Below are 113735 nucleotides of genomic sequence, written 5' to 3'. Positions count from 1 at the left end.
GTCTACCACCGCTTCTTCCCTGGCCACGCCGTCCGTGGCCAGCCAGGCCAGCCCGCTGGTCATGCGCGTGATCGGCGCGTGCGCCCTCGCCCACCTGACCAACGACCTGATCCAGGCCGTGCTGCCGTCTATCTACCCGGTACTCAAGGCCAACTACGGCCTGAGCTTCACCCAGGTAGGCCTGATTACCCTGACCTTCCAGCTCACCGCCTCGCTGCTGCAGCCCTGGGTCGGCTACCACACCGACCGCCATCCCAAACCCTGGCTGGCGCCGCTGGGCAGCGTCTGCACGCTGATCGGCATCCTCATGCTGGCCTTCGTCGGCAGCTTCCACGCCATCCTGCTGGCCTCGGCGCTGGTGGGCATCGGCTCCTCGACCTTCCACCCGGAAACCTCGCGCATCGCGCGGCTGGCCTCCGGCGGGCGCTACGGCCTCGCGCAGTCCACCTTCCAGGTCGGCGGCAATGCCGGCAGCGCCTTCGGCCCGCTACTGGCGGCGGCCATCATCATTCCGTACGGCCAGGGCAACGTGGCCTACTTCGGCCTGTTCGCGGTGTTCCTCGTCGGCGTGCTCTGGGGCCTGAGCCGCTGGTACAGCCACCACCTCAACCTGTTCAAGCTCAAGGCCGGCGGCGTGGCCACCCACGGGCTGTCCAAGGGCCGGGTGACCGCGTCCCTGGTGGTGCTGGCGCTGCTGGTGTTCTCCAAGTACTTCTACATGGCGAGCTTCACCAGCTACTACACCTTCTACCTGATCGAGAAGTTCGATCTCTCGGTGGCCAGTTCGCAGCTGTACCTGTTCGGCTTCCTCGGCGCGGTGGCGGCCGGCACCTTCTTCGGCGGCCCGGTGGGCGACCGCATCGGCCGCAAGGCGGTGATCTGGTTCTCCATCCTCGGCGTCACGCCCTTCACCCTGGCGCTGCCCTACGTCGACCTGTTCTGGACCAGCATCCTCAGCCTGGTGATCGGCTTCATCCTCGCTTCGGCGTTCTCGGCCATCGTGGTCTACGCCCAGGAACTGGTGCCGGGTAACGTCGGCATGATCGCCGGGGTGTTCTTCGGCCTGATGTTCGGCTTCGGCGGCATCGGCGCGGCCTTCCTCGGCCACCTGGCCGACATCCACGGCATCGAGTACGTCTACAAGCTGTGCTCCTACCTGCCGCTGCTGGGCTGCCTGACCATCCTGCTGCCGTCCACGAAGAAGAAAGCGTAAGCCTTCTGCCGCCGGCCCCGAGCCGGCGGCAGACCCTTCGCCCGGCCGTTCGTGCGCGGGCAAATGTAATGGATTGTTGTAAAGCGCCCCGAGCCTCGCCGGCGATACATTTGCGCCGCCTGGGCCACGGGCCATCACTGTTAGCCTTCCCGCAATGCAAATAACTCGCATTTGCCGGAGAGCTTTCCGTCCATGTCGTCCCGCCTGAACCTCACTCCTGTTACCCGTTCCGAAGCACCTCTCACCCTCGCCCCCGTCGTCGGCCTCGCCACCTTCATGGCGATCCCACTGAGTGCCTGGGCAGATCAGCCGCCAACTGCCGATGACCAGGACGCCCTGGCCCTGCCCGACAGCACCGTGCAGGCCACCCGGGAGTCGCCCTACAAGGTCGACCGCGCCAGCTCGGCGAAGTACAGCGAGCCGCTGCGCGACACCCCGCAGAGCGTCACCGTGCTCTCCGAGACGCTGCTCAAGGAGCAGAACGCCCAGAGCCTGAAGGACGCCCTGCGCAACGTGCCGGGCATCACCTTCAACTCCGGCGAGGGCGGTGGTGGCGTCGGCGACAGCCTGACCATCCGCGGCTTCAACGCCGACGGCAACATCTACCGCGACGGCGTGCGCGACCCGGCCAAGTACTCGCGCGATGACTTCTTCAACACCGAAGGCGTGGAGGTCTTCAAGGGCTCCAGCACCGCCGCCTGGGGCGTCGGCGCCGTCGGGGGCGCGGTCAACCTGGTGACCAAGACCCCGCAGCTGGACGACTTCAACCTGCTCAGCGGCGGCGTCGGCACCGCCAACTTCAAGCGCGGCACGCTGGACGTGAACCACCGCATCGACGGCCTCGGCGAAGGTGCGGCCTTCCGCGTCAACGTGATGGGCGCCAACACCGGCACCGACGGCCGCGACTGGGTCGGCGACGAGCGCTACGGCTTCGCCCCATCCCTGGCGCTGGGCCTGGGCACCGACACCCGCGTCACCCTGGCCTATGAGTACCTGCACGACAACGCCACGCCCGACTACGGCATCCCCACCGTCAACGGCAGCAACGGCGGCTCGCCGCACCGTGCCGGCGGCGCCAGCTGGAGCAGCTACTGGGGCTGGCGCAACCTCGACTACGAGAACAACGAATCGCACCGGGTGAACCTGAAGTTCGCCCACGACTTCAACGATTCGCTGAGCCTGGACAGTCGCTTCACCTGGTTCCACCTGGACCATGACTTCTTCGTCACCACCCCCGGCGGCGACCCGAACGCCGGTGCGCCCGGCATCCAGGCCGGCAAGGGCATCTACCGGCGCAACATCAACACGCCGCTGCGCGAGCAGACCAACGACACCTACAGCAACCAGACCAGCCTGACCTGGCGTGTCGACACCTTCGGCATCGGTCACACCCTGGTCGGTGGCTTCGACCTGAGCAAGCAGACGCTCGACTCGAAGACCGGTGCGCTGACCGCCGCCAGCCGCAGCGCCATGGGCAACCTGCCGGTGGCCAGCAACGACTGGTCGAAGTACCCCTACGCGCTGGACACCTACACCTCCGCCAAGCAGTCGGTGGAGCAGCTGGACAAGGCCTTCTACCTGCTCGACACGCTGAAATTCGACGAGCACTGGCAGCTGCACCTGGCTGCCCGCCAGGATCACTTCGACACCCGCGTGCTGGACAGCCAGACCCGCGCCAGCCAGAGCGCCGCCTGGGTCGACAAGGGCAGCTCCTCGCAGAACGAGAAGCTCACCAGCGTGCACACCGCGCTGACTTACAAGCCGGTGGAGAACGGCAGCCTCTACGTCAGCTACGCCAACGCCAAGCAGCCTTCCGGCGTGCTCGCCGTGGCGCAGACCGGCAGCATCGCTTCGACCAAGGGCGACCGTGGCAAGACCTACGAAGTGGGCAGCAAGTGGGAGTTCCTCGACGGCCAGCTGGCGCTCAACGGTGATGTGTTCGAGACCAAGCGCCAGTTGACCTACATCGATGACGAGGAGCTTTCCGCCTACACCGGCGGCGAGGAGCGGGTACGCGGCATCGAGCTGTCCGCCAGCGGCAACATCACCCGAAACTGGTCGTTGTACGCAGCCTACGTGCACCAGAACAGCAAGCTGGTGAAGCCCTACAACGGCTCGGACAAGGGCGTGCAACTGGCCAACACTCCGCAGAATGCCCTGAGCCTGTGGAGCACCTGGCAACTGCCGGAAGACTTTGCTCTGAGCTACGGCGTGCAGTACGTGGACGACGTGAAGATCTACCCCGGCCTGGGCTCGACCATGACCCGCGCCGGCCAGACCACCGTGCCCGGCTACGTGGTACACGACGCCATGCTCAGCTGGCAGGCGACCCAGGACGTGCAACTGCGCCTGAACGTCAACAACCTGTTCGACAAGCACTACTGGAGCCAGTACAACGGTCGCGGCTACGGCGTGCCGGGCGCGAGCCGCGGCGCGGTACTGAGTGCGGACTATTCGTTCTAGGCCGGACCGCCAGGGCTTGCGTAGGAGCGGACTTCGTCCGCGATGTTGTCCGGCGCGATGCGGACCTGTCGCGGACAGAGTCCGCTTCTACGGGGTATTTCTGCGCTCGGACCCCCCCTCACCCTAACCCTGGCTGCGCGCCCCGCTCAGAGGGAGAGGGAACCGTTCGGAGCAGGCTGAAACCATCGCATCAGCCAGCACAATCTGCCCCCTCTCCCTCGGGAGAGGGCTGGGGTGAGGGGCAAGCGTCGGCACAGATATCCCAGCAGCCAATAGTTGCTCTGCGAGAGCAGCACCTCTACCGCGAACCTGTCCACCATCAGGACTCCCTCCCCGGAAACCCGGCGGGCAGGTTCGCGACCCAATCGCCGCACCGATCTTCTTTTGTAGGAGCGGGCCACGCCCGCGACCACCGCGACAGCGGTGCCATCGAATGGCACCGGCCTGTCGGCCGGGTCGCGAGCATGGCTCGCTCCTACAGTGGAATCGAAACCCGTCGGTTATCTGCACGAGGGCCGACGGGCTCTTGTAGGAGCGGGCCACGCCCGCGATCATCGCGACAGCGGTTCCATCGAACGGCACCGGCCTGCCGGCCGGGTCGCGGGCATGGCCCGCTCCTACAGGGGGGGTCTACTTCAGGCGCCGCGGTCGAACAGCAGTGTCGCCGCCAATCCGCCGCCCTCGCGATTGCGCAGCTCCAACCGCCCGTGATGCGCGGCGGCAATGGTCTGGGCGATGCTCAGGCCCAATCCGTAGCCACCCGTGGCGCGATTGCGCGACGGCTCCAGCCGGTAGAAAGGCTCGGTCACTCGCTCCAGCTGCTCCGGCGCAATGCCCGGCCCGCGATCCAGCACGCGGATGCACAGCGCCTGCGCGCTGTCCTCGACTTCCACCTCGGCGCCACCGGCATAACGGATGGCGTTCTCCAGCAGATTGAGCAGCGCCCGCTGCAGGCTCAGCGGGTAACCGGCCAGCGGTTGCAGCGCGCGCCCGGACAGCGAAACCCGCTCGCCCTGCTCCTCGAAATCCGCCTGCAGGCTCTGCAGCAGCGCGTTCACATCGAGGTTCTGCCGTGCCTCGTCGAGGTCGCTGCCGCTGATGAAATCCAGGGTCGCGGTGACCATGCCTTCCATGTCGTCGAGGTCCTTGCGCATCTTCTGTCGCGCGGTCTCGTCGTCAAGCATCTCGGTGCGCAGGCGCAGGCGGGTGATGGGCGAGCGCAGATCGTGGGACACGGCCGCAAGAAAACGCATGCGCTCGCCAAGGTTGTGGATCAGCCGTTGCTGCATGGCGTTGAAGGCGCGGGCGGCGCGGCGCACTTCCAGCGGCCCTTCCTCGGCCAGCGGCGGCCGCTGGATGTCCTGGCCCAGGCCTTCGGCGGCGCGCGCCAGCTTGTCCAGCGGGCCGATGGCCAGGCGCACCGCCAGCAGGGCCAGCAGCACCACCACGAGGATGCGCAGCAGGTACAGGCGCAGCAGGTAATCCAGCGCCACGTCGAGGGTCGACTGGCTGCTCCAGCCCTGCCCTTCGATCATCGCGATGCGCAGCCAGCGGCCATCGTCCAGCGGCGCTTCCAGCAGCAGGTGCGCCTTGGCGCCATTGCCGGTGAAAAGCCCGGTCAGCCCGCTGCGCTCGCCAGCACCGTCATGCAGTTCCACGCGCAACAGGCGCAGCCCCTGTGAGTCGCCGCCCTGATCGTGAACCGCGCGACGAAGCAGGCGCTCGGCTGCCGGGTCGAAGGAGCCATCCGGCTCGTCCGCCGAATCCACCAGGCGCGCCTCGAACCCCGGCCGGTCGAGCGCGCTCAGCGCCTGTGTAAAGCTCTCCGGCTGACGCTGGTGCAGGTGCAGGTGCTGCAGATCAGTCAGCCGCGCGGCCGCCAGGCGCAGGGGAATCTCCAGCGCCTGGGTGTGGCGCACGTCGTACCAGATGCTGCCGGTGAGCACCTGGGCGGCGATCATCCCGCCCACCAGGATCACCACCAGCCGCCCGAACAGCGTGCGCGGCCACAGGCGCATCAGGCGCTGACCACGTCTTCGGCGGTGAGCATGTAGCCCTGGTTGCGCACGGTACGGATCAACTTCGGTGACTTCGGGTCGTCCTCCAGGTGCTGGCGCAGGCGGCTGACGCAGACATCGATGGCGCGATCGAACGGCAGGCGCTCCTTGTCGAACACCTGGCGCAACAGGAAGTCACGGCCCAGCGGGCGATTGGGATGCTGCAGCAGCAGGCGCAGCAGGCGGAAATCCGAGCCGGCCAGGGCGATGCTCAGGCCGACCGGCGAGCGCAGGTGGCGGGCACGGGTGTCCAGCTCCCAGCCGGCGAAGCGCAGCGTCGCCGCCTCGTCCACCTGGGCGCGCTGCGGGAAGCTCTGCACCCGGCGCAGCACCACCTTGATCCGCGCCAGCAGCTCGCGCGGGTCGAAGGGTTTGGGCAGGTAGTCATCGGCGCCCATCTCCAGGCCGATGATGCGGTCGATCAGCGTGCCGCGCGCGGTGAGCATGATCACCGGCACGTCGCTGCGCGCTCGCAGGTCGCGGCACAGGGTCAGGCCGTCCTCGCCGGGCAGCATCAGGTCGAGCACCACCAGGTCCACCGGCTGCACTTCCAGCTGGCGCTGCATCTCGCGGCCATCGGCGGCGGCGGACACCTGGTAGCCCATGCCCTTGAGGTAGTCGGCCAGCAGTTGGCGGATCTCGGGGTCGTCGTCGACGACGAGGATGTGGTCTGGCCTGGACATCGGGAAACTCGCGGCGGGTCGCTATCGTTCCGGCTGGCGGGGCGGGCTGCACGGCGCAAATGTAATGGAATGTTGTGGCGCGGGATTTCGCGCCCCTCCAATACAAAGCCGCCCGGCTCGCCCGCGACGGCAGCGGTAGAGTGGATTGCAAATGCGATTAATTCTACTTCATGCCCAGGTCGTTCCGCATGCCCTTCCTGTCGTCCCGCGCTTCCCGCTCCCGTCTGACTCACGCCTTCGCCACCCTCGTCCTGCTCTGCCTCGGCTGGTTCGGCCTCGCCCTGCCCGCCCAGGCGCTCACCGTCACCGACGTGCTCGGGCGGAAGGTCGAAGTGAACGGCAACGCCCAGCGCGTAGTGCTGGGTGAAGGTCGACTGTTCTTCGTCCTCGCCCTGCTCGACCGCGACAATCCCTTCCAGCGCGTGGTCGGCTGGCAGAACGACGTGCGCCTGCTCGACCCGCACACCTTCGACGTCTACGCCCAGCGCTTCCCCCAGGTGAAGCAGATTCCGCTGATTGGCCAGGCCTCGGAGCAGAGCGTCAGCGCCGAGCAGATTCTCGCGCTGAAGCCGGACCTCGCCGTGTTCAGCATCGCTGGCGAAGGCCCGACCCAGCACAGCCCGATTGCCGACATCCTCGCCGCCGCCGGCGTGCCGGTGGTGTTCGTCGACTTCCGCGTGCACCCCATCGAGGGCGTGCGCACCAGCCTCACCGCGCTGGGCGCAGCGCTCGGTCGCCAGGCCGAGGCGGACCAGTACCTGAAGTTCTACGACAGCCACCTGCAGCGCATCCGTGACGGCGTGGCCGAGCTGGATGATGCACACAAGCCGAGCGTGTTCCTCGAACTGCTGGCCGGCGTCTGGCAGGCGCCGGGCCACACCACCGGCAAGAGCGGCCTGGGCAGCGTGATCGACGCGGTGGGGGGGCGCAACATCGCCGCCGGCGTGGTACCCGGCGCGCTGGGCGACATCAGCGTGGAGTACGCCCTGTCGGCGAAACCGGATATCTACATCGCCACCGGCAACCGCAATCCGGGGCTGATCCTCGGCGCCGGCGTCAGCCAGCAGCAGGCCCGCGAGAGCCTGGGCAAAGTCCTGCAACGCCCCGAGTTCGCCACCCTCGGCGCGATTCGCACCGGCAACGCCCACGGCCTCTGGCACGACTTCTACAACTCGCCCTTCAACATCCTCGCCATCGAGGCCATGGCACGCTGGGTCCACCCGGAACGCTTCGCCGATCTCGACCCGGCAAAGACGCAGGCGCAGATCAACCAGGACTTCCTGCGCATCGGCCTGGACGGCACCTACTGGATCGACGCCGGCCAGTCTGAATGAACGCCGCCCTGGACAAGATCGACCTGCAGCAGGCACGCCACGAGCGCCGGCTGCAACTGCGTCGCCGTGGGGCGGTGCTGGTCGCGCTGCTCGTCTTGCTGCTGGGCTCAATGGCCTGGGACCTGCTCAGCGGGCCGTCCGGGCTGACGCCCGCCGCGCTGTTCCATGGCCTGCTGCATCCGGGCGAACTGGAGCCGAGCCAGCGGGTGATCATCTGGAACGTGCGCCTGCCCTACGCGGTGATGGCGCTGCTGGTAGGCGGCGCGCTGGCCCTGGCCGGCGCGGAAATGCAGACCATCCTCGACAACCCGCTGGCCAGCCCCTTCACCCTTGGCGTGTCCTCGTCCGCCGCGCTGGGCGCCTCGCTGGCGATCTTCTTCCATCTGGGCAACGCCTGGCTCTCGGCCAATGCTGCGGTGTCGCTGGCGGCCTTCGTCTTCGCCTGCCTGTCGCTGGTGCTGCTGCAACTGCTTTCGCGCCTGCGCGGGGGCGGAGTGGAAAGCCTGGTGCTGTTCGGCATCGCCCTGGTGTTCAGCTGCAATGCGGCGGTGGCGCTGCTGCAGATGATGGCCAGCGAGGACGTGCTGCAACAGCTGGTGTTCTGGACCCTCGGCAGCCTCGCCCGTGCCGACTGGCACAAGGCTGGCGCGCTGGCCCTGGTGCTCGCGCTCTGCCTGCCCTTCTCCCAGGCCGCCGCGTCGAAACTCACCGTGCTGCGCATGGGCGAAGACCGCGCCCGCAGCCTTGGCGTGGACGTGCGCCGCCTGCGCCGCTTCGCCCTGTTGCGTATCTGCCTGCTGTCGGCGTGCGCGGTGGCCTTCGTCGGCACCATCGGCTTCATCGGCCTGGTCGGCCCGCACATCGCGCGCATGCTGATCGGCGAGGACCAGCGCTTCTACCTGCCGGCCAGTGCGCTGGTCGGCGCGCTGCTGCTATCGCTGTCGTCGGTGGCCAGCAAGCTGCTGATGCCGGGGTTGATCGTGCCGGTGGGCATCGTCACCGCGCTGGTGGGTGTGCCGATTTTCATCACGCTGATCTGCCGGGGAGGACGCAGCGCATGAGCCTGCTCGCACAGAACCTGACGGTTGCCTACCGCCGTCACCCGGTGGTCCACGACGTGACGCTGCCGGAGCTCAGACGCGGCACCCTCACCGCCCTGATCGGCCCCAACGGCGCGGGCAAGTCCACCCTGCTGCGCGGCCTCGCGGGCCTTGAGCAGGTGCGCGGCGACCTGAGCCTGGACGGTCAGTCACTCGCCTCGCTGTCGGTTGGCGAACGCAGCCGGCGCATCGCCTACATGCCGCAGAACCTGCCCGGCGGCATCGCCCTGAGTGTGCTCGACGCGCTGCTCGCCAGCCTGCGGGTCAACCCATTCGACACCGAACTGCGTCGCGCCGACCCGCTGGCCGCCGCCCTCGAAGCGCTGCGTCGGGTCGGCATCCTGCACCTGCGCGACCAGCGCCTGGACCGCCTCTCCGGCGGCCAACGGCAGATGGTCAGCCTGGCCCAGTTGCTGGCGCAGCGTCCGCAGGTGTTGCTGCTGGACGAGCCCACCAGCGCGCTAGATCTGAACTACCAGCTACGGGTCATGCAGTGCGTGCAGGAGGAAGTGCGCCGCCACGGCCTGATCGCCATCGCCGTGCTCCACGACATCGGCCTCGCCGCGCGTTACGCCGATCAGCTGGCGGTGCTGCACCAGGGCCGGCTGGTTGCTGCCGGAGGCGCCGAATCCATCCTTACACCGCAACTGTTCGGCGAGGTGTACGGCGTGCAGGCGCGAGTGGAGCGCTGCTCCCGGCAGACGCTGCAGATCATCATCGACGAAGTGGCCTGCTGAGCGCTCAGCCTTCGCGGCGCTCGGGCTGGGTGGTGTGCACGAACACCGTGTAGGTGTCCGCCGGATGCGCCACGCCAGCCTGGTCCAGCGCGCGGGCGATGGAGCCGCGGTGGTAGGTGGCGTGGTTGAGGATGTGGAAGAACATCTCCTCGCGGGTCAGGCTGCCGCTGCGGCCATCGGTGAAGCGGAAGCGGATGACCTCCCGCGCACGCTCCGGGGTCAGGGCGGCGAGTTGCTCGACGTACCACTGGGCGGAAGTCAGCAGGCGCTCGCGCAGCTCGTCATAGCCGGGCACCGACTGGGTATTGGTGGCCGGGTGCGGGTCCGCTTCGCCCTGCAACCGCGCGCGGAACAAGTCCTCGACTATGGCCATGTGGTTGAGCTGCTGGAGCGCGAAGGCACGTTCCTCGGGAAAGCGCTCGGCATCGATCCGGGCGATGGCGTCCAGTGCCCGGCGGTCCGACCAGCATTTGTAGGCGAAGGCCTGGGTCAGCATCGCGATTCCTTGTCAGCGGCCAATGAAGAGGGAGGCGGCACTGTAGCGCATCCAGCGCTTGGGTTGTGCCGGCCCAGCTGCCAGACTGCAGCCAGCCCCAAGGACGATTCGCCGCCATGAAAACCCCTGATATAGAAGCCATCCGCGCCTTCCTGCTGGTCGCCGACCTGAAGAGTTTCACCCGCGCCGCCGAAGCCACCGGCGCCACCCAGGCGGCCATCAGCCTGAAGATCAAGCGCCTGGAGGAATCCCTCGGCCGCCCGCTGCTGGAGCGCACGCCGCGCCGCGTCACGCTGTCGGCCCACGGCTCGGTGTTCCTCGCCAGCGCCCGCCGCCTGCTGGCCAGCTACGACGAAACCCTGCGTTGCTTCGACACGCCGCGCCGTACCCTGCGCATCGGCGTCAGCCACCACATCCTCGGCGCCGACCTGAGCCATTGGCTCAAGCGTCTGGCACAGGCCGATCCGGAGGTGATAGTCGCCTTCAGCCTCGGCACCTCGCGGCAGATGCTGGAGAGCTACGAGGAAGGCGCGCTGGATATCGCGCTGATCCTGCGCCACGACAACCGCCGCCAGGATGGCAAGGTGATCGGCGCGGAGCGTTTCGCCTGGATGGCCGCCGAATCCTTCGAGCTGGCCGACGGCGCGCCGCTGCCACTGGCGATCCAGCCGGCGCCCTGCGGCATGCGCAGCATGGTAGAAAACGCGCTGCAGACACAGGGCCGCAGCTGGAGCGAGGCCTTCGTCGGCTCGGGGATTCTCGCCATCGGCGCGGCGGTGTCGGCCGGCATCGGGATTGGCGCCATGGTCGAACGCATGGCGCCAGCGGGCTGCATGGATGTGCGCGAACGCTTCGGCTTGCCGGAGCTACCGCCCCGCGACATGGTGCTCTACAGCGCCCATCGCGACGCCCAGACCCGCGCGCTGATCAGCACGCTGAGCCAGGCCATCGCCGCCTGATCCTCAGTGCAGCAATACACCCACACGCGCCAGGAATAACGCCAGCGCGAGGATCAGCGAGCCGCACAGGGCAACGGCGGCAAAGTGGGTGAAGGCGAAGTCGCGGGCATCAATCGGTTCGTGGTCCATGAACGGCACTTCCTGAACGGCGGTTGGGAGCCGCCAGTATCGAAAGTGCCGTGCGGGACAAACAGCGCGCGCCGGCTATTTCAGTGATAAGCGAAACGCGTCAGTAACCGGTCTGGCGATTCACCGTGTGCAGCAGCTCGGCGCCATCCAGGTCGCGCAGGATGTTCTTCGCCACCACCGCCGCGCCGCCTTCCACCTGCATGGTGCTGGCGATGTGCGGAGTGACCCAGGCTTGCGGGTGCGACCACAGCGGATGGTCTTGCGGCAACGGTTCCTCGCGGAATACATCGAGGATCGCCGCGCCGACCTGCCCCGCATCCAGCGCTGCGACCAGGTCGGCTTCCACCACGTGCTCGCCCCGGCCAACATTGATCAGCCCGGCACCCTTGGGCAGTTGCGCCAGCGTCTCGCGGTTGAGAATGCCGCGGGTGCTGTCGGTCAGCGGCAGCAGGTTGACCAGGATGTCGCACTGCGACAGGAAGCTCGCCAGTTCCTCGGGGCCGGTGTAGGTCTGCACCCCGTCGATCTGCCGCGCGGAGCGGTTCCAGCCCAGCAGCTGGAACTTCAGGTGGCGCAGTTGCGCGAGGCACGCCTGGCCAAGCTGGCCGAGGCCCATCACGCCGACGCGGCTGGTCGCCGCCGGCAGGATGCTCAGCGGCTCCCAGACCTGACTGGCCTGCTGCCAGCGGTAGGCCGGCATCTCGCGGTGCAGGGCAAGCGCCGACATCACCACGAACTCGGCCATGATGTCCGCCAGGGAGTCATCGACCATGCGCACCAGCGCCACCGACTCGGGGATCTTCGACAGGTCGAACTGGTCCACCCCGGCTCCCGCCGCGAACAGGACGCGCAGGCCGGTGTAGCGCTCGATGTCGGCGACCGCCTTCCAGGTCAGCAGGTAGGTGACACGCGCCGGATCGACCGCATCGAAGCCCTCGACGAATTCCAGGTCCGGCACCTGGGCGGCCAGCAGGGCCCGCCACTTCTCGGCGTGTTCGGGTTCGGCGTTGTAAAGAAAGATCACGTCCTGTTCCTCGCTCTTGTTGTTCGCACGTCCTGGCAGTTAACCAGCCGCCCCGCGCGAGGAACACCACTGGAGCAGTACTGCGGGCCCGCAGACCGGCCCGCCCTGCTCACTTGGCCGAGCGCACGCAGCCGAAGCGCACTTCCTTCGACGGCGAATGGCCGAAGAAGGACGTGTAGCACTTGCTGAAATGGCTGGGCGAAACGAAGCCGCAAGCCAGCGCCACTTCCACCAGCGACAGATCGGAATGCTGCAGCAGACGCCGGCTTTCGGTGATGCGCAGCTCCAGGTAATAGCGCACCGGCGAGGTCCCCAGCTGCTCCTGGAACAGCCGCTCCAGCTGGCGCTTGGAGCGGCCCACACACTCGGACAACTGGTCGGTGCTCAGCGGCTCCTCGATGTTCGCACTCATGAGGTTGAGCACGTCGCGCAGCGGCTGGGTCATCTTCTCGTGCAGTGCCGGGCGGGTGCGCCGGTAGCGCGATTCCTCGAAGGCGAGGATATCGACGATACCCTCCACCAGCTCGCGGCCGTGCAAGTTGTGAATCCACTCCAGCACCAGGTTGAAGGCGCCAGTGGGGCTACCGGCGGTGAGGCGGTTGCGGTCGAGGATGTAGCTCTCGGCGGTCACCACGCTGTTGCGCGCAACCTCCGCCAGCGAGGCGCGGTTCTCGGGGTGCACCGCGCACTTGTGGCCGTCCAGCAGGCCTGCCTTGCCGAGGAACCAGGCGCCGTTCCACAGGCCGGCCAGGACGATGCCGCGCTCGTCGGCAAGGTGCAGCAGGCGACTCAGGTTGGGCATGTCCTTGAGCGGTGTGCGCAGGCCACCACACACCACCAGCAGGTCCATGTCCAGGTACTTGCTTTCCAGCGCGGAGGCCGGGCAGATGACCAGGCCCAGGTCGCTGGTGACCGACTCGCCATCGAGGCTGTAGGTGCGCGTGGCGAAGGCGCCTTCACGGATCAGATTGGCAGTGACCAGGGTATCCAGCGCCTGGGTGAAGGCCGGGAGGGAGAAGTTCTCCAGCAGGACGAAACCGACCTTGCGCGGGCGCTGCGGCTCGGCGTTGCGATCGCCGACGAAGCGCAGGTTCTGCCCCTGCATGGACTCGCTGAACTGTCGTCTTTCCACCACTGCACACCATTGTGAATTCTTGTTGGCAGGTACTTCAGCTCAGGTGCTCACCTTGGCGCCCGCCCGGCACAAAGCCGGTTCTGCCGCTTGTGAAAAGGATTATACAAACGCCCCGCTCTGGGCCATAGCGCTGCGCGCGGAGGCCGGCACGCCGCCAGCTCGGCATGTCAAGTGGATGCCTGCACAGTCCGCCGATAGCCGAGCCAGACCATCAGCGCCGCCACTATCTGGCTGCCAGCAAAGAGCAGGAACACCGCCCCCGTGCTCCACTGCGCGACGAGCAGGCTCCCGGCGATGGCGGGTGAGATGATCGCCCCCAGCCGCCCGGTCGCCAGCACCAGCCCCACGCCACTGGCGCGAATCGCCGCCGGGAAGGACTGCGGCGCGAGGACGAACAGCGCCGCGACCGCGCCATTGAGCGCCATCCCCGCTAACACGCCAACGGCAACCGGCAGCGCCGATTCGGCGACCAGCGAGGCCATCAGCACCATCACCAGCGCGTTGAGCAGCAGCAGGCCGAGCAGTAGCGCCCGTCCCCCGCTACGGTTCGCCGAGAGTCCCACCAGCAGCGCGCCGAGCATGCCGCCGCAGGACAGCAGCAGCCCGTCGACGGCCCCCTGCTGCTCGCTGAATCCGTTGCGGACCATCAGTGTCGGCGTCCAGCTCATCACGAAGTAGAAGCCCGCCATCGCCAGGAACAGCGCAAGCGCCAGCGATGCGGTCAGTCGCCACTGCCGGGCAGCGAACAACTGCCCGTAGACCTCGCTGCGCGGCACTCGCGGCGTGGTGGCTGCGAGCCTGATGAACTGCGGCGACTCGCGCAGCCAGAATGCGCCCGCCACCGCGCCAGCCAGCGTGACTCCGCCACCGGCCAGGAACACGTAGCGCCAGCCGATCCATTCATTGAACTGGTGCGCCAGCAGCCCACCCAGACCCGCGCCCAGGGCAAAGGCGACCGATTGCAAGGCAATCGCCAGGTTCCTCCGGCGTCGGCTGGCGGACTCGTAGGCCAGCACATTGGCGCCCACCAGCACCGCGCCGATGCCCAGGCCGGTGAGTACCCGAAGAAGCAGCAGCTGGTAGTAGTCCTGGCTGCAGAACGACAGCAGCATGCTCAGGCCGCTCAACGACAGCGCCGCCAGCAGCAGTGGCCGGCGGCCGTGCAGGTCAGCTCGGGAGCCGAGCAGCGAACCGCCGGCCATGCCCAGCAGGCTGGCGCTGAGCAACACGCCAAGCTGGCCCGCGCCCAGCCCCCATTCCGCGGACACGCGGCTGCCGGTAAAGGCCATCGCCATGGCGTCCAGCCCGTCGATGACGTTGAAGAGCATGCACAGGACAACGACGCTCCACCGCGTGGGCACGTCTGCTTCGCTATGGGTCAGATCCTGGGGCACAGAGCGTTCCTGGTGCTTCGGGTATTACAGGGCATAGCCGCCATCCAGCGTCAGGCTCGAGCCGCTCATGTGGGCCGCAGCCGGGCTGGCGAGATACGAGACCAGGCCGGCAATCTCCGCAGGCTGGGCGACTCGTCCGAGCGGGACGAGTTCAGCCAGCGCTTCCAGATGCGCCTGCGTCATGTCCGTCGCGGTCGGGCCGGGCTGGATATTGTTGACGGTGATCCTGCGCGGCGCCAGGTCCAGTGCCAGTCCTTGTACCAGCCGCGCCACGGCGGCCTTGGTCATCGAGTACACTGCGCCCTCCACCGAAGTACGGCCGGATGCCGTGTTGCTGCCGATGGTGATCACCCGCCCACCGTCACGCATGCGGGCTACCACAGTCTGGACCGAGAGGATGACGCCGCGGATGTTCACGTCGAGCATCAGGTCGAGGTCCTCGACGCTGAGCGTGTCGATACGCGCCAGCCGGAGCACGCCGGCATTTACCACCGCCACATCGAGTTCGCCGAAGTGTTCGACCGCCGCCGACACCGCGTCGCGGATGGCGCCGGCGTCCGCGCTGTCAGCCTGGATGGCAATGGCCCGGCCGCCGCCGGATTCGATCTCGGCGACCAGCGCCTGGGCGCTGTCCGGCCGTGACACATAGGTCAGCGCCACGGCGAATCCGTCGGCTGCCAGTTGCCTTGCCGCTGCGGCACCGATACCTCGGGAACCGCCAAAAACCATGGCGACCTTGTTGCGCCCTGCTTCGTTGCTCTTCATCGCCTCACCTGTATTGACTCATCAGCGCAGCGCTTGCCGCCAGAAGGCCTGCAAATCCTAACAATCCTCGGGCGCCACAAGCGAGGCGCCCTCCGCAAACGGGCATCAGGCGATACCCGAATCCTGCGGGGAAGCCACGCGCTTGCCCAGCGGAGTCCTGCCGAAGCCATCGGCGGCAAGGGTCTGTTGCGCCGGCTCGTCGGAGTTCACGCGCATGCCCAGGGGAGTACGGCTGAAACCATCTTCGGCAATGGTCTGCTGTGCCGGTGCATCGGGGCTCACGCGCATTCCCAGCGGAGTTCTGCTGAAACCGTCGGAAGCGATGGTCTGCTCTGCCGGCGCTGCCGAGTTCACCCGCATGCCCAGGGGCGTCCGGCTGAAGCCCTCTTCAGCCAGTTGCGGCGCCGTGCCCTGTTTGGCCAGGGGTGTCAGTTGGAAGCACGCAGCGCCCTGGGAGCAGCTGGCTTCGGTAGCGGCATTCGCGTGCACTGCGACGCCAGCCAGCGAGAAGGCAATAGCGGTCATGAAGGTTTTCAGGTTTTTCATGGCATCGATCCTCAAGGGGTAAGGGGGACAGCTCAACGGAGCGGGACACCACGCACTGGAGTACCCTGGAGTGCTTGCCGTGCCGATGAGCTGTTGGTGTTGATTAAGAGCCCCTGGGGTATCTGCAGCGTGTCGAAAACAGCCGCCGCCATCTCCGCGAATGTCAGAGCGGTCGCCGGATACAGTGGGATACAAAATGGCTGCGAGGGAGCCCTCGAAGAGCGAGCGACGGGCGTGTAATCACTTTCCTACAAGTCGTGACTGGATTTCGCGCTGTCGCCCCACGCGCGCCGGCAAACAATAGCGCCAGTGGAAGTCACTTCCCTTCGAGCTTTCCTCCCCTCCCGTTGAACGACCCAAGAAGGATGTGCCATGCGCGCACTACTCGCAGTTACCGTTACCGTCCTCCTCCTGGCCGGCTGCTCAAGCCCGGCGCAGCGGATGTCCACCTGCCTGGCACAGGGAGTCAGCCGCGATGCCTGTTACATGGCGGAGCAGAATCGCCAGACCGCCATCACCGCCGCGGCAGAAAAACAGGCCCTGGAGAACGCCCGAAACCAGTAGAAATGACGTTCGCAACTGCCGTGAAGACGGTTGTTGTTGCGGTAGAAACCCATGCTTGAACGGAATCTGTCGACAGCGGCCGGTCGCGGACCGCATCGGACTCCCGGCATCCTTTTAAAATCTTCGCGTAGCGATTAGCCTCGCCCCGGTCCGGGCTGATCCGCCGTTGCCTATCAAGGAAATCTGATGCCGCTTTACCTGCAGTTCGAACAGGTCGATGTCTTTGCCGAACACCCCCACGAAGGTAACGCGCTGGCAGTGGTGGTGGATGCCGACGAGCTCACCACCGAACAGATGCAGGCGTTTGCACGGTGGACGCAACTCAGCGAGACCACCTTTCTGTTGCAGCCCCGAACGCCGGAAGCGCATTACCGCGTGCGCATCTTTACCCCGCTGCGCGAACTGCCCTTTGCCGGCCACCCGACGCTGGGCAGTTGCAAGGTATGGCTGCATCAGCAGGACAGTCTCGAGCTTGCCGAGGTTGTCCAGGAGTGCCCGGCGGGCCTGATCCGCATACGCAGGCAAGGTCGGCAACTGGCGTTCTCCGCTCCGCCGCTCAAGCGCAGCGGACCGCTGGATGCGGCGACGCTGAAACTGATTGAACAGGGGCTCGGCCTCGCCACCGGGCAGGTCCGCGCCAGCCAGTGGGTCGACAACGGCCCGGGCTGGGCCGGCGTGCTGCTGGCAAATCGAGCTGAAGTGCTGGCCATCAGGCCCGACTACGCCGCACTGCAAGGGCTGAATGTCGGCGTCATTGCTCCGTGGACGGGCCCGGACGCTGAAGCCGATGTGGAGGTCAGAGCTTTCATGGGCGAGGAATGCAACGAGGACCCCGTCACGGGCAGCCTGAATGCCGGCCTGGCTCAATGGCTGATCGGCTCGGGCACCCTGAGCGACCGCTACACGGCCAGCCAGGGTACGGTGATCGGGCGCCGCGGGCGAGTACAGATCGAAAGCATCGACGGGACAATCTGGGTAGGCGGAGACGTGCAGCACTGCGTTTCCGGCAGGGCCGTCTTCTGATGGACAATGAGCACCACTGACAGATCAATTCCCCGTCCACTGAATGGCCTTCCCAGGATCGAACCAGTGCGTTAGCGGGTAGCAATCCCTCGCGCAGTGATGGTAACGCAGGCGGCGAAAACAGCGGCTCGTGTGAGACTCGCAAAGCGGACTACGCTCCTCCAGTCGACCTCTGGAGAGCTCACCATGATCCGCTCCCTGCTGACCGCATCCCTGCTGGTGATCCTGAGCATTCCGGCACATGCCGGCGTCGTGGCTTTCCCCTCCTCCTTTCGTACCCAGGACATCGCCGTAGACGGCGCGACCATCCACGTCCGCGTCGGCGGCAAGGGTCCGGCTGTAGTGCTGCTGCACGGGTTCGGCGATACCGGCGACATGTGGGCGCCACTGGCCATGGACCTGGTCAAGGATCACACCGTGGTGGTGCCGGACCTGCGCGGCATGGGTCTGTCGTCCATCCCCGCCGACGGTTACGACAAGAAGACCCAGGCCGGCGACGTTCGCGCGGTGCTGGCGTCGCTGGGCATCGAGCACTCGGTGGTGGTCGGCCATGACATCGGCACCATGGTGGCCTACGCCTACGCCGCCCGATATCCGCAGCAGACTGAACGCCTGGTGGTGATGGACGCTCCCGTCCCCGGAATCGCGCCGTGGAACGACATCGTTCGCTCACCGATGCTCTGGCATTTCGACTTTGGCGGCGCGGACATGGAGCGCCTGGTGGCCGGGCGCGAGCGCATCTACCTGGACCGCTTCTGGAACGAATTCGCCGGAAACCCGCACAAGGTCGACGAAGCCACCCGGCAGCACTACGCCAAGCTCTATGCCCGCCCCGGTGCGATGCATGCGGCCTTCTCCCAGTTCCGCAGCATTCGCCAGGATGCAGTAGACAACGAGGCGTCGAACAAGACCAAGCTGACGATGCCGGTGCTGGCCGTCGGCGGTGAGAAATCCTTCGGCGCCAATGAAGCCATCGTCATGCGCAATGCCGCCGACAACGTCACCGAAGTGGTGGTGCCGGGCGCCGGGCACTGGCTGATGGAAGAGGCGCCGACCCAGACGATCCAGGCGGTTCGCCAGTTCATTTCGCCCTGACGGGCAGGACTCGCCTGTAGGAGCGAGCCATGCCCTCGAAGAGCGCCAACAGGTGCTCTTCCGTTCCCCATTGCCACAGCAACTTCACTGCCGCTTGTCACAAAAATCCTACAAGCAGGTTGACCATCAATACCTGCGCCTCTAGTTTCCTACCCTTCTTTCGCCGGGGTGCGCTGCGCTCGGGCGATCACAACGGCAAAGGAATGTCCGATATGTTCAAGCCCCTCAGGCCCTGGCTGCCTGCCATGCTGCTTTGCAGCCCGCTCGCCGCGCAAGCGGAAGGCCCCTCTGGCGATTTCTGGCTGATTCACCAGCAGGGCAGCCTCTACAAGAACGAAATCTTCGTCATCGATGGCGACCCCGCCAACATCTATGACCGCAAGAACGGCGTGCGCTCGCTGGGTGTCTACGAATTCTACGAGGAAGGCGCCAAGCCGACCTTTACCGCCTATGACGTCGAGGTCGACTGCGCGAAGAACCGCGTGCGCCTCAACGGCGCGCAGAACTACGACAAGTTCTACAACGACATCCGTCCGAAGAAGGTTTCCAAGGAATGGCAGAAGAAGCCTGAGGCGTGGATCGCCCAGAGCCGCGACTTCCTCTGCAAGCCGGACGCCCACGTCGAGCAGAAGATGTACCCGCTGGGCAAGATGCCCATGCTGCAACTGGTCTCCGCCGCTCCTGGCCTGTTCCAGCTGCGCAACCGCGAGCACGCCAAGAACCTGATTCTGGAAATGGTCGACAAGGGCTTCGAGCAGATGCCCGTGAAGAACGCACCGGCCAAGGAGGGCGTGCAATGAAAGGACTACTCGCACTGGGGATGATCGCCATCCTGCTCGGCGGCTGTTCCGCCATTCCCACCCTGCCCGAAGCGCAGGCCCGCAGCTACTGGAAGGGCCGCCCGGCCGGCGACGCCATCGACCACTTCGGCGCGCCCAGCGATATCGGCCTGGCGCCGGAGAACGACTGGGTCGTGCTGATCTATCGCCGCGACACCTCCTACGTCTCCCGAGAGGCGCTCGGCACCTACACCGGCCCGCAGAACGGCCAGCTGGTGCATACCGAGTACTGGGGCGACGTGGTCCATTCGGCCAGCTGCGAAATCCGCGTCGCCATCAACCGCGCCCGCCAGGTGGACTACCTGCTGACCCGCGGCAATTGCGGCGGCATCGCGCTGAAGCCGGAAGCCTGAGCCCAGGCCCCCTCAAGGAAGAGACACAACCATGGCTAACCTGAACTATCTGGCGAAAATCGTCTTTGCGCTGCTCGGCCTCCTGGCCATCGGCTCGCAGGCTTCTGCCGAAGAGGTCAAGGTGACGGAACTGCTGCGCAGCGGCTACGAAGTGAAGGCCGCCTACGTGGCGCCGGGTCGGGTCACCCAGATCCACTTCCTGATCCTGCAGAAGGGCACGTCGGTCTACCAGTGCGGCACCTACGAGGCCAGCTCCCTCGCCCAGCAGTTCTACGACTACTCCAACACCTACTCCTGCTCGGCGGTCGGTGACTGGGTGTCGAAGAACGCCATTCCCGGCCTCAAGCAGTAATCCGGCGAAGGCCGGTATCCAAGATGCCGGCCATGCCACCCCCTCCCCCCGACACGGATGTTCCCCCAATGAAGATTCGCCTGCTGCCCGCCAGCCTGCTGCTGGCCTGCACCCTTGCCCACGCCGCCGAGCAGCCGCCCGTGCCCAAGCCCCTGGAAGAACAGGTAAGCCGCCTGGTGGAGCTGTACAAGGACAGCTTCGCCACCGGCTACCCCGAAGCCACCCATGTGCAGCCCCTGAAGACCGGTCAGGACAGCGAGATCATCCTGGCGGTGTTCACCATCGAAGGCTTCGACATGGGCAACAACTACAGCCAGTACCTCGCCGTCTTTTCCTCCACGCCCAATGAAGAAGGCCAGGAGCACTACAGCCTGCTCGATGCCATGCAGATCGGCGGCGGTGGCTGGCGCTCGGTCGAGAAGCTGGACGCCCGGCTGGTTGTCGACCCGGCGGGCAAGCGTACCCTGATCGACATCCCGGTGATGGAGAACAGCGACGACGATGCGCCGAACTTCCCCAGCCGTGCCGGCGTGATCCATCTGGCCCTGGAAGGGTCGCAGACACCCCGGCTGGTGGAGCAGAAATGAGGGGGTGCGCCTGATGTACCAGGCCCGATACCAAGTCGATAACAAACCGCTCTAAATTTCTCTTCCTGGCGGCCGCCATTGCGGATACCCATCCTCAGCGGAAGCCCATCCATGACTACCATCAGCGCCGTCAGCGCCACCAACGTTCGCTACACCACCGCCTCGACTTCGGCCGCCTCGACCTCTGCCACGAGCAGCGAGGACAGCACCACCAGCGATGCCACCAGCACTTCCCAGACCACGGCCAGCTCTTCCACGCAGGCTGCTGGCGGAGCGGCTGGTGGCGCTGCCGGCGGAGCGAGCGGCAGCTCCGACAGCAGTTCCGACACCACCCTGGAGAAACTCAAGCAGGCCATGGAGCAGGCGCAGAAGGAGCTGGAAGAGGCCGAGCAGGAACTGGCCAAGGCCAGCCAGGGCGGTGGCCAGACCGAGGAAGAGAAGCAGGCCCAGCAGATCGCCGCGCAGGCTGCCCAGGCACGCGTCTCGTCCGCCTCGGCGGCGGTAGCGGCGGCCACCGCGGCCTACTCAGAAGCCCTGACCGAGTCCGGCAGCAGCACCAGCGGCACCTCGGTGAATACCACCGCGTGAAGTCGCGCGGCCAGCTTTCGACGCTGCCAGGGCTGGCCGCTGCTCACTCCCCCTCGCCACGTTTCAGCGAGCGGCGGCTCCTTCATTCATCAGGTAGGTCACCAACTGCCGCGCATGGGATGACAACGCATCCCAGTCAGCCACGCAGATGCGCAGTTCACGGGTGGCCCAGGCGTCGGCGAGCGGCACCACTACCGCCGGCAGCTCCTGAGCCATGCGTGTAGCAGCCGCCTCAGGGAGCATGGCCACGCCCACCCGCTGGGCGACCAACTGGGCAATGGCATCGAAGCTCGGCGCGCGCACGCGCACCTTGAGCGGCATTGCATTGCGTACTGCCATCGCCTCGACGAAACGCTGCATGGCGCGTTCGGCCGGCAGGCAGACGAAGGGGAAACTCAGTGCATCGCGCAGGCTCGGCAGGTGCTGTCTGGCCAGCGGATGATCCTGCGGCACCAGCAGCACCAGCTTGTCGTTGCGGAACGGCAGCGACAGCAGGCCGGCGGTGGGCAGGTTGCCGTCGTAGACACCAATGTCGATCTGCCCTTCCTGCACGGAGCGCAGCACGTCCTTGCTGTTCTGCTCGATCAGTTGCAGGTCCACTTCCGGGTAGTCCGCCAGGAATGGCCCCAGCGCGGTGGGCAGGAAGGTGCTGTTGGCCACCGTGGAAGCGGCCAGGCGCAAGGTGATGCGCCGCTCTCCGCTCAGCTCCTGCAGGGTGTCCCTGAGCTGCCGGGCTTCCTTCAGCACACGCTGGCCGGCCTCCAGCACCAGGCGGCCGGTTGGCGTGAGGGTCATGCCGTCGCTGTGCCGGGCGAACAGGGAGAGCCCGCAGCGCTCTTCGAACAGGCGCAGACGGTTGCTCGCCGCCGAGACCGCCACCGGCACCGAAGCCGCCGCCTTGCTCAGGCTGCCGGTGCTGGCGATAGCAGCGATCAGGCGCAGGTCGGCAAGATCGAAATGCATGGGGTATTCTCCAAAAACGAAAGCCACGTTCGCCAAGTTGCGATTCTAGTGGAATGGCCTTCTCTCTAGAATAAAGCCTTTCCCCTGCCTTGCATCCGTGCCGCCATGAATAGCCTGACCTCCCTCTACCAGCGCAGCCTGCGCAACGGTGTGTTCTTCGCCGTGCTGTCCGCCACCGGCTTCAGCCTCAAGGCGGTATTCGTGAAGCTCTCCTACGCCGCCGCGCCGGTGGATGCGGTAACGGTGCTGGCCATCCGAATGGGCCTGGCGCTGCCGCTGTTCCTCTGGCTGATCTGGCTGAGCCGCAGCCCGCAACAGCCCCGCCTGACGCTGGCCGACGGCCTGCGCATCCTGCTGCTCGGGTTGTTCGGCTATTACCTGTCCAGCCTGTTCGACTTCTACGGCCTGCAGTACATCAGCGCCGGGCTGGAACGGCTGATCCTGTTCACCTACCCGACCCTGGTGCTGCTCCTGCAGATGGCCGTCAACCGCGAACGCCCCGACTCCCGGACCCTGGTCGCCATGGGCTTGTGCTACCTGGGCCTGGGCATCGCGCTGGTGCATGACATCCGTGTGGAAGGCGGTGACGGACAGATACTGCTTGGCGCGCTCTGGGTGTTTGCCAGCGCCGTCACCTATGCCCTCTACTACATGGGCACGGCCGCCGTGGTGCGGCGTGTGGGCTCGATGCGCCTGGCCGGGCTGGCCGGCGGCGCCTCATCGGTGATGGTGCTGATCCACTACGCGGCGAGCGGCGACGTGCAGCAACTGGCGACCTTGCCCGGCGCAGTGTGGGTCCACGGTTCGCTGATGGCACTGATTTCCACCGTGCTGCCGATCTACTGGATGGCGCTGGCGATCCAGCGCATGGGCGCCACCCATGCGGCCGCGTTCGGCAACCTCGGCCCGGTGCTGACCGTATTTGCCTCCTGGGCGCTGCTCGGTGAGGCGATCACCGTCTACCAGATTGCCGGGCTGGCACTGGTGTTGTTCGGCGTGTCGCGGTTGTCCGGGGCCAAGGCAGCTCCTCAGCCTGCGCCAAAGCAGCAGGCCGAGGATTGCAAGGCAACAGGTTGAGCGCGTCCGCTCGGATGACCCGCAAGCTCGCAGCAGGCGCATAGCCCTCGGCGTACCAGTAGCGCGGCGGCACTGGCACGCCTGGGGCGATTACTGCACGTTGCCGCTGTCGAGCTGGCGCTCTTTCTCGGCCAGGCCATTGGCCAGGGTGGTCAGCTTGGTATCGGGGGCGTTGCTGGGCAGCGGATCGACGCCGGCCGAGGCGAATACCTGGCCATAGCTGTTGCGCAGTTCGGCGTAGGCCAGGTCGCGGCGCAGGTCCGCCTGCAGGGCATTGAGCTCGCCCTGGATCAGGTCCAGCTCACCGATGCCCTGCGCCTGATGGCGGTTGCGCAACTGGCCGACGATCTGGGTGTCCAGGCTGGCCAGCTCCTGGGTGGTGACGAACTGGCGGCGCGCCTCGTTGTAGTTGGCGTTGGCCACGTAGAGCTGCGCCAGCACGGCCATCGACATGGCCTGCCGGCGCGCCACGTTGACGTCCTCGCCCGCCTTTGCAACGTCGATGGCGGCCGGGGCGGACAGGACGTTGAACAGGTTCCAGGTGACTTTCACGCCATAGTCGGCCCAGCGGTTGTTGACCAGGAAGCTGTTGGAGTCGTAGTGCCCGCCAGCGGAGAACTCCAGGCCCGGCAGCAGACGCAGCATGGCCTTGCGGGTTTCCGCAGCGCTGATCCGTGCCTGGTAGTCCTGCTCGCGCAGTTCCGGGCGGCTGGCCAGGGCCTGCTGCTCCAGTTGCTCAAGGCCCACCTTCAGCTCCGGCACGTCGTAGCCTTCCGGCGCGGCGAGGGTCAGCTCGGTACCCAGCGGCAGGTTGATCAGGGTAGCCAGTTCGGTCTTGGCCAGCGACAGTGCGCGACGCTGTTCCTCCAGCTGGCGGCTGGCCTCGATCAGGGCGCGCTGGTAGCCCAGCGCCTGGACCGGGTCGCCGATGCGCTGCTGGCTCATCTGCTGGCTGTCCTTGCGCGCGCCGTCGACCCGTGCCATCAGCGCGTCGATACGGTCGAGCAGGCGTTGTGCGGCGACCGCGCGCCAGTAAGCCGAGCGCACGTCCTGGATGATGGTCTGCACCACCTTGCGGCGGCGCTCCTGGACGATCAGGCGCTGGTCGGCCTGCTGCTTGGCGCTGACATAGCTGACGCCGAAGTCCAGCACGTTCCACACCATGGTCAGGTCGGCGACGTCGCGGTCGCGGTCCTGCGAGGTGGAGGGTTCCAGCGACTGGGTGTTGGTCAGCACGCTCTGGCTGCTGGAAGCGCTCTGGTTGTTGCGCCCGGCGTAACCGGCCTCGAGCGCCATGCGCGGCAGCATGTCAAAGGTGGCGAGATCGAGTTGCCGGCGCGACAGCGCCTCCTCCATTACCTTCAGACGCGACTCGAGGTTGTACTTCACCGCACGGGCCATGGCCTCGTGCAGGGTCAGCGGGCCGCTGAGCGGCTCCTGATCCTTGAACATCGCCTGCAGGTCGTCGCGGGCGCGTTGCTCGCTGACGCTACGGTCGATGGGTTGCGTGGTGACGGCGCAGCCGGACACGGCAAGCGCCAACAAGCTGATCCCTAGCAAGGTCGTGTGTTTTTTCATCCCTGGCCGTCCCCCTCGTTACGGCTTCGTTCTTGTGCTTTTTCTACTTGGCGATGTGGTGATCAGGATGCGTCGCGGTCCTGGGCTACTTGCCCCAGCGCCCAGGCCAGCTCGCGCAATGGTTGTTGTTCGGATTCGTGGATCTGCTGCAGTTGCTGCGTCAGGCTCGGCGCGCCGAAGATGCCGCGGATGCCCTGGTCGATATCGCCGCTGCGACGGTCGAAGGCCTTCAGCGGCGAGCTGTCGTCGAAACCGTCGCTATCGAAGATGCCGGCCAGCGTGCTGCTGCCGAAGACGCCTGCGTCACCGCCGCCGAAGCCCAGGAAGCCCTTGCCACTGCCGTCGCCAAACGACGAGCTGCCAAAGGCTTGGGCAATGAAGCTCTGCGACGGTGCGCCGTTGTTCACGAAGATATTGCCCAGCGGTGGCAGGCCACCGGCTCCTTCGCTCGGGAACAGCGACGGCGGCAGCACCGGCGAGGAACCCTGCGGCGTGACGACCACCGGCACATTGGGTTGCAACGGCGTGGGCGACGGCACGGCAGGCACGCTGGGCGTGGTGATACGGAACTCCGGGTCACCATCGGACAGCGAGCCGATCACATAGCTGTCGCCCCGCAGCGAGTTCGCCAGCGCGTTGCCGGCCGCATCGCTGATGCCGCCGGCGTTGACCGCCAGGCCCAGGCTGCCCTGCCCGCTCACGCTGCCGACGGTTACGCGGTAGATGCGGGCATCCAGTTGCACGACGGAGAGTATGCTGCCGCTGGCGGAGTTGCTGGTCACCAGGGAGAAATCGCCGGCATCGACGCCGCTGACGTCCTCGTCGAAAGTCACCAGGAAGTTCACCGTGCTTGCGCCGGTGGGCGACGGGTCCAGCCGCACGACTCCAGTGGCGGTGGGCGCGCGGGTATCGACCAGCACGCCATGGCTGTCACCGATGCCGTTCAGCGAAGGATTCAGTGCGTTGCCGGTGGCGTCGCGCAGGGAGCCGCCGTTGGCGGAAAGCCCACTGACCTGGATGCCGTCGGCGTCGTTGTCGCCAACCTGGATGGTGTAGCGGAACACCAGGCTGTTGCTGCCCGAGCCGCTGACGTAGTCGGCGTAGACGGTGCGCCCGCCCATGTCGATGGCCAGTTTCGGCGAGCCGTCCACCACCACGGCTTCGCTGGTCTGCACCACGAATTCGAGGGTGTCGCCCGCGTTGTTGAGACTCCCCGCAGGCACGCTGACTGCGGTAACGGTCGGCGCATCGCGGTCGACGCTGTACACCGCACCCGTCAGCCCGCCGCTGAGGGCGTTGCCCGTTGCGTCGACGATGTCGGTAGCGCTGCTGTTGAGATTCAACCCAAGGGTGCCGGTGCCGGACACGCCGCTGACAGTGATCCGGTAAGTGTGCGCATCGATCTGCTGCAGACCGCTCAGGGTGCCCGCCGCGGTCCCGGTGCCGACCAGGGCGAAGTCGCTCAGGTCCACGCCGCTGACGTCCTCGCTGAAGGTCACGGTGTAACGCACGCTGCCGGCATTGGTCGGCGACGGGTCGAGGGTGACGATGGCGCTGGGCGTCGGCGCATCCCGGTCGACGCTGTACACCGCGCCGGTCAGGCCGCCGCTGAGGGCGTTGCCTGCCGCGTCGAGTATGCCGGTCCCGCTGCCGTTGAGGTCCAGGCCCAGGGTGCCGGTTCCGGACACACCGCTGACGGTGATCTGGTAAGTGCGCGCGTCGATCTGCAGCAGACCGCTCAGGCTGCCAGCGGCGGTGCCGGTGCCGACCAGGGCGAAATCGCTCAGGTCGACGCCGCTGACGCCTTCACTGAAGGTCACGGTGTAGCGCACGCTACCGGCATTGGTCGGCGACGGGTCGAGGGTGACAATGGCGCCGGGCGTCGGCGCCAGGGTGTCGACGATGATGCCGCTGGTGGAGCCCACGCCGTGCAACGCCAGATCCATGTTGTTGCCGGTGCCGTCACGCAGGGAGCCGCCATTGGCTGAAAGCCCGCTGATCTGGATGCCATCGGCGTCGTTGTCGCCGGCCTGGACGGTGTAGCGGAACACCAGGCTGTTGCTGCCCGAGCCGCTGACGTAGTCGGCATAAACGGTGCGCCCGCCCATGTCGATGGCCAACTGCGGCGAACCGCCGACCATCACCACCTCACTGGTCTGTACGACAAAGTCGAGGGTATCGCCCACGCTGTGGAGCGCACCCGGCGGCACGCTGACCGCGGTAACAGTCGGCGCATCGCGGTCGACGCTGTACACCGCACCGGTCAACCCGCCGCTCAGGGCGTTGCCTGCCGCGTCGAGGATGCCGGTTCCGCTGGCGTTGAGGTTCAGGCCCAGGGTGCCGGTCCCGGACACGCCGCTGACGGTAATCTGGTAGGTACGCGCGTCGATCTGCTGCAGGACGCTCAGGCTGCCCGCGGCGGTACCACTGCTGGCCAGGGAGAAGTCGTTCAGGTCGACGCCGCTGACGCCTTCGCTGAAGGTCACGGTGTAACGCACGCTGCCGGCATTGGTCGGCGACGGGTCAAGGGTGACGATGGCGCTGGGTGTCGGTGCCACGGTGTCGACGATGACGCCGCTGGTAACGCCCACATTGTTGAGCGTCAGGTTCATGCTGTTGCCGGCGGCGTCGCGCAAGGTGGCGCCGTTGGCGGACAGACCGCTCACGCTGATGCCGTCGGCGTCGTTGTCGCCCGCCTGCACGGTGTACTGGAAGACCAGGGTCGAGGTGCCGGAACCGGAAACCAGATCGGCGAATGCCGTGCTGCCGCCGATGTCCAAGAGCAGCCTCGGGACGCCGTTGACCAGTACCGTTTCGCTGGTATTGACCGTGAAGGTCAGGGTGTCGCCGGCATTGTAGGCAGCGCCGGCCGGCACGCTGACACTACTGACCGTGGGCACCACGGCATCGACCAGCACGCCGGTGGTACTCGCCACGCTGTTCAGGCTTGTGTTGATGTCGTTGCCGGCGCTGTCACGCAGGGTGCCGCCGCCGGTCTGGATGGTCGAGCCAAGGCTGATGCCGTTGCTGTCGAACTGACCACTGGATACCACCAGGCGGAACAGCAGGGCTGTGCTGCCACTGCCGCTGAGGTACTGGGCCAGTACGGTGCCTCCGCCATCCAGCGTCACGAGGATGTTCGGCGTGCCCCCACTGGTGTCGACAATCACGTTCTCGCTGAAGTTGACGACGAAATCGAGGTTCTGCCCCGCCACGTAGGTGCCGTTGGCTGGCACCGTGACACTGTTGACGACAGGCGCCACGCCGTCGATCACCAGGTTGGCGCGACTGGCCAGGCTGTCGATGCTGGCCGGGTCCGGCAGGTCGCTGAAGGCATCGTCCAGGCGCGCGTTGAAGATCCTCGCGCCGTTGAGCGACAGCGCGCCGACGCCGGCAATGTTGAGGTCCGCACTCTGGTCGCCGGCCTGCACGGTATAGAGGAACGACAGGACGTTGCTGCCGCTGCCGCCCAGGTACTGGGCGGTGCGGTCGATGGTGCCGGTTTCCAGCAGCAGGCTCGGCCTGCCGGAGGTGGTGTCGACGCTGACGCTCTGGTCGAACTCGACGAGGACCAGAATCTGATCACCGACCTTGTAGGTGCCGTCCGGGGTGCCGGCACTGACGCCGACGATACGCGGGTTGGGCTGCTCGACGTTGATCGAGATGATATCGGTGTCGGTCTGCTGGCCACCGGAGCCGGACTGCCCCTGGTCATTGGTGATGATCTGCAGCGAAGCCGCGCCGTGGTAGCCGGCCATTGGGGTGAAGCTCAGCCCTGCGAGCGCATTGTTGATGTCGGCGAGGGAGCCATCGAAAGTCATGATGGCATCGACTGTGCCATCACCGGCCAGGAACGACAGGCCCGAGATGCTGCCCAGGGTGATCAGCCCGTTGATGCCGACGAGCGTCACGCGCAGGTTCCCACCCGCGACATCCACGTCCGAGATGGAGATCGCGTTGCCATTGCCGGCGCTGAAGACCAGCGTTTCGTTCGAGAGCACCGTCTGGGCACCCGGCACGCTGTTCACCGGAGCGTCGTTCACCGGGCTGATGTCCAGGTTGAAGGTGGCCGATGAAACCTTGGCGCCGCCCGTGCCGGTATTGCCGCGGTCATTGAGGCTGACCGTCACGATGACGATGCCCGAAGCGTTGGCCGCCGACAGGTAGCTCACCTGGCTGCCGGCGATGAAGGCGTTGATATCGCTGAGGCTTCCGCTGAGCACCAGCTGGTTGGTGCCCGAGCCTGTCAGCGTTACGCCGGCGCCCGCCAGGGCACTGAAGGTGCCGCTGCCCAGGGCGACGCTGAAGGTCGCCTGGACCACACCCGATCCGGCATCGATGTCGCTGAAGCTGATGCCGTTCAACACCAGGGGGACGTCCTCGCTGCCGCTCACCGGCAACAACGGCACCACGGGGGTGCTCGGCGCATCGTTCACCGCGTCGACCTGCAGGATCAGGCTGCCGCTGTCGGTCTTCGCCGGGCCACCGCTGTTGCCCAGGTCAGTGATACTGACACCGAGGGTGACGTTGCCGTTGAAGTTCGCGTTCGGCGAGTAGAAGAGGTTCATCCCGGCGATGTAGGCGTTGATGTCCGCGACCTTGCCGGTGAGGGAGATGGTGTTGAGCCCCGTGTCAACCGCGATGTTTCCGCTGACGGTCGCGAACAGGATGCCGCTGTTGGGCGGCAACGTGAAGGTGACCTGAACGTTGCCGGTACCCGCGTCGACGTCGGAGACAACGATGCCGGTAATGATCCCGGTAGCGTCTTCGCTGAGACTGATCACGCCGGGCAGGCTGAGCTGAGGAGAATCGTTGGCGGCCGTCACGGTCACGCTGCGCGTGGCGTCGGCGCTGTCGAGCTGGCCGTCGCTCACGCTGAAACTGACGCTGCGCGTGGCGGTGTCCGGGGTGTCCGAGCTGTTGCTGTAGGTCACCGAGCGCAACGCTGCCTGCCACTGGGCCGCGCTGGCGCCACTGGCGGAAGTGAAGGTCATTGTGCCAGTGGCGGCGTTGTAGCTGCCGCTGATGTCACCCATGGTGGCAGGATCGTTGGTGAATCCGAGCACATCCTCGGAGGGCCGCAAATTGCCAGTGATCTTCACCGAGGCGCTGTAGAGCAGCGGCGAATCGTTGTCCGACACGGTGAGGCCGCTGTCGACCACCACCGGCGTGGACGCCACGTCCGCCCCTTCGACGAACGCCGCGTTGCCGCCACTGCTAGTGACCGTCGGCGCATCATTGACTTCGACGACTGTAACGCTGGCGGTATCGCTGACCAAGGAGAACGGCGTGGTGCCGCCGCTGCTGGAAGCATCGAGCTTGAACCCTTGCTGGCCGGCGGTGATGCCGCTCTGGTCCCAGGCCTTGAAGGTGAAGCTGGCAGTGGTGCCATGGACGCCGTCGGGCACGAAGCGCACGCGATCGCTGCTGCGCAGCAGCAGCGCCGAAGCCGTGGAAACCGTACCGACGTCCTGCCAGCTGGCGCCGCTGTCCAGGCTGAACTGCCAGGTGCCACCGACGCCGGAGTTCAGGCCGGTGATGGCAATGCCCTGCACCGCGCCCGTGTCCACGTCGCTGACCTGACCGGTGATGAGGCTGGAAACCGCCTGTCCGACGTTATTCACGTCACCGTCGGTCAGCGTGTTGAGCACCGGGCTGGAGGGGCTCAACACGGGCGCATCGTTGACGCTGCTGACGCTGATCGTTGCCTGCGCGATGCCTGTCGAGAACGCCGTGCTGCCGCCGTTGGAGCTGGTATCGGAGGTGGAGCGAATGCCGTTGAGGGAGGCGATGCCGAAGGTCTGGTCCCAGGCGCGGAAAGTCAGTGTGGCCGTCCCACCGTTTTTGCCATCGGGCACATAGCGAAGCAGGGTACTGCCCGACAGCAGCAGCGCGCTGCCATTGGACACCGCGCCAACATCGGTCCAGGTCACGCCATCGGTGGAGTACTGCCAGACGCTGCCGCCGGTGCTGGCTGTCAGGGCGATTCCGCTGGCGGGGCCATCGACGTCGGCGTAGGTAACGCCGGCCAGCAGGCTGCTGACCGTGACGGCCTGGGAGCTGGTGTCTTCGCTGGTACCCACCCAGGTGTAAGGGCCGCCGGACAGGGTCGGCGCGTCGTTGATGGCGGTGATCGCCACCTGGACGACGGCGGTGTTGGAGTCGTCGCCAGCGCTGTCGGTGACAACGAAGTTGATCTGCCGGGTGGTATCGGCCCCCCCGAAGGTCGGGTCATCCGAGCTGGAGGAGAAACTCACCGAGCGCAGGACGGCCTGCAACGCGGCGGCACTGCCGCCACCGGTGATCGTCAGGACGCCGGTGGCACTGTTGTAGCTGGTGGCAAAAGCGCCCGGACTGCCGACGGTGAGGGAATCGCCGACGCGCAGATCGCTGATGGTGACCGTGGCCTTCTGGAAGCTGCTGCCATCGTCCACCAGGGTCAGCGTGGGGCTCAGCGCCACTGCGGCTGCGTTCTCGGTGTAGCCGATGACGTTGTTGGCCGGCGCGAGCATCGGGGCGTCGTTAGTGGCGATCACGCTGAGGGTAACGTTCGATGCTGCGCTGGTACCGCCATCGCCATCGGAGACAGTCACGCTGATGGTGCGCGTTGCGGTGTTGGGGTCGAGCCCGTTGCTGTTCACGTAGGTGAGGTTGTGCACCAGCGCCTGGGCTGCCGCCGCGGTGGCCGCGGAGTTGAAGGTCACCACCAGGTTGCTGCCGCCGATGCCCCCCGTGTAAGTGCCGATGAGCACTCCGCCGTAGGAGATGTTGGCGCCCGAAACGCTGATCTGGCCGGCGCCGGTCCCCTGGTTGCGAATGCCCAGGACGTCCTCCAGCGATTGCTGGCCGGAGGTGATCGCCACGCGCAACTGACCGCCATCGAAGTTCGCCGAGTCGCTGTCGCTCACCGTGGCCAGGCCCGCCGCATCGATCAGCGTCGGCCCGCTGTCCTCGGTGAAGCTCGCGGTCCTGCCGTTGAGCCCGCCGAGCACCGGGTCGGCGTTGGGTCCCTTCAGGTCGGTGAGCAGGACCTGCTGCAGGTCGATGTTGCCAACCGTTTCAGAGCCGTTGAGCTGGGTGACACGCAGGGTAAAACCACTGATGTCGTTGAACAGTGAACTGTCGATGTTGACGGTCAGCGGCCCCTGTGCACCCGAGAAGGTGAACGACTGGGTAACCGTCGCGCCCCCGGAAATCGCGCTGACGTCCAGCCGGTAGTTGCCGCCGAAGGACTGGATCACCAGGCCGTCCAGGTCGAACTTGCCAAGATCGACGTTATCCGCGGTCCAGGTCAGCTGGTAGTAGTGGTTGCCGTCCCCGTCGGCCACGGAGCTCGTGCTGAAATAGATCGAGTCCGGCGAGCTCATCCGCACCGCCCCCGTGGATTCACTGAGGGTGAAGCCATCCACCGTGTTGCCGCCGGTGTTGTTGGTCCAGTAGATGTCGCCCAGCGACTGGTTTGCCGAGGGTAGCGCCAGCAGGTCGGCATAATCGGGGCCGCTGTCGGAAGCCCAGGGGCGCTGCGTCTCGATGCTGCCGGTGTGGGCTTCCAGCGTCCAGTTGCCGCCCAGGGCCGCGGCGCCGGTGCGATCGGTGGAGGCAGCCACGTCGGCGCGGGTGAGCGCCGATAGCTGCTGAAGCAGCACTTCGCCGGAGCCCTTGGCCACGTCGCAGCCGTACAGAAGTATGTCGCCATCGGCGTCCAGGCTGTCGCCGATGGCGGACAGCTGCGAAGCCTTGCTGGCCAGGTTGTCGGCGCTGAGCACGGTGTTGCCCAGATGCACTTCACCCTCTTCGCCGTGGCTGAGGATATGGATGGCGTCGATGCCGGTGCGACCGTTGAGGTACTGGGCGATCTGCTGCAGGCCGTCCTTGTTGCCGTCGAGCACCACCACTTCGGTACCCGGCTTCAGGCTGGCGACCAGCTGCTGGTAGTTGGCGACCTTGCTGTCGACGAACACCACTTCATGGCGCTGGTCGGAGGAAGCAGTGGGGGCTGCGGCGAGGGTGTCGTGGGAGGACGAGTCGGAAGGTGTCTTGTCCTGGGCGGCGGGATGATCGGCCGCCTGGCTGGAGGCGGTATCCGCGACGGTGGCGGCGACCGCGCCGTCGAACATCATCCTGGCTTCGAGGCTCAGGGCCAGTGGGGAGCGCATGGCGCCGGACTGATGCTTGCGAACGGCCGATGACGCGAACCAATGCCTGAACATATGGCCTCCTCCCTGAGAGCACACACGCAAAGCCGCACCGGCTCCGGTACGACGACTGCAAGCTGGCAAATTGTTATTGGATTGATCTCACCATAATGCCTGATGGAAAGCTGACGTCAATGGCCCGATAGCCGGCATTCGCCGGCAATTCGCTCAATAACCGCGAGCCCGACGCTCTCATGGATATCGTCTATGTTTCCTCTCGGCCCGATCGCCAGCGGAATGGTCGGCGGGCCAGTCCCGTGATGAAGCGATAACAACTCAAAGTAGGGAAATGATCATGAGTGAACAGTCCTATCTCGGCTCGATCAGCGGCTGGGCCCCGAACTTCGCACCGCGCGGCTGGATGATCTGCGCCGGGCAGATCCTCGCCGTCCAGCAGAACTCCGCGCTGTTCTCGCTGCTGGGCACCAACTTCGGCGGCAACGGCCAGACCACCTTCGGCCTGCCCAACCTGCAGGGCCGCGTCCCCGTCGGCGTGGGCCAGTCGCCGGGTACATCCATGTACGCGCTCGGCCAGGTGGGGGGCACGGAAAGCACCACCCTGACCACCGCGCAGATGCCGATGCACACCCACGCCGCCACCGGCACCCTCAGCGCCTCGTTGCCGACCAGCACCGCAGCAGCCACCTCGGCCACGCCCAGCGCCACCTCGGTGCTGGCAGCCGCCAATGGCGCCTACGGCCGTGATGCCGTCGACGTGAAGATCTACGCGCCGGCACCGGGCTCGGTGAACCTGCCGCTGTCCAGTTCGGCGACGGTCAACGTCCAGATGACCGGCGGCTCCCAGCCGTTCTCCATCCTGCAACCGTTCCAGGCCATCAACTACATCATCTGCGTTTCCGGGCTGTATCCCTCGCGCAACTGACGACTCAAGGAGCACCACATGGATGTCGAAAGCTATATCGGCGTCGTCGCGCCCTTTGCCGGCAGCTTCGCGCCGAGAAACTGGATTACCTGCAATGGCCAGCAAATGAGCATCTCGCAGAACCAGACGCTCTACGCGCTGCTGGGCACCACCTACGGTGGCGACGGCGTCAACACTTTCTGCCTGCCCAATCTTGGCGGACGCGCCGGCCTCGGCCAGAACGCCAGCTACCCGCTGGGTGCCGTGGCCGGTACGGAACACACCACCCTGCTCACCAGCAACCTGCCGACCCATACCCACGGCGCCACCGCGGAGGCCACCGTGCTGCTGTCGGAGTCCAGCAGCGCCGCCAGCGCCAGCCAGGCGACGACCAGCGATACGCTGGCGCAGTCGCTGGGGGCCGCCGGGCGTGATGCCGTCACGGTGCAGATCTACGGTCCCGCGCCGGGCTCGGTGCAACTGCCGGCACAGGGGCAACTGAACGTGACACTGGCGGCGGCCGGCGGCAGCCAGCCTGTCTCGATCCTGCAGCCCTATCTGGCGCTGACCCAGTGCATCTGCGCCCTCGGGGTCTTCCCCAGCCGCAACTGATCGACCCGGCCCGCTGCCAGGCCCTAGCTGAACAGGGCCTGGTAGTGGCGCTGGTCGCCGGGCGTTGCCGCCAGCGGCGCCAGGTAAAGTTCGTAATCGCGCCCGCTCGGGCTGCTCAGGCGATACTGGGCCTCGAGCAGCAGTACATTCATCGGCGTGGTGAAGATCAGCGAGAAAGGCGTGCGGAAACCACCGCCGACCTCGCGCCCTTCGATCACGTTGTGCAAAGTCAGCTGGACCGGATCGGGAACGGTGTGCGCAGTGAACACCTGGCCGAGTTCAGAACTGAATGCCTGGGCCGTCAGGCCCTGGAGGTCGATGAGCATGAGGTCACTCCCTGATCGTTGAATGGCAGGCTCCGCCTTCGCGAAACCTGGAAAACCTGAGCCTGAAACCCTGATCCTGAATGCCTGATCACGAAATCCAAGCCTGGAAAACTACAACAGCCCATGAGCGAGATAAAGACCCGCCCCACCCTGCTTCGCCGCCCCGCCGACAGCGCCGACGAACCCTGGCTGAAGCGCCTGTTCGCGCAACTGCGCGGCCTGGACGCGGCGCTGATCGCAGCCTGCCCCGCCCTGCTCGACCAGCAGTGGCAACTGCAGCAGCGCATCTTCGCCAGTGACTATCCAGGCGCCCTTACCGAACTGATCCTGCTCGACGGCGAAGCAATCGGCGTGCTGACCCTGGACGACCGCCCGGACAGCCTGCGCATCCTCGAAATCGGTCTCGAACAGCATCAGCGCGGACGCGGTTTGGGTGAGCAGCTGCTGCGCGAGGTCGTCGCCCACGCCGACCATCAGGGCAAGGCGCTTGAGCTCGCGGTGATGCGCCACAATCCTGCGGTGCGCCTGTACCAGCGCCTGGGCTTCGCGAGCCTGGGAGGAGCGCCGGACGAGGCGCAATGGCAGATGCGCCGCGAGCCCGTTCAACCCGCCTGATCCCTGCGCAACGCCTCCAGCTCCCGGTAAGGCGCATCGGCCCAACGAGCCACACTGTCACGCAGTAGCGCCGAAGCGGAGTCGCGCTTGTCGCGGGAATCCGCCACGAAAGCCTCGCCCGGACGCTTGGCATTCTGCCGGCTCACCGCCATGGCCTGTTCGACCTGCCCAGTCGTCAGCCGCAGGCGCTCGCGCAGGCGTCCGCCCAATACCTGCGGCAACTCCTCGTAAGCCACTGCCAGGCCGCCCTGTCCGCGGCACGCTTCCACCGCCAGCGCCAGCAACCGCCCCAGGCGACGAGCGATGTATTCCTCGCGGGGTGCCACCGGCTCATCGACCAGGTTCAACGGCGACGGACTCAGTTGGCCCGGGATCATCTGCATGCCCGGCATTTTCAGGTGCGATGCAGCGATCTCCAGCGGGTCGCGGTAGAGAAATATCCACGGCGTTTCGGGGAAGCAACCGCGAATCAGCGGCAACTCGAATAGATTCCACGCATCGAGCTTCACCACCAGATGCTGCGCCGGCGGCCCCGCGTTCTGCGCCAGCGCTGACAGCATCGCGATGACGGCCCGCTCCTGCTGGCCTGCCTCCCACTCGTGGAGGTAGTGACTGCGCAACAGGCTATCCAGCGGACCGGGCTCGGACAGCACCAGGTGACTGTCGAGCCCGGCGAGCATCTGTGCCAACAGCGTCGAGCCGCAGCGCGAGGCGTGGAAGACCAGCAGGCTCGGAGCCAAGCCGGGGCTCGCGCGCTGCCAATCGAGCAGCTCCGTCAGGCCGGTCTCGCGACGGAACGCCAGGTTGAAAGGCAGGCGCAGGGCCTGCTCCACGTCGTCATGGAAGAATGGTCGGGTCAGGCGCTGCTCGCCGAACCAGCACCAGTCCAGGCGCCAGTCCCGTGCGTCACACCAGGCACGAATGGGCCGCCAGCCACTGAGGTCCAGCACGGGGCTCAGGCTCTCCATTGGTCACTCCAGGCTCTGCGGGCCAGGCGCATCGTGGCGCGAACTTCAGCGGCGGAAAAGTGCAGGTCGCGAGCGGCCCCCAGAGCGACCACCCGCGCGACGAAGTCTGCGCTGTCGGTCATCGAGCGCAGCGCCTGGGCGAGCTCAGGCTCCTGCGCGACCTGCACGCGGAACTGCTCGAATGCCAGGGCCGCCCGACCAGGACGCAGGTTCGGCGTATCCGCCAGCCCCTGCTCGATCAACGCCAGCAGCCAGTCGTTGCGCTGGCAGTCGAGGACCAGATGGATGCGCTCCCCGGGCCCCGGATTGTCGACCCGATGCGGGCGGGCGAGATCGATGAACCAGCACTCGCCCGGATGCATCGGCACCTGCAGCCCGTCCACCAGGAACGCGACGCCCTCAGGGCTCAGCAACGGCAGGTGCAGGCGCAGGTCACTGTCGGGCAGCCCCAGATCAGGATCGCAGTGCTCGTGAATCCGCGAGCCGCAGCCCAGGCGCAGCAGGCGCGCGCTACGGATAGTCGTGCGGAAGGCGCCCAGTGCGGCCTGCCAGGCCGCGCTGCGCCGCAACAGGTCGCTGGCCAGCGGTGCGCCCTGCCCCGGCGCCAGCGGCATCAGGGCGTCGTCGGGGGTGATCAGCGCAACGCCGCTCCAGTCTCCTTCGTAGAAGCCACGGTTGAAATGCCCTTGCCACGCCGCCTGGTCCACGGCAGCCAATGCGTCGAGCAACGGCTGCAACGGGATGTCCAGCCCAAGCCGGGCGCAGCGGGGTAACGATGTCGCGCTCATGGAACTCTCCCTGCTCCGAGAAAAGCCGCCGCCTCAGAATCCGCTTTCCCTCACACCCAATGCCGCCAGCCGCCGCCAGGCGAGCCCCAGGATCGACTGCCCACTGCCGTCCAGTACGACCATGCCGCGCTGCGGCTGCGCCAGGGCCCACGGGGCATCGCGCAGGCTCAGGCGCACACCGTACTGCGCCTGAACCGGTTCGGCGCGCTGCTGGGCATCGCGGCGCACGGCAATCGGGCCATGATGATCGGAGCTCAGCGCCTCCAGTTCGACGAAGACCGCGCCGTTGGCGTCCACTTCATCGAGCTGCACCGGCACGGCCGGGCGGGCCGGGTCGTCGGCGATGAAACGCCCCTGCGCACCGTTCTGCACACGCCACAGGTCGGCCTCCGCCAGATAACCGCGCAGGCGCAGGCCTGGCTCCACCACACGCACCAGCACATCGGCAGGCTTCAACCATCGGCCCGGGCTCAGGTCGGGCAGCAGGTCGCGGATGACCCCGGCCTGCGGTGCGCGCAGTAGCAGGCGCTCGCGTTGGGCAGCGAGGCCCCGGTACTGGGCCACCGACTCCGCCAGCCGTTGTTCGAGAATGCCGACATCGGCAGCCGTCTCGCTACGGCCCGCCTGGCGGCGCAACTGCAACTGCAGCAGATCGATCTCGCGGCGCACGATGAGCTGTCTGGCATCGAGGTCCGGTGAAGTCAGTTCCAGCAGCAACTCGCCCTGCTCCACCGTCTGGCCATCGCGCACCAGCAGTCGCCCGACCCGGGCAGCCGCCGGTGCATGCAGCGCCACGGCACGCGTCGCCTCCAGCTGCGCCGGCACTTCCACGGCACTGCGCCAGGGCACGATCAGCAGCGCCAGCAGAGCCAGCAGCGTCAGGCCAAGCCCGACGACCTTGCGCGGTGCAGCCTGCTCGCGGCGCTGCCACCATTCCTGCAGCTCCCGCCAGATCGGCAGGCCGATGAACCAGACCAGCTCCACCAGCATCAGGAAGATGCCCAGCAGCTTGAAGAACAGGTGGTAGACCGCCAGGGCGATACCGAAGAACAGCACCGCGCGCCAGATCCACGAGCCGTACCCCCAGATCAGCAGACGCCGGCGCAACGGTAAGGGCCAGGGTTCAGGCATGGGTTCGCCGTAGCCGAACAGCGCCTCGCGCAGCCGCCAGCGACACAGGGCGAAAGCCCGCGCCTGGAGGTTCTCCACGCCGAGCAGATCGGTGAGCAGGAAGTAGCCGTCAAAACGCATGAACGGATTGAGGTTCACCAGCACCGTGGTGATCCAGGTGGCGCTGGCCAGCATGAAGGCCGAAGTACGCAGCGGCCCGTCCGGCAGCAGCGACCAGGCCAGCAGCGCAAGCACTGCCAGCACCAGTTCGGCCAGCACGCCACCGGCGCCGATCAACAGTCGTGAGCGTCGGTCGCTGACGCGCCAGGCGTCGCTGACGTCGGTGTAGAACATCGGCAGCATCACCATGAACGCCACACCCATGCTCTGCACCCGGCAACCGGCGCGCTTGGCCATGAAGGCATGGCCGAACTCGTGGCAGAGCTTGGCGAAGGTCAGCGAAACACCGAAGGCCAGCGCCCCGCCCAGGCTGAACAGATGCGGGAAGGTCGCCAGGAAGCGCTGCCAGTCCCGCGCCACCAGGAACAGCCCGAGGGCGAACACCAGCGGCAAGCCCCAGCGCAGTATCCACCCGCCGTTGCGCTGCAGGACCGGCCAGGCGCGATTGAGAAAGGCATCCGGGCGCCACAGCGGAATCCGGAAGAACAGGTACTGGTGCAGCACCTTCTGCCACAGGCTGCGCTTTTGCAGCTGCGCCTTCTGCCCGTAGCTGGCGCGCTGTTCGGCGTCCACGGCGGCGATCAGGTCATGCCCGCGCAGGAAGCGCAGGAACTCTTCCAGCTCCTGCGCCCCCAGGGTCTCGCCGGTTTCTGCATTGGCCGCCCCCAGCACCCGCTGCGGGTCGCCCAGCGCCCAGTGGCGCAACAGCCGCACCGCAGCGCCACCGAGTTTGAAGTAGCGCCCGCGCAACGGGTCGGCCAGCGTCCATTGCGGTGCTCCGTCCAGCGCCGGTGCGGCTGGCGACAGCTGCAGGTCCGGTCGCAGCGCTGGCAGCATCACAGGCCCAGGCTCTGCCGCGCTGCCGCCAGCGGCCGGCGCAACAGGTAATAGGCCAGCGGGGCGCGATCGCCATACAGCTTGGCGGTGCCGCGCAGGCCGATGCGCGGGGGCGCCTCGTCGAACGCCGCGTCGAGTCGATACGCCAGCTGCCCGGCGGCAGTGGTCTGGGCCTCGTAGGCCGCGCGCTGCAGGCGAGCGTCATGGCGGCGCAGCGGATCGCTATCGAGCAGCAGCACGACTTCCGAGCCTGGCTCGAGGACGATGGCGTCCCCCACCGCCAGGTCGATGCGCAGCTCCGCCTGGTGCGGGTCCGCCAGATCCATCAGGCGCTCGCCGGTCTGCACCGGCTTGCCGGTCCAGCGTTCAGCGTCGGCAAACACCGCAATGCCGTCACGCGGCGCCCGCACTTCGGCACGGGCCAGCAGGTCGCGGGCATAGTCACGCTCGGCGCGCTTCTGCTCCACCCGTGCGGCCAGCAGATCGACCTTGGCGCCGGACTCGGCATCGGAGAAAGCACGTTGGGAGTTGGCCTTCAGCTCGGCTTCGGCCACGCCGAGTGAGCGTTCGGCAACATCGGCCTGGGCTTGCAACGTCGTGGCGTCGAAGCGCACCAGCAGGTCGCCGGACTTCACCGCCTGGTTGGGTTTGACCAGCACCTGCTGGATCACGCCATCCAGCGGCGCAGCGATCACCTGGCCATCCAGCGGCACCACTTCGGCCGGCGCCAGCACTGACTGGCGCACGGGCGCAAGCAGCAGCAGGCAGAGCACTGCGGCAATCGCCAGCAGCTTCTTCTTTGGCCAGCGCAGCCGCCAGGGCTTGCGCGGCTGCAGGGCCGTCCAGGCATGTGCGTACGCATCGCCCAACTGCACCAGCAACGCCTGCTCTGCCTCGCTCCACGACTGCTCGCGGGCCAGCCAGAGGCCACCGAAGACTGCGCCCTGACGATCAGCCAGCGGCAACCAGAAGACCTCGCCGGCGGAGAGCTCCTGCCAATCGATCTGCTGCTGTGCGCCCAGCTGCTGGAAGTCCACGCGCTGCGCCTTGCCCAGCGCATCGTGCTGGTGCAACTGGCCGCAAGCCTGCTCGACGAAAGCCACGAAGGGAGCGTTGGGCTCCACCACGCTGATGCCGGTGAGTGCCCGGACCTTGCCCGCGATCAGCAGCGCCGCATGGCGGTAACCGAACAGCGCCTGGGCGTCGTTGACCATGTGATACGCCAGCTGCTCCACCGTCGAGCAAGCCCGCGCCTGCCGCTCCAGGGCGAGAAACTGCGCGAAGACACGCTCGGCCAGACCGACCTGCGGCGCGTTCATGGCGTCTCCGCGAAGCGCGCGGTGCCGCTCATGCCAGCCAGCAGGCCCTTGGCGTCCCCCGGCAGCGAAGCGATCAGCGGGAGCATCTGGCTGCCCTCGTCGATCCGCGCGCCCAGGCGTTTGACTTCTACCTGCAGCGGCTGGCCGGTCTCATCGGGCACGAAGGTGAAGGACTGTCCCACTTTCAACCGGGACACCCAGCGCGAAGGCACCAGCAGGCGGATTTCCAGGCTGCGGTTGTCGACGATTTCCAGCAGCGGCGCGCCGCCGGAAACGCTCTCGAAGGGCTGCGCCTTGCGCTGCACGACCTGGCCGTCGAAGGGCGCAACCACCGCACAGCGGCCGACCTGGACCCTGTAGACCTGAGCCTGCGCCTGGGCTTCGGAGAGCTTGGCCTCGGCCAGTGCGACCTCGAAGCGCCCCAATGAGTTGAGCGCCGCCAGCTGGCGGTTGTGACCCAGCTGTTCGCTGGCCGCCTTGGCGCCGGCCTGGGCGGCATTGAGCTGGGCCTGATAGGCCGAGCAGTCGAAGCGCACCAGCACATCGCCCTTGCGGAAGGACTGGCCGTCCGCGAATGGCATTTCCAGGATGCGCCCGGACAGCTCGCTCGACAGCATCGCCTGGTCCCGCGCCCGCAGGATGCCGCGGACATCGCCCGAACCAGCGGAGGACGGCGGGCTCGACAGCAAGGGGTCGTCCTGAGCGGGGTCCGCGGCATAGGCCGCTCCCGCCACGCACAGCGACACCCCAAAACCCAGCCAGATCCCTTTATGCATTGTCAGCTCTCCCTGCAGATCGGCGGAGTCTACGGTACTCCGCAAGCGGCGGATATTGGCCGCAGCAGAATTCCTCCGTAGGCTTGGCTGCCGGTCGGCGCCGGCGAAAACCCGGCTCAACGCGGCAACCGCTCTAGGCCGGGCCCATCGGACAGAGCACAAGGACGAAAGGCAAATGGATGCAGCCAAGCTCGACTACCAGCGACTCCACAGCGAAGGTTACGCCCTGCTGCGCCAGGCGATCCCGCGCGCCCTGCTGGAGGAGCTGCGCGCGGCTTTCGATGCCAACGTCCTGCCCTCGGATCGCTGGCCCGTGCCCCGTGGCGTGGACTGGCGCCACGCGCAGATCGACCTGGAGCCCTGCGCCCAAGCGGCTTGTCGACTGCCGCCGCTGCTGGAAGCAGCCGGCGCGTTGATCGGCGAGCGATTCTTCCTCGCCCAGGCAGAGGGACGTGAACCCCTGCCCGGAGGCGGCCATCAGCAACTGCACCGTGATCTGTCCGCCCTGCGTCCGGGGGACATGGTCAGCGCCCTCGCCTTCCTCGATGACTTCTCGCCAGAAAACGGAGCCACCCGCCTCGCACCCGGCAGCCATCGGCCCGCCCCTGGCCAGCCACCCTTCGACTTCCTTGACGAGTCCCATTCCCTGCAGCTGAGCGGCCGGGCCGGCGACATCCTGGTGTTCGACGTCGACCTCGTGCACGCCGGCAGTCTGAACAGCAGCGGCGCGCGGCGCCGCACGATCCTGATCAGCTACCGGGCCGAGCCTCTATATGCAGCGCACCTGGAGACTGTGGGCCTGCGCAATGTGCGGATGAACACCGCCGAGCGTTTCGATCCGCCGCAGTCGTGCTGAGCGGTACGCCGACTAGCCGGCAACCGCAGCGGACTTCTCCCCCAGCCGCTGGACGAACCGCTGCAGATCGATGATCGCGCGACGATGGGTGCCGGCGCCGATGACGCCCGCCTCGTCGCGGCACTCGACGCGGAACAGCAGCGACTTTCCATCGATGGCAATGAGCTCCACCGCCGCCGTCACCTTCATCCCCACCGGCGTGGCGGCGATGTGGCTGACATCCACCTGGGTGCCCACCGTGCGCTGCTCAGGTGTGAGGACGGGCCGCAGCCCTTCGATGCAGGTCTGCTCGATGAAGCCGATCATCATGGCGGTGGCGAACACCGGCGGCATGTCGGCAAAGCCAGGCCAGTCGGTCGCCACCTGGGGCACCGTGTGCCGCTGCTCCACGATCAGGGTTTCATTGTGAGTCAGTCCAACGGCAAGCACTGGCGGGTTCATACGCGTCCGATCCTCATGTTGATGGGCCAACTGACCCGGTGCCGCGCAGTGGGATCGCCCCAGCGCTCGGCCATGTCGGCTGCGAAGTCATGCAGCAGGTCTTCGCGCCGGGCCTCGCGGGCGCTGCGCACCGCCGACCAGGTGGAGACGTAACCGAGGAACTCCCCGAGGTTCCACTCCAGGCGAATGGCGATCTCCGGGCCGGGAAACTCGGCGAAGGGGAAGTCGAGGGTGGCGTAGCCGCTGTCCACCAGCTTGCGTTCGGCCGGCCAGTAGGGGCCGATCTCCTTCCAGTAGAACTGCTCGAAGCGCTCGCCCAGCGCCCCTTCCAGCCGGAGCACGCCATAGCTGATCAGCGCCAGGATCGCGTTGGGCTCGGCGACCCGCCGCACTTCGGCGTAGAACCTCGGCAGATCGAACCAGTGCGCGGCCTGCGCGGCGGTGATAAGGCTGGCACTGCGGCTGAGCAGCGGCAGGTCCTCGGCCGGGGCACAGGCGTAGTTGACGTTCTCCTGCGGCGCGGTATGGGCGATCTGGTCCGCACTGGGATCGAAGCCAACCACTGCATTGAAGTGCTCGGCCAGTTGCCGGGTCAGTTGGCCGCTGCCGCAACCGACATCGACCGCGAGCACCCGGTCGGGTGCCATCGCTGCCAGATGGGCGGCCAGCTCGACGGGATATTCGGGACGGAAGCGCGCGTAGGCCTGCCCACCCTGGTCGAACCAGTTACGCAGGTCGCTCGACGGGTTACTCATGGCTGGTGGCTCCTGTCTTCAGGGCTTGCTTGGCGTGGCTCAGACGCTCGGAGAAGCCCTGTGCTTCCAGGGCGCGTGCGGCGTCTTCCAGCACGCGACGCAGCGGATGGCCGATCTCGGTTTCCAGCTGCTCGATGGCTTCGAAGGTCGCCGCCCAGTGGGTGTTGAGCTTGCTCACCAGCTTCTTCCCTACCGGCGTCAGTTGCAGCACGCTCTTGCGGCCGTCTTCGGCGCGCTGGCGGGTGATCACACCGTCGGTCTCCATCTGGCCGACGGTTTGGCTGATGGCGCCCTGGGTCAGGTGGGTACGCGCGGTGATCTCGGTGACCGTCTGCGCCCCGGAACGGATGGCGCGCAGCACCGGCGTGTAGCGGGCCCGGTAGTTCATGCCCATCTGCTGGTAATGCTCCTCGGCGCCCAGCTCAACCAGTTCCGAGACGTAGCGCAGCAGTTCACCCAGGCCGGGTTCGTTCTTTCTGTTCATCGCAGCCCTCTCCATCGATGGCTTCAAATTACATTAGCGCTAATGCAACTGGCAAGCCGGTACGCAGATGAAAGCGGCAGGACCGGCCAGAGCTTGCGCCCTGCCCGGTCCATTGCGCAGTCAGACCTGAGCCATGCCGCCGTCGACGAACAGTTCGATGCCGTTGATGAAGCTGGCGGACTCCGAGGCCAGGAAGGCCACCGCCTTGCCGATCTCCCGCGGCTCGCCCAGGCGGCCCAGCGGCACCTGGCTGGCCAGCGCGTCGAACAGGCCCTGACGTGCCTCCTCGGGCACCAGGTCACCCAGGCCGGGAGTGCGCACCGGGCCGGGGCTGACGACGTTGACGCGGATGCCACGGTCCTTGAGGTCAAGTGCCCAGGAGCGGGCGAAGTTGCGCACGGCGGCCTTGCTGGCGCTGTAGACGCTGAAGTTGGCGGTGCCCTGGATCGAGGTGGTGGATGAGGTAAGGATTACCGACGCGCCGTCGGTCAGCAGCGGCAGCGCCTTCTGCACGGTGAACAGCACGCCGCGCACGTTGGTGCCGAAGATGCGGTCGAAGTGCTCCTCGGTGATCGCCCCCAGCGGCAGCATGTCGCCGCCGCCGGCGTTGGCGAAGAGGATGTCCAGGCGACCGGCGGACTTGGCGATCTGCGCATACACCGCATCGAGATCGGCGAGCACCGAGGCGTCGGCACGGATGGCCGTGGCGGCCGGGCCGATGGCTTCCACGGCGGCGTCCAGTTCGGCCTGGCGGCGGCCGGTGATGAACACCCGGGCGCCTTGCGCGGCAAGCTCCTGGGCGGCGCCGAGGCCGATGCCAGTGCTGCCGCCGGTGACCAGTGCAACTTTTCCAGTGAGGGACTTGTTCATGATGAGCTCCTGAGATTCGCGGTTGAGGGTTCTGCCTCGCAGCCTGCGTCTGTCGCGGCTTTGCGGTGAGGCATGGCGCTACTCTAGGGCCCGTCGATTGATGGAAAAAGCGCATACAATGGAATGACTATCCATATCCATGGATAATCAGATGATCCCTTCAGAGGAATTCCCATGGATCAGCTCCAGGCCATCCGCGCCTTCGCCCGCGTCGTGGAGGCCGGCAACTTCACCCGCGCCGCCGACTCGCTGGACATGCCCAACGCCACCCTGAGCAAGCTGGTGCAGGAGCTGGAAGCGCACCTGGGCGTGCGCCTGCTGCAGCGAACCACGCGGCGCGTCACGGTGACGCCGGAAGGCCAGGACTATTACGCCAAGGCCACCCGCGTGCTGCGCGACCTGGAAGACATCGACTCGACCTTCAACATCGCCCGCAGCAAGCCACGCGGCCACCTGCGCATCGACGTTGGCGGCTCCACCGCGCGGGACGTGCTGGTGCCGCTGCTGCCGGACTTTCTCGCGCGCTATCCGGACATCCGCATCGACCTGGGCGTGTCCGACCGCTCGGTGGACCTGATCGGCGACAACGTCGATTGCGTGATCCGCGGCGGCGCGCTGGACGCCTCGTCACTGGTGGCGCGCGGCATCGGCCAGGCAACCATGGTCACCTGCGCCTCACCCGAATACCTGCGCCACAACGGCATCCCCGCCTACCCCGAGGAGCTGCGCAACGGCCATCGGCTGGTCAGCTACCTGTCGCCGCAGAACGGCCGGGCGGTGCCCTTCCGCTTCGAGCGCGACGGCGAACGCAGCGAGCTGAAGCTCGAACACCGCATAGGCGTCAACGAAAGCAACGCGCACCTGGCCGCCTGCGTGGCCGGCCTGGGTATCGTCCAGACCTTCTCCTACGCCGCCGGCGCCGCCCTGCGTGATGGCTCGCTGGTGGAGATTCTTGCGGACTGGCGCCCGGCGCCCTACCCCTTCCACGTCGTCTACCCGCACAACCGCTACGTCACGCACCGCCTGCGGGTGTTCATCGACTGGCTGGTCGGGTGCTTCCCGACGAAGGTCGCCGGCTGAGTCCTCAGGGCTGCTTGTCCGCCAGCGACTCGAGCAGTTCGGCCGAAGGCACGAAGAACAGGCTGCCCGTCACCGCCTTGCTGTAGTCCAGCAGGCGGTCGTAGTTGCCGGCCGGGCGGCCGACGAACATGTTTTCCAGCATCTCCTCCACCGGCGCCGGCGAGCGCGCGTAACCGATGAAGTAGGTACCGAACTCGCCCGCTCCGGGCCGGCCGAACGGCATGTTGTCGCGCAGGATCTTCACCTCCTGGCCGTCCTTCTCCAGGGTGGTCAGCGAACTGTGCGAGCAGCTGGGCTTCACATCGTCGCCCAGCTCGATGTCGGCCAGCTTGGTGCGCCCGATGATGCGTTCCTGGGCTTCGGTGGAGAGCTGGTTCCAGCCGGTCATGTCATGCAGGTACTTCTGCACCAGCACATAACTGCCGCCGGCGAAGCCCGCGTCCTCGTCGCCGATCAGGGTGAAATGCGCGACCTCGCGGCCTTCCGGATTCTCGGTGCCGTCGACGAAGCCGATGATGCTGCGCATGTCGAAGTAGCGGAAGCCCTGCACTTCGTCGACCACCGTGACCGCATCGCCCAGGCGCCCCACGAGTTGCGCCGCCAGCTCGAAGCACAGGTCCATCTGCTCGGCGCGGATGTGCAGCAGCAGGTCGCCCGGCGTGGACACCGCGACCCGCTCGCCGCTGCCGATCTCGCGGAAGGCATGCAGGGACGCCGGGCGTGGAGCGCCGAACAGCGCATCCCAGGCCGCCGAACCGAAGCCCACCACGCAGGACAGGTTGCCCGTCGGTACACGCTTGCCGACCGAGCGCACCAGCGCGGCAACGTCTTCGCAGAGTGCGCGCACCGGGCTCCAGTCCTTGCCTGGCGTCAGGGTGGCGACGAGGAAGATCGCGCTGCGGGTGATCGGGCTATCGACGGATTGGGGTTCGGGGGATTCGTTGAGCATGGTTTCCATTCGCCGCCAGTGGAATCAGGGGGATGAGATTATCAAAGCAGCCCGCTCGCAGCGTTGACAATGCGGGTTGCAAAAAACAAAGGGCCGGTCTTTCGGGCCGGCCCTTCGCTCAAACGGATGCCGCGTCGCTCCCTAGCGCATCGCCGCCAGCTTGATGCCAAAACCAAGCAGGCAGGCGCCGGCCAGGCGTTCCAGCAGATTGGCCACCCGCGGGTTGGCGCGCATGCGCTCAGCCAGCTTGTGGGTCAGCAGCACAGCCACCAGCCCATAGAGGAAGGTCACCACCGCCACGGTCGCCGCCATGAAGGCAAAGGTCACCAGCCCCTGGTGCTTCACCGGGTCGACAAACAGCGGCAGGAAGGCCATGTAGAACACGATGGCCTTGGGGTTGAGCAAGGTGATCAGCAGGGTCTGGCGCAGGTAGTGGCCGTTGTCCATGCGGCTCTGCCGCGGCGCCTCGCCGGGCTTGCTCAGCAGCATGCGCAGGCCCAGCCAGGCCAGGTAGCCCGCCCCCAGCCACTGCACCGCGTGGAAGGCCGCCGGGTAAGTCGCCAGCAGCGTCGCCACACCCGCCACCGCCATCCACAGCAACACCTGATCGCCGAGGATCACCCCGCAGGTCGCCGCGAGGCCTGCCTTCACACCGCCCTTGCCGGTCGCGGTGATCAACGCGAAATTGCCCGGACCGGGAATTGCCAGGAGCACCACGAAGGCAATCAGGAAGGCGCCGTAATCGGTCACTCCGAACATGGGGGAAGCTCCTGGGCAGGACAGGCGAGACTTTAAGCGTGCAAGTCTATCACCCAGGGTTGCATGGGGCGCCCTTCGCATCATCGTCCGGCTGCTGTCGGGCGATGGCAGCTTTCGGCTGCGGACCCAGCAGGTCGACGCAACAGCGCACTCAAGGCGAAGGCTTCGGCGCTCAGTGCACGCCAGGGGCCGGCCGCTCAGCCTTTCGGCGCCTGCAATTGCCCTACGGCACCGAGGAAGATCTTCAGGGTCGCCTCCACCACCACGCCGATCGGCGCCGAGTAGCGGCTGCGCACCCAGGCCGCGGCGGCATGGATGGCCGAGCCGGCCAGGGCCGCACCGACCAGCGCCATCTCACGCGGATCATGGGAAGTGATCGGCACGCCCGCGCGCTCGAGGTACTCCATCATCAGCTCGGCGAACTCACCCATGTGACGGCTGTACAGCTCGTCGACCCGCGGGCTGACACCCAGCACTTCGCGGTGGGTCACCTGGGCGAACTGGGGATTGGTCATGGCTTCGAAGAAGCAGGTCAGGCCCGCACGCAGGCGTGGCTCGACACCGCCCTCCGCCGCGTCCAGCACCTGGCTCAGGCGCTCCCGGTAATCGCCCATGAGCTGCTCGTAGCAGGCCACCAGCAGGTCCTCCATGGTCGCGAAGGACTCATAGAAGTAGCGGTTGGTCAGGCCCGTCGCCGCCGTGAGGGTGCGCATGGTGGTGGCGTGGTAGCCCACGGTACCGAACAGCTCGATACCGGCCTCGATGAAGCGCTGCCGCCGCTGGGCGGCTCGTTCGGCCACTGCCACACCGGAATAGGTGCGCTCCGCCGACGCATCGGCGGGGGAAGGTAATTCACTCATGGCGAAATCTTACTCCTTGACAACAAGCGCTGTCACACTCCAGAGTTAATTGACAACAATCGTTGTCACAACCGTTCGTTGTCACGGCCATTCGTTGTCACAACCAGGGTGCAACTCGATGACTACAACAAAAAACCACTGTCTTGCTTCCGTTGACGTTCTGATCATCGGTGCCGGCATCTCCGGCATCGGCGCCGCCTACCACCTGCAGAAGGACTGCCCGACCCTCTCCTACACCATCGTCGAGGCGCGCGCCGACCTGGGCGGTACCTGGGACCTGTTCCGCTATCCGGGCATCCGCTCCGACTCCGACCTCTTCACCTTCGGCTACGGCTTCAAGCCGTGGAAGGAGAACAAGGCTATCGCCGACGGTGCCTCGATCAAGGCCTACATCGCCGAAACCGCCAGGGAGAACGGCATCGACCGAAACATCCGTTTCCAGCACCGGGTGACCGACACCGACTGGTCGAGCGAACGCCAGCGCTGGCAGGTCACGATCCGCCGCGAAGACACCCAGGAAACACAGGTCATCGAGGCGCGCTGGATCTTCACTGCCGCCGGCTACTACCGCTACGACCAGGGCTTCGCTCCCGACTTCCAGGGCCAGGACGAATTCCGGGGGCAGATTGTGCACCCCCAGCACTGGCCGGAGAACCTCGACTACCGCGGCAAGCGCGTGGTCGTCATCGGCAGCGGCGCCACGGCGGTGACCCTGATTCCCTCGATGGCAGACGAGGCCGCGCACATCACCATGCTGCAGCGCACACCGACCTACGTGCTGCCGGTGCCCGCACAGGACCCGATCGCACGCCGGCTGCGCCCGTGGCTGGGCGTCGACCTGGCGTTCACCCTGACGCGCCGTTTCAACATCGCCAAGCAGCGCTGGGTCTACGCCTTCTGCCAGCGCTTCCCGAACAAGGCGCGCGAGATCATCCACAAGCTGAACACGCGGATGCTGCCCGAAGGCTACCCGGTGGACGTTCACTTCAACCCGCCCTACAACCCCTGGGATCAGCGCATGTGCGCAGTGCCTGGCGGCGACCTGTTCCGGGCGATTTCCTCGGGCAAGGCGTCCATTGTCACCGACCACATCGAGCGCTTCACCCCGACGGGCATCCAGCTTCGCTCCGGCGAGCATCTCGAAGCCGACCTGATCGTCACCGCCACCGGCCTCAACCTGCAGCCGTTGGGCGGCATCCAGCCGAAGATCGACGGCCAGCCGGTGCCGCTGTCGCAGTGCGTCACCTACAAGGGCATGCTGCTCAGCGGCATCCCCAACTTCGCCATCGCAATCGGCTACACCTCCTCATCCTGGACACTGAAGATCGGCCTGCTGTGCGAGCACTTCACCCGGCTGCTCGGCTACATGCACAAGCGCGGCTATGAGGTCTGCACCCCTAGGGCCGACCCGTCGATGAAGACCGAACCGCTGCTGAACTTCGGTGCCGGCTACGTCCAGCGCTCCCTCGACAAGCTGCCCCGGCAGGGCAGCACGCAGCCCTGGTCCATGTCCTGGAACTACGCCGCCGACGTGAAGGTATTCCGCAAGGGCCGCATCGACGACCCGGCCCTGGAGTTCGTCTCCGCCAAGGTGGGAGGAGCCCGCGCATGAGCCTGGCCCTGCACGAAGAACGCTTCGCCACACTGCCCAACGGCCTGCGCCTGTGCTACTCGGAACACGGCAGCGAAGCCGCGCCGGCGCTGGTGCTGATCGCCGGGCTCGGCCTGCAGATGGTCTACTGGCCCGCCGCGCTGATCGACCGACTGGTGGAGAGCGGGCTGCGGGTGATCTGCTTCGACAACCGTGACGCCGGGCGCTCCGGCCGCAGCTCGACGCCTCATCCGAGCCAGCTCCAGCAGTTGCGCGGCAAGGCGCCGGACGCCTGCTACGGCCTGGAGCAGATGGCCGACGACACCGCCCAGTTGCTCGAGCACCTGAATATCGGCGCCGCCCACCTGGTCGGCATGTCCATGGGCGGGATGATTGCCCAGACCCTCGCCTACCGCCATCCCGGCCGGGTGAAGTCGCTGGTGTCGATCTTCTCGACCACGGGCAACCGCCGCGTCGGACAGCCTGCGTACTCGACGCTCTGGCGCCTGTCGCGGGCCAAGGCGCCGAAGTCGCGGGACGAAGCCATAGCCAGCTACAGCGCCATGATGAGCCACATCGGCGATGCCAACGCGCCGGATGCCCTGGCCCAGTGGCAGGACTACTCCGCGCTGGCCTGGGTGCGCAACGGCGAACGCGCCGACGCCAGGGCGCTGTTCCGGCAGATCGGCGCGATCCTGCGCTCCGGCGACCGCACGGCCCAGCTGAAAACCATCAGCGCGCCCAGCCTGGTGCTGCACGGCGACCTCGACCGGATGGTCCACCCCAGCGGCGGCGAAGCCACCGCCCGGGCGATTCCCCGCGCGACTCACCAGGTGATCCGTGGCATGCGCCACCAGATCGACTCGTTCCAGGCGCATCAGCTCTCGCGCCTGATCGCCGACCACATCCAGCGCACTCAGGACAACTCTCATGAAGCTCGATAATCAGGTTGCCGTACTCACCGGGGCAGCCAGCGGCATCGGTCGCGCACTCGCCGAGCAACTCGCCGCGAAAGGCTGCCACCTGGCCCTGGTCGACCGCGACGAAGCCGGCCTGCGCGAGACCCTCGCCCGCCTCCCGCGCACCGGCCGCCACGTCAGCCTGCATGTACTCGACCTGGCGCAACGGGATGCTGTTCGACAGCTCCCGGAGCAGGTGCTGCAGGAACACCCGACGGTTCACCTGGTAATCAACAACGCCGGTGTAGCCGTCGGCGGCAGCTTCGACCGGGTGAGCGAGGAAGACTTCGACTGGCTCATGGCGATCAACTTCCACGCCGTCGTCGACATCACCCGCGGCTTCCTCCCGGTACTTCAGCGCAACGGCGCGCCCGGCAAGTTCGTCAACGTCTCCAGCCTCTATGGTCTGGTCTCCCCGCCCGGCCAGGCCGCCTACAGTGCGAGCAAGTTCGCCGTGCGCGGTTTCAGCAATTCCCTGCGTCACGAACTGCGCGGCAGCAACGTGGACATGATGGTCGTCCATCCGGGCGGCATCGCCACCTCCATCGCCACCAATGCCAAGGCGCCGAAGGACATCGACCCGGCCGAGGTCGAGCGCCAGCGCAAGGAGATGAACCGCCTGCTGCGCATGCCACCGCCCAAGGCCGCCGGCATCATCCTCAACGGCATCGAGAAGGACCGCGCGCGGGTCATCGTCGGCATGGATGCGCTGATCCTCTCGCTCATCGAGCGGCTGGTGCCGGTGAACTACTGGGGCATCATCGAGCGGCTGATGAACCAGCGCAGCAGGGCGAAGTAATACCCCTCCCCCGCAGGCCGAACCCGAGGCCAGCCCTGCTGGCCTCTTTGCTCCGCACCGAATCCGACGCGTGCGGCGTTCGCTGCGCCGGTCAGGGAGGAGCCGGGAGGCGAATAGAGCAGGAGCATCGAGCCTGAACCGGCACCAGCCTGCGGCCATCCGCCGGCGCGCCGGGTATGATCGGGTCTCCCCAAACTTCAGCGAGCCCCCGAACGTGAGCAGCACCCTTCCCTTCGGCACAGGCGATGCCTCCTACCAGGCCGCTGGCGGCATCGACGGCCTGCGCCGCCTGGTCGATGACTTCTACCGGTTGATGGATGAACTCCCGGAAGCGGCCAACCTGCGCCGCATGCACCCGCAAAGCCTGGAGCAGTCCCGCGACAAACTGGCCTGCTTCCTCAGTGGCTGGCTGGGCGGCCCAAGGCTGTTCAGTGAAAAATATGGTTCGATCTCCATCCCGTCCTTCCACGCCCAGTGGCCCGTCGACGAAGCTCTCAGCGCCGCCTGGCTGGGCTGCATGGAGCGCGCCATTGCCCTGCAGCCCTTCTCCCCGGAGTTCGCCGACTACCTGCTGACGCAACTGCGCGTGCCGGCGCACCGGGTGGTGCAGGCAAGCCAGGCGCGGCACAGCTGAGCCACCTCCGTCGCCTGCCCGGCCAGCCGCTTCAGAAACTGTACTTCACCGACAGCATCATGTTCCTCGGCTCGCCATACACGTTGCTTGGCACCGTGACGGAGGAACTCAGCGAGTTGTAGTACTTCTTGTCGAACGCATTGTTCAGGTTCAGCTGTGCATCGATATGGGCAGTCGGCTTGAACCCCACCATGAAGTCCACCAGCGTGAAGGCGTCCTGTTCGACCATGTAGGTGGTGCCTTTGTTGTAGATGCGGTTCTGCCTGTAGAGGGAGCTACCGATGCGCCACTGGTCAAGCGCGCCGGGCAAGGTGTAGGTCGTGCTCATCTTGAACAGGTGTCGTGGTATGTCGGTATCGAACAGGCGCCCTTCGTTGGCCTTGTTCGCATCCTTGCGGTATTTGGCTTCGGTGAAGGTGTAACCGGCGCCCAGCTGCCAGTTGGGCGTGAGCTGACCTTGCAGTTCCAGTTCGATGCCTTTGCTGCGCACCTCGCCGGCCGCCTCGTAGCACGAGGTCGTGGGGTAGCTGGGGCAAAGGCTCTGGTCGGTGATGGCCTTGGCGCGGTTCTCCTGGTCCAGCTGGAAGATGGCGGCGGAAGCGTTCAGCGCACCATCGAAATACTCCCCCTTGATGCCCAGCTCGTAGTTCTTGCCGGTGATGGGTTCGATGACCGAGCCTGAAGTATCGAAGTAGCTCTGCGGCTTGAAGATGTCGGTGTAGCTGACGTAGACCGAGTGATGCGCGTCCAGGTCATAGACCAGGCCGGCGTACTTGGTGACGTGACGGTTGACCTTCAGCTCCGTCTCCGTGCCTTTGTAGGGCGCGCTGGTATCGTTTTCGTACCAGTCCAGGCGACTGCCCAGAATCAGCTTCAGCGGGTCGGCCAGGCTCAGTCGGGTGGTCGCGTAAACGCTGTTGAGCTTGGCGTTGGTGTTCTGCCAACCGTATTTGGTCTGGCTGGCAATCTTCGGGGTGTCGCCGTTCCAGTTGTAGATATCGATATTGCTGTGCAGCAGCACGTTTGGCGGCACATCACCATTGAACACCACGCGGCGATGGCTGGCGCCGAACACCAGTTCGTGGTCGCGGTCCATCAGGCGGAACGGGCCACTGGCGTAGGCATCGAAGCTGTTCTGGCTCTCCCGGTAATGGCCGGCGCCGACGTACTGGTCATAGGTCTGGGTGGCGGTGCGCCCGAGTATGTAGGTGCCCAGCATGTCCAGGTCGGCCCAGGTCCTGGTGGCCGACAGGTTGAGTTTCCAGCCGTTGTCGAGGGCGTGTTCGAGGGCGGCATACGCGGAGGTGCTGGTCTTGTTCCAGTACTCCCAGTCATTGCTCAGCGAGGTGGAACGCGACAGCTTCAGGTCGCTGCCGTCAAAGCCCACGGGCAGGCCGGTCCAGCCGTTGCCGTTGTAGTCGTCCTGCTGGCGCGACGCGCTGACTGTCAGGGTGGTGCTGTCGTTCAGGTCGGCTTCCACGATTCCGTAGAACAGGTTGCGCTCGTTATCCAATGAATCGCGGAAGCTGCCCTGGGTCTGGTAGGCGGTGACCAGCCGGCCGCGCACGGCACCGTTGTCGGTCAGCGGGCCGGACACGTCGAGGTCGGTGCGGTAGCGGTCCCAGGTGCCGGCGCTGCCCTGGATGCTGGCCTGGAAGGTTGGCGTAGGACGCTTGCGAATCAGGTTGATGGCCGCGGCCGGGTTTCCGGCACCCTGCATCAGGCCGGTGGCACCGCGCACCACTTCCACCCGGTCGTACATGGCCATGTCTGCGGACAGCAGGTCCTGGGACAGCTGGGAACTGTCGAGGCTGGTGGGCAGGCCGTCGTACATGATGTTGTCGAGGGCAAAGCCGCGGGCGTAGTAGGTGGAGCGCTCCGGCCCCGTGCGCCGGATGACCATGCCCGGGGTGTTCTGCACAACGTCATTGAGGTCGGCCAGGGCCTGGTCGTCGATGCGCTGGCGAGTCATCACCGTCACCGACTGCGGCGTTTCGCGCAGCGACGACGGCAGCTTGGTGGCGGTGCTGGTGCTGCCGGTGGTGTAGGAGCCGGTGTGTTCGGTGGTTTCTCCCAGGCCCTGGCCGATCACCGAAGTGGCGTCCATCTCCAGCGCGCCTTCGGTGGACGCGGCCACCAGGGTAAAGCGGCCATCACTTTCCCGCACGGCGCGAATGCCCGTTCCGGCAAGCAGGGTGCGCAACCCCTCTTCCACCGGGAAGCGGCCGTCCAGACCCGTGCTGTTCAGGCCGCGGGTCAAGCGCGAATCGAACGACAGCACGATCCCCGACTCGGCAGCAAAGCGCGTCAGCACCTGACCAAGTTCACCCGCGGCAATCTGATAGCGCTGCGTGGCAACCGTCTCGGCCAGCGCCGGCAGGGGCGCCAGCAAGGCGGTGCAGAGGATGGCCAGCCGCACACGAGCGCGCAGAGGGTGCAGGGAATTTGCCGGGGGGAAATGCGGGGAATTCATCGTCGTCCTTCTCTCATGGTCACCGACCGTATGAATCGGCCGTCTTTCATGGGTCGAACGAAGATGCGAATTGATATCACCCCACATGAATTATTTTCTGATCAGGCCGGCACGACCGTGATCCAGAAGCGTGTGCGACGCTCCACGCGCACCGGCAAGGCGCTGGCCAGCGCACGAAAAGTCTGTTCGGTGTCGTCCAGCTCGAAGGTGCCGCTCAGGCGCAAGTCCGCCACCTGCGGGTCGCAGCGCAGCAGGCCGGGCCGGTAGCGCCCCAGGTCGGCCAGGAAGTCGGCCAGGCGCTGGTCGTTGGCGATCAGCAGCCCGCGAGACCAGGCATCCGCTGCGTAATCCAGCCTCCGCGTGGAGACCACCTCGACGGCACCGAACCGACAGGCCCGCCCCTGATCCAGCGTGGTAACACCCGATGCGTACTTCGGCTGCACCTGCACCTGCCCGCTGTAGGCCTCTACCTGAGATACAGCATCGAACTGGCGCACCGAAAAACGCCCGCCCACGGCACGGACGTCGCCCTGCCCCGTTGTCACGCTAAGGCTCGAGCCGGCCAGGGCGTTCACCAGCACTTCACCGCTGCGCAAGGTCACCCGGCATTGCCCGTCGGCATAAGCGACGTCCAGGGCGCTCTGGGTATTGAGCAGCAACTGGCTGCCATCGGCGAGGGTGACCGGGAGCCGCTCCCCAATGGCACTGCGGTAATCGGCGAACAGCGCGCCCTGCTCGACCTCGCGGTACCCGGCCAGCCCGAGAGCGCCCGTCCCGAGGGCCAGCAGCATGCCTTTGAGTACGGTGCGACGGTTGCTGCGCCTATCCTCCCGCGCAAGGCCGAAGACACGTCCGCTGAAATCACCGGGCATCCCCTGCATGCGCCGCTGCAATCTCTCAGCCTGCTGCCAGGCCCAACCGTTGTGCGGGGATGCATTCAGCCAGCGCTGCCAGGCTTCGCGATCCGCGGCAACCGCGTCACCGCTGGCAAACAGGCTGAACCAGTCTGCCGCCTGTTCGATGGAATCCAGTTGCGCGGCGCTGATGCCGGCGCCGCTCACAAGCCGTGCTCCAGGCTGTAGAGCATGCAATGACGCGAGGCCTTGGCGATGTAGCGGTTCACCGTGACGAGCGACACGCCAAGAGTCTGGGCAATGCAGCGGTAGGTCATGCCGTCGAGCTGGGATAACAGAAAGGCCTGGCGCACCTTGTCGCCGAGCGCGGCAAGCATGGCGTCGAGTTCGACCAGGGTTTCCATAAGGATCAGCCGATCCTCGGCGGATATGTCCAGGGCTTCCGGCACCTCGGCCAGCGCCTGCAGCCACGCACGCTCCAGGCGCTGACGACGGAAGTGATCGATCATCAACCGGCGCGCGACCGTCGCCAGAAAGCTGCGTGGCTCACGCACCGCTTCGATGCGCCCCTGCCGGTCGGTACTGCCGAGCAGGCGGAGGAAGACGTCCTGAACCAGGTCAGCCGCCAGTTGGCTGCATTCCACACGACTGCGCAACCAGCCACGCAGCCAGCGATGCTGTTCCTTATAGAGGTCGCCGACCTCCAGCTGCCGGATCGGGCCCTGGCTCGTCATCACCAATCATCTTCCAGGCGCAAATGGGAATAATTATCATATCAATCCCATGGGAAGCTGGGCAATCTTCATGAATGCGCGGCAAGGTGTATTGCTGCGGTATTTATCTGGCTGATGTCTGCCAGGGGCCGATAGCTACCGCTGAACAAGGGCAGCGATCGGCCAATCGCGGGTATATGCGGGAGGAAGGATTGTGGCCGCTCCTTGCCTCCCGACCTGGTATGGCCGTCTAGGCACCAGGGAGAAGATGCCGGTACCCGGCAGCTCGGGTGAAATCGGCCAGGCGCCAAAGACTGCCGTTCGCACCCCATGTGCCATCGGGAATGTCCGTCAGCTGTATCGAAGTCATCAGCATGCGTCCGTCATCCGGCTCTGTGCTTTCTTCGATTGCCTGGTGCAGGCCGAGCACGTAGTCCTTGCGCATCTGCTCATCGAGGACACCGGCAGGTACCTTGACCATGACGATGCAGGGAATGGCATGGGCATGCACGCCAAGGCCGCCACAGGTCCAGTCGGCAGCCCGAACCTCCTCGATGAGCACCCAGCACAGGCTGCGCTGCCGAGGATCGTTTCCTATGCGCTCATGAGCGATGGCTGTCTCGCTGACGCGAGTCAACAGTCGCGCTCGCTGCTGATCGCTGAATGCGCCGGTCGGTACCTTGATCAGGATGTTGGGCATGGCTGAAACCTTGACGATGGATTGAGGCGCTATTGAGCCTGGCGTCCGCTGCTGGCAAAAGTGTCCTATCCGTCCTCTTTCGAGCATAATCGGACAATGCACGATTTCACCATTGTGGTCATACCGGGAGCATTCGCCTCGAGCGTGGCCTCCACTCTGGACATACTCGCCACCGCAGTCAGCGTCGGCGAGCGGCACGGCCTGGCCGCACCACGCTGGCGGATATGTGGCCCTCAACCCGGATCGGTGACGCTGGGGCATGGTCTGCAACTGCAGGTGGCCCCCATCGAGCATGACGCCCAGGACAACTCCTGCTGGGTCATACCGGGTATTGGCGTCAGTGACATCGACCTGCTTCAGCAGCGCCTCGAAGAGCCTTGGGCGAGCCCGTTGATCTCGGCGCTAAAGACTCACGTCGTAAACGGCAAGGAGATTGCCGCGTCATGCTCTGCCGTCTTCCTGCTGCATGCGGCAGGGCTACTGGACGGGCGACGGGTGACAACCTCCTGGTGGCTGGCGCCACATCTGCAGGAAATCGCTCCGGGCTGCCGTGTCGACCCGGACTTCATGGTGCTGGCCGATCCTCCCTTGACCACCGCGGGGGCCGCCTTCGCTCAAACAGACCTCATGCTGCATCTGCTACGGCGGCGCTTGTCGCCCGAAATCGCCAACTCCGTAAGCAAAGCTCTCCTGCTCGACCGCCGGCAACTGCAGTCGCCATTCGTGATCCCCGCCATGCTGGTGCAGGGAAATGCCCTGGTCTCACGCCTGACCGCACAGATCGAGGACTCGCTGCCGGACCTGCCCGGCGTCAAGGCACTTGCCGCGAGCGTCGGCATGTCCGAGCGGACCCTGTCGCGTCACGTCCACAAGGCGACGGGGCATTCCACTCGGCAACTCATCCAGCGAGTGCAGTTGAGCAGGGCCCGAGCGCTGCTCGAGTCTGGCGAATACTCCGTCGAAGCGGTCGCGGCGCAGGTCGGTTACCAGGACGCAACAGCTCTGCGGCGCTTGATGCGTCGATTCCTGAACGCGACACCACGGCAATTGCGCCAGGGCTGATCGAGCGGCTGCTTTAGCATTTCTGAACGTCCGCCATGGGTCGGCAGCTGCCCACGTCGCTGGCAGAAATCGGCCAGGAACGGACGTTGCGAGTATTCGATCCATCGTCCCGACCGTGTGCGACGCTCGGTTACTTGGCAGCCAGATGCAGGTCCAACGCCTCGCTTGCCCGCCGCGATGCGTCGGCACTGACCTGTTCGGCCAGCACCCGGATCAGCTGACGGAGCTGCTGCGGCGTAACCCCCGTGTTCATGGCGATACGGATATGGGCCTGCAGTTGTGGCGCTACGCCCTCCAGTGCAGAGAGCATCGCCACGGTGGCAATTTCCCGACTTTGCCAATCCAGGTTGTCTCGCTCGAAGATGTCGCCGAAAAGATGCGTGCGCAGGTATTCATTGGCGACCGGCGCGAAGTCGAACAAAGCACCTTCCACCGGGGCGCCGGACAACCTGGTCTGGTTTGCGGTACCCGCCGCCAGAAGCTCATCCCCTTTGGGAATCGATTTGCCGGGTCCGCGCCCCGGTTGGTCCACGATTCCTTGCTGCTTGCGTGCCTGTACCACCTTCATCAACTCGCCCAGTGCATTCAGGCTTCGAGGAAAGCCTGCATAGGCGTACAGCTGGACCAGCACCTCGCGCGCCTCGCTGATGGTCAGCCCGGCATCCAGTCCCTGATTGATCGCACGGTTCAGACCAGCAATATCCCCCGCTGCCGCGAAGGCGGCGATGGGCACGATGCTTCGCTGGCGATCATCGAGCGTGTCACTCTGAGGGGTTGATGTGTCGTTCTCAGCCATGGATCGGTTCTCCTGTGCGGCCAGTGTCTGTGTCATGACGCCCAGCGTACAAACCAGGCCCAGGGCAACCCCGAGTGCGCGGGCCGCCCGGCGCGGGTCAGTCAGCCCGCTCGGCGTTGTATTGTTCATCGGTGACTTTCTCCATCCATTCGACATTCTTTCCATTCACCGAGCCAGTGACCGCCAGGTGGGTCATGGCGGTACCCGGTGCGGCGCCATGCCAATGCTTGACGCCGGCCGGGCACCAGACCACATCGCCAGGGCGAATGACCTGAACCGGCTTGCCCCACTCCTGGGTGAGGCCGACCCCGGTAGTGACTAACAGCCGCTGCCCTGCCGGGTGGGTGTGCCAGGCCGAACGGGCTCCGGGCTCGAAGGTCACCAGACCACCCGAGGCATTGATCTGATCGTCGGCAGGCCAGACCGGATCGATCCGCACGCGCCCGGTGAAGTACTGCTCCGGACCTGCCATCGACGCCTGCGTTCCGGCACGGCTGATCTGCTGCGTGTTTGCAGTTGCCGGCTCAGCGGCGCTGGCCACGGCAGCCTGCATGGCCGCTCCGCACAGGACGGCATCGACAATTTTCTTGCTCATGCTGGTCATCTCCGAAGATAGGTTGGCGTGATCGATCAGGCCCGGCGGCGCCGATCCTGCAGTTGCTTGGCATGGGATACCGCGAGTTCCGCAGGCAGAGCGACGGCGTTCTTGGCAGCGAGAACTTCCGCCATGACACTGACTGCGATTTCCGGCGGGGTCTTGCTGCCGATATAGATGCCGATGGGCCCGCGCAGTCGTTGGAGCGACTCCTGCGTCTCGCCAAAATGCTCGATCAGGCGAGCGCGCCGGCTTTCGCTGTTGCGCCGCGAGCCAATCGCCCCGATGTAGAACGCCGGGCCACGCAGCGCCTCCAGCAAAGCCAGATCGTCCAGCTTCGGATCGTGACTGAGCGCGATGACGCAACTGCGGACATCCGGCGCGAAAGCTCTGACGACGTCATCCGGCATGTCCTGAATGCGCTGCACGCCAGCAACGCTCCAACTCTCCAGGTACTGTGGGCGAGGGTCGCAGAGGGTGACCTGGAACCCGTTGAACTGCGCCATCGTGGCGACGTACTCGGCCAGCGCGCCGGCACCGATCAGCAACATGCGGTAGCCCGGGCCCAGCGTGCTGACCATCCGCCGGCCGTCGAAGATGAACTCATCCGGTGTTGCCGTGCTTTCGAGGCTCGTTCGCCCCGTCTCGATGTCCAGCTTGCGCCGCATCAGTTGCCCCTGGTCGAGGCTCCCCAGCAGTTGTTGCAGAGCCGCCAGGTCGGGCTCGAACTCAAGGATCAGCTCCAGCGTGCCGCCACAAGGCAAGCCAAAACGGTGTGCTTCTTCAGCGCTCACGCCATAGCGAACCAGTTGGGGGCGAGCTTGTGGCAACCCTGTTCCGCCGTAGGCAGTGGTATGTCGATGAATGAGGTCATCCTCGATGCATCCGCCCGACACGCTGCCTACAACCCGGCCGTCGTTGCGCAGGGCCATCATCGAGCCCACCGGCCGCGGAGAAGAACCCCAGGTGCGCGCCACCGTCACCAGCATCACGCGCTCGCCCGCGGCCAGCCAGTCACGGGCGGTTCGCAGGACCAACAGATCGATACTTTCCATCCAGGCTCCGCAACCTCATTGCCCAGCCGGCACAAAAACGTGCTCGCCGGCGGTGTCGTTCAATCGGATTCCCCGGCGCTGCAGTGAGTCCTCCAACGCCCTCCCCTGCACCTGTACAGTCCACTGCGAAGCGATCACCTGCCGCTGCGTCGCGGCGGAAAAAGCTTCGACAAGACGTTGCCGCTCTGGCAGGTAAAGCGTCAGCCCATTGCCTTTCCAACCCGCCACCGAATATCCCAAGTCCTGGCAGATAGACAGCTTCGATGCAGAATCGCGTCGATCAGCCTCGCGCGACGCCTCGATCAACGCGGCGAACTCGGGATTCACACGGTGATCGGTGGCTATCAGCACGTCACTGTCGGCGCGGCCCCAGGATTCCGGCGGACAATCCTTCGCCAAGGGGTTCAGCGGGATGAAAGGATTGATCTCCATCGGATAGATCCGGCAAACCAGGGGCCGCTCCGCATAGATTGCACAAAGGTTATCGTCGCCGAGGTTCGGGCATTGCGGCTGAGCCACGCCGGCAAATATGGCGATGACATTGAGGTCTGCAGAGCCCGACCGGCCAACGCCAGCGCGACCACTGTCATGGGCGTAGCGTGGCTCATGGCTTCGCGCCGGCTCGAGCAGGAATGCTTCCAGCAGGATCGCCACATCGCCACCGCGGGCCAGCCAGGCAAAGGCTTCGTCCCCGGTCAGCGGTACGAACCGGCCACGGCAACAGGCACCGCAACCCACGCAGGCAAACTTCACCGCGCCAGCGTTATCCATCAGCGAACTCCCGCGAGCGGCTCGCCGGCGTTCCCGGCCATGGCCTGGTAGTGCTTGAGATGGGTGGAGTCAGTGTGTCTGTCATGCCTGCCTCAACGCATATGCAGCACGATCGGCGTCGGACTGGCCGGATCGGTATGCTCGCGCAGCCGGGCGACTGCCTTCGGGTCCACCTTGCCGCCCTGGTTTCCCCAGGTGGTCCGCACGAAGCTCACGACAGCGGCGATCTCCTGGTCCGACAACTGCTCGCGGAAGGCCGGCATGCGGTACGCATCCGGCACCCCGGCGCTGACCACGCGCAGCGCCCCGTTGAGGCTGATGTTGATGGCCGAATCGGCGATTGGCGTCATCGCCGAAGTAGCGCCGGCCAGCGGCGGCATCCATTCGTTCTGGCCCTTGCCGTCGGCGCCATGACAGCTCGCGCAGCGTGTCAGATAGAGATGGCCGCCGGGCGAGTTGAAGGCCGCAGCCTCGGCACTCTGGTACTGCCAGGCAGGCCCGTCACGAACAGGGTCGCCAGGCAGGGACTTGAGGTAATGGGCGATAGCGCCGAGGTCCGCATCGGTCAGGAATTGCGTGGAGTTGTTGAACGCCTCGGTCATCGATCCGTAGACCACCGCATGCTGGTTGCGGCCCGTCTTGAGGAACCGCGCAACCTCCTCTTCGCTCCAGCGTCCCAGCCCGGTGTTGGGGTCGTTGCGCAGACTCGGGGCATACCAGCCATCGAGCAGAGCGCCGGCCAGGAATGGCGCGCCTGACTTGCTCAGGGCCTTCTCGTTGAAGGCCAGGCCGCGCGGGGTGTGGCAGCTGCCACAGTGCCCGGCGCCCTGTACGAGATAGGCGCCACGGTTCCACTGTGCGTCCTTGCCCGCTTGATCGGTGAAGGGCGAGGAGTCGGTGAACAGCGCATTCCACAGCGCGATGGGCCAGCGCATGTTCAACGGCCAGGGTATCTCGCTGGCCGTGTTGGCCCGCTCCGATGGCCGGACGCCCGACATGAAGAAGGCGTACAACGCGCGCACATCCTCATCGCGGAGCTTGGCATAGGACGGATAGGGCATCGCCGGATAGAGTCGCCGGCCGCCCGGCGCCACGCCGTGGCGCACAGCACGGTCAAAGTCCGCCAGGCTGTACTTGCCGATTCCCGCGTTGTCGTCCGGCGTGATGTTGGTGGCGTAGATCGCACCCAGCGGGGTGGCCATCTTCAAACCGCCGGCGAAGGCCGGGCCGTCTGGCAGGCTGTGGCAAGCCACGCAATCGCTGGCACGGGCGACGTACTCACCCTGGCGGACCAACGCTTCGTCGGTTGCGTTGCTGACGGCGGAATCGAAAGTCGAACCTGGCTGGCGAGTCCCATACCAGGCCATCAGGCACGCGGCTGCGACACCGGCCAGCGCCAGCGCGCCGACATATCCTGCGAATGGGCGTCTGCTCATGGGCAAGGCCTCCGGTCAGGCGGTTTTGCTGAAGTCATAAGCCGACAGCGGCATGCTGCGGATGCGCTGGCCGGTGAGTCTGGACACCGCGTTGGCTACTGCCGGCGCCACAGCCGGCAACGGCGGCTCGCCGATCCCGCCCATCTTCGCGCCGCTCTCGATCACCTTCACATGCACCCGCGCCATGCGTGAGGGCGGCAGGATGGGATAGAGGTCGTAATTGCGCGCACGTGGCTTGCCGTCAACGTAGACGGCTTCCTCCACCAGGGCCTGGGACAAGCCCAGGGACACCGCGCCATTGACCTGGGCCTCGACGATGGCCGGGTTGACGATGCTGCCCGGGTCGATTGCCTGCCAGATGTCATGCACCCTGACCTGCCCATTCTCGATGGACACTTCGGCAATCACGGCGGTCTCCGTGCCGAAAGGCGAAGCCATGGCCACGCCGCGCGCTCGGCGCGAACCATCCGGGGCGTCGAACGGCCCGCGCTTCCAGCCCCCCGAGAGTTCGCCCACGGTTTTCAGCAGGTGCAGCAACCGCGCATTGCCCTGCAACAGGTGCAGGCGCAGCTCGAAGGGATCGTGGCCACCCTTGTCGGCCAGTTCATCGAGGAAGGCTTCGTAGAAGAAGTCGTTGAGCGAATTGCCCACCGAGCGCCAATAGCCCAGCATCACCGGCCCCTTGGCATAGACCTGGGCGATGCGTCGATTGGGGATCGCATAGGACTTGCCGGCCAGGCCCTCGAGCGCGGTGGGGTCGAGCTTGTCGCCCTGCTTGCCGGCAATGCCCTCCGTCGGCCCTTCGGTAGCGCTGACGGCTTCCAGCGCCACGGGCAGGCCCTTGTCGTCCAGCGCGGCACGGAACCTGACCACCGCCATCGGCCGCAACACGTCACGCAGAAACTCTTCCTCGCGGCTCCAGATCAGCTTGATCGGGCGTCCCACGGCCTTCGCCAGCTCGATGGCCTGCGGATAGGGATTGGCAGTGGGGTAGAGAAAGTGCCGGCCGAAGAAGCCGCCAAGCAACGGCGTGTGCAGCTTGACCCTGGCCGGATCGACCCCTGCACGTTTAGCGATATCCCCCAGGAACATGTCCTGGGCCTGGTTGGGCAGCCAGATGTCCAGCGAGCCATCGGCATTGAACCGCGCCAGTGTGGCGGGCGGCTCCAGCTGGGCGTGGTTGAGGTACTGGTTGTAGTAGGTGGCCTCGACCCGGGTGGCGGCCTTGGACAGGACACCTTGCGCATCGCCTTCCTTCTCGGCTTCGCGCCCAGGGTCGGTCTGCCTGGCCAGTTGCTCGCGATAGGCCACGCTGGAGAAATCCGCCGGCATGATTCGCAGCGGCGAATCCGCCGCCGGCTCCTGCCATTGCACCTGGATGGCTTCCGCCGCGCGCCTGGCATGCCACCAGCGCTCGGCGACCACCGCCACCGCACCGTCGAGGCGGTGTACCGAATGCACACCCTTCATCGCCCTGACCTGATCTTCATTGCGCAGTTCGCCCACCGTCATGCCCAGGCGCGGCGCATGCTGGACGGCAGCATGGAGCATGCCGTCGACCTTCATGTCGATGGTGTACAACGCCTTGCCCGTGGACTTCTCGTAGCTGTCCACCCGGCGCACCGGCTTGCCGATCCAGCGGAACTGGGCGGGGTCACGCAGGGTGACACTGGCGGCGTCGGGTACCGGCAGATCCAGCGCGTGGGCGGCCAGTTCGCCGTAGGTCAGCGAGCGGCCCGAGGCGGCATGCAGCACCCGGCCCGGCTCGGTGCTCAGGTTCGCGACAGGCACCTTCCACTGCGCGGCCGCCGCCTGCAGCAGCATCGCCCTGGCCAGCGCGCCGAGCCGGCGCATGGTGTCGTAGCTCATGCGCACCGACATGCTCCCGCCGGTGATCCGCAGGCCGTTGTCCATCACCACGTAGGCTTCGCCCGGCGGCGCGCTCTCGACCAGGAAGCTCGCAGGATCGGCGTCCAACTCCTCGCCGACAATCTGCGCCATCGCGGTATAAGTGCCCTGCCCGCCTTCGATGAAGGGGCACAGCAGACGCACTCGGTTGTCCGGGCGGATTTCCAGGAAGGCGCCCACCTGCGTGCCGCGCTCGCCGGGCGCCGCCAGGGCTTGCATCCTGGCCGACCCCAACGGCAGGCCGAAGCCCAGGACCAGCGCGCCAGCCGCCGCACCGGCGGAGGCCAGGAGGAAGCGCCGGCGCGACAGGTTGACGGCCTCACCGCGGTCTTCGAACTCGATAGGCTGGCTCATCAGACCTTCTCCTGCGAGGTGGCGGCAGCCGTTGCCAGATCGTGGACGGCGGCATGGATGGCGTTGTAAGTGCCGCAGCGGCACAGGTTGATCATCGCGGCATCGATCTGTGCATCCGTCGGTTCCGGGGTCTGCTTGAGCAGGGCCGTGGCCGCCATGACCTGCCCGGACTGGCAGTAGCCGCACTGCGCCACCTGGTGCTCGACCCATGCCGTCACGACCCGCTTGCCCACCTCGTCCTCCTCGATGGCTTCGATGGTGGTGACTTCACGGCCCACCACGCCAGCGACGGGCGTGACGCAAGAGCGCACGACATTGCCGTCGACCAGCACCGAGCAGGCGCCGCACTGGGCCAGGCCGCAGCCGTATTTGGTTCCGGTCAGTCCCAGGTCGTCGCGAATGACCCACAACAGCGGCGTGTCCGCCTCGGCGTCGACCTCATAGGTTTTCTGGTTGATCCGCAGTTCCATGGCTCACCCGCTATCACGTTGGTTGGTCTTGGTGTTCTCTTCGGACGGTAGCATGGGCCCCGCCCTGCACAGCCGCCGCTTGCCGATAGCTCTCATTAGCAGGGCTCATGAATCGCCCCGCTCAGCACCCGCTCGGGGAAGCCGACGCGCAACCGGATGTGCTCTCCCGTGAGGCCATGAACGCGAACCCAGCAGCCAGCAACAGCACGAAAGCGCTGAGTTCGAAGGTTGCCCGATAGCCTTGCAGATCGAAGACCACCCCGCCCACGGTGGCCCCCAGCGCGATGGCCAGCTGAACGATAGCCACCATCAGGCCGCCACCTGCCTCTGCGTCATCCGGCAGACTGCGAGCCAGCCAGGTCCACCAGCCTACCGGCGCGGCCGTCGCAACCAGGCCCCAGAGCCCCAGCAGCGCGCCGGTGGCCACCGAGGAAGCTCCGACGCCGATCAGCGCGAGCGCCAGCAGCGCCATCAGCAGCGGGATAAGCATCAGCGTTCGGTAGAGCCCGCTCTTGAGGAATGCCTCGATCAGGAAGGTTCCGGCCAGCCCGGCCACCCCCAGCACCAGAAGCGTGAGCGACAGACCCGAAGGGCTGACCTGGGTAACCGTCTCGAGGAACGGGCGCAGGTAGGTGAACAACATGAACTGGCCCATGAAGAAAACGCTGACGGCGAGCATGCCCCAGGCCACCGGGCCCCGGCGCAACAGACGAAAGACATTGCTGCTGGCGGCACGGGACTCGATGCGAAGCGCCGGCAGGCTCATCCATAGCCAGAGCGCGGCGGCCACGGCCACCGGAACGACGCAGAAGAAAGCACCGCGCCAGCCGATCAGCGCGCCAAGGTAGCTGCCCAGGGGCGCGGCGATCACCGTGGCCAGGGCGTTTCCGCCATTGACGATGGCCAGCGCGCGCGACACCTGGTCCTGTGGCACCAGGCGCATCGCGGTAGCGGCTGACAACGACCAGAAGCCACCGATGGCGATGCCGATCAGCGCACGCCCGGCCATGAACCACGCGTAATTCGGGGCGAAAGCCACCAACGCACCTGACAGCACCATCAGCAAGGTCAGTGCAATCAGCAGCGGCTTGCGGCTGACCCGCGCCGCGACTGCGGCAATCATCAGACTGGTGAGCAAGGCGAACAACCCGGAGACCGAGATGCCCTGCCCTGCCTGACCTTCGGAGACCCCCAGGTCGGCGGCGATGGGCGTCAGCAGGCTCACCGGCATGAACTCGGAGGCAACCAGGGCGAAGGCCGCCATCGACATGGCGAGCACCGCGCCCCAGGAACCCTGTTCCGCGGCGGCTGGGCGGGAAGAAGACGTCATCGGCAGCGCCCCTCAGCCGGCGAGGCTGGCGTTATCGATCACGAAGCGGTACTTGACCTCGCCGCGCAGCATGCGCTCGTACGCTTCGTTGATCTGCTCGGCGCGCACCAGTTCGATATCGGCAACGATGCCGTGCTCTGCGCAGAAATCGAGCATCTCCTGGGTTTCCGCAATGCCGCCGATCATCGAGCCAGCCAGCGTGCGGCGCTTCATGATCAGGTTGAAGACGTTCGGCGAGGTATGCGGCGATGCCGGCGCACCCACCAGCGTCATGGCTCCGTCGCGCTTGAGCATGACCAGGAAGGCATCCAGGTCATGGGGCGCCGCCACGGTGTTGAGGATGAAGTCGAAGCTCTTGGCATGGACCGCCATCTGACTGGCGTCGCGGGAGACCACCACCTCGTCGGCACCCAGTTGCAGAGCGGCTTCGCGCTTGTTCTCGGACGTGGTGAAGGCCACCACATGAGCTCCCATGGCATGGGCCAGCTTGATCCCCATATGACCAAGGCCGCCGATGCCAACCACACCGACCTTCTTGCCGGGGCCGGCATTCCAGTGGCGCAACGGAGAGTAGGTGGTGATGCCCGCACACAGCAGCGGCGCGACCGCGGCCAATTGCTCCTCGGGGTGGCCGATGCGCAGAACATAGCGCTCGTGCACGACAATCGCCTGGGAGTAGCCACCCAGCGTCCAGCCCGGCGCGTCCGGCGTCGGGAAGTTGTAGGTGCCGATCATGCCATCGCAATAGTTCTCCAGGCCGGCATCGCAGTCTTCGCAGTGCTGGCAGCTGTCGACAATGCAGCCGACACCGACCAGATCGCCCGGCTTGAAGGCAGAGACATGCGCGCCGACCTGGGTCACCCGTCCGACGATCTCATGGCCCGGTACGCAAGGGTACTGCGTACCCTCCCACTCGGAGCGCACCTGGTGCAGGTCCGAGTGGCAGATGCCACAGAAAGCAATCTCGATCTGCACGTCGTGGGCATTCGGAGCACGTCGGTTGATACGCAGCGGCTCAAGGGGTTGATTGCCCGCGTGGGCACCATAAGCGTTGACTTGCATGGGAATGGCCCTCCTTCAATTCGTGGAGGCCATTGTCCGGGCAAGCGCGGCTGAATCAGTAGCGCAATCCACTGGATTACTTGCCTGATCCTCTGGGCGTGCAGCTTTTTGATGGAAAGCGAGCCGAAGCTCGCGGTAGCTTCTAGCGAAACAGGTGCCAGACCCGAACAGCATGACCGATCTCACCCCGCATCCAGCCCAGTCGATGGCACAGGCCATTGCCGCGCGCATCGCCGAACCGAGCGACGTTTCCACTGCAATCGCCGGGCTCAGCCTGTTCCGCCGCAACAGCCCGTCACCGCCGTGCATCTGCATGGTCGAGCCCAGCATCGTCCTCGTCGCCCAGGGCGAGAAACAGCTCTGGGTGGGCGCTGAGGGATATGCCTATGACCCATCGCGCTTTCTCGTCACCTCGCTGGATCTGCCGGCCAATTCGGAAGTGCTGCAAGCCAGCGAGGAAGCCCCTTGCGTAGGACTGGTGCTGAAGCTCGACCTTCGCATCCTGGCCGAACTCATCGCCCAGGGCGGCCTGCCACTGACCCGCGAGCGGGCTGTCAGCAGAGGGGTGGGGATCGGCACCATGAGCCCAGGCCTGCTCTCCTCGTTCGGACGTCTGGTGGACTTGCTGGACGACCCCGATGCGATTCCCGTGCTGGCCCCGCTGATCCAGCGCGAGATCCACTTCCGCCTGCTGCGAAGCGACCAGGCAGCGCGTTTGCGGCAAATCGCCTCGGTGGATAGCCAGGGATACCGGATCGCCAAGGCCGTCGACTGGCTGAAGCAGAACTTCCACTTGCCTCTGCGGATCGAAGAGCTGGCGGCAAGGGTTCAAATGAGCCCGCCGACCTTCCATCACCACTTCCGCCAGCTGACCGCCATGAGCCCGCTGCAATACCAGAAGTGGTTGCGCCTGAACGAGGCTCGTCGGCTGATGCTCAATGAGCACCTGGATGTGTCACGGGCGGCCTTCTCGGTCGGGTATGAAAGCCCCTCCCAGTTCAGCCGCGAGTACAGTCGTCTGTTTGGCATCGCGCCCAGGCTGGACCTCAAGTCCTTGCGCGGCCACGCCGACGCGGCAGCACCGCGAGAATAGGCAAGAAGCCTGGGCAGGGTCGAGGCCGCGCGGATACCAAGCTCAGGGCTTGTAACCTGGCTTCTTGTAGAGGTTGTCGCCTGCACCGAGGATATCGGTGTCGTAAACCGTCCGTTTCCAGTCCGCAGGCGCCACATCCTCAATGGCTACGGATATCGATTCGTCCCCGCACCCGACGACCGACTTCAATGCATTCGCGATTTCTTCTGTCAGCTCGACCTTGAGGGCCTCACTTCGGCCTTCGAGCATTTTGATAATGACATGTGGCATGGGTGTCTCCGCGTTAGGGGGCAGGATCAGGTCAGCCTGAGCCAGGCTCCATTGATAGCAGATCCAGCAGACGGGCGACTGCCACCCTTGAAGCGAAGCCATTCAGCACGGATTCGAATTTCAGCGCAACACTGAACATCCAACCTGATTGCATCGGCCGTTCTACTTGCCGCCGGACAGGGCAAATGAGCGTCCGCCATGGGTCGGTAGCGGTCTCTCGCCAGAGGCAGAAACGGCCAGTAGCGGACACTGAATAAGCTGAGTGGAGAGCCTTAGCCGTCAAACCTGCGCCTGACGGCCCGCTATACGTCTCTAGAACAGATACTTGAATCCGACCATGGCGTCGTACCCATGGCTGTCGCCGTCAAAGGCCTCGCGGTAGCCGGCAGAGACGGTGAAGGTCACTTTCTCGCTGGCCTGGTGATCTATGCCGAGGTTCGCTTCCCACCATGTGCCATCAATATCCGCCTCGAACGGGATGTAGCCGGACTGCGAGGAGAACTCGGTCTTGGGCTGCCCCTTGAATTCATGCCAGACACTAGGGCGAACCCAGCCCTGCGTGCGACGACGACTCTTGTCGCTACCTTCCGTCTCCCAGTCCTTGGCAATGCGCACGCCGAGGCGGCCGATCAGCGATTCGACATCCCGGAAGCGCACGTCGGCACCGACATCATCGCTGTCATCGAGATCGACGTAGCTGTAGATCACCTGGGCCTGGGGCTCGATCCACAGATCCTTGTCCGCCTCGTAGGGGTATCCGCCCTCCAGCGATCCGGTGTAGCCCCAGCCCCTGGTCTCCAGCTTGGCAAGCTCGTTGGGGCGCGCTTCGATGTCGTAGCGACTGACCTGCAGGACGCCATCCAGATACCAGCCTTCCGGGCCGAAGTGCGTCCAGTAGCCACCCAGGCTGTATGCGCGCAGCGTGTCATCGCCGGCGTTGCGGCCGGTGTAGTGGCTGACGCCGGCATCCATGCTGCCGATGCCCAGCGAGAAGCCCGCCTGGTCATGGCTGCCATCGGCCCGCTCCTTGCGGTACAGGTCGGCGCCCACCTGGAAGGCGGTCAAGTCGTAGTTGTATTCGGGGGTATTACCCACGGCGTCCTTGCGGTCGCCATCCTGCTTGCCGCTGCGGTAGATCACCCGGCCCCAACCCAGCGACGGCCCCCAGGTCGCCTCGTCTTCCGCCGGGGGCTCCTGCCAGGCCGTCGGACGCTCCTCTCCCACTCGCTCGTGCAGGGTATCGACCATGGTGCGGCCATAGACAAGGGCCAGCGCCGGCAACGCCCCGTACAGCGAGACTTCGGGACGGAAGTTCGGCGTGCGCGGCTCAGGTGGCGCAGGTGGAGTCGGAGGTTCCGGCGGAGTGGGCGGATCGGGTGGCGTCGGCGGGGTCGGCTCGATGTCCGAGCGCAGGTACCAGGTCTGGGTGCCCGAACCATCTGGCGCGCCACGATAGAGCTGGTACTCGTAGGGCCCGGCTACGACCCGGCGGGCCAGGCTGAACGCATTGGCGTCACTGGCAGCCACTGCCGTGTCCAGCAGGTTCACCACAGCGATACCGTTGCCCTCGGTAAGGGCCCCCTGTCCACCGACATTCCTAACCAGCAGCCCGGTGGAGCCTCCGCTACCTGTGGCGGTGGAATCCACCACCAGCATGTCCGAATGACTGTTCGGGCCGCCCTCGTTGAGCTCGCTGTTGAGCAACAGGCGCCCTCCGTTGGATACAAACACACCGGTTCCGGCGCTGCCGGCGACCTGGGCGTTGCTGATGAGCAATACGTTGCCCACCGCATGACTACCCCCGGTGAGGTCAATCAGGCCACTGTTGGTGAAGGTTCCTACGCCCAGCAACTGGCCTTGTACCGCGCCACCCAGCACTGGGGAGTTCGCACTCTGCCCAAGCGGCAGATAAGCACCCGTGGTGTCGAAGGTCAGAATGCCGCTGCTCGGCTGGGCGGCCAAGGTCAAGGTGCCGCTGTTGTCGATGCTGTTGCCTGCAGCGGTTCCGAGGTTGTTGACCGCCACCCCCCAAGTGTCCCGGACACCATCTCCATTGCTGTCGGCATAGTTGCGCAGCGTCCAGGAACCCTGGTTGTCGAGGCTTACCTGAGAAGTAGCAGCGTTGATTGCGCCGACGATTGATCCGCCGTTATCAATGGTTACGGTGGCATCCGGGCCGTTGGCATCCCCCAGCACCGCGCGGTCGCTGAGGGCGCCGATGGAGCCGGTATTGGTCAGCGCCTGGGTCTCGCCGGCCAAAGACACACCCGTGCTCTGGCCCCAACCTCCAAGGATCGCCGCGCTGTTGGTGACGCTTGCCGATCCACCGACCGAGAGCGCATCGATACCTGACGCAATGCTCCCATGGGTCGTGATATTGCCGCTGTTCTCCACGCGGATAGTGGCCGCGCCGGAGGCCTGAGCCAGAATCCCCTGGCTGTTCGTATCTCCCAGGGTGGTAATCGCCCCACGGTTGATGACCGTCTGGTCGCCGGTCGCAGTTATTGTTCGTATGCCGCGCTGTTTATCGCCTCTGGCGACCAGCTCCCCGCTGTTGTCCACTGTGGCAGCGCCGACGCCTGTTCCCGTCTTGTAGGTGGTATTGGCAAGGATGGCAGCACCTTGGCCGTTTACATCGATCTTGGTGCCGGTGTAGGTGACGCTGGCATCCTGGAAACCGCTCTCTGCGCGTAACCCATACGCATCAATACCCGAACCTACGCCGCCCGAACCTTCAGAGTGGGTGGTGATGGTGCCGGTGGAGCTGACCGTTGCCTTGCCCTGCAGCGCAGTTGCGTAAATGCCATGAGCGTTAGTGCTGAGTGTTTCGAGCTTCTTGCCCGTGTAGATCACCGTCACATCGCCATCGATGGATTCCAGGCGAATAGCGCTCGCCCCCGGCCCGCTCGTGATGATTTCACCGCTGTAGTTCACCAGGCCGTCCTGGGCGCTTGTGATGGTGATACCGTTTGCTCGAGTCGACACTGAACCGTTCTTGACCGTGATGTTGCCACTCCCGGTCAGGGTAAAGCTGCCGGTGCCGCGCTTGATGGCGTAAATACCCCGTGAACCAATCGCGTCGGTGTCGTTCCCCACTACCAGATCGCCGTCGTTCTGGATGCTGATATCGCCCGTCGCACCAGGATTGTCAGTAACGTAAATGGCGTGGCCGTTATTACCGGTGGTGGTGATATCGCCGCTGTTGACGATATGGATGCTGCCAGTGGTGGAGATGGAGCGGATGCCGAAGCCGTTCAGCCCGTCGGTGGTAATGCTTCCGGTATTGGCGAGGTTGGTCGTACCCGCACCACCCTCTGTGAAGATGCCGAAAGCGTTCTGACCCATACCGCGAATGGTCGCGGCGTTACTCACGGTCGTGTCGCCATTGACGGCGCGGGTGTGCACCCCAGCATGGTTGCCGGTTCCGGCCTGAGGGTCGTTTTCGTCGTCGATGTTTGGATCGCCTCCCGATAGCGGGTCGTTGTTGTCAACGGTAAGGCTGACGCCAGAACCCACCGTGGCATTCACGTTCCCACTGGAAACTGCCTTCAGCCAGATGTTGTTTCCGCCGTAAGTGAGGATGCTCCCAGTGCCGGCATGCTGGAACACGATGTCCCCGCCCCCGGAAGCGCTCACATCAATACCATCGCGCTCGCTGCCAACTGAGCGGTTATTGATGTTCACCTCAGTGCCGGCGCCAATCAGGACTGTCGATGAACCAGTGTTAGTGTTGAGGATGGCGACAGCGTCCAGGCCGCTGCCTCCTGACTGGATGAGATTGCTCCCGCTCTGGAAGTTGATGAGTGCTTCCCCAGTCCCCAAGATTCCACCCGTGATCTGAGCCTGTACTGCACTGACCGCAGTCAACGGTGTGCTCTGAACTTTAGTGCCGTTGAGCAGGATGCTGGTGTTCGCGTTGGCGGCGCGGGCAAGCAGGGAGTTTCCTGCAGCCGTGGTCACCTGGGTGCCGGTCAGCGTGGTGATGTCAGCCGCGATTCCGCTAGCCGGAGTACAGGTCTGGGTTGTCGTGTAGGTGCCGCTTTGCTGCCCACAGACCGCATGGGCTGTCTCCGGCAGCATCACCAGGGTGAAAGCATTGGCTATGGCGACGCCCAGAGCGGATCGGGCATAGGCAGGCAGGGAATGCCGCGTAAATGGCGGGAGCATGAAGAACCTCCTTGTTGCAGTTACATCCGTGGCAGTTTCGTTGCCTCGGCTGCACGCCGTACTCCCTATATCGTCGTGACCACCTGCCGGCTGGCGCTTGTAAGCGAAATGTAGCGCAAGGCGTCAAAATCGCTACAAATGAAGTGCAGGTCTTAGTGGCTCGAATTGCAGTGCCAGGTGTCCGCTATGGGTCGGCAACTGCCCCACATCACAGGCACCAATCGGCCGGAAGCGGGCGTATGACCAGATACCCCTACGGTGTTCCCCCTGCTGTCACGCAACCTTGGCGCGATAGGCTGCAACCAGCGTCACCCGTTCGAGGCAGAGCGTGCGCGGCGCCAGCCGGGGCTGAGCGGCCGTCTGTAGTGGCCCACTCCAGCTGTAGGACGAATGACCCGCCGTGTTATCCGCCTTCCTTCCAGTCGTGGCGAACCAGCCTACATACGCGAACCACCTGGACTGTCACCCTCTCCCACCTTTCCTGAACCTGTCTCCTACGCCGCGAAGTATCCTTCCGGCGCAGCGCTGGCTTCCGGGAAGTTCCTGACTCGCCATCGGCATTGCGGTCCTACAAAGCCTCTGCTTAGCGTTTCTCCCGCCACGGAACAGCCGTGGTCAGGTGTGGAAACCTGTTTGGATTACTCCTTTGCCATAGCAGAGTTAGCCCGGTCCCTTACCAGACCGGGATAGCTCTGGCTGTCTATGGCGGGCCGTGTGAGGCGGGCTTCGGCCCGGCCGGTCTTTGGGGTAATCCACCGGTTTTCCACCCTTGCACGGTCCGCCTCCCTTCCCTTTCGGGGGCGGTTTTCTCGCTGTACTTCCTGCCCTGAGCAAGGAGAACGCCATGACCCCAAGGATCGAATTCCCGGCCAACCCGGGCCTGATTGCCCAGACCTTCCACCGCTTCGACCGCACCCTGCGCGCGCTGATGATCGACCACCAGGCCTGGTTCGTCGCCCGCGACCTGGCGCGCCTGACCAACACCCACTTCAGCGCCCGCGTGCCGCGCAAGCTCGACCCGGACCAGTACCGCTGGGAGCAGTTGGCGGGCTGCCGCGAGGACGAATTGCTGGTCAGCGAAAGCGGCCTGTATACGCTGCTGTTGCTCTATTTCTTCCACCCGGAAAACCGCAACCTGCGGCAGTGGCTGAGCAACGAGGTGGTGCCGGTGCTGCGGGATTCGCAGCTGCAGCAAGGCAACGGCCCGCGCTATTTACAGCGCAGGGTGCAGGACCATTCGCTGGCCATGCTGGAATGGCAGGGCGGCGTATGGATGCGTGTGGGCGACGCGGCCAGGCTGCTGGAGGCGGAAGCCCGCGCGTCACGCTGAGGCCACGCACGAACCTGCCACAGTTTTCAGCCCGCCCTTGTGCGGGCTGTTTCTGGCCTGCGAGTAGCTGGGCGATGCCTTGCACGACTTGTTGGCCGTTCAGGCATCAGGAATGCTGAAGCTCCACTCTGGATCGAAAGCCTTCTGAAGATCGGATATCGTCCTGCGGTAATCCAAACGACCGCAGAGGCGGACTCCCCATGAACATCGTCATCCCCGATGACTACCAGGACGTGATCCGCACGCTGGACTGCTACAGCCAACTGGCCGGGCACGACGTGCGCGTGCTGCATGACCTGGGCCCCGCTTCGGCGGACGAGCTGGCTGCACGCTTCGCCGAGGCCGACGCGCTGGTACTCACCCGCGAGCGCACCCGCATCGACGCAGCGCTGCTCGACAGGCTGCCCAGGCTCAAGCTGATCAGCCAGACCGGCAAGGTGTCCGGCCACCTCGACCTGGACGCCTGCACCGAGCGCGGCATCGTGGTGACCGAGGGACGGGGCTCGCCCGTGGCGCCTGCGGAACTGGCCTGGGCGCTCATTCTCACGGCGCGCCGGCAACTCGTCCCGGCCATCGAAGCGTTCAAGGCCGGGCAATGGCAGGTCAACCTGGGCCACGCACTGGCCGGGCAGACGCTGGGCATCTGGGGCTACGGCAAGATCGGCCAGCGTCTGGCGCGCTATGCCCAGGCGTTCGACATGCCGGTGCTGGTCTGGGGCAGCGACAACAGCCGGGCCGCCGCCATCGCCGACGGTCATCAGGCGGCGGCTTCGCGCGCGGCCTTCTTCGCCGAGGCGGATATCCTCAGCCTCAACCTGCGCCTGTCCGAAAGCACTCGCCATGGCGTCACCTTCGCGGACCTCGCGGGCATGAAGCCCAGCGCCCTGCTGGTGAACATCAGCCGCGCCGAGCTCATCGCCCCCGGCGCGCTGTTGCAGGCCCTGGACGCCGGTCGGCCTGGCTACGCGGCCGTGGACGTCTTCGAGCAGGAGCCGCTGCTCGCCGCCGACAACGACTTGCTGAAACATCCCCGCGCGCTCTGCACCCCACACCTGGGATACGTGGAGAAGAACGGCTACGAGCTGTACTTCGGCGATGCCTTCGACAACGTGGTGGCGTTCTTCGGCGGAGCACCGAAGAACGTGGCGAATCCGCAGGCCCTGGCGAACAGGCGGGCGGACAACTCCTAGCGGAGACTGTTTCGCCCAAGCACTGCCGTGCCAGGTAGCAATGCAGGCAACTGAAAGGCGCCGCTGACAGATGGAAAAACGTCGCTGCGCCGCCTTCCCAAGCGCCACGGGCGCCCGGCAAGATGGACGCATTCGCCGCCGCTTTTCGGTGGCCCTCTTCTGCCTTGTGCCACCGGAGTCGTATGCAACCGCGCGACCTTGCCGCCTATCTGTTCCTTGCGATCGGCTGGGGGCTGTCCTTTCTCGTGCTGCTCAAGGCCATCGCCGGGTTCGGCTGGGTTGGCGCTGTCAGCTTCCGCGCGCTGATCGCCAGCTTCACGTTGTTCGCGGTGGCCAAACTATCCGGGCGCCGGCTGAATTTCGAAGGGCTGTGGAAGCCACTCTGCGTGGTCGGCGCCACCACGGTGGCCGGCCAGCTGATCGGCATGACCTACGCCACCCCGCGCATCGGCACGGCCATGGCGGCGATCTTCGTCGCCGGCATTCCGCTGTTCTCCATGCTCATCGGCCGCCTCTGGGGCCTTGAGCGCATCACCTGGAGCGGACTGGGCGGGCTGGTGCTGGGCTTCTGCGGGATGGTGCTGCTGGTGGGCTTCCCGGCGGTGCCAATCACCCACGAATTCATCCTCGGCAGCGCAGCCTCGGTGTTCGGCGCGGTGTGCGCGGCCTTCGGCAGCAACTACGCCAGCCTGAAACTGCGCACCGCCGGGCCCTGGGAAGTGACCTGCGGCGCCTTCGGAATCGGCGGGCTGATAACCCTGCCGCTGTTGATCTGGGTGCCGGTGCCGGGCACGCCACAGCCCGTCGACTTCCTCTTCCTGCTCCTCTGCGGCTGCGTGCTCAGCGCGGTGAACTACGTCGTGTACTTCCAGCTCGTCGCGCGTATCGGCGCCACGAAAACCATCAGCGTGGAATTCGTCGTCACCGTGGTCGCCGTGCTGGTGGGTGCACTGGTGCTGGGCGAAAGCCTGTCGCTGATGCAGGGCGTGGGCGCGCTGATCATCCTGCTCGGCTGCGCCCTGGTGCTCGGCCTCGTGCCGGGCACCAGGGCACGCGCGGTCAGTTGACCGCCTGCACCGGGACGGCGTCTGGCGCGGCGTCGTCGCGGTCGATCACTTCCATGGGCAGGCGCGAGGTTTCCCGCAGCAGCCAGGAGCACACCGCCACCAACAAGAGCGCCGCCGCGCCGTAGAGCGCCACGCCGAACGGGTTGCGCCCGGTGGCGATGAGGATGGCGGTGGCGATGCTCGACGCCGTGCCGCCGCCCAGTGCCGCGCCGATCTGGTAGCTGAACGAGATGCCCGAGTAGCGCATTTCCCGCGGGAACTGCTCGGCGAGGAAGGCCGGGATCGGCCCCTGGGTCGCGCCCATGAAGAAGCCCACGGCGACATAGGCCAGCAGCGCCAGCGGCAGGTTGTGCAGGCCGATCAGCGGGAAGAAGGCGAACAGCCCGAGCGCCATGATGGCCGCGCCGAAGATCATCACCGCGCGGCGGCCGAAGCGGTCCGACAGGTGCCCGAAGAACGGCGCGGAGGCGACGATGGCCACCGACAGCGAGAAGTCGAACAGCAAGGCATGGCTGCTGCTGTAGCCGATGTCGGTCGCGTAGGCGAGGAAGAAGGTACTGCCGATATAGGCAATGGTGACGTAGCCGAAGGCGATGCCGATGCACAGCAGCAGCTCGCGCGGGCGACGGCGGAAAGCTTCCATCAGCGGCATGCGCGCCTCGGCTTGCGGCGCGGCCTTGGGCTGCGGCGCGGTGTTCTGCAGGCGCGCATAGAGGCCGACCAGCACCAGCAGGCCGCCGAGCCAGAACGGGATGCGCCAGGCGATGCCGCTGAGGTCGTCGTCGAAGGCGAAGCTGACGATGGCGAACACCGCCGAACCGAGGATGCCGCCGATGCCGATGCCGATGCTCGTGAAGCTGCCCCACAGGCCACGACGCCCCTTGGGCGCGACCTCGATGCCGAACAGCGCTGCCCCGCCCCACTCGCCGCCGGCGGCGAAACCCTGCACCAGGCGCAGCAGCACCAGCAGGACGGGCGCGGCCGCGCCGATGCTGGCGTGGGTCGGCAGGAAGCCGATCAGCAGGGTGCTCAGGCCCATCAGCACGAGGGTGGCGACCAGCGCCTTCTGCCGACCGTAGCGGTCCCCCAGGTGGCCGAACACCACGCCGCCCAGCGGGCGGGCGAAGAAGCCGGCGCCGAACGCCGCGAAGGCGACCAGCACGGCGGTCAGGCGATCCATGCCGGGGAAGAACAGTTGCGGGAAGATCAGTGCGGCGGCGTAGCCGTAGATGACGAAATCGTAGAACTCCAGCGCGGTGCCCATGCCGGAGACGCAGAAGGTGCGAAAGGCCGAGCGCGGGCCGGGAGCTGCGGGCGTGTGGTCGATCATGACGGTTCACTCTTGTTTTTGTGGCAACACGAAACCCGCGCGGCGGCCGGCGGGCCGTCACGGGGCGTTGGTTTGGCAAGTGGTGATACGCAGGGCGCACAATCCGGAACGGGTTATCCGCCGTAGCTTGGCGGCGGATAACGCTGGCGCGTTATGCGCCCTACGACGGGAGGAAGAGCGTCAGAACCGCAGGAACCCCTCATCCGCCAGCTTCTTCGGCGTGCCGGCCACGTACTCCAGCGCGCAGCCAGTGGTATCCAGGCCGATGCTCAGCAAGGTTTCCCAGCGTTCGGTGTCCGGCTCGGACATGTCCGGGTGGAAGCACACCACCGCCTGGTCGCCGTCGGCGCCGCAGAAGGCATCGGCGCGCTCGCGCAGGGCCTTGCCAGTCATGCCGGCAGTGCCGGCCTTGAGGTGCTCCAGGCGCGCGTAGGTGGTGGACACGTCGGCCGTGCGCTCACCCCAGCTCAGTTCGCCGTCGAGGAAGTGGTTGGTGTGCAGCAGCCAGCCATCCTCGCGCGGCACCACCACGGCGGTGTGCGCCGGGCTCATCTCGATGCTGGCGGCACGGGCCCGGACATCATTGCGGGTGAAGACGGTCAGCACGGTGGACGCACTGACCCGCGCCGAGCGCGCCATGTCGATGGCCTCGGTAACGCTGGTGGCTTCTTCCAGCACGCGGCGGGCGATGGCATGCACCGGCACGCCGGCGCTGCCGTCGTCACTGGCGTGGTGCAGGATGTTGAAGTGCACGCCAAGCCCTGCGCTGTTCACGCCGATCTTGCCGAGCATGCCGAACTCGGTGAACAGCTTGGCGGTCAGGCCGGTGCTACCGGTGAAGCCCAGCAGCAGGGCGTGGGGCACCAGGCTGTCGTGCCAGTCCCAGGTCTGCAGGCTGCGCGGGGCAGCAGCGCCAGCCGGGGCATGGACGGAGGTGGAGCACTCGCCTTCCACCGGCTGCTCGGGCATCACCGCGAGAATTTCGGTGCGCGCATTCAGCGCCGCCAGCTGCCACAGCGGCAAGGACACGCCCAGCGCCAGGCCTTCGACTTCCCTGGCCAGGGCCGGGCACCAGTCGGCCAGCGCCGCGAGGCTGGCTTCGCCGATGGCGCGCGCCTTGTCCAACTCCACGCCGACGCGCGGGAAGAAGTCCAGGTACAGCGCCACGGTCTGGCGGATCTGTTCGGCGAAGGTTTCGCCGATCTGCCGGCCACGCTGCAGCGGGTCGCGGATGTCGGTGGTGAAGGTGTGAAGAATCACGGCAAGGCTCCTGCAATTGCTTTTTAAACGGGCCGGAGCGCGGGGCGCTCCGGTTGGATCAGAGTTTATCGCCTGGACGACTATAGACTTCGCGGCCGGCGAACCAGGTCTTGAGCACCCGCGTGTCGCGCAGTGCTTCGGGCTTGACCGTGAACACGTCGCGGTCGAGCAGGATCAGGTCGGCCTGCTTGCCCGGCTTGAGCGAACCGATGCTCTGTTCCAGGCGCATGGTGCGCGCGGCATTGAGGGTGTAGGCCTGGAACATGGTCTGCCGGTCGATATCCTCGGCGGCATTGAGCACGCCCTTCGGGCCGACGCGCTGGATCGCCTGGTAGATGGCCTTCCAGGGATCAGGCGTGGTGATCGGCCAGTCGCTGGCGCCGGAAAGGGTCGCGCCGTTCTTCAGCAGCGAGCGCGCCGGGTACATGTGCAGGAAGGCCATGGCACTGACGTAGGGCTTGACCAGGTCGACGCTGTTCTCGTCGGCGGCGGCCCAGTACAGCTGCATGGCGGCGATCACGTCGAGCGCCTTGAAGCGCGGGAAGTCCCTGGGGTTGACCATCTGCAGGTGGGTGATCGAATGCGGGATGCCGCTGTGGCGATCCTTGCGCGCCTGCTCGATGCCGTTGAGCGATTCACGTACCGCGCGGTCGCCGATGGCGTGGATGTGCACCAGCCAGCCACGGGCGTCGGCCGCGCTGACCAGCTCACCGAAGTGCTTGGGGTCGATCAGCAGTTCGCCGTACTTCTTCGAGTTGCTGTAGGGCTCCAGCATGGCCGCACTCTGCGCCGGCACTTCGGCCACTCCGTCGGCGAAGATCTTGATGCCCGGCAGGGTCAGGTTGTCCACGCCGATGAACTGCTGGCGTACCTTGTCCAGCTCGTCGAGGTCGGCGGGGGTCGCCTTGGAGTCGGCCATCAGCAGGGCCGCGACGTGCGCGGTCAGCCCGCCCTCTTGCGCCAGCATCCTGTAGGCCGGCAGTACGCCGACGGAATCGTTGTGGATGTCGCCGCCGGGGTTCTCGTTGGCCAGGGGTTCCATCCAGGCGGTGATGCCCAGTTCGTGGTAATAGCTCTGCGCGCCCTTCAGGGCCTTGAGCAGCTCGTCGTTGCTGGCCAGCGGCAGCAGTGCCTGCACCGGGTAGAGGCCGGCATCCACCAGGAAGCCGTTGGGCTTGCCGTCGGCGTCGTGGCCGATGGTGGCCTGCTCCTCGCCCTTCAGCGACTTGACCTTGGCGGCGTCTATCCCGGCGAGATCGAGCAGCGCCTGGTTGGCCCAGCCGGTGTGATAGTCACCGCCGGCCAGGAGGATCGGCTGCTTCGCCCATTCGCCCTGGTTGAAGCGCTGCTGCAACTCGCCGAGCTCGTCCCAATACGCCGTGGGCACACCACCGACATAGAGGAACGGGCCACGCCGCGCACGGCCGTCGTCGCGCCACTGACGCAGCTTGCTCTCGAACTCGGCGAGCGGCAGGTCCTGGTTGTCCAGGTTGGCCTGGAGCATCTGCAGGCCGCCCTTGACCAGGTGGGTGTGGGCGTCGATGAAGCCGGGCATCAGCACCTGACCGTGCAGGTCGATGACCTGGGTCGCCGGTTGCTGCAGCTTGAGGATCTGCGCGTCGGAGCCGACGGCGAGGATGCGACCGTTCTCCACCGCCACCGCCTGTTGCAGCGCCTGGCCGGGTTCGGCGGTGTAGACCTTGCCGCCGTGGAAGATGAGGTCGGCGGCGGCCATAGTTTCCATCGAGGAAAAAGCGCAAGCCGCCGACACCAGCGCCGGAATCAGTAGTTTCATCGCAGAGCCTTCGTTATTGTTGATCTGTGACGAAGGTTAAGCAAAAGCCCCGGTGGCTTTAACACTGACTTCCCGCACAACTTTTATTCCTATCAGGAAGCAATCCTTGGACAAGATGACTGCGCTCACCATGTTCGTCGCCACGGCTGACCACGGCGGCTTTAGTCGCGCCGCCGAACAGCTGGGCAAGACGCCATCAGCGATCACCAAAGGCGTGGCGCAGCTGGAGGCCGACCTGGGCCAGCGCCTGTTCGAGCGCACCACAAGGCGCATGGCGCTGACCGAGGCCGGGCACATCTACCTGGAAGGCGCGCGCTCGGCGCTGATGCAGTTGCAGCGTGCCAGCGAGGAAGTCGAGCAGTTGCAGACCGAGCTGCGCGGCAGCCTGCGTATCGTCTCACCGCCCTCCTTCGCCCCGGCCTTTTTCAATGCGGTGTGCTGCCGCTTCCTGCGCGAGCACCCGCAGGTGCGCCTGGAAGTAGACCTGCTGGACGAGTTCGTCGACCTGGTGGAAGGCGGCTACGACATCGCCCTGCGCGACGGCCCCATCGACCTGCCGGACGTGATCGCCCAGCCGCTGCTCGAAAACCGCCTGATGCTCTGCGCCAGCCCCAAATACCTCGCGGAAAAGGGCCTGGACGTGACGCTGGAGAACTACGAACAGCACGACTGGCTGATCTTCCGTCACCCGCTGCTGAACCGGAATTTCTGGTGGGTGCAGAAGGACGGGGAACGCATCCGCATCCGCCAGCCGGTGCCGCGCATCGCCAGCGACAACTACGACTTCCTGCTCTCCTGCCTGCTCGATGGCCAGGGGCTGCAGTTCCTCCCGCAATGGAGCGCACTGCCCTACCTGGAAAGCGGCGAACTGGTGGAACAGCTCCCCGACTGCTGGCGCGACCAGAGCGCCTTCGGACCCTGGGTGCATGTGCTCTACCTGCCGCACCGCCGCAGCACGCGCAAGGTGCGGGTGTTCATCGACTGCCTGCGCGAGCATCTGCAGGGGAAGGGGTTGGTCTGACAGCGGCTCAACGTAGGATGGCGTGGAGCGCAGCGATACCCATCAATGCCTCACACCGACAGCATGGGTATCGCTGCGCTCCACCCATCCTACAAATACGCAGCGACCGGCTTTGGCTCTTAAGTCTTCCAGCGAAACATCCGAGCACTCCGAATGCCCCGTTCAACGAGGGTATTTTTCGCCCCAAGCGAAAAACCGGATGTCCGGGGCAAGACCTTTGCCTTCTTTGGGTGGGGCGGCCATCCGTCGTTTGCCAAAGAAGGTCGCCCGAGGGGGCGAAACAAGAAGCCCGCGCGCACGCCGTGGCGGCGCAATACACCCACGCCGAAGCAACTCTGCAATGCTGGCGCCGGCCCTGCCGGCGGATCGCGGGCATGGCCCGCTCCTACAATGGAGCGGCGTACCACCGCGAACGGTTGTACGTCTTACACCAACCTCTGCTCCCGCAGGTAATCCCGCAGATGCTCGATGAACGCGATGATCTTGCGCGTTGCCCTTCGCGTGCTCGGGTACACCGCCAGCAACTCCGACCCCAAGGCCTTGGGGTCAAAATGGCAGTCATCGAGGATCGTCCGCAACCGCCCGTCCCGCAGGTACGGCAGCACGCTCCAGACCGGGCACGGCAGCACGCCCTGCCCGGCCAGGCAGGCCTCCAGCAGCAATTCCTGGTTATCGCTGTTCAAGCGCCCGCTGCGCGGTAGCAACAGCCGCTCGCCAGCCCGCTCGATCAGCCAGCTCTCGCCCAGCGCCGGGTGGCGATAGACCAGGCATTCGTGCTCCACCAGTTGCTCGGGCCGCTCCGGCACGCCGCAGCGCTCCAAGTAGTCGGGGCTGGCGCAGAACACGATGCGACTCTCTCCGACCGGTTGCGCGATCAGCCCCGGCAGGTCGCTGTGTCCCAGGCGCAAGGCAAGGTCGTAGCGACCATCAAGCATGTCGATGTAGGCATCGGTCAGGTCGACCTGCAGGCTCATGTCCGGGTGCTTGCGCATGAAGCTGGCGCAGGCGCCGTTGAGGAAGGGTCGACCGAACGCCAACGGGCCATTGATGCGCAGGCGCCCCTTGAGGCTGTGGTGCAGCTGGGCGATTTCCTCCTCGGACTCGCGCATGCGCTCCAGCACTTCCCGTGCTGTTTCCAGATAGAGCTGCCCGGCCTCGGTCAGCGCCATGCTGCGGGTGGTGCGCTCGAACAGCCGCGCACCCACTTCCTGCTCCAACTGCCCGACCGACTTGGCCACCGCCGAAGGCGTCTTGCCCAACTCCTCGGCGGCGCGGCTGAAGCTGCCGAGCTCGGCGCTGATGACGAATAGCTGCAGGCTGTTGAGCTTGTCCACGATTGAGTCCGAATTTTCCCAAGTGTTATTCCAAGGCGCCGCTTACTCGCCGCCTGGAAGGCCCTTAGCCTCTGCGCAACGCCAACAAGAATCAAGAGAAAGGCCCTTTCCCCATGGAAAGCCACCCTGCCTCATCGTCACGCATTTTGAACTCAGAAATGAAAATAAGCTGCCTTGCCCGCTTACCTGCGCTCGTCCTGATGCGTCCCCGTGCCGCGTTCGGTGACGCGCTTGGCAAGTCCGCCCTGCTCTCTCCCCAGCGCCGTTTCCAGCATGGACGAACGAACGTCATCCGGGCGATACGCAGCCTCCGCGATGACGCCCCGTTCGATCCCGTCAGGCCCTGATCCTTTCGAACCCTTCCGCCTTGCCTGGAGTCACCATGTCCACCGCCGCCGAACTGATCATCACCCACGCCGACATCCGCACGATGAACGAGCGCCAACCGCGCGCCGAGGCCATCGCCATTCAGCGCGGTCGCATCCTCGCCGTCGGCAGCAATGTCGAGATCGAGGCGCTGGCCAACAGTGCCACCCGCCGCATCGACGCCGGCGGCCGGCTGATGCTGCCGGGCCTGCAGGACACCCACGTACACTTCCAGCTCAGCGCCGCCGACCTCTACCACAACGCCTCGCTGTATGACGCCACCACCCTCGACGAGCTGCTGGAAACCATCCGCACCTTCGCCCAGGCGCACCCGGAAAAACCCTGGATTCGCGGCGTCGGCTTCTCCTCCGCGCGCTTCACGCCCGAACAGCTCACCAAGGAGCGGCTCGACAGTGTCACCGACGGCCGTCCGGCGCTGATGTTCGCCAGCGACTACCACAACGGCTGGGCCAACAGCGCCGCCTTCGAACTGGCCGGCGTGCGCCCGGGCAGCGTCGAGCCGGATAACGGCGAATACCTGCGCCTGGCCGACGGCACGCCGAAGGGCTGGCTGGTGGAAGACGCCATCTGGGCGATGAACCGCATCGCCCCCGGCTATACCGACGACGACTACCTGCAGGCCATGGCGCACTACAGCAAGGCCTTCAACGCGCGCGGCATCACCGGCGTGCTCGACGCCATGGCCGCGCGCAACTACCTGAAGAACTACCAGGCCTCCCATGATCGCGGTGACCTGACCCTGCGCGTCTGCGCCACGTCGAAGATCTTCGCGCACAAGTCGCTGGCCGAGCAGATGGCCGAACTCAAGGACCTGCGCGCCACTTACCAAGGCGACCGGGTGCGCCTGCACTCGGCCAAGTTCTTCCTCGACGGCGTGCTGGAGAACGGCACGGCGGTGCTGGCCGCGCCCCGCAGCGATACCGGCGGGAATGCCGAGCTGATGTTCAGCCAGGAGCAGATCGACGAGTTCTTCAGCGCCTTCGACCGCGAGGGTTTCCAGATCCACGTGCACAGCATCGGCGACGGCGCCGTGCGTGCCGCGCTCAACGGCCTGGAGGTCGCCCGCGAGCGTAACGGCCAGTGGGATTCACGCCACCAGCTGGCGCACCTGCAGGTGGTCGACCCGGCGGATATCCCGCGCTTCAACCAGCTCGGCGCGCTGGCCAACTACCAGACACTGTGGGCGCAACCCAACCCCGAGGCCGACGCCATAGTCGAAGCCATGATCGGCCCCGAGCGCAGCCAGTACATCTATCCGCTGGGCGAGTTCGTGCGCCAGGGCGTGACCTGCATGCTCAGCAGCGACTGGGGGGTGACCGGTTTCGATCCGTTCCAGATCATCCAGTGCGCCCTCACCCGGCAGAACCCGGCGCTGGGCAACGACAGCCCGGTGCAGACCGCGCAACACCGCATCGGTATCGCGGATGCGATCAAGGGCTACACGATCAACGCCGCCCACGCCGCCTGGCGCGACGACTGTACCGGCAGCCTTGCACCGGGCAAGTACGCCGACCTGATCCTGCTGGACCGCGACCTCTATGCCATCTCCCCCTACGAGATCGGTCAGACCCAGGTCCTGCTGACCCTGCTCGAAGGCCGCGAGGTCCACCGCGACGCCGCCTTCGCAGGCTGAGCCAGCGGCCCGCCAACGAGGCGGGCCCTTCTTCCAACAACAATAAAAGTGGAGCCTGATCATGGGCGTTGCAGTTCCCCACGGGGGCGCGCAGCTCAAGCGCACCCTCGGCCTGAAAGACCTGGTGGCCTATGGCATGGCCTACATCGCGCCAATGGCGCCACTGACCACCTTCGGCTTCGTCTGGAACGCCTCGGGCGGCCTGATCGCGCTGGCGTACCTGCTGGGCGCGATCTGCATGTACTTCACCGCGCAGAGCTACGCCACGCTGTCCAACGAAGTACAGAGCGCCGGCTCCGTCTATGGTTTCGCCCGGCACAGCCTGGGCGAGGTTCCGGGCTTCGTTGCCGGCTGGCTGATCCTGCTGGATTACCTGCTGATCCCCGCCCTGGTGTTCCTGATCATGTCGGTGGGCCTGCAGATCCTGGTTCCGGGCCTCGACCGCGCGCTGTGCCTGGTGCTGCTGGTGGCGGTGTCACTGGGCATCAACTGGTTCGGCGTCGCCGTCACTACGCGCGTCAGCATGGTTTCGGTGGTCCTGCAGTTCACGGTGATGTTCGGCCTGCTGGCGCTGGCGCTGTTCGCGCTGGCGCAAGGCAAGGGCGCCGGCACACTGACTGCCGCGCCGTTCTTCGACAACAGCGCCTTCGATGTCGGCAAGGTGTTCACCGCCACGTCCATCTGCGTGCTGTCGTTCCTGGGCTTCGATGCCATTTCCACCCTCGCCGAAGAAGTGAAGGACAACGACCGCCGGCTGGTCGGCCGCGCCATCCTGCTGGTGCTGTTCATCTGCGCGACGCTGTTCGTGGTGACCACCTGGGTGCTGGGCAACCTGATGCCGGGTGTGGCGATCAAGGACGCCTCGGCAGCCATCTACGAACTGACTGCAGCACAGATCGGCCCCTGGGTCGCCCTGCTGCTGGCCTGGGTGATCGCGGTGATGGTTGGGCTGACCAACGCGCTGCCGATGCAGGTCGGCGTCTCCCGTGTGCTGTTCGCCATGAGCCGTGACCGCCAGCTGCCAACGCTGTTCGCCCGCCTGCACCGCCGCCACGGCACTCCGCATGTGGCGCTGGTGCTATCGACCCTGCTGTCACTGGGCATCGCCCTGGTGATGCGCGAGCGCATCGACACCCTCGCCTCCTTCGTCAACTTCGGCGCGCTCACCGCCTTCGTCCTGCTGCACCTGTCGGTGCTGGTCAAGCTGGGCATCAAGGGCCGCAGCCGGCGCTGGTTCGCCCACTGGCTTGTGCCCATCGTGGGCATCGCGGTGGTGCTGACGGTGCTCGATGGCATGGATATTCATGCGCTGACCATGGGGAGCGCGTGGCTGGTGATCGGGCTGATCTACGGCCTCTACCTGCGCAGCAAGGGGCGGGTGGCGCTGAGCGTTTGATGCCCCGTGCCGTGCGGTTCGCGAGCAAGGACTAGGCGTCCCCTTCGGTCTTACGAAAAACCCCACCGATCCAGCTTTGGCTCTTAAGCCTTCCAGAGAAACATCAGCGCACTCCGAACGCCCCGTTCAACGAGGGAATTTTTCGCCCAAGCGAAAAACCGGATGTCCGGGGCCAGACCTTTGCCTACTTTGCGTGGGGCGGCCATCCGTCGTTTGGCAAAGTTGGTCGCCCGAGGGGGCGAAACACAGAATCCGCGCTTACGCCGAAGCGCTGCAGAAACACGCACAACAACGCAGGCAACGCCAACGGCGGATAACGCTGGCGCGTTATGCGCCCTACAAGGGCATGCCGGCGTAGGGCGAATAACCTGGAACAGGTTATCCGCCGCCCCCCTCACATCACTTGATGTACCAACCCCACGGCTGGTCGCTGAGGTACTCGGTGACCTGCTTGGTCTCCAGATAGTTGTCCAGCCCCCATACGCCCAGCTCGCGGCCGAGGCCGCTCTGCTTGTAGCCACCCCAAGGCGCCTGGGTGAAGGTCGGCTGCGAACAGTTGACCCAGACGATGCCCGCGCGCAGGCCGCGGCTCACGCGCTGGCAACGCGCCGGATCGGCGGACATCACCGCCGCTGCCAAGCCGAACTGGCTGTCGTTGGCCAGGCGCAGCGCCTCGGCTTCGTCCTTGAAGCGGCGCACGGCGAGGACCGGGCCGAAGATTTCCTCGCGCCATACGGCGCTCTCCAGCGGCGCGTCGATGAACACTGTCGGCTCGACGAACCAGCCCTTGTCGCAATGGGCCGGACGCTTGCCGCCAGTGACCAGCTTCGCCCCATCGCGCACGCCGGCTGCGATGGCCTGCAACACCTTGGCGTGCTGGCCGGCGCTGACCAGCGGGCCGAGCAGCACGCCCGGCTCCAGGCCGTTGCCGATGGTGATGCGGCGGGTTTCTTCCACCAGGCGCTCGATCAGCCGGTCATGCAGCCCGTCCTGCACCAGCAGGCGCGACGTGGCGCTGCACACCTGGCCCTGGTTCCAGAAGATGCCGAACAGGATCCACTCCACGGCTGCCTCGACATCCGCGTCATCGAAGACGATGAACGCCGATTTGCCGCCCAGCTCCAGACTGACGTTCTTGATGTCCTGGGCCGCCGCCTGCATGATCGCGCGCCCGGTCGGCACGCTGCCGGTGAAGGCCAGCTTGTCCACGCCCGGATGCGCCGAGAGCGGCGAGCCGGCGTCACGGCCCAGGCCGGTGACCACGTTGAGCACGCCCCTGGGCAAGCCCACCGCATCGGCGGCAGCGGCCAGTTCCAGGGAAGTCAGCGGGGTCAGTTCCGAAGGCTTGAGCACGGCGGTACAACCGGCGGCCAGCGCCGGCGCGACCTTCCACGAAGCCATCAGCAGCGGGTAGTTCCAGGGGATGATCTGCCCCGCCACACCGACCGGCTCGCGCAGCACGCGGCAGGCGAAACGCTCGTCGGGCAGCGCGACCAGTTCGCCCTCGTCATTCAGCCCTTCGGCCAGCTCGGCGTAGTAGTCGAAGCAGCCGATGGCGTCGTCGATATCCCACTGCGCCTCGGGCAGCGGCTTGCCGTTGTCCTGCACTTCCAGGCGGGCCAGGTCTTCGCGGCGGCCACGCAGGTTGTCGGCGATGGCGCGCAGGTAGCCGGCGCGTTCCTTCCCACTGCTGCGGCCCCACTCGCCCTCATCGAAAGCCCGGCGCGCGGACTGCACGGCGCGATCCACGTCCTCGCCGGTGGCAGCGGCGACTTCAGTCAGTACGGCTTCGCTGGAGGGTTCGTACACCTCGAAGCGGCCACCTTGCGCGGGTGCCTGCCATTGGCCATCGATATAGAGCTGGTCGCGCATGCGAAGGTCTCCTGAGCTTGTTGGAATGCTTGTGGGCCGAGCATAGGGAAATGGGCACGGGGTTGATAACGCGGGCGCCGTGCATGCGGGCACGCGCGGAGGGGACTGTCTGTAGGAGCGAGCTTGCTCGCAGACCGCCCGGCTGCGAAGCCGAGGGGAAGCCCCGTAGGATGGGTGGAGCTTGCGATACCCATCGCCAGGGTCACCCGTGATCGATGGGTATCGCTTCGCTCCACGCCATCCTACAAAAGCACTCCGCTCACGAAGCCGCCTTCTGTTCCAGGTACGCCTTGGGCGACAACCCCGTCTCCTCGCGGAAGCAGCGGTAGAAGGTCGACAACGAGCGGAACCCCGCTGCCCGTGCCAGCTCATCGATGCGCGTGACGCTGGTAGCGCCGTCGAGCTGGCTGAGCAGGTGGCGCAGCCGCAGCTGGTTCAGGTACTGGTAGAAGCTCAGCCCCAGTACCTGGTTGAGGAAGTAGGAAATCTGGTTGCGCGTGTAGCCGGTGGCCGCCGCGACCTGGGGCATGTCCAGGTCGGGGTTGAGGAAGGGCCGGGTCTGCTGGAAGTACTGCTGGATGTCGCCGCCGAGCAGGCTCAGCTGCCGTGCGGAGAGCCCGAGGCGGCTGTCGGCCATGCGCGGCTGCGGCTCGCTGGCGGTTTTCTGCGGCTGGCCGATCAGCGCTGCGTGCTCGTTGACCCTGATGATCCGCCCGTCACGCACGGTGTAGGCCTCGGTGGCGCGGAAGGACACCAGCCCCTGGGTGCCCCGCAGGGTCACCTGATACTGCAGGAAGGCGGTGTCGCCATCGACCCGCAGGCGGTCGGCGTAGACCTGCGACTCATCCCCTGCTGCGGGCATGCTGGTCTGCAGGTACTCGCGCAGTTCGTTCGGCGCAATCCGACGACCCTGGAAGAAATCGTTGTACTCCACTTGCGGGTCGAACAGCGCCATCAGCGCCTCGATGTCATGACGACGCCAGGCCTGGTGATAACGCATGACCACCGCGTGGGTAACGGCGCTCGCCGGGTCGGGCTGGTAAGTCGTGCCTTCGAGCGTGGCGCTCCAGCCCTGCTCTTCGCTCATGCTTCTGCGCTCATGGTTTTCCCCTGCCGGTCTTGGCCGGCTTGTCCTGCTCCGGGCGTGCCCGCAAAGAGCGACTAGCCGTATGCCTGGGCACCCCGGAGCGATTACAAAACTCGGACGCGGCCCGAAGACCGCTTTTTCTTCCGACATTCTGCCGGAGTTTTCCGATGACATCCGCCCTTCTTGCGCACGCCACTCCCCGACCGTTCTGGCTCGACACTCTCGATCCCGCTCCCGCCGCACCGGCGCTGGAAGCGGATCGCCGCTTCGACCTGGTGGTGGTCGGCGGCGGCTTCACCGGTCTCTGGACCGCCCTGCACGCCCGCCTGCGCTGGCCCGGCGCGAGCATCGCGGTGGTCGAGGCGCGTCGCTGCGGTGGCGAGGCGAGCGGGCGCAACGGTGGCTTCTGCGCGCCGAGTATTTCCCACGGCGTAGGCAATGCCCTGCGCCGCTGGCCGGAAGAAGCTGAAACCCTTGTACGCCTGGGCCGTCAGAATCTCGAAGAGTTCGAGGCGGACCTGAAGCGCTTCGGCATGAACGTGGAATTCGAGCGTCGCGGCAAGCTCAGCGTCGCCATGCAGCCCTGGCAGGTCGAAGGCCTGCGCGGCATGCAGAGCAACTACCAGCGCTTCGGTATCGACTGCGAGTGGCTCGAAGGCGCGGAACTGGCGCAGAAACTCGACTCGCCGCTGTACAAGGCCGGCGTTTTCGAACCCAACTACGCGCTGCTCAACCCGGCGAAGATGGCCGCCGAGCTGCGCCGGGTATGCCTGGAGCAGGGCATCGAGCTGTTCGAGAACACCCCGGTGCACGAGCTGCACCAGCGCGGCGACCGCCTGATGCTGCGCTGCGATCGTGGCGAGCTGGAGGCCGGGCAGATCGCCCTGGCCACCAACATCGCCCCGCCGCTGCTCGGCCACCTGAACTCCAGCGTGATCCCGGTGTACGACTACTCGCTGGTCACCCAGCCGCTCACCGACGACCAGCTGCGCGCCATCGGCTGGGTCGACCGCTACGGCATCGCCGATGCCGGCAACCAGTTCCACTACCTGCGCAAGACTGCCGACAACCGCATCCTCTGGGCCGGCTTCGACGCCATCTACCACTTCGGCAGCCGCCGCGACGAGGCCCTGACCCAGCGCCCGGAAAGCTTCCAGCGCCTGGCCGGACAGTTCCGCGAGGCCTTCCCGCAGCTCGGTCCGGTCGAGTTCAGCCATGCCTGGGGCGGCATCATCGACACCTCGGCGCGCACCACGCTGTTCACCGGCTGCGTGCTCGGCGGGCGCGTCGCCTATGCGCTGGGCTTCACCGGCCAGGGCGTGGCGGCCAGCCGCTTCGCTGCGCTGAACATGCTCGACCAGCTGGGCGGCGAAAGCACTGAACGCACCCGACTGCGCATGACCTCGCAGAAGCCCTTCCCCTTCCCTCCCGAGCCGCTGCGCTACCTCGGCGTGCGCCTGGCCCAGCGTTCGCTGGCCAAGGAAGACCGCACCGGCCGCCGCGATCTGCTGCTCAAGACCTTCGATGCCTTCGGCGTCGGTTTCGATTCCTGATGGAGAACCTCATGTCCACCCTGCCCCGCCACGTCATCGATTTCGCCAACCCCGACCTCGCCCCGCAGGAGCGCGAGATCAACGACCCGGCGATCGTCGATGCGCCGTACCAGAGCCGCAGCTGGCGGCACTTCAGCGCCCCGGAAAAGAACGCCATCGCCGGTATCTGGGAAGCCGGCGTGCACCTGGAACGCTGCGAGTGCGACTACGACGAGCTGTGCCACATCCTCGAAGGCAGCGTGCGCCTGACCGACGCCGATGGCGTGGCGAAGACCTTCGGGCCGGGGGATTCCTTCGTGGTCGCGGCGGGATTCAAGGGCACCTGGGAAAACCTCACGCCGGTGCGCAAGGTGTATTTCATTCTCGGTTGAGTTCGGCGTTGCAGGTGTTCGCGAGCAAGCTCGCTCCTACAAGGGAGTGCCACACGCACTGCGTAGGAGCGAGCTTGCTCGCGAATCTGCGGACCTGCACCCTGACCTGGAAGGCCAGCCAGCCGTACGTCCCCCCAAGCTCCACAACCGTTTGAAAGGGCTATAACTAGCGAAACGAAACGGCAGGTCACCCGGGATCAACCGGCTACGACCGCCCCTGATGGCCCTTTTCCTTTACCCGGATCAGGCTTCCCCAGCCTGATCGGCGCCCGCGGCGCGGAGCGGTTTGATGAGTTCCAGAACCTGGCGATGGGCTCGCAGGAGCCTCCCTGGCTGCATCGGACTGGCACTGCTGGTCGCTCCGCTCTACGCCAACGCACTGTTCAAATGCCAGGCCCGCGACGGGACCGTCAGCCACACCAGTCACGCCGTTGCCGGGGCGCGCTGCACGCTCCAGAACAGCAAGACAAGCCAGACCAGCAAGTCAGGCGCGACTGCCAGCCCCAGGTCGAAGGCCGCGCCAGCGAGCGAGCGCGGGGACGAGCCTGGCGCAGGGCGGGTTCGGGTTTACACCTTCGTCCACAAGGGCGTTCGCCAGTACGTGAGCCGTCGCCCGGTCGGGATCTCCGCGCGGGTCGATGTGATCGATGTGTATTACATCAAGGGCTGCTACCTGTGCATGGCGCCGAAGGATTTCAACGTCGCCACGCTGCGCCTGGACACCCGTTCCTATCGCCGCGAGATCGAGGCCGCGTCGCTGCGCTACGGTGTCGACCGAGCGCTGGTGCGCGCGGTGATCCATGCCGAATCGGCGTTCCAGCCCAACGCCATTTCCGTCGCCGGCGCGCAGGGGCTGATGCAGTTGATGCCCGACACCGCTGAGCGTTTCAATGTCAGCAACCCCTTCGATGCGCGGCAGAACATCCGTGGCGGCGTGCGCTACCTGGCCTGGCTGCTCAAGCGCTTCAACGGCAATCAGCGGCTGGCGCTGGCGAGCTACAACGCCGGTGAGATGACCGTCGACAAGTACAACGGAATACCGCCCTACGCCGAGACGCAAACCTACGTCGCCCGCGTGCAGTCCCTGACCGAGCGCTATCGCAATCATCGCTAGCCGGTTGAATGTCGAGGTCAGAGAGTTCGTAGGATGGCGTGGAGCGCAGCGATCCCCATCAGTTTCCTGCGCCATCCGCATGGGTATCGCTGCGCTCCACTCATCCTACAAAGAGCGCAGCGGCATGCCGGCCCGACTCGTAGGGCGCATAACCTGGAACAGGTTATCCGCCGGGACATCCGCGGCGGATAACGCTGGCGCGTTATCCGCCCTACCGGTCAGCCCGACCCTGCCAGAGCTGATGGCTCAGCCGAACTTCCACCCCGCCGTCGCCAGCCGGGTGTCCAGCGCGGCGAGGTCGGCTTCCACCCGCGCGGCCGGTTCCGGCATGTAGGCCAGCGGGTCGGGCAGCGTGGACGGCTGGCCGAGGAAGCCTTCCGTCGCGGCATGCAGGCAGTAGGCGCTGTAGGCCGGGTTGTAGCCGCCCTCCTGCACCACCAGCAGGCGCCCCTGGCAGAGTTCGTCGGCCAGCGCGCGGGCGCGGCGGGCCAGGCGGTTGAAGCCCTGCATGGTCACCAGCTGGCGGCCGTTGGGGTCGAACTGCGAGGCGTCCAGGCCGTTGGCGATGATCAGCAGGTCCGGCTTGAAGGCGCGCAGCGCCGGCTCGACGAAGCGGCTGAAGACCATCTCGTAGAGCTGGTCGCCCGAGCCCATGGGCAGCGGCAGGTTGAGGTTGCTGCCCAGCCCCGCGCCGTAGCCGCGCTCATCGGCCGCACCGCTCTGCGGGTGGCTTGGTCCCCACGCCCCGTGGTCCATGTGCAGGGACACGGTGAACACCGAAGGATCGTCGTAGAAGCCTTCCTGGGTGCCGTTGCCGTGGTGCACGTCCCAGTCGACGATGGCCACCCGCTCCAGCCCCCCCGCCTGCGCGGCGCGCGCGGCAACCCCGACGTTGTTGAAGAAGCAGTAGCCGTCGGCCATGGCCGGCGCGGCGTGGTGGCCCGGCGGGCGTACCAGGGCCATGGCCGGGTTGCCGGTGGCCAGCACGCTTTCCAGTGCCAGCAGGCTGGTGCCGGCGGCGGCCAGCAGGCCGGCGAGACTGCCGGCGGACATCAGCGTGGTGCTGCTGAATCGCTTGCCCTGGGCGTCCGCCGCGAAGATGCCGCGCAGGTAATCGGCATCGTGGAAGCGCAGCAGTTCCTCTTCGCTGGCATGGCGGCCTTCGTGCCAGTTCAACGAACCGGCGACCGGCCCGCGCTGGAGGATGGCGCGCATGTTGAGCAGCCGGGGATTGCTCTCCGGGTGCAGCAACTGCTCGGCCAGCAGGTCGCTGGGCGGCGCCTCGAACACGCCGGCAGCGGTGTCGTGGCGCAGCACGTCGTCGTGCCAGAAAATATCCATCGTGTGACTCATCAGAAACCCTCGGATTCCATCACTGCGCCCGCAGGCGCAGACACGCAACACGGATTCGCCCCCGGCAGTACACGGACCGGGGGCGAACCTCCATCAGTCGATGATCGTCAGCTCCGGCGGCAGCTCCGACAGGCTCGCCGAGCCCTTCTCGCCGCACAGCACGGTGTCGCCGAGCTTGATGCCGAAGCCTTCGTTGTACAAGGACAGGTTGGGCTCGATGGAGAACGACATGTTCGGCTGGAACACATGGTCGTCGGCCTCGTCCACCATCATCGCTTCCAGCCAGGTCGGCGGGTAGGCCAGGCCCAGGCTGTAGCCGATGCGGTGCACGCGGGTGCGCGACAGGTCGATACGGTCGAGGATCTGGTTGCACACGCGGTTGGCCTCACCCACCGGGGTGCCCGGCTTGGCGATGTCGATGGCCGCGTTGAAGGCTTCGGTGAGCAGGGTCGCCACTTCCTTCACCCGCGGGCTGGGTTTGCCGATCACCGCGGTGCGCATGAGGATCGCGTGGTAGCGGTTGCACACGCCGGCGTGCTCGAGGATCACCACGTCGCCGTGGCTGATGGTCTGGCGGTGCGGCATGGCGTGGGTCATGGTGCTGCGGCGGCCGGTGGCGCACATCGGGCTGATCGCCGAGTACTCGCTGCCGGCGCGACCCAGGGCGTTGGCGACGATGCCGGCCACTTCCACTTCCGAGATACCCGGACGCAGCGCTTCGAAGGCGGCCAGCATGCCCTGATCGGCCATGCGCGCGGCGCTGCGCTGGTACTCGATTTCCTCGGCGGTCTTGATCAGGCGGTTCTCGGCGACCAGCGGGCCGGCGTCTTCGAAACGGGCTTCGGGCATATAGCCCAGCAGCGCGTTGTACTGCGCCGGGGAGAAGGTCGAGGCGGTCATTTCCAGGCCGATGCGCGCCTGGGAAAGGCCGGCCTGGGCGAGCACGTCGGCGACGATCTTCAGCGGGTCCTGCTTGGCGATGTCATAGAAGATCGCCTCGTTGATGCACGACAGCTCCCAGGTGCAGGGCTCCTCGCTGGTGCGGGTGAGGAACACCGGTTCGGCCAGCTTCGGCGAGATGATCAGCGCCTGGTACCAGAGGAAGCCCAGGCTGTCGAAGCCGGTCAGGTAGTTGATGTTGTCCGGGTAGTTGACCACCAGGGCATCCAGGCCACGATCGGCCATGCGGCGTTTGACGGCTTCGACGCGTTGACGGTAGGTGCGCGCGGGGAAAGCGGTAAGCATGGGGATTCCCTCCTCAGGGACAGGCAGGTGCTTTGCTACAGAGTGGTTGGGGTCGCCAGCGCGGCGACCGGATGTGAGTCGGGGTGTGGATCAGGAAGGCGGTCGCTGTCGCTCCAGGTACATGCGCAGCAGCATCACCGCCAGGGTGAGGACGATCATCAGGGTGGACACGGCGGCGATCGCCGGGTCGAGGTTGTAGCGCAGGCCGTCCCAGATGCGCTTGGGCAGCGTCACCACGTTCAGGCCGCTGGTGAACAGGGTCACCACCACTTCTTCCCAGCTCATCACGAAGCCCATGAAGAAGCCGCCGAGAATGCCGCCGCGCACGTTGGGCAGCAGCACGTGCCAGAGCGTCGGCCAGAGCCCCGCGCCGAGCGAGCGCGAGGCCTTGTACAGGCTCTGGTCGAGCCGCGCGTAGGCCACCAGCATGGCGATCACCGAGTACGGCAGCGCCATCAGCAGATGGCCGAAGCCGACGCCCAGCAGGTTGTCGAGAATGCCCAGGCGCGCGTCGAGGTAATAGATCGACATCGCCGAGACCACCTGCGGGACGATCATCGGCAGCAGCACGATCAGCGTCAGCACGGTGCGGAAGCGCCGCTGCAGCCAGATGCCGGTGGCGAACAGAAAGGCCAGCGCGGTGGACAGCGCACCGACCACCAGCGCCAGGCCCAGGCTCTGCAGGATCGACAGCAGCCACGCGCCGTCGAACAGCGTTGCGTAGTGGCGCAGCGACCAGCCGCCGTCCGGGAAGGCCAGGTAGCGCTGCTTGCCGAACGACAGCGGCACGATCACCAGGATCGGCAGCAGCAGGAACAGCGCGGACAGCGCCAGTGCGGTCCAGGACAGCCAGCGCCCCAGCGCCGGGCGTGGCAGCTGCGGCTTTTTCACTGGCATGGCGGAGAGATAGGTTCCCTGCGGAGTCACAGCTCAGTCCTCCCGAGCAGGCGGCGGTAGCCGATGAGTTGTCCGAACAGCAACGCGCAGCCCACCACCAGCAGCATCAGCACAATGCTCAGCGCCGCACCTAGGCCCCAGTTGGAGAGCTGGAACATCTGCACGTAGATGTACTCGGCGAGCATCGCGGCCTTGCCGCCGCCCAGCAGCGCCGGGGTGACGAAGCAGCCGAGGCTGAACACGAAGACGATGGCGGACGCGGCGACCACGCCCGGCAAGGTCAGCGGGATGAAGATGTCCTTGAGCGTCTGCCAGTGGCTCGCACCCAGGCTGCTGGAAGCGCGCAGCAGGCTGTCGTCCACCTGTTTCAGCGAAGACAGCAGCGGCAGCACCGCGTAAGGCACCATGAAGTGCACCATGCCGATCAGCGCGCCGAGTTCGTTGCGCACCAGCGGCGGCGGCGCGTCGAACCAGCCGGTGGCCATCAGCCCCTGGCTGACCAGCCCACCGTTGCGCAGCAGCACCAGCCAGGCGAAGGCGCGGATCAGCATCGACAGCCAGAACGGCAGCAGCACGAACAGCTCGATCAGCTGCCGGCCGCGCGGCGTCGCGAAACGCCAGCGGTAAGCGATCAGGTAGGCGATGGCGACGCTGATCGCGGTGGTCAGCAGGCAGATGCGCAGGGTGCGCCAGATCACCGCCTGCAGGTTGGCGTTGTCGGCGATGGCCGCGTAGTTCTGCGTGCCCCACTCCGGCAGGCTGAAGCTCCAGCCGAGCACGCCGAGGGTCGGCAACAGGTAGCCGACCACGACGAGCACAGGCAGGGGCAGGATCAGCAGGCCGTAGACCGGCAGCACGCCCGGTGCGAAACGTCGCATCTCAGCCACCGATCAGCGCGAGGTAGCGCTCCAGGGTTTCGCCGTAGTGTTCGGCGTGCCACTTGTTGTTCAGCGACACCTGCTTCTTCAGGTTGTCCGGTGCGGTGGGGTTGATCGCCTGCAGCTGGGCGCTGAGCAGGTCGTTGGCCGCAAGGTTCACCGGGCCCATGTTGTAGACCTCCATGAGCTTGGCCTGGACTTCAGGACGAAGGGCATAGGCGATGAAGTCCATGGCCGCCTTGGCGCCGGCCGGGTTGCCCTTGGGCACCATCCACACCGAAGGCGAGACGATGCCGCCGTCGAAGCTCCAGTCGATCTTGCCGGCGGTGTCGTTCTTCACCAGTTCGGCGCGGGTGTGCCACATCTGCGCCATGCTCACCTCGCCATCGCGGATCAGCTGCTGCGACTCGGCGCCGGTGGACCAGTGGGTGGCGATGTGCGGCAGCAGCTCCTCGATCTTGCGCAGCGCGCGGTCCACGTCCAGCGGGTAGAGCTGTTCCGGCGGAACGCCGTCGGCCAGCAGCGCGCACTCGAGGTTGGCGCTCATCCACTTGTAGAGGGTGCGCTTGCCCGGGTACTTCTTCACGTCCCAGAAGTCGGCCCAGGACTTGGGCGGGTTCTTGCCGAACTGCTCGTGGTCGTAGCCGATCACGTAGCTGTAGGTGTAGTTGGCGAGGCCGAAGTCATGCACGTCGCCGTAGCCGATCAGCGATTTGTCGACGATGCCGAAGTCGATGGGGGTGAGGAACTTGTCCTTGCCCAGCCGGTAGGACGAATACATCTCGCCGTCGCACACGTCCCAGCGCACCGCGCCGCTGCTTACCTGGGTCTTCAGCGCGCCCTCGGTGGGGCCGCTGCCGTCGACTTTCAGGGCCAGGCCGGAAGCCTGGTCGAAGCCGCCGAAGCTCTTCTCGAAGGCCGGCACCGCATCACCGCCCCAGTTGGCCAGCACCAGGTTGCCGCCGGCTGCGAAGGCCCGACCGCCGGCGCCGAACGGCAGCGCACTGGCGGCGGCGAGCAGCAGCAGGCTGCGGTTGAAATCGCGGCGGCTGATGCCGGCGCGCTCGCCCTTCTGGACGGCGATCTCGATGGCGTCTTCGATGAAGCCTTGGCCTGCTTTTATAGAGTCGCTCATGTGATTGCTCCCCGATCGTTTGTTTTCGTTATGGGTTAGTCAGGCGGACAACAGGTGGCAGTGCTGCGGCGACCAGCTGCACCAGTAGCGCTGGCCGCTGCGCAGGCTGCCCAGCAGCGGGTGCGACACCGGCAGGCGCAGGTCGAGGCGATCGCCCTGCTCCAGGGTCAGTTCGAGATTGACGTGGGCGCCCTGGTAGGTCGCGGGGCCTGCGGTGGCGCAGAGGCCGTTGTCGCGGCCGGCGTCCTGCAGCGGGCGCAGGTCGATGTGTTCCGGGCGCACCGCCAGCCAGCTCTTGCCGCCCTGGCCGGCATTGGGCGTATTGGCCACGCGCAGGTGCTGGCCACGGAAATCGCAGAGCGTGGCTTCGGCCTCGCGCCGCACCACGCCGACCTCCAGCAGGTTGGTGTCGCCGAGGAAGTTCGCGACGAAGCGGCTGGCCGGGCGTTCGTAGACCTCGCGCGGGGTGCCGACCTGTTCCAGGCGGCCCTTGTTGAAAACGGCGATGCGGTCGGACAGCGCCAGGGCTTCTTCCTGGTCGTGGGTGACGAAGACGAACGTGGTGCCGAAGTCCTTGTGCATGCGCGCCAGCTCGCCTTGCATCTCCTGGCGCAGGCGGCGATCGAGGGCAGACAGCGGCTCGTCGAGCAGCAGCAATTTCGGCTTGAACACCAGCGCGCGGGCCAGCGCCACGCGCTGTTGCTGGCCGCCGGACAGCTGGCTGATGCCGCGCTCGCCCATGCCGGCCAGGCCGACGCGTTCCAGCACCTCGGCGACCCGGCGCTCGATCTCCGCGCCCGGCACCTTGCGGATGCGCAGCGGGTAAGCGACGTTCTGCGCAACGCTCATGTGCGGGAACAGCGCGTAGCCCTGGAACACCACGCCGAACTCGCGCTGGTCGGGGGACAGATGGGTGATGTCGCGGCCGTCCTGCTCGATGCGCCCTTCGCTGGGCTCGACGAAGCCGGCGAGCATCATCAGCGTGGTGCTTTTACCGGAGCCGGATGGGCCCAGAAGCGTGAGGAATTCGCCCTGGCGGATGCTCAGGCTGAGGTCGCTCAGGACCTGCAGGTTGCCGTAGCGCTTGCCCAGGCCGAGCAAGTCGACGAAATGCTGCATGGCGGATCTCCAGCCGTTTTTTCTTGTTGATCGGTGTTGGCTTGGGCTCATCTTCTGTGCAAATTTAACTAACGACAATTCAATAGATTTCCGCCTGAATCGTTAGTCAAATTCACGAAAGAAGGTCCTTCATGCGTCAGAACAGTGCGTTTCGCATGCCCTCGCTCATCGCCCTGCGCGCTTTCGAGGCGCTGGTTCGCCAGGGCAGCATCAGCCGCGCAGCGCTGGAGCTGCACGTCACCCACGGAGCGGTCAGCCACCAGGTGAAGAAGCTCGAGGAAGAACTGGGCATGGCGCTGGTGGAGCGCCAGGGCAAGGGCGTCAAGCTGACCCCGGCCGGGCGCCAGCTGAGCCAGCAGATCAGCAGTGCCTTCGACCAGCTGCGCGATATCCGCCGCGCCCTGCCCACCGAGGAGCCGGCAGGCGAACTGCGCATCGCCTGCGCCCCTGCGCTGCTGGCGCGGGTTTCATCGCTGCTGGAGAAATTCCTGCGCAACTACCAGGAAGTCGCCCTGCACCTGCTGCCAATGAGCAGCGACCTGGGCCAGGTAGACATGGTGATCTCCTTTGGCGAGACGTACATCGAAGGCCAGCGCTTCGCCGCGCTGGGCGATATCCGCTACTTCCCGGTGTGCAGCCCGCGCCTGCTCAACACCCAGGAACACCTGCGCAAACCCCGCGACCTGGCGCGCCAGGTGCTGCTGCACGAGGACGACGGCTTCGACTGGAGCCGCTACTTCCTCGCTGCTGGCGTGCCCGGCCTGCAGGCACGGCAGAACGTCTTCCTGCCCGACGCCTACCTGACCATCCGCGCCGCCCTGGCCGGCGGCGGCGTGACCATCAGCGACCACATCCTCGCCGGCGAGGAGCTGCATCAGGGACGGTTGGTGCGCCTGTTCGACATCGACTTCCCGGCGCCCCACCCCTACTTCCTGATCATCCCGCCCCACGGCAACCAGGCCCTGGCGCGGGAGTTCGCCGACTGGCTGCTGCATGAGCTGGAGGCGATTCCGGCGTTTGATTGATGGGGTGTTGCCTTTCACAGAAGCGACAGGAGGAACACCTCGTAGGATGGCGTGGAGCGCAGCGATACCCATCGATTCCGTATGGCGACAGCATGGGTATCGCTGCGCTCCACGCCATCCTACGTTCGAGGTTTGCCTGTTGCCTCTTCAGGACCGTAGGGCGGATAACGCGCCAGCGTTATCCGCCGTCGTGGGAGCGGCGGATAACCCGTTCCGGGTTATGCGCCCTACGGGGGAACCTGAGCGCGACGGTGAGCACGCCCAAGGCTGGCTCAGAGCTTCTTCCCACCCAGCAGGAAATGCGACAACGCCGGAATCAGGATCAGCGCCCCGAGCATGTTCCACAGGAACATGAAGGTCAGCAGAATCCCCATGTCGGCCTGGAACTTGATCGGCGACCAGGCCCAGGTGATGACGCCCGCCGCCAGGGTCACGCCGACCAGCGCGACGACCTTGCCGGTGAAAGCCACGGCCTGTTTGTAAGCCACCGACAGCGGCAACCCGGCGCGCTGCATCTGTAGCTGCACACTGAGCAGGTACAACGCGTAGTCCACCCCGATCCCCACGCCCAGCGCGATCACCGGCAGCGTGGCGACCTTCACGCCAATGCCCATCATCACCATCAGCGCCTCGCAGAGGATCGAGGTGAGCACCAGCGGCAGCAGCGCCACCAGGGTTGCGCGCCAGCTGCGGAAGGTGATCAGGCAGAATATGCCCACCGCCGCGTAGACGTAGAACAGCATGCGGTGGTTGGCCTCGCGCACCACGCGGTTGGTCGCCGCTTCGATCCCGGCGCTGCCGGCGGCCAGCAGGAACTGGCGGTCCGGCGTGCTGTTGGCGCGGGCGAAGTTCTCGGCGATGCCGGCCACTTCGTCGAGGGTCTGCGCCTTGTGGTCCTTGAGGAAGGCGATCACCGGCATCAGCGAGCATTCGGTGTTGAACAGCTCCGGCGTGTTCACCGAAGCCTGCTGGGCGGCGTAGTTGAGCACGTCCTGGTTGCGCTGCAGGCTGGCGAACTTGGGGTTGCCCTCGTACGTGCCGGCGGTGATCTGCCGTACCGCGGTGACCAGCGAAGTGGTCGCCTGCACGCCTTCGTGCTGTTGCAGCGCCCAGCCCAGGCGATCGGCGAGGATCAGCGTGCGGTAGTTCAGGCAGCCTTCCGGCGCGGTCTTCACCATCACCGCGAAGAGGTCGCTGGAGAGTGCGTAGTGGCTGGTGATGTAGGCGTTGTCACGGTTGTAGCGCGAGTCGGCGCGCAGCTCCGGAGCACCGGCGTCGAGGTCGCCGATCTGCAGGTGCTGGCTGACCAGCAGACCGCCGGCACCCAGCAGCGCGGCGATGATCAGGGTGACGCTGGCCCAGCGGCGCTCGGTGAAGCGGTCCAGCAGGTCCCACAGTTTGCCCAGGCCGGCATGCTGGTCCACCTGGCGATCCTCGCGCAGGGCACGCGCGGCGGCCTTCGGGCTGACGCCAACGTAGGACAGCGCCACCGGCATCATCAGCAGCGAGGTGAAGATCAGCACCGCCACGCCGATGCTGGCGGCGATGGCCAGGTCCTGGATCACCGGGATGTCGATCAGCATCAGCACGGCGAAACCCACGGCGTCCGACAGCAGCGCGGTGACGCCGGCCAGGAACAGGCGGCGGAAGGTGTTGCGCGCGGCCACCTGCTTGTGGGTGCCACGGCCGATGTCCTGCATGATGCCGTTCATCTTCTGGGTGGCGTGGGACACGCCGATGGCGAAGATCAGGAACGGCACGAGGATCGAATACGGGTCCAGCGCGTAGCCCAGCCAGGCCACCAGCCCGAGCTGCCAGACCACCGCCAGCAGCGAGCAGCCGATCACCAGCAGACTGCTGCGCAGGCAGCGGGTGTAGAAGAAGATGATGACGAAGGCGGTGACCACCGCCAGGCCGAAGAACAACATCACCCGCACCAGGCCGTCGATCAGGTCACCCACCAGCTTGGCGAAGCCGATCACGTGCAGGCGCACCGGACCTTTACCCTCCTCTCCGGCAGCGAAGGCGCGGGCGTCGCCCAGGTATTCGTACTTCAGGCGCAGGTCGTCGAGGGCGCGGGAGAACTCGCGGTAGTCGATACCCTTGCCGGTGGCCGAGTCGCGGTCCAGCAGCGGCACCACCAGCATGCTCGAGCGGAAGTCGTTGCCCACCAGGCTGCCGACGATGCCGGCGCGGGCGATGTTCTGGCGCAGCTGGCCGATGGACTCGGGCTTGCCGTCGTAGCCGTCGGGCATCACCGGGCCGCCCTGGAAGCCTTCCTCGGTGACCTCGGTCCAGCGCACCGCCGGCGACCACAGCGACTTCATCCAGGCGCGGTCGACGCCGTGGCTGAGGAACAGCTGGTCGCTGATCTGCCGCAGGCTGTCGATATAGGCCGGGTCGAAGATGTCGCCGTTGGGGTTCTCCACCACCACCCGCACCGAGTTGCCCAGGCCGCGCAATGCGGCGCGGTTGTCCAGGTAATTGCGGATATAGGGATCGCTGTGCGGGATCATTTTCTCGAAGGCCGGACGCATCTCCAGGCGGGTCACGGCCATGTAGCCCAGCACCAGGGTGACCAGCGCGATCAGGGCGATGAACAGCGCGCGGTGGTTGAACACCAGGCGCTCCAGCAGGTTGCCGCTGTGGGTGTCAAAGTCCCGCAGTTCGCGGACTACAGGCATCTCGCCTTGCTTCAGGTCGACCATGAGGCTGTCTCTCTATCTCTTGTTCTTATGGTTCTTGAACGGGTGAAACACCGGTGCGCTCAGCGCACCGGCATCGCGTTCTCGCGTACGCCGCGGGCGCCGACCAGCAGCAGGCGTCCGGGACCGGCCACCGCGCCGCTGACGGGCAGGCGCTCGGCCAGGTCCAGGGATTTGAAGCTGGCGCCGCTGTCATCGCTGACCAGGCCCTGGCCGGCCTGGCTGAACAGGTACAGCCGGCCGTTGGCGTCGAAGCTGGCGGCGGTCAGGCTGACCGGCAGGCCCGTGTCCACGGTTTTCCAGCTTTCGCCGCCGTCGAGGCTACGGATCGCGTGGCCGCGCAGGCCGTAGGCGAACACCAGGCCCGGCCGCGCGACCACACCGAAGAAGCTGCCGGCGTACGGCGACTGCAGGGCGACGAAGCGCTGCTGCTGGCCCTCCTGTTGCGGGGAAAGGCGCAACAGCAGGCCCTGCTCGCCGACGACGAACAGGTCATCGCCGCTGGCCGCCATGGCGGTCAGGTGCAGTGCCTGCGGGTTGTCGATGCGGTGGTTCCAGGGCTCCCAGGTGCGCCCGCCGTCACTGGTGTGCAGGATCAGGTTGAAGGCGCCGACCACGAAGCCTTCCTTCGCGTCGCGGAACCACAGGTCGAGGAACGGCTTGTCGGCGCCCTCCTCCTGGTACCGGCGCGCCTGGTCCAGCCAGGTGGCGTTGTCCGGCTGCGGGTGGGCGGCGTAGTAGTCGAGCATCAGCTGGCCGATCTGCCGGCCGTCGAGCTGGCGCTCCCAGTGCTTGCCGCCGTCGGCGCTGTGCAGCACCACGCCGTCGTGGCCCACCGCCCAACCGTCCTGCGGCGTGGGGAAGCGCACGGCGGTGAGGTCGGAGCTGACCGGCACCTCGGCCTGCAGCCAGCTGGTGCCGCCGTCATCGGAATAGAGAATGTGGCCGCGCTGGCCGACGCTCACCAGGCGCTTGTCGACGCGGGTGACGGCCAGCAGCGGCACATGGCAGGGAACGGCGCTGTGGGGCGCCGGCTGGTCGAGCACATCGACGAACTCTGCAACCGTTGCGCCGGCTTGAGCGCCGCCCGCCAGAAGCAAGGCGCCCAGGAGCATCAGGCGCTTGAAGGGGATCTGCATGGTGCTTTCCTCACAACTCTCTTCGCATCTTTTCCGGCAGCTTTCGCTGCAGGAGCCGCGGCGACCCCGCTTGGCATCAAGCCGGGCCGCCGCGCCCTTCATCAGCGAATGCCGCTACCGGCCAGCGCCTCGGGGGACCACTGGGTCTTGGCCAGCGGGTCGATGTAGCTGATGCCGCCGTACGGGCCGACGACGCCGTTGATGTTGTAGGAGCCGGCAGTCAGGTCGTAGATCATGAACGGCGTGGCGTCCGGGATGCGCTTGTCGTAGCTCTGGCTGAGGAAGGCGAAGGAGCCGCGATAAAGTTGGCCACGGGCGTCGTACTGGTCAGAGGCCACGGCCACCCAGCTGTCTTCATCGAGGTAGAAGCGACGCTTGGCGTAGATGTGCCGCGCGCCGGACTTCAGGGTGCCTTCGACGACCCACACGCGGTGCTTCTCCCAGCGCACATAGTCCGGCGACAGGTGGTTGGGCGTGACCACCGGCTTGATGTCGCTGGCGTAGGTCAGGCGGTAGGTGTTGTAGGGCACGATCATTTCCTGCTTGCCCACCAGCTTCCAGTCATAGCGGTCCAGCGCACCGTTGAAGACGAACACGTCGTCGTAGGTGCCGGCGCCGGCCATGCCGGGGTTCGGGGTGTCGTAGGCCAGGTTCGGTGCCAGCTTCACGCGGCGCTGGCCGGGCAGGTACTGCCAGGCGCGGCGCGGCTGCTGCAGCGGGTTGGCGGCGTCCTTGAGCATCATCGCCTCGCCGGCACGGCGGGCCGGGCCGCTGTAGTACAGCTTCATCTGGTAGTAGACCTCGGAGCCCTTCACCGGCTGGGTGAGGTCTTCGTACACCGGGTAGTTGATGAAGGCCTGGCCGGTGGTGGCGAGGTTGGCGCTGCCGGAAGCATCGACGTTCCAGGAGTCGTACTTGGCCTTGATGTTCACGCCCTGGTAGCGCAGCAGGAAGTTCCACATCGCCTCGGCACCGGTCTTCGGAATCGGGAACGGCACGCCCGGCAGGGCGTTGTCGATGGCGGTGCCGCCTTCCAGGGACTGCGCGGTGACGGCGTTCTTCTTGCTGTTCTCCAGCACGGTGTCCGGCAACGCGGCGCTGCGGTGGGTCGGGTAAACGTCGACGCGGAAGGTCGGATAACGCTTGGCCAGCTCGACGGTGGTGGCCGACAGCTGGTTCTTGTACTGGTCGACGTTCTTGCCGTCGATCACCAGCACCGGCTTGTCGCTGGCGAACGGGTCCGGGCGCATGCTGTCGCCGGCCTTGAAGCTGGCCGGGGCGGTGGTCAGGCCGCCGGCATAGGCGGGAATCGCGCCATCGCTGCTGGCGGCTTTCTCGGCGCCGACCAGGGTCAGGGTGCTCCCCAGCTGGGCGGCGTCCTGCGGGGAAACGGCGGCCTGGGCCAGACCGCAGAGGGTCAGGCCGAGGGCGGTGGCGATCAGGGTGGGCTTGAAGTTCATGCTGTTTTTCTCCTGCCTCGAAGTCGAGGCCTTACGTGAAATCAGAAGGTGGCCTTCAGGGAAGCGGTAACCATGCCGCGGTCCTTCAGCAGGGGCGCGAGGCCGCCTTGCGAGGTGATCTGGCCGGGGATGCACTGGTACTGGCCGTTGGCGCCGGGGGTGTTGTTGTCGCGGCCGCTCTCGCAGGTATCGAAGGGGCCGAAGGCGTCGACGTATTTCAGGTCCAGGCGGTATTTCTGGTGGAAGTCCGCGGCCACGCCGACCGAGTAGCTGCCTGCGTCTTCGTTGCCGCCCAGCTGCACCGCCGAGTTGCCGTGCAGGCCGACGTTGTAGGCCATGGGCATGGACAGATCGACGCCCGGGAAGGCCTGGTACCAGGTCGGGGTGAAGTTGGCGGACATGGCGTAGGCGTTGGTGGTGACCTTGTCGACACCGCGGTAGCTGGAGTCGCCCTTGAAGGTCTGCTCGCCTTCGGTGACGTCGATCAGGTGCGTCAGGGTGCCTTCCACGGCCAGCGACGAGGCGTCCCACAGCGGGGTGGCGCCGAAGGTCACCAGGCCGTTGAGCACGACGTGGAAGGTCTTGCCGCGGGCAAGGCCGGTGTCGCCATCGCTGGGCATCTCGCCGATCAGGTTGGCGCCGTTGACCGCGCCGCGCTTGGAGGCTGCATAGAGCGTGGAGTTGACCGTGGTGAAGTTGCTCGCCAGCGGCATGTTCTCGCGGTAGTTCAGGTCCATGCCGACGCTCACGCCGCCGATTTCCTTGGACAGGCTGATGCCATAGATGTCGATGTCGTCGGCGTAGGCGGTGACGTAGTTCATCCCCTGCAGGCCGGCCAGGCCGGGCTTGTGCAGGTTCGGCGCATTCACCAGTACCGCCGGCAGGGTGTCGGAGGTATTGCGGTAGTAGAAGCCCAGGGTGCCGTCGAGCCATTCCGGGCTCCACTTGGCCATCAGGCCGAAGTCGCCGGTGTTGTCCGGCTCGCGGTCATGGCCGCGCGGGGCGCCGTAGAAGGCGTTGAGCGCGGGCAGCGGCAGCCAGAAGACGTTGCCGCCGTCGTTGAGCATGTCGTAGGGGCCCATGTAGGTGCCACCTTCGGGGAAGCGCGAGTTCTCGAACTCGAGGAAATACTGCGCGGCCAGGGTCAGCTCGGGGTTGACCGTCAGCGAGGCGGACAGCTGGTTGCGCGGCATGAACAGCTCTTTGGCCTCGGTGCCGGGCACGTTGTACAGCTTGCCCAGGTCCAGGGCCGACTGGCCGTAGTTGATGCCGTTGGCGGCGCTGAACAGGGTCTCGCCCCAGTAGATGGTGTGGCGACCGAGCTTGCCGCTGAGCTGCATGTCGTCGCCGACCTGGTGGCTGGCGAAGACGAAGGCATCGAGCAGTTCACCGGACGGGCCGTTGTAGTAGCGGTCGGCGAAGTTGCTCAGGCCGTGGGTGGCCGGCTGCGCGCCACGCGGGGCGATCACAGTGCCGTTGCGGCTGACCAGGTGGCCGGCGTTGCCCTTCTGACCGGGGAACGGGTTGTCGGAGCCGACATCATCGTAGGCGTGGTCGTACCAGCCGGCGGCGGACAGGCGGAAGCCCATGCTGTCGCGGTAGACGAAGTCCAGTTCGCTGAGCAGGTCGAAACGCTGGGTCACCGGGGTGCCGGAGGAGAAGTTGCGGTCGCCGTCGTTGGTGTTGGCGGTGCCGGCGATCTTGCTGTTGGGTGACTCGACGCGCTGCCCGTAGCTGAGCTTGACGGTGTTGTCGAAGCGGATCGAAAAGTCCGGGTTGCCGGTGTCCAGCTCGAAGGCCAGCAGCGGTTGGCCGGCCATGGCAGCGAGGACTGCGGTCGCCAGCAGGCAGCGTTGCAGGGGGTTGCTCTGATGATGCATTCGTGTGCTCCGTTTCTTGTTGTGGTCGGGACGCTTTCCGGGCCCGTCCCGCAGCCCCTTTGGCCGTGCGCCAGGGCGCACGGGGGCCTGCCCCGGCGCGAGCGCCGGAACTGGGAGTTGCTTGGTTCAGTGAATGGCCTGGGTGAATCAGCTATCCAGCATCTGGATCAGCGCCTCGGCCTCTGGCCAGTCGCCGAATCCCGAAGCGGGGTTGAGGTGGCCGACCCGGCCCAGCTCCACCACGCTGGCGCGCCAGTGGCGGGCCATGCGCTGGACTGCCTCGGGGCTCGCCAGCGGGTCGTTGTCGCTGCAGGCCACCAGTGTGGGGAACGGCAGCGGCTCCAGCGGTAGCGGCGACCAGCCCATCTCGGCCAGGACCGCAGGCTTGGGGTAGTGCGCCGGCCAGTCACCGTCGAGATCCGGCGGAGTAGCCAGCAGCGCGCCCTTGATCGGCCGGCTGTAGCGTGCCGCCCAGTGAGCGACCATCAGTACACCGGCACTGTGGGCAACCAGGATCACCTCGCCGTCGATGCTTTCCAGCTCACGCTGGATGGCTTCGATGCGGGCATTCAGGTCCAGCTTGTTCTCGGTCAGCGGCGGTACGCTGCGCACATTGGGCAGGCGCTGCTCAAGCAGGGTCTGCCAGTGCTCGGCGACGTGGTCGCGCAAGCCGGGGACCATGAGGACGGTGGTGGAAGTCTTGTTGTTGCTCACCGGTTCACCTTTGGGTGATTTCGAACTTGTTGGACAGACAGTAGAGGTGCACCGGTGAAGGTGCTTTGCATTGAGCGTCAGGCACTTCGCATTTGATGACAGGCCCCGGCCAGCCTGCTGTCCCGCCGACTCCACGCGTGGCGGGCGTACCGGGACGTACGGTGCATTCCAGAGCGCCGCAGGCACTGGCCGAAGTGAGAACTTTCGTACACGATTGGTAACAGCTGTCGCTAGAATCTGACGTCATCGACCCAGCCAGCGTGCACTCTGGCCACAAGGCGTCCCCGGACCCTGACGGCACGGAGCAACCACAAGAACAAGAAGGCGATCGGCATGACCCCAATGGTTCGCATTGCGGCCCTCACCAACTACCTGGAAGTGGCCCGCCACCTGGGCCTCAACCCGCATCAGCAGCTGAGCGCGGTGGGCCTGTCCCAGTCCATGCTCGAGCACCCGGAGCAGCGCATCCCCGTTGCCACGGCGGTGACCCTGCTGGAGGAATCGGCGCGCATCAGCGGCTGCGAGACCTTCGGCCTGCGCATGGCCGAATCGCGGCAGCTCGCCGACTTCGGCGTGATCAGCCTGCTGCTGTCGCACCAGGCGACGCTGCGCGAGGCCATCGACACCATCATTCGCTACCGCCATCTGCTCAACGAATCCCTGGCCCTGTACATCGACCAGGAAGGCAAGCTGGCGATTCTGCGCGAAGAACTCCTCACCGTGCCGCCGATGCCCATGCGCCAGGGCCTGGAACTGGCCCTGGGCACCCTCTACCGCCTCTGCGCCGCCCTCCTCGGCCCGCACTGGCGGCCGGTCAGCGTGAACTTCAGCCACGACGCCCCGGCGGACATGCAGGTGCATCGCCGGGTGTTCGGCTGCAAGATCGAGTTCGGCAGCGAGTTCAACGGCATCGTCATCCCCGCCGCCGACCTGGACGCCGCCAATCCCATGGCCGACCCGGCCATGGCGCGGCATGCACGCAGCTTCGTCGACTCCCTGCCCGGCGCCACCGACGGCAGCACCCTGAACGAGGTGCGCAAGTCCATCTACCTGCTGCTGCCCATGGGCCGCGCGACCATCGAACAGATCGCCCAGTCGCTGGGGCTGAACGTGCGCACGCTGCAACGCCGACTGGAAGACAACGGCGTGACCTTCTCCGACCTGATCAACGAGGTCAGGCGCGAGCTGGTGCTGCGCTACATGGAAAACCCGCGCTATTCACTGGGGCGCATCGCCGACCTGCTGGGGTATTCGATGCCCAGCTCCTTCACCCGTTGGTTCGCGGTGCAGTTCGGCGTGTCGCCGGCGGCGTGGCGCAAGGAGCATCTGGGGCGGGAGACGGAGTGATCATTTCCGGATGCGCCGGCCCTGCCGGCGGATCGCGGGCAGGGCCCGCTCCTACAAAAGCGCGCCCTCACCCCCGGCTTTGGCTCTGGATTTTGAGGGTTTCCAGAGAGACATCCGCAAGCGCCGAATGCCCCGTTCAGGAGGCCTCGTTGAAGCGGAGTTTCAGGGGTTTAGCGGCATGGATGCCGCGAGAGCCGCGATGGGCCAGGGATGGCCCTTCGCGGCGTGCCCCTGAAACTGCGCTTCAACGAGGGTATTTTTCGCCCCAAGCGAAAAACCGGATGTCCGGGGCAAGACTTTTTGGTTCCTTTCGGGGCGTTTGCCAAAAGGGACTCGCCGAGAGGCGAAACCAAATCTCGACATGCATGCCAATGCGACGCGGAAAACCGATCCTGACGCATCGTGAAGTTTGGTTCTTCTGGCGAAAAACTCCCTGCTTCTGGTCAGGGGGTAAGCGTCGCCTCGGCGTACGCGCGGACTTCTTGTTTCGCCCCCTCGGGCGACCTCCTTTGGCAAACGCCCCAAAGGAGGCAAAGGTCTGGCCCCTGCCATCCGGCTTTTCGCTTCGCGAAAAGTACCCTCGGTTCTTCGGAGTTTCAGGGGCCCGCGTTGACGGGCCATCCCTGGCCCGACAACGCTCTCGCGACATCCATGTCGCTCAACCCCTGAAACTCCGATCACCTTCGGCCTCCTGAAAGGGGCACTCCGGAGTGTGCGGATATTCCTCTGGAAGACCTTAAAAGCCAGAGCTAGTGCCTGTACGTAGGGCGCATAACCCGGAACGGGTTATCCGCCGATACCACGTCGGCGGATAATGCTGGCGCGTTATGCGCCCTACGCACTGCCATTGGCGCACGGCTCTCGATGGGTATCGCTGCGCTCCACACCATCCTACGTTCGTGCGCCACCGCAATTCCGGTGTGGGCGGATACGCCGATTGGCGCGTAGGAGCGGACTCCGTCCGTGATGGTTATCCGCCACGCACGAATCAACCGGCGAAGCGCAACATCCCCAACACCAGCACTGCGAGGAATGCGGTCTCCCCCAGCATCAGCAGGATCGGCTTGATCCCGACTGTCGCCAGTGCCCGCAGCTGGGTCTTCATGCCCAGCGCCGCGATGGCGATCACCAGGCACCACTGCGACAGCTTCCCACCCGCCTCCACCACCACTGTCGGCAGGTAGCCGGTGCTGTTCACCGCCGCCAGCAGCACGAAGCCCACAGCGAACCACGGCAGAAGCGGCGGACGCTGCTCGCCCGGTTCCACACCGCGGGCACGGGTGATCATCGCCGCGCAGAGGATCACCGGCAGCAGCATCGCCACGCGCATCAGCTTGACCACCGTGGCGCTGTCGCCGACTTCCTTGGAGATGCTGTAGCCGGCGCCGACCACCTGGGCCACGTCGTGGATGGTGCCGCCGAGGAAGATGCCCGCCTGCAACGGCGGCAGGCCCAGCGACTTGACGATCATCGGGTAGAGGATCATCGCCAGGGTCGACAGCGCCGATACGCCGAGCACGGTGAACAGCGTGGCCTTTTCCTTCTGCGTGTGCGCCGGCAATGCCGCCGCCAGTGCCAGCGCCGCAGAGGCGCCGCAGATGGCCGTGGCGCCGCCGGTGAGCAGGCCGAAGAGGAAGTTGAAGCCCATGGCGCGGGCCGCGGCGATGGAGACCAGGATGGTCACCGTCACCAGCACCACCACCATGATCACCGGCTGCCAGCCCAGCTCGGCGATCTGCCCGAAGGTGATGCGGATGCCCAGCAGCGCCACGCCCAGGCGGAGGATTTCGCGGGCAGTGAACTCGATGCCGGCCTTGCACACGCTGTCGGCCGAAAGGAAGTTCATCGCCAGGCCGAGCAGCAGCGCGAAGAGCATCACCGGCGCGCCGTAGTGCTCGGAGAGGAAGGTCGCGGCGGCCGCCACCATGGCGCTGACCAGCAGACCCGGCAGCAGGGTGCGGCTGCGGGTGCCGAGGGCGGAAAGGGTCAGCGTGGTCATGCCGGCACCTCCTGCCGGGCCAGCACCACGTAGCACTCGTTGGCGCGCCATTCGATCTCATAGCGCTGCAGGCCGAAGCCCTTGATGCCCGCCGGGCAGCCTGTAGCCAGGTCGAAGCGCAGGCCGTGGGCCGGGCACTGCAGCCAGCGGCCGTCCAGGCGGCCGCTGAATAGCGAGGCGCCGGCATGGGGGCAACGGTCGTCGATGGCATGCAGTTCGCCGTCGATATCGAACAGCAGGATGATGCCCTTCTCGTGATGCAGCAGGCTGCGGCCGCCGCGCGCCGGCAGGCGGTCGGCGGGAATACGGATCGAGCAGCTCATGCCGGGATCGCCTCGGGGTGCTGTCGATCAATCGCTCGATGGAGGGCCGCCAGCAACTGCTCGGGGCTTTGCCCGCCGAGGGCGAAGGCGCGGCCTTCGAGGAGGAACATCGGCACGCTGGAATCGGCCAGGGCCACGCGGCGGCCGATGAACTGGCGCGCGCCGTCGGCCAGGGCGTCGTCGAAGTCGGCCACGTTGAAATCACAGGCACGCAGCAGGCGGCAGAGGGTTTCGCGGTTGCCGATATCCTGGCCCAGCTGGAAGTGCGCGCGGAAGATCATCTCCAGCAACTGCTCCTTCTGGTTCTCGCTGCCCACATGCACGGCGCGCTGGAATACCCGGTGGGCATAGGTGGTATTGGGCATGGTGAGGATGCGTTCGAGGTCCAGGTCGACCCTGGCGCCCTCGGCCGCGCGACGCACTTCACCCATCCGCGCACGCACGGCGCGCTTGCCGCCCAGGCGGCGCTGGTAGAACTCGGCGAAGGGTTCGCCTTCCATGGAAATCTGCGGCAGCAGCTGCAGGCCGAGCCAGTTCACCCGCACGTCCAGTTCCGGACGCTGGCGGGCCAGCAGGCGCAGCGCGACGTCAAGGTTGCGCTTGCCGATCAGGCACCAGGGGCAGATGAAGTCAAAGGTCATGTCCAGATTGAGAGTCGGCATCAGGCGCCCTCCTCTTCGCCGCGCAGGCGGCGGATATCGCTGTGGTAGTGGCGCCGGGCGTAGAGGAAGACCAGCGCGGCGAGAATGCTCAGCAAGGGGATGAGCTGGAAGGCACGGTCCAGGCCGATGCGGTCGGCCAGCACACCGGTGAGCAGCGGGCCGGGCGCCAGGCCCAGCAGGTTGTTGGCCAGGGTCAGGGTGGCGAAGGCGGTGCCATGCACGGCCGGCGCGGTGAGGTTGGCGACCATGGCGCCGGACGGCCCGGAGGTACCGGCCGCGACCAGCATGCCGAGGGCGATCAGGCTCAGTTGCGCAGTGCCCGGCGG

At 66.2% G+C, this 113735-nt stretch carries 98 protein-coding genes (2 of these 98 running past the window's edge); 37 read left to right on the top strand and 61 right to left on the bottom strand.

Annotation, left to right across the window (positions count from 1 at the left end):
- Together IB261_RS13030 and IB261_RS13025 are read left to right on the top strand one after the other, a co-directional pair.
- A protein-coding gene (locus IB261_RS13030) for an MFS transporter (protein ID WP_138214405.1) crosses the window boundary here: on the top strand, positions 1–1213 show its 3' portion. 2 nt of this gene lie to the left of the window's left edge; 1213 of the gene's 1215 nt are visible here — the last part of the coding sequence; its start codon straddles the left edge of the window (only 1 of its three bases is visible, at position 1); its stop codon occupies positions 1211–1213.
- Between the two features lie 192 nt (positions 1214–1405).
- Entirely contained in the window at positions 1406–3676 is a 2271-nt protein-coding gene (locus IB261_RS13025) for a TonB-dependent receptor (RefSeq protein ID WP_192382897.1), read from the top strand.
- Between the two features lie 635 nt (positions 3677–4311).
- On the opposite strand, the gene IB261_RS13020 is transcribed toward IB261_RS13025, so the two are convergent.
- Complete coding sequence (locus IB261_RS13020; RefSeq protein ID WP_192382898.1) at positions 4312–5694, bottom strand: ATP-binding protein; 1383 nt, start codon at positions 5692–5694, stop codon at positions 4312–4314.
- On the bottom strand, positions 5694–6416 hold the full coding sequence (locus IB261_RS13015) for a response regulator (protein WP_192382899.1): 723 nt from the start codon (positions 6414–6416) through the stop codon (positions 5694–5696). The genes IB261_RS13020 and IB261_RS13015 overlap by 1 nt, the downstream gene beginning before the upstream one ends.
- Positions 6417–6604: 188 nt before the next feature.
- Between IB261_RS13015 and IB261_RS13010 the strand changes: the two genes are divergently transcribed.
- From IB261_RS13010 to IB261_RS13000, 3 genes are read left to right on the top strand one after another with little or no spacing between them, the layout of a single operon-like run.
- Positions 6605–7750, top strand: coding sequence for an ABC transporter substrate-binding protein (locus tag IB261_RS13010; protein WP_192382900.1), 1146 nt, complete (start codon positions 6605–6607; stop codon positions 7748–7750).
- Entirely contained in the window at positions 7747–8811 is a 1065-nt protein-coding gene (locus IB261_RS13005; protein ID WP_192382901.1) for a FecCD family ABC transporter permease, read from the top strand. The genes IB261_RS13010 and IB261_RS13005 overlap by 4 nt, the downstream gene beginning before the upstream one ends.
- Entirely contained in the window at positions 8808–9587 is a 780-nt protein-coding gene (locus tag IB261_RS13000) for an ABC transporter ATP-binding protein (protein WP_192382902.1), read from the top strand. Before IB261_RS13005 ends, IB261_RS13000 begins: the two co-directional genes overlap by 4 nt.
- A gap of 4 nt (positions 9588–9591) precedes the next feature.
- On the opposite strand, the gene IB261_RS12995 is transcribed toward IB261_RS13000, so the two are convergent.
- On the bottom strand, positions 9592–10083 hold the full coding sequence (locus IB261_RS12995) for a DinB family protein (protein ID WP_192382903.1): 492 nt from the start codon (positions 10081–10083) through the stop codon (positions 9592–9594).
- A 116-nt stretch (positions 10084–10199) separates the two neighbouring features.
- On the opposite strand from IB261_RS12995, the gene IB261_RS12990 reads away from it, so the two are divergent.
- Positions 10200–11042, top strand: a complete 843-nt coding sequence (locus IB261_RS12990; RefSeq protein ID WP_192382904.1) for a LysR family transcriptional regulator — start codon at positions 10200–10202, stop codon at positions 11040–11042.
- Between the two features lie 3 nt (positions 11043–11045).
- Here the strand turns inward: IB261_RS12990 and IB261_RS12985 are convergent, their stop codons facing one another.
- The 6 genes from IB261_RS12985 to IB261_RS12960 form a co-directional block, all read right to left on the bottom strand.
- Positions 11046–11171, bottom strand: coding sequence for a hypothetical protein (locus IB261_RS12985; RefSeq protein WP_263866074.1), 126 nt, complete (start codon positions 11169–11171; stop codon positions 11046–11048).
- A 100-nt stretch (positions 11172–11271) separates the two neighbouring features.
- The gene (locus IB261_RS12980) at positions 11272–12195 is read right to left on the bottom strand and encodes a 2-hydroxyacid dehydrogenase (protein WP_192382905.1); all 924 of its coding nucleotides are present in this window, start codon (positions 12193–12195) and stop codon (positions 11272–11274) included.
- 109 nt (positions 12196–12304) lie between these two features.
- Entirely contained in the window at positions 12305–13327 is a 1023-nt protein-coding gene (souR, locus tag IB261_RS12975) for a transcriptional regulator SouR (protein WP_318653071.1), read from the bottom strand.
- 170 nt (positions 13328–13497) lie between these two features.
- Positions 13498–14658, bottom strand: coding sequence for an MFS transporter (locus IB261_RS12970; protein WP_192383244.1), 1161 nt, complete (start codon positions 14656–14658; stop codon positions 13498–13500).
- Positions 14659–14748: 90 nt separating this feature from the next.
- Positions 14749–15489 (bottom strand): SDR family oxidoreductase, encoded by a 741-nt coding sequence (locus IB261_RS12965; protein ID WP_192382906.1) that lies wholly within the window; start codon positions 15487–15489, stop codon positions 14749–14751.
- 105 nt (positions 15490–15594) lie between these two features.
- Entirely contained in the window at positions 15595–16035 is a 441-nt protein-coding gene (locus IB261_RS12960; protein WP_192382907.1) for a hypothetical protein, read from the bottom strand.
- A 372-nt stretch (positions 16036–16407) separates the two neighbouring features.
- Here IB261_RS12960 and IB261_RS12955 point away from each other — a divergent pair, with 372 nt between their 5' ends.
- The 8 genes from IB261_RS12955 to IB261_RS12920 all read left to right on the top strand — a co-directional run bounded on the left by IB261_RS12955 (position 16408) and on the right by IB261_RS12920 (position 21436).
- Positions 16408–16599, top strand: a complete 192-nt coding sequence (locus tag IB261_RS12955; RefSeq protein WP_081516922.1) for a hypothetical protein — start codon at positions 16408–16410, stop codon at positions 16597–16599.
- Between the two features lie 186 nt (positions 16600–16785).
- On the top strand, positions 16786–17622 hold the full coding sequence (locus IB261_RS12950; protein WP_192223203.1) for a PhzF family phenazine biosynthesis protein: 837 nt from the start codon (positions 16786–16788) through the stop codon (positions 17620–17622).
- A gap of 186 nt (positions 17623–17808) precedes the next feature.
- Positions 17809–18717, top strand: a complete 909-nt coding sequence (locus IB261_RS12945) for an alpha/beta fold hydrolase (RefSeq protein ID WP_192382908.1) — start codon at positions 17809–17811, stop codon at positions 18715–18717.
- A 212-nt stretch (positions 18718–18929) separates the two neighbouring features.
- Positions 18930–19517 (top strand): hypothetical protein, encoded by a 588-nt coding sequence (locus tag IB261_RS12940; protein ID WP_192382909.1) that lies wholly within the window; start codon positions 18930–18932, stop codon positions 19515–19517.
- Positions 19514–19909, top strand: a complete 396-nt coding sequence (locus tag IB261_RS12935; RefSeq protein ID WP_045214467.1) for a hypothetical protein — start codon at positions 19514–19516, stop codon at positions 19907–19909. Before IB261_RS12940 ends, IB261_RS12935 begins: the two co-directional genes overlap by 4 nt.
- A gap of 31 nt (positions 19910–19940) precedes the next feature.
- A complete protein-coding gene (locus IB261_RS12930; RefSeq protein ID WP_192382910.1) occupies positions 19941–20261 on the top strand; it encodes a hypothetical protein in 321 nt (106 codons plus the stop codon).
- Positions 20262–20329: 68 nt separating this feature from the next.
- Positions 20330–20848 (top strand): hypothetical protein, encoded by a 519-nt coding sequence (locus IB261_RS12925; protein WP_151186814.1) that lies wholly within the window; start codon positions 20330–20332, stop codon positions 20846–20848.
- A gap of 111 nt (positions 20849–20959) precedes the next feature.
- Positions 20960–21436, top strand: a complete 477-nt coding sequence (locus IB261_RS12920) for a hypothetical protein (RefSeq protein WP_192382911.1) — start codon at positions 20960–20962, stop codon at positions 21434–21436.
- Positions 21437–21499: 63 nt separating this feature from the next.
- On the opposite strand, the gene IB261_RS12915 is transcribed toward IB261_RS12920, so the two are convergent.
- Positions 21500–22399 (bottom strand): LysR family transcriptional regulator, encoded by a 900-nt coding sequence (locus IB261_RS12915; RefSeq protein ID WP_192382912.1) that lies wholly within the window; start codon positions 22397–22399, stop codon positions 21500–21502.
- A gap of 105 nt (positions 22400–22504) precedes the next feature.
- Between IB261_RS12915 and IB261_RS12910 the strand changes: the two genes are divergently transcribed.
- Positions 22505–23476, top strand: coding sequence for a DMT family transporter (locus IB261_RS12910; protein WP_151186812.1), 972 nt, complete (start codon positions 22505–22507; stop codon positions 23474–23476).
- A 90-nt stretch (positions 23477–23566) separates the two neighbouring features.
- Here IB261_RS12910 and IB261_RS12905 read toward each other — a convergent pair whose 3' ends face one another.
- Both IB261_RS12905 and IB261_RS12900 read right to left on the bottom strand, forming a co-directional pair.
- On the bottom strand, positions 23567–25054 hold the full coding sequence (locus tag IB261_RS12905; protein WP_192223198.1) for a TolC family protein: 1488 nt from the start codon (positions 25052–25054) through the stop codon (positions 23567–23569).
- 62 nt (positions 25055–25116) lie between these two features.
- Entirely contained in the window at positions 25117–33210 is an 8094-nt protein-coding gene (locus IB261_RS12900; RefSeq protein WP_225606119.1) for a DUF4347 domain-containing protein, read from the bottom strand.
- Positions 33211–33544: 334 nt separating this feature from the next.
- Between IB261_RS12900 and IB261_RS12895 the strand changes: the two genes are divergently transcribed.
- Positions 33545–34132, top strand: coding sequence for a phage tail protein (locus IB261_RS12895; protein WP_081516911.1), 588 nt, complete (start codon positions 33545–33547; stop codon positions 34130–34132).
- 18 nt (positions 34133–34150) lie between these two features.
- On the top strand, positions 34151–34723 hold the full coding sequence (locus tag IB261_RS12890; protein WP_192223195.1) for a phage tail protein: 573 nt from the start codon (positions 34151–34153) through the stop codon (positions 34721–34723).
- Positions 34724–34746: 23 nt separating this feature from the next.
- Here IB261_RS12890 and IB261_RS12885 read toward each other — a convergent pair whose 3' ends face one another.
- Entirely contained in the window at positions 34747–35049 is a 303-nt protein-coding gene (locus IB261_RS12885) for a DUF6916 family protein (RefSeq protein ID WP_081516909.1), read from the bottom strand.
- A gap of 123 nt (positions 35050–35172) precedes the next feature.
- Between IB261_RS12885 and IB261_RS12880 the strand changes: the two genes are divergently transcribed.
- The gene (locus IB261_RS12880) at positions 35173–35664 is read left to right on the top strand and encodes a GNAT family N-acetyltransferase (protein WP_192382914.1); all 492 of its coding nucleotides are present in this window, start codon (positions 35173–35175) and stop codon (positions 35662–35664) included.
- On the opposite strand, the gene IB261_RS12875 is transcribed toward IB261_RS12880, so the two are convergent.
- The 5 genes from IB261_RS12875 to IB261_RS12855 are packed head-to-tail and all read right to left on the bottom strand — an operon-like array spanning position 35652 to position 41642.
- Positions 35652–36632: a sulfotransferase family protein gene (locus IB261_RS12875; protein ID WP_192382915.1), complete on the bottom strand. Its 981-nt coding sequence runs from the start codon at positions 36630–36632 to the stop codon at positions 35652–35654. The genes IB261_RS12880 and IB261_RS12875 overlap by 13 nt on opposite strands.
- Positions 36620–37420, bottom strand: coding sequence for an aspartyl/asparaginyl beta-hydroxylase domain-containing protein (locus IB261_RS12870; protein ID WP_192382916.1), 801 nt, complete (start codon positions 37418–37420; stop codon positions 36620–36622). The genes IB261_RS12875 and IB261_RS12870 overlap by 13 nt, the downstream gene beginning before the upstream one ends.
- A gap of 33 nt (positions 37421–37453) precedes the next feature.
- Positions 37454–39550 (bottom strand): site-2 protease family protein, encoded by a 2097-nt coding sequence (locus IB261_RS12865; RefSeq protein WP_192382917.1) that lies wholly within the window; start codon positions 39548–39550, stop codon positions 37454–37456.
- Entirely contained in the window at positions 39547–40866 is a 1320-nt protein-coding gene (locus tag IB261_RS12860) for an efflux RND transporter periplasmic adaptor subunit (protein WP_192382918.1), read from the bottom strand. Before IB261_RS12860 ends, IB261_RS12865 begins: the two co-directional genes overlap by 4 nt.
- Positions 40863–41642, bottom strand: a complete 780-nt coding sequence (locus IB261_RS12855) for an efflux RND transporter periplasmic adaptor subunit (RefSeq protein ID WP_192382919.1) — start codon at positions 41640–41642, stop codon at positions 40863–40865. Before IB261_RS12855 ends, IB261_RS12860 begins: the two co-directional genes overlap by 4 nt.
- Positions 41643–41817: 175 nt before the next feature.
- On the opposite strand from IB261_RS12855, the gene IB261_RS12850 reads away from it, so the two are divergent.
- Positions 41818–42498, top strand: coding sequence for a phytanoyl-CoA dioxygenase family protein (locus IB261_RS12850; protein ID WP_192382920.1), 681 nt, complete (start codon positions 41818–41820; stop codon positions 42496–42498).
- 12 nt (positions 42499–42510) lie between these two features.
- Here the strand turns inward: IB261_RS12850 and IB261_RS12845 are convergent, their stop codons facing one another.
- The 4 genes from IB261_RS12845 to IB261_RS12830 all read right to left on the bottom strand — a co-directional run bounded on the left by IB261_RS12845 (position 42511) and on the right by IB261_RS12830 (position 45048).
- A complete protein-coding gene (locus IB261_RS12845; RefSeq protein WP_192382921.1) occupies positions 42511–42939 on the bottom strand; it encodes a thioesterase family protein in 429 nt (142 codons plus the stop codon).
- Positions 42936–43694, bottom strand: a complete 759-nt coding sequence (locus tag IB261_RS12840) for a class I SAM-dependent methyltransferase (protein ID WP_192382922.1) — start codon at positions 43692–43694, stop codon at positions 42936–42938. The genes IB261_RS12845 and IB261_RS12840 overlap by 4 nt, the downstream gene beginning before the upstream one ends.
- Positions 43687–44178, bottom strand: a complete 492-nt coding sequence (locus IB261_RS12835; protein WP_081516899.1) for a MarR family winged helix-turn-helix transcriptional regulator — start codon at positions 44176–44178, stop codon at positions 43687–43689. The genes IB261_RS12840 and IB261_RS12835 overlap by 8 nt, the downstream gene beginning before the upstream one ends.
- A 120-nt stretch (positions 44179–44298) precedes the next feature.
- Complete coding sequence (locus IB261_RS12830; protein WP_081516898.1) at positions 44299–45048, bottom strand: SDR family NAD(P)-dependent oxidoreductase; 750 nt, start codon at positions 45046–45048, stop codon at positions 44299–44301.
- Between the two features lie 174 nt (positions 45049–45222).
- On the opposite strand from IB261_RS12830, the gene IB261_RS12825 reads away from it, so the two are divergent.
- Entirely contained in the window at positions 45223–46128 is a 906-nt protein-coding gene (locus IB261_RS12825; RefSeq protein ID WP_081516897.1) for a LysR family transcriptional regulator, read from the top strand.
- Between the two features lie 4 nt (positions 46129–46132).
- Here IB261_RS12825 and IB261_RS12820 read toward each other — a convergent pair whose 3' ends face one another.
- The 3 genes from IB261_RS12820 to IB261_RS12810 all read right to left on the bottom strand — a co-directional run bounded on the left by IB261_RS12820 (position 46133) and on the right by IB261_RS12810 (position 48696).
- A complete protein-coding gene (locus tag IB261_RS12820; protein WP_192382923.1) occupies positions 46133–47077 on the bottom strand; it encodes a Dyp-type peroxidase in 945 nt (314 codons plus the stop codon).
- Positions 47078–47218: 141 nt separating this feature from the next.
- A complete protein-coding gene (locus tag IB261_RS12815; protein ID WP_192382924.1) occupies positions 47219–47836 on the bottom strand; it encodes a LysE family transporter in 618 nt (205 codons plus the stop codon).
- A gap of 197 nt (positions 47837–48033) precedes the next feature.
- Positions 48034–48696, bottom strand: coding sequence for a TetR/AcrR family transcriptional regulator (locus IB261_RS12810; protein ID WP_081516894.1), 663 nt, complete (start codon positions 48694–48696; stop codon positions 48034–48036).
- 118 nt (positions 48697–48814) lie between these two features.
- Here IB261_RS12810 and IB261_RS12805 point away from each other — a divergent pair, with 118 nt between their 5' ends.
- The 4 genes from IB261_RS12805 to IB261_RS12790 all read left to right on the top strand — a co-directional run bounded on the left by IB261_RS12805 (position 48815) and on the right by IB261_RS12790 (position 52679).
- The gene (locus tag IB261_RS12805) at positions 48815–50308 is read left to right on the top strand and encodes a flavin-containing monooxygenase (protein ID WP_192382925.1); all 1494 of its coding nucleotides are present in this window, start codon (positions 48815–48817) and stop codon (positions 50306–50308) included.
- Positions 50305–51231: an alpha/beta fold hydrolase gene (locus IB261_RS12800; protein ID WP_192211092.1), complete on the top strand. Its 927-nt coding sequence runs from the start codon at positions 50305–50307 to the stop codon at positions 51229–51231. Before IB261_RS12805 ends, IB261_RS12800 begins: the two co-directional genes overlap by 4 nt.
- Positions 51218–52045 (top strand): SDR family NAD(P)-dependent oxidoreductase, encoded by an 828-nt coding sequence (locus IB261_RS12795; protein WP_081516891.1) that lies wholly within the window; start codon positions 51218–51220, stop codon positions 52043–52045. Before IB261_RS12800 ends, IB261_RS12795 begins: the two co-directional genes overlap by 14 nt.
- 214 nt (positions 52046–52259) lie before the next feature.
- Positions 52260–52679 carry a group II truncated hemoglobin gene (locus IB261_RS12790; RefSeq protein ID WP_081516890.1) on the top strand — a complete coding sequence of 140 codons (420 nt, stop codon included), beginning with the start codon at positions 52260–52262 and terminating at the stop codon, positions 52677–52679.
- 31 nt (positions 52680–52710) lie between these two features.
- Here the strand turns inward: IB261_RS12790 and IB261_RS12785 are convergent, their stop codons facing one another.
- The 4 genes from IB261_RS12785 to IB261_RS12770 form a co-directional block, all read right to left on the bottom strand.
- Complete coding sequence (locus tag IB261_RS12785; RefSeq protein ID WP_192382926.1) at positions 52711–55152, bottom strand: TonB-dependent siderophore receptor; 2442 nt, start codon at positions 55150–55152, stop codon at positions 52711–52713.
- 101 nt (positions 55153–55253) lie between these two features.
- Positions 55254–56213, bottom strand: a complete 960-nt coding sequence (locus IB261_RS12780; RefSeq protein ID WP_230986106.1) for a FecR domain-containing protein — start codon at positions 56211–56213, stop codon at positions 55254–55256.
- A complete protein-coding gene (locus IB261_RS12775) occupies positions 56210–56740 on the bottom strand; it encodes a sigma-70 family RNA polymerase sigma factor (protein WP_192382927.1) in 531 nt (176 codons plus the stop codon). The genes IB261_RS12780 and IB261_RS12775 overlap by 4 nt, the downstream gene beginning before the upstream one ends.
- Before the next feature lie 229 nt (positions 56741–56969).
- Positions 56970–57419 carry a tautomerase family protein gene (locus tag IB261_RS12770; protein WP_192382928.1) on the bottom strand — a complete coding sequence of 150 codons (450 nt, stop codon included), beginning with the start codon at positions 57417–57419 and terminating at the stop codon, positions 56970–56972.
- A 96-nt stretch (positions 57420–57515) separates the two neighbouring features.
- Here IB261_RS12770 and IB261_RS12765 point away from each other — a divergent pair, with 96 nt between their 5' ends.
- Complete coding sequence (locus tag IB261_RS12765) at positions 57516–58481, top strand: GlxA family transcriptional regulator (RefSeq protein WP_192382929.1); 966 nt, start codon at positions 57516–57518, stop codon at positions 58479–58481.
- Positions 58482–58611: 130 nt separating this feature from the next.
- On the opposite strand, the gene IB261_RS12760 is transcribed toward IB261_RS12765, so the two are convergent.
- The 9 genes from IB261_RS12760 to IB261_RS12720 form a co-directional block, all read right to left on the bottom strand.
- On the bottom strand, positions 58612–59406 hold the full coding sequence (locus IB261_RS12760; RefSeq protein ID WP_412548397.1) for a carboxymuconolactone decarboxylase family protein: 795 nt from the start codon (positions 59404–59406) through the stop codon (positions 58612–58614).
- Positions 59375–59872 carry a (R)-mandelonitrile lyase gene (locus IB261_RS12755; RefSeq protein WP_065084604.1) on the bottom strand — a complete coding sequence of 166 codons (498 nt, stop codon included), beginning with the start codon at positions 59870–59872 and terminating at the stop codon, positions 59375–59377. Before IB261_RS12755 ends, IB261_RS12760 begins: the two co-directional genes overlap by 32 nt.
- Positions 59873–59907: 35 nt before the next feature.
- Positions 59908–60927, bottom strand: coding sequence for an XdhC family protein (locus IB261_RS12750; protein ID WP_192382931.1), 1020 nt, complete (start codon positions 60925–60927; stop codon positions 59908–59910).
- 15 nt (positions 60928–60942) lie between these two features.
- Positions 60943–61698 (bottom strand): YkgJ family cysteine cluster protein, encoded by a 756-nt coding sequence (locus IB261_RS12745; RefSeq protein WP_192382932.1) that lies wholly within the window; start codon positions 61696–61698, stop codon positions 60943–60945.
- A gap of 92 nt (positions 61699–61790) precedes the next feature.
- The gene (locus IB261_RS12740) at positions 61791–63134 is read right to left on the bottom strand and encodes a c-type cytochrome (protein ID WP_192382933.1); all 1344 of its coding nucleotides are present in this window, start codon (positions 63132–63134) and stop codon (positions 61791–61793) included.
- A gap of 15 nt (positions 63135–63149) precedes the next feature.
- Positions 63150–65396 (bottom strand): xanthine dehydrogenase family protein molybdopterin-binding subunit, encoded by a 2247-nt coding sequence (locus tag IB261_RS12735; protein ID WP_192382934.1) that lies wholly within the window; start codon positions 65394–65396, stop codon positions 63150–63152.
- Positions 65396–65866: a (2Fe-2S)-binding protein gene (locus IB261_RS12730; protein ID WP_081516880.1), complete on the bottom strand. Its 471-nt coding sequence runs from the start codon at positions 65864–65866 to the stop codon at positions 65396–65398. The genes IB261_RS12735 and IB261_RS12730 overlap by 1 nt, the downstream gene beginning before the upstream one ends.
- Before the next feature lie 121 nt (positions 65867–65987).
- Positions 65988–67196, bottom strand: a complete 1209-nt coding sequence (locus IB261_RS12725; RefSeq protein ID WP_225606121.1) for an MFS transporter — start codon at positions 67194–67196, stop codon at positions 65988–65990.
- 12 nt (positions 67197–67208) lie between these two features.
- Entirely contained in the window at positions 67209–68258 is a 1050-nt protein-coding gene (locus IB261_RS12720) for an NAD(P)-dependent alcohol dehydrogenase (protein WP_192382935.1), read from the bottom strand.
- 172 nt (positions 68259–68430) lie between these two features.
- On the opposite strand from IB261_RS12720, the gene IB261_RS12715 reads away from it, so the two are divergent.
- A complete protein-coding gene (locus tag IB261_RS12715; RefSeq protein WP_192382936.1) occupies positions 68431–69351 on the top strand; it encodes an AraC family transcriptional regulator in 921 nt (306 codons plus the stop codon).
- Positions 69352–69393: 42 nt separating this feature from the next.
- Here IB261_RS12715 and IB261_RS12710 read toward each other — a convergent pair whose 3' ends face one another.
- Both IB261_RS12710 and IB261_RS12705 read right to left on the bottom strand, forming a co-directional pair.
- Positions 69394–69621, bottom strand: a complete 228-nt coding sequence (locus IB261_RS12710; RefSeq protein ID WP_081516876.1) for a tautomerase family protein — start codon at positions 69619–69621, stop codon at positions 69394–69396.
- A gap of 312 nt (positions 69622–69933) precedes the next feature.
- The gene (locus IB261_RS12705; protein WP_192382937.1) at positions 69934–73788 is read right to left on the bottom strand and encodes an autotransporter outer membrane beta-barrel domain-containing protein; all 3855 of its coding nucleotides are present in this window, start codon (positions 73786–73788) and stop codon (positions 69934–69936) included.
- Between the two features lie 844 nt (positions 73789–74632).
- Here IB261_RS12705 and IB261_RS12700 point away from each other — a divergent pair.
- The 3 genes from IB261_RS12700 (at position 74633) to IB261_RS12690 (ending at position 77375) form a co-directional block, all read left to right on the top strand.
- Positions 74633–75118, top strand: coding sequence for a BRO-N domain-containing protein (locus IB261_RS12700; protein ID WP_225606122.1), 486 nt, complete (start codon positions 74633–74635; stop codon positions 75116–75118).
- Positions 75119–75318: 200 nt separating this feature from the next.
- Positions 75319–76308 carry a D-2-hydroxyacid dehydrogenase family protein gene (locus IB261_RS12695; RefSeq protein ID WP_192382938.1) on the top strand — a complete coding sequence of 330 codons (990 nt, stop codon included), beginning with the start codon at positions 75319–75321 and terminating at the stop codon, positions 76306–76308.
- 182 nt (positions 76309–76490) lie between these two features.
- Positions 76491–77375: a DMT family transporter gene (locus IB261_RS12690; RefSeq protein ID WP_081516872.1), complete on the top strand. Its 885-nt coding sequence runs from the start codon at positions 76491–76493 to the stop codon at positions 77373–77375.
- Here the strand turns inward: IB261_RS12690 and IB261_RS12685 are convergent.
- The 3 genes from IB261_RS12685 to IB261_RS12675 form a co-directional block, all read right to left on the bottom strand.
- On the bottom strand, positions 77368–78705 hold the full coding sequence (locus tag IB261_RS12685; RefSeq protein ID WP_192382939.1) for an MFS transporter: 1338 nt from the start codon (positions 78703–78705) through the stop codon (positions 77368–77370). The two genes, IB261_RS12690 and IB261_RS12685, sit on opposite strands and share 8 nt — an antisense overlap.
- A 180-nt stretch (positions 78706–78885) precedes the next feature.
- The gene (locus IB261_RS12680; protein ID WP_192382940.1) at positions 78886–79965 is read right to left on the bottom strand and encodes a C45 family autoproteolytic acyltransferase/hydrolase; all 1080 of its coding nucleotides are present in this window, start codon (positions 79963–79965) and stop codon (positions 78886–78888) included.
- 58 nt (positions 79966–80023) lie between these two features.
- Positions 80024–81760 (bottom strand): amidohydrolase, encoded by a 1737-nt coding sequence (locus tag IB261_RS12675; RefSeq protein WP_151186780.1) that lies wholly within the window; start codon positions 81758–81760, stop codon positions 80024–80026.
- Positions 81761–81866: 106 nt separating this feature from the next.
- On the opposite strand from IB261_RS12675, the gene IB261_RS12670 reads away from it, so the two are divergent.
- Positions 81867–82781, top strand: a complete 915-nt coding sequence (locus IB261_RS12670; RefSeq protein ID WP_192382941.1) for a LysR family transcriptional regulator — start codon at positions 81867–81869, stop codon at positions 82779–82781.
- A gap of 425 nt (positions 82782–83206) precedes the next feature.
- Here the strand turns inward: IB261_RS12670 and IB261_RS12665 are convergent, their stop codons facing one another.
- Complete coding sequence (locus IB261_RS12665; RefSeq protein WP_192223166.1) at positions 83207–84115, bottom strand: LysR family transcriptional regulator; 909 nt, start codon at positions 84113–84115, stop codon at positions 83207–83209.
- Positions 84116–84497: 382 nt separating this feature from the next.
- Here IB261_RS12665 and IB261_RS12660 point away from each other — a divergent pair, with 382 nt between their 5' ends.
- Together IB261_RS12660 and IB261_RS12655 are read left to right on the top strand one after the other, a co-directional pair.
- Entirely contained in the window at positions 84498–86135 is a 1638-nt protein-coding gene (locus tag IB261_RS12660) for an amidohydrolase (protein ID WP_192382942.1), read from the top strand.
- 61 nt (positions 86136–86196) lie between these two features.
- A complete protein-coding gene (locus IB261_RS12655; protein WP_192382943.1) occupies positions 86197–87531 on the top strand; it encodes an APC family permease in 1335 nt (444 codons plus the stop codon).
- 399 nt (positions 87532–87930) lie between these two features.
- Here IB261_RS12655 and IB261_RS12650 read toward each other — a convergent pair whose 3' ends face one another.
- Together IB261_RS12650 and IB261_RS12645 are read right to left on the bottom strand one after the other, a co-directional pair.
- Positions 87931–89403, bottom strand: coding sequence for an aldehyde dehydrogenase family protein (locus IB261_RS12650; RefSeq protein ID WP_192382944.1), 1473 nt, complete (start codon positions 89401–89403; stop codon positions 87931–87933).
- A gap of 259 nt (positions 89404–89662) precedes the next feature.
- Positions 89663–90403 carry a nuclear transport factor 2 family protein gene (locus IB261_RS12645; protein ID WP_225606138.1) on the bottom strand — a complete coding sequence of 247 codons (741 nt, stop codon included), beginning with the start codon at positions 90401–90403 and terminating at the stop codon, positions 89663–89665.
- A 254-nt stretch (positions 90404–90657) separates the two neighbouring features.
- Here IB261_RS12645 and IB261_RS12640 point away from each other — a divergent pair, with 254 nt between their 5' ends.
- The 3 genes from IB261_RS12640 (at position 90658) to IB261_RS12630 (ending at position 93528) form a co-directional block, all read left to right on the top strand.
- The gene (locus IB261_RS12640) at positions 90658–92043 is read left to right on the top strand and encodes an NAD(P)/FAD-dependent oxidoreductase (RefSeq protein ID WP_081516862.1); all 1386 of its coding nucleotides are present in this window, start codon (positions 90658–90660) and stop codon (positions 92041–92043) included.
- 11 nt (positions 92044–92054) lie between these two features.
- Positions 92055–92414 (top strand): cupin domain-containing protein, encoded by a 360-nt coding sequence (locus IB261_RS12635; protein WP_081516861.1) that lies wholly within the window; start codon positions 92055–92057, stop codon positions 92412–92414.
- 289 nt (positions 92415–92703) lie between these two features.
- Entirely contained in the window at positions 92704–93528 is an 825-nt protein-coding gene (locus tag IB261_RS12630; protein WP_192382945.1) for a lytic transglycosylase domain-containing protein, read from the top strand.
- Between the two features lie 246 nt (positions 93529–93774).
- On the opposite strand, the gene IB261_RS12625 is transcribed toward IB261_RS12630, so the two are convergent.
- The 6 genes from IB261_RS12625 to IB261_RS12600 all read right to left on the bottom strand — a co-directional run bounded on the left by IB261_RS12625 (position 93775) and on the right by IB261_RS12600 (position 100155).
- The gene (locus IB261_RS12625) at positions 93775–94869 is read right to left on the bottom strand and encodes an arginase family protein (RefSeq protein ID WP_192382946.1); all 1095 of its coding nucleotides are present in this window, start codon (positions 94867–94869) and stop codon (positions 93775–93777) included.
- Positions 94870–94974: 105 nt separating this feature from the next.
- Positions 94975–96126, bottom strand: coding sequence for a M24 family metallopeptidase (locus IB261_RS12620; RefSeq protein ID WP_081516858.1), 1152 nt, complete (start codon positions 96124–96126; stop codon positions 94975–94977).
- Between the two features lie 90 nt (positions 96127–96216).
- Entirely contained in the window at positions 96217–97053 is an 837-nt protein-coding gene (locus IB261_RS12615; RefSeq protein ID WP_318653073.1) for an ABC transporter permease, read from the bottom strand.
- A complete protein-coding gene (locus tag IB261_RS12610; RefSeq protein WP_081516856.1) occupies positions 97050–97901 on the bottom strand; it encodes an ABC transporter permease in 852 nt (283 codons plus the stop codon). The genes IB261_RS12615 and IB261_RS12610 overlap by 4 nt, the downstream gene beginning before the upstream one ends.
- A 1-nt stretch (position 97902) precedes the next feature.
- Complete coding sequence (locus IB261_RS12605; RefSeq protein WP_225606123.1) at positions 97903–99036, bottom strand: ABC transporter substrate-binding protein; 1134 nt, start codon at positions 99034–99036, stop codon at positions 97903–97905.
- A 39-nt stretch (positions 99037–99075) separates the two neighbouring features.
- On the bottom strand, positions 99076–100155 hold the full coding sequence (locus IB261_RS12600; protein ID WP_192382947.1) for an ABC transporter ATP-binding protein: 1080 nt from the start codon (positions 100153–100155) through the stop codon (positions 99076–99078).
- A gap of 131 nt (positions 100156–100286) precedes the next feature.
- Between IB261_RS12600 and IB261_RS12595 the strand changes: the two genes are divergently transcribed.
- On the top strand, positions 100287–101180 hold the full coding sequence (locus IB261_RS12595; protein WP_192382948.1) for a LysR substrate-binding domain-containing protein: 894 nt from the start codon (positions 100287–100289) through the stop codon (positions 101178–101180).
- Positions 101181–101452: 272 nt separating this feature from the next.
- Here IB261_RS12595 and IB261_RS12590 read toward each other — a convergent pair whose 3' ends face one another.
- The 5 genes from IB261_RS12590 to IB261_RS12570 all read right to left on the bottom strand — a co-directional run bounded on the left by IB261_RS12590 (position 101453) and on the right by IB261_RS12570 (position 109045).
- Positions 101453–103888, bottom strand: coding sequence for an efflux RND transporter permease subunit (locus tag IB261_RS12590; protein ID WP_081516853.1), 2436 nt, complete (start codon positions 103886–103888; stop codon positions 101453–101455).
- Between the two features lie 59 nt (positions 103889–103947).
- On the bottom strand, positions 103948–105024 hold the full coding sequence (locus IB261_RS12585; RefSeq protein ID WP_192382949.1) for a WD40/YVTN/BNR-like repeat-containing protein: 1077 nt from the start codon (positions 105022–105024) through the stop codon (positions 103948–103950).
- Between the two features lie 101 nt (positions 105025–105125).
- The gene (locus tag IB261_RS12580; protein ID WP_151186768.1) at positions 105126–106484 is read right to left on the bottom strand and encodes a DUF1329 domain-containing protein; all 1359 of its coding nucleotides are present in this window, start codon (positions 106482–106484) and stop codon (positions 105126–105128) included.
- 41 nt (positions 106485–106525) lie between these two features.
- Positions 106526–108364, bottom strand: a complete 1839-nt coding sequence (locus IB261_RS12575) for a DUF1302 domain-containing protein (protein ID WP_151186767.1) — start codon at positions 108362–108364, stop codon at positions 106526–106528.
- Between the two features lie 147 nt (positions 108365–108511).
- Complete coding sequence (locus tag IB261_RS12570) at positions 108512–109045, bottom strand: RBBP9/YdeN family alpha/beta hydrolase (RefSeq protein WP_225606139.1); 534 nt, start codon at positions 109043–109045, stop codon at positions 108512–108514.
- Positions 109046–109420: 375 nt separating this feature from the next.
- Here IB261_RS12570 and IB261_RS12565 point away from each other — a divergent pair, with 375 nt between their 5' ends.
- The gene (locus tag IB261_RS12565) at positions 109421–110425 is read left to right on the top strand and encodes an AraC family transcriptional regulator (RefSeq protein WP_081516849.1); all 1005 of its coding nucleotides are present in this window, start codon (positions 109421–109423) and stop codon (positions 110423–110425) included.
- A 988-nt stretch (positions 110426–111413) separates the two neighbouring features.
- Here IB261_RS12565 and IB261_RS12560 read toward each other — a convergent pair.
- The 4 genes in view from IB261_RS12560 to IB261_RS12545 are tightly spaced (each overlapping or abutting the next) and all read right to left on the bottom strand, a layout consistent with a single transcriptional unit that may run on beyond the window.
- Entirely contained in the window at positions 111414–112424 is a 1011-nt protein-coding gene (locus IB261_RS12560) for a YeiH family protein (RefSeq protein ID WP_081516848.1), read from the bottom strand.
- On the bottom strand, positions 112421–112747 hold the full coding sequence (locus IB261_RS12555) for a Rieske (2Fe-2S) protein (protein ID WP_081516847.1): 327 nt from the start codon (positions 112745–112747) through the stop codon (positions 112421–112423). The genes IB261_RS12560 and IB261_RS12555 overlap by 4 nt, the downstream gene beginning before the upstream one ends.
- Positions 112744–113409 (bottom strand): DsbA family protein, encoded by a 666-nt coding sequence (locus IB261_RS12550; protein ID WP_081516846.1) that lies wholly within the window; start codon positions 113407–113409, stop codon positions 112744–112746. The genes IB261_RS12555 and IB261_RS12550 overlap by 4 nt, the downstream gene beginning before the upstream one ends.
- Positions 113409–113735, bottom strand: the 3' portion of a protein-coding gene (locus tag IB261_RS12545) for an MFS transporter (protein WP_192382950.1). It continues 963 nt past the right edge of the window; only the last 327 of its 1290 coding nucleotides appear in the window; its start codon lies off the right edge, out of view; the stop codon is at positions 113409–113411. The genes IB261_RS12550 and IB261_RS12545 overlap by 1 nt, the downstream gene beginning before the upstream one ends.

Origin of the sequence: Pseudomonas sp. PDM20 (assembly GCF_014852575.3) — a bacterium.
Classification (GTDB): Bacteria; Pseudomonadota; Gammaproteobacteria; order Pseudomonadales; family Pseudomonadaceae; genus Pseudomonas.
The sequence above is the reverse complement of the archived record's forward strand: the minus strand, read 5'-3'. Positions and strand labels throughout refer to the sequence as shown.

Coding starts and splice junctions, on each gene's coding strand:
- IB261_RS13025 (WP_192382897.1), top strand. CDS start 1,406: ATGTCGTCCCGCCTGAACCTCACTCCTGTTACCCGTTCCGAAGCACCT.
- IB261_RS13020 (WP_192382898.1), bottom strand. CDS start 5,694: ATGCGCCTGTGGCCGCGCACGCTGTTCGGGCGGCTGGTGGTGATCCTG.
- IB261_RS13015 (WP_192382899.1), bottom strand. CDS start 6,416: ATGTCCAGGCCAGACCACATCCTCGTCGTCGACGACGACCCCGAGATC.
- IB261_RS13010 (WP_192382900.1), top strand. CDS start 6,605: ATGCCCTTCCTGTCGTCCCGCGCTTCCCGCTCCCGTCTGACTCACGCC.
- IB261_RS13005 (WP_192382901.1), top strand. CDS start 7,747: ATGAACGCCGCCCTGGACAAGATCGACCTGCAGCAGGCACGCCACGAG.
- IB261_RS13000 (WP_192382902.1), top strand. CDS start 8,808: ATGAGCCTGCTCGCACAGAACCTGACGGTTGCCTACCGCCGTCACCCG.
- IB261_RS12995 (WP_192382903.1), bottom strand. CDS start 10,083: ATGCTGACCCAGGCCTTCGCCTACAAATGCTGGTCGGACCGCCGGGCA.
- IB261_RS12990 (WP_192382904.1), top strand. CDS start 10,200: ATGAAAACCCCTGATATAGAAGCCATCCGCGCCTTCCTGCTGGTCGCC.
- IB261_RS12985 (WP_263866074.1), bottom strand. CDS start 11,171: ATGGACCACGAACCGATTGATGCCCGCGACTTCGCCTTCACCCACTTT.
- IB261_RS12970 (WP_192383244.1), bottom strand. CDS start 14,658: ATGCTCTTCAACGTCATCGACGGGCTGGACGCCATGGCGATGGCCTTT.
- IB261_RS12965 (WP_192382906.1), bottom strand. CDS start 15,489: ATGAAGAGCAACGAAGCAGGGCGCAACAAGGTCGCCATGGTTTTTGGC.
- IB261_RS12960 (WP_192382907.1), bottom strand. CDS start 16,035: ATGAAAAACCTGAAAACCTTCATGACCGCTATTGCCTTCTCGCTGGCT.
- IB261_RS12955 (WP_081516922.1), top strand. CDS start 16,408: ATGCGCGCACTACTCGCAGTTACCGTTACCGTCCTCCTCCTGGCCGGC.
- IB261_RS12950 (WP_192223203.1), top strand. CDS start 16,786: ATGCCGCTTTACCTGCAGTTCGAACAGGTCGATGTCTTTGCCGAACAC.
- IB261_RS12945 (WP_192382908.1), top strand. CDS start 17,809: ATGATCCGCTCCCTGCTGACCGCATCCCTGCTGGTGATCCTGAGCATT.
- IB261_RS12940 (WP_192382909.1), top strand. CDS start 18,930: ATGTTCAAGCCCCTCAGGCCCTGGCTGCCTGCCATGCTGCTTTGCAGC.
- IB261_RS12935 (WP_045214467.1), top strand. CDS start 19,514: ATGAAAGGACTACTCGCACTGGGGATGATCGCCATCCTGCTCGGCGGC.
- IB261_RS12930 (WP_192382910.1), top strand. CDS start 19,941: ATGGCTAACCTGAACTATCTGGCGAAAATCGTCTTTGCGCTGCTCGGC.
- IB261_RS12925 (WP_151186814.1), top strand. CDS start 20,330: ATGAAGATTCGCCTGCTGCCCGCCAGCCTGCTGCTGGCCTGCACCCTT.
- IB261_RS12920 (WP_192382911.1), top strand. CDS start 20,960: ATGACTACCATCAGCGCCGTCAGCGCCACCAACGTTCGCTACACCACC.
- IB261_RS12915 (WP_192382912.1), bottom strand. CDS start 22,399: ATGCATTTCGATCTTGCCGACCTGCGCCTGATCGCTGCTATCGCCAGC.
- IB261_RS12910 (WP_151186812.1), top strand. CDS start 22,505: ATGAATAGCCTGACCTCCCTCTACCAGCGCAGCCTGCGCAACGGTGTG.
- IB261_RS12905 (WP_192223198.1), bottom strand. CDS start 25,054: ATGAAAAAACACACGACCTTGCTAGGGATCAGCTTGTTGGCGCTTGCC.
- IB261_RS12900 (WP_225606119.1), bottom strand. CDS start 33,210: ATGCGCTCCCCACTGGCCCTGAGCCTCGAAGCCAGGATGATGTTCGAC.
- IB261_RS12895 (WP_081516911.1), top strand. CDS start 33,545: ATGAGTGAACAGTCCTATCTCGGCTCGATCAGCGGCTGGGCCCCGAAC.
- IB261_RS12890 (WP_192223195.1), top strand. CDS start 34,151: ATGGATGTCGAAAGCTATATCGGCGTCGTCGCGCCCTTTGCCGGCAGC.
- IB261_RS12885 (WP_081516909.1), bottom strand. CDS start 35,049: ATGCTCATCGACCTCCAGGGCCTGACGGCCCAGGCATTCAGTTCTGAA.
- IB261_RS12880 (WP_192382914.1), top strand. CDS start 35,173: ATGAGCGAGATAAAGACCCGCCCCACCCTGCTTCGCCGCCCCGCCGAC.
- IB261_RS12875 (WP_192382915.1), bottom strand. CDS start 36,632: ATGGAGAGCCTGAGCCCCGTGCTGGACCTCAGTGGCTGGCGGCCCATT.
- IB261_RS12870 (WP_192382916.1), bottom strand. CDS start 37,420: ATGAGCGCGACATCGTTACCCCGCTGCGCCCGGCTTGGGCTGGACATC.
- IB261_RS12860 (WP_192382918.1), bottom strand. CDS start 40,866: ATGAACGCGCCGCAGGTCGGTCTGGCCGAGCGTGTCTTCGCGCAGTTT.
- IB261_RS12855 (WP_192382919.1), bottom strand. CDS start 41,642: ATGCATAAAGGGATCTGGCTGGGTTTTGGGGTGTCGCTGTGCGTGGCG.
- IB261_RS12850 (WP_192382920.1), top strand. CDS start 41,818: ATGGATGCAGCCAAGCTCGACTACCAGCGACTCCACAGCGAAGGTTAC.
- IB261_RS12845 (WP_192382921.1), bottom strand. CDS start 42,939: ATGAACCCGCCAGTGCTTGCCGTTGGACTGACTCACAATGAAACCCTG.
- IB261_RS12840 (WP_192382922.1), bottom strand. CDS start 43,694: ATGAGTAACCCGTCGAGCGACCTGCGTAACTGGTTCGACCAGGGTGGG.
- IB261_RS12835 (WP_081516899.1), bottom strand. CDS start 44,178: ATGAACAGAAAGAACGAACCCGGCCTGGGTGAACTGCTGCGCTACGTC.
- IB261_RS12830 (WP_081516898.1), bottom strand. CDS start 45,048: ATGAACAAGTCCCTCACTGGAAAAGTTGCACTGGTCACCGGCGGCAGC.
- IB261_RS12825 (WP_081516897.1), top strand. CDS start 45,223: ATGGATCAGCTCCAGGCCATCCGCGCCTTCGCCCGCGTCGTGGAGGCC.
- IB261_RS12820 (WP_192382923.1), bottom strand. CDS start 47,077: ATGCTCAACGAATCCCCCGAACCCCAATCCGTCGATAGCCCGATCACC.
- IB261_RS12815 (WP_192382924.1), bottom strand. CDS start 47,836: ATGTTCGGAGTGACCGATTACGGCGCCTTCCTGATTGCCTTCGTGGTG.
- IB261_RS12810 (WP_081516894.1), bottom strand. CDS start 48,696: ATGAGTGAATTACCTTCCCCCGCCGATGCGTCGGCGGAGCGCACCTAT.
- IB261_RS12805 (WP_192382925.1), top strand. CDS start 48,815: ATGACTACAACAAAAAACCACTGTCTTGCTTCCGTTGACGTTCTGATC.
- IB261_RS12800 (WP_192211092.1), top strand. CDS start 50,305: ATGAGCCTGGCCCTGCACGAAGAACGCTTCGCCACACTGCCCAACGGC.
- IB261_RS12795 (WP_081516891.1), top strand. CDS start 51,218: ATGAAGCTCGATAATCAGGTTGCCGTACTCACCGGGGCAGCCAGCGGC.
- IB261_RS12785 (WP_192382926.1), bottom strand. CDS start 55,152: ATGAATTCCCCGCATTTCCCCCCGGCAAATTCCCTGCACCCTCTGCGC.
- IB261_RS12775 (WP_192382927.1), bottom strand. CDS start 56,740: ATGACGAGCCAGGGCCCGATCCGGCAGCTGGAGGTCGGCGACCTCTAT.
- IB261_RS12770 (WP_192382928.1), bottom strand. CDS start 57,419: ATGCCCAACATCCTGATCAAGGTACCGACCGGCGCATTCAGCGATCAG.
- IB261_RS12765 (WP_192382929.1), top strand. CDS start 57,516: ATGCACGATTTCACCATTGTGGTCATACCGGGAGCATTCGCCTCGAGC.
- IB261_RS12760 (WP_412548397.1), bottom strand. CDS start 59,406: ATGAACAATACAACGCCGAGCGGGCTGACTGACCCGCGCCGGGCGGCC.
- IB261_RS12755 (WP_065084604.1), bottom strand. CDS start 59,872: ATGAGCAAGAAAATTGTCGATGCCGTCCTGTGCGGAGCGGCCATGCAG.
- IB261_RS12750 (WP_192382931.1), bottom strand. CDS start 60,927: ATGGAAAGTATCGATCTGTTGGTCCTGCGAACCGCCCGTGACTGGCTG.
- IB261_RS12745 (WP_192382932.1), bottom strand. CDS start 61,698: ATGGATAACGCTGGCGCGGTGAAGTTTGCCTGCGTGGGTTGCGGTGCC.
- IB261_RS12740 (WP_192382933.1), bottom strand. CDS start 63,134: ATGAGCAGACGCCCATTCGCAGGATATGTCGGCGCGCTGGCGCTGGCC.
- IB261_RS12735 (WP_192382934.1), bottom strand. CDS start 65,396: ATGAGCCAGCCTATCGAGTTCGAAGACCGCGGTGAGGCCGTCAACCTG.
- IB261_RS12730 (WP_081516880.1), bottom strand. CDS start 65,866: ATGGAACTGCGGATCAACCAGAAAACCTATGAGGTCGACGCCGAGGCG.
- IB261_RS12725 (WP_225606121.1), bottom strand. CDS start 67,196: ATGACGTCTTCTTCCCGCCCAGCCGCCGCGGAACAGGGTTCCTGGGGC.
- IB261_RS12720 (WP_192382935.1), bottom strand. CDS start 68,258: ATGCAAGTCAACGCTTATGGTGCCCACGCGGGCAATCAACCCCTTGAG.
- IB261_RS12715 (WP_192382936.1), top strand. CDS start 68,431: ATGACCGATCTCACCCCGCATCCAGCCCAGTCGATGGCACAGGCCATT.
- IB261_RS12710 (WP_081516876.1), bottom strand. CDS start 69,621: ATGCCACATGTCATTATCAAAATGCTCGAAGGCCGAAGTGAGGCCCTC.
- IB261_RS12705 (WP_192382937.1), bottom strand. CDS start 73,788: ATGCTCCCGCCATTTACGCGGCATTCCCTGCCTGCCTATGCCCGATCC.
- IB261_RS12700 (WP_225606122.1), top strand. CDS start 74,633: ATGACCCCAAGGATCGAATTCCCGGCCAACCCGGGCCTGATTGCCCAG.
- IB261_RS12695 (WP_192382938.1), top strand. CDS start 75,319: ATGAACATCGTCATCCCCGATGACTACCAGGACGTGATCCGCACGCTG.
- IB261_RS12690 (WP_081516872.1), top strand. CDS start 76,491: ATGCAACCGCGCGACCTTGCCGCCTATCTGTTCCTTGCGATCGGCTGG.
- IB261_RS12685 (WP_192382939.1), bottom strand. CDS start 78,705: ATGATCGACCACACGCCCGCAGCTCCCGGCCCGCGCTCGGCCTTTCGC.
- IB261_RS12675 (WP_151186780.1), bottom strand. CDS start 81,760: ATGAAACTACTGATTCCGGCGCTGGTGTCGGCGGCTTGCGCTTTTTCC.
- IB261_RS12660 (WP_192382942.1), top strand. CDS start 84,498: ATGTCCACCGCCGCCGAACTGATCATCACCCACGCCGACATCCGCACG.
- IB261_RS12655 (WP_192382943.1), top strand. CDS start 86,197: ATGGGCGTTGCAGTTCCCCACGGGGGCGCGCAGCTCAAGCGCACCCTC.
- IB261_RS12650 (WP_192382944.1), bottom strand. CDS start 89,403: ATGCGCGACCAGCTCTATATCGATGGCCAATGGCAGGCACCCGCGCAA.
- IB261_RS12645 (WP_225606138.1), bottom strand. CDS start 90,403: ATGCGTTATCACCAGGCCTGGCGTCGTCATGACATCGAGGCGCTGATG.
- IB261_RS12640 (WP_081516862.1), top strand. CDS start 90,658: ATGACATCCGCCCTTCTTGCGCACGCCACTCCCCGACCGTTCTGGCTC.
- IB261_RS12635 (WP_081516861.1), top strand. CDS start 92,055: ATGTCCACCCTGCCCCGCCACGTCATCGATTTCGCCAACCCCGACCTC.
- IB261_RS12630 (WP_192382945.1), top strand. CDS start 92,704: ATGAGTTCCAGAACCTGGCGATGGGCTCGCAGGAGCCTCCCTGGCTGC.
- IB261_RS12625 (WP_192382946.1), bottom strand. CDS start 94,869: ATGGATATTTTCTGGCACGACGACGTGCTGCGCCACGACACCGCTGCC.
- IB261_RS12620 (WP_081516858.1), bottom strand. CDS start 96,126: ATGCTTACCGCTTTCCCCGCGCGCACCTACCGTCAACGCGTCGAAGCC.
- IB261_RS12610 (WP_081516856.1), bottom strand. CDS start 97,901: ATGCGACGTTTCGCACCGGGCGTGCTGCCGGTCTACGGCCTGCTGATC.
- IB261_RS12605 (WP_225606123.1), bottom strand. CDS start 99,036: ATGAGCGACTCTATAAAAGCAGGCCAAGGCTTCATCGAAGACGCCATC.
- IB261_RS12600 (WP_192382947.1), bottom strand. CDS start 100,155: ATGCAGCATTTCGTCGACTTGCTCGGCCTGGGCAAGCGCTACGGCAAC.
- IB261_RS12595 (WP_192382948.1), top strand. CDS start 100,287: ATGCGTCAGAACAGTGCGTTTCGCATGCCCTCGCTCATCGCCCTGCGC.
- IB261_RS12590 (WP_081516853.1), bottom strand. CDS start 103,888: ATGGTCGACCTGAAGCAAGGCGAGATGCCTGTAGTCCGCGAACTGCGG.
- IB261_RS12585 (WP_192382949.1), bottom strand. CDS start 105,024: ATGCAGATCCCCTTCAAGCGCCTGATGCTCCTGGGCGCCTTGCTTCTG.
- IB261_RS12580 (WP_151186768.1), bottom strand. CDS start 106,484: ATGAACTTCAAGCCCACCCTGATCGCCACCGCCCTCGGCCTGACCCTC.
- IB261_RS12575 (WP_151186767.1), bottom strand. CDS start 108,364: ATGCATCATCAGAGCAACCCCCTGCAACGCTGCCTGCTGGCGACCGCA.
- IB261_RS12570 (WP_225606139.1), bottom strand. CDS start 109,045: ATGGTCCCCGGCTTGCGCGACCACGTCGCCGAGCACTGGCAGACCCTG.
- IB261_RS12565 (WP_081516849.1), top strand. CDS start 109,421: ATGGTTCGCATTGCGGCCCTCACCAACTACCTGGAAGTGGCCCGCCAC.
- IB261_RS12560 (WP_081516848.1), bottom strand. CDS start 112,424: ATGACCACGCTGACCCTTTCCGCCCTCGGCACCCGCAGCCGCACCCTG.
- IB261_RS12555 (WP_081516847.1), bottom strand. CDS start 112,747: ATGAGCTGCTCGATCCGTATTCCCGCCGACCGCCTGCCGGCGCGCGGC.
- IB261_RS12550 (WP_081516846.1), bottom strand. CDS start 113,409: ATGCCGACTCTCAATCTGGACATGACCTTTGACTTCATCTGCCCCTGG.